Source organism: Curtobacterium sp. PhB137, from assembly GCF_003814955.1.
Lineage (GTDB): Bacteria > Actinomycetota > Actinomycetes > Actinomycetales > Microbacteriaceae > Curtobacterium.
In genome coordinates this window covers 172546-287888 of record NZ_RKQO01000005.1, presented here as the reverse complement: position 1 = coordinate 287888, position 115343 = coordinate 172546, and the positions used below count along the sequence as shown (strand labels likewise).

The window sequence follows — 115343 nt, the reverse complement described above, 5'->3', positions numbered from 1 at the left end:
ATCAGCGCCGTCGCCGGGCGCGCCAGGAGTCGATCGCCGCCCAGCCGAGCAGCACCACGGCCGCTCCCCCGAGCAGTACCCCGGCCACCGCGGTCGAGATCGCCGCGTCCGGTCGGGCGGGCAGTGCCAGGTAGACGATCGCCAGGATGCCGGCACCGGCGCCGAGCAGCACGAGCAGGATGCGCCGGATCATGCCGGACACGAGCTCGCGGTCGCGGCGGTCCGCGAAGAGCCGGATGTTGACGGTGAACTTGCCCGTCTCGATCGCCTCGCCGATCCGGTCGACCCGGCGGGGCAGTCGTCGGGCCGCGGAGACGACGCCGATCAGCTCCTTCGCCGCCAGGTCGCGCAGCTTGCCGGGGCGCAGCTGGTCGGTGATCTGCTCACGGGCGAGCCCGCGGGACTCCTCGAGCAGGTCGAACGAGGGCGCGAGCGTGCGGAGCGTGCCCTCGAAGATCGCCAGCGCCCGCGCGGCCGCGACGAAGTCCGGCGGCGCCTTGAGCCGGTACCGCCCGAACACCTCGACGGCGTCGTCGACCGTCTCGACGCCGATGCGCGCGCCCGGTCCGAGCTCGTCCGCGACGAAGCGCGCGATGTCCCGACGGAAGTCGGGCTCGTCGTGCGCGTCGCGCACCGGTGCCATCCGCAGGACCGCATCAGCGATCCGCGAGGTGTCGTCCTGCAGGTAGGCGACCAGCAGGTCCTGGACCGTGTCCCGGAGGGTCGGGTCGAGCCTCCCGACCGATCCGAAGTCGATCAACGCGGGCCGCCCGTCGGGCAGCACCAGGACGTTCCCGGGGTGCAGGTCGGCGTGGTACAAGCCGTCGAAGACGACCTGTCGCAGGAACGCGCGGAGGATCGCGCGCATCGGGCCGTCGAGGTCGCGGTCCGCGCGCTCGGCGCGGATCGCGCTGAGCGTGTCGCCCTCCAGGAACTCCATCACGAGCACGCGGCGCCCGGACAGGTCCGGGTACGGGTCCGGGAACCGGACCTCGTCCGGACGGGCACTGCGGGCCTGTGCGGCACGCAGGGCGGTGAGGTTCCGCAGCTCGGAGACGAAGTCGACCTGGCGGACCAGGTCGTCGGCGTACTGCGCGGCCACGTCCTGCACGCCGACCTGCCGGGCCTCGGTCGACCATCGCGCCATGAATCGGACGACACGGAGCGCGATGTCGACGTCGCGGCGGACGGCGGCGTCGATGCCGGGACGCTGCACCTTGACCGCGACCGCGGTGCCGTCGGGCAGGCGGGCGCGGTGGACCTGGGCGATCGAGGCCGCGGCGACGGGCACCGGGTCGAAGGACGCGAAGACCTGGTCGACCGGTGCGCCGAGTTCCTGTTCGAGCAGGGCGAGCACCTGGTCGGCGGGGGCGGCGGTGACGTTGCGCTGCAGGTGGGCGAGTCCCTCGGTCCACTCCTCCGGTAGCAGGTCGTCGCGGGTGGAGAGCAGCTGGCCCATCTTCACGAACCCGCCGCCCGCTTCCTCGAGCGCACGGCGCAGGTGCTCGGCCTGGCTGCGGCGCAGGTCGGCGGTGGCCGGGTCGTGCGAGAAGTCGAGGCGACGGAACGGGACGAGGCGGTGGCGTCTCGCGATCGACAGCAGTTCGGTGAACCGGCGGCCGCGGGACCGGAGGGTGCCGGTGTCGGCCTCCTGCGAGCCGGACAGGTCGCTCAGTCGGGGTGGGTTGGGCACGTCGTCAGTCTGCTCCCCGCTGCTGGGTCCGCCGGGTGCGCCGGTTGTCGTGCACAGGCCGGGAGGCGCGGTCCGGCATCCACAGGTCGGCTCGCGTGTCGCGTCGGGTCGCGCGCACTGCCGCAGGCTTGCCCCATGGAGACAGCACTGGTCGCGGCGTGCATCGCCGCCGGCGCGGCGATCGTGGCGGCGGTCGTCAGCTGGTTCGGGGCGTTCCAGAGCCGGCGGACGACCGATCGAGAACACGCCTGGAAGCGGTTCACCTGGTCGCTCGCCCAGCCACGAGGCGGCGGTGCATACGACATTTCGAGAACTGTGCTCCGGGAACTCGAGACCGTACGGTGGTGGTCGAAGGCGGACCGACGGCTCGCCACTCGTGCACTCCGGAGGCGAACCGCCGCCGATCACGTCCACCCTGAGGAAGAGGAGTCCACCTGATGCCGATCTTGCGACCCTTGCCGGATGCGCCCGACGTGGACGCGGACGACGACGTGCTCTTCGCGTGGGACAACGGAGCCACCGTCGCGGAGTTCCGGGAATGGCAGCGGACCGGCGTCCTCACCGTGTCGATGCAGGTCAAGTGGTGGTGGCGACGGACGCGGCGGGTGTTGCGCTGACGCCGGGTCAGGCGCCGCTGCCGTTGTAGCGCGCGGTGGCACCGGACTCGACCAGGTCGCGGTAGCGCTCGAGCGCCGTCTCGGCACCGGTGCCGTGCTCCTGGTGCACGTCGATCCCCCGAGCAACGAGCTGCTCGCGCCAGTCCCCCGGCACCGGACCCTCGTCGAAGCCCGTGATCCGCTCGACCGTGGCTCCGTCGGCGGCGAACTCCAGCGCGGAGACCCCCGACCACAGCAGGGCGCCGAGGCACATCACGCACGGTTGGGCGTTCACGACGAGCACACGCCGGTGGCCGACGTCACGGCCGAGGTTCCAGGCCCCCGTCCGAGCCTGTGCGAGTCCGAGGGTGACGACCTCGGCGTGCATCGACGACAGGTTGGTGTGCAGCACCAGGTTCACCCCGAGGGCGACGACCGCGCCGGTGTCCTCATCGACGACGGCCGCCGCGAACGGACCGCCGGTGCCCTCCTCGACGTTCCGTTCGGCGAGGGCGTTCACGAGCGCGAACCGTTCCGCACGGGTGCCGAGGTGTTCCGGAGCAGCGGCCTGCGCGTCGCGGAGCCAGTCGGGGACGCCGACACGGAGCTCGGTCGGGAACGGGGCGAGGGCTGCTGCAGACATGCGGCGACGCTAACGGCGCATCGTTTCGACGGTGTTTCCCGATCGAAACGATGCCGAAACACCGCGCCCGTAGCGTCGTCCACCACCGGCTCGAGCCGGTGGGAGAACGCGACACGAGCACGGGCGACAGGGGGCGACGATGACGGCACACCACGCGACCGCCGCGTCCCGCTGCTGGCCCCGCGGCGCCATCGCGCACGGACACTGACGTCCGACAGACCGTCCGTTCGTCCGTCTGACCGCCGCGCGCCGATCCCCCGGGCGGTCCACGTGCTCTGGAGCGCGCCGTCTCGCCGAGACGCGCCGATCCGCGCACCCTGCTCCGTGCCTCCTGGCCGTCCGCCGGACGCACCCACCCACCTGCTGCACCGTCCCACCTGCTGCACCGTCCCCTCCGAGAGGACCCCCGTGACCACGATCCACCTCGCAATGTTCCTGTTCCCCGGCTACCACCTCGGCGCCTGGCGACTGCCGGACGCCGTCCCCGAGCTCGACCTCGGCATCGACCACTACGTCCGCGCCGCCGAACTCGCCGAGGCGGCGAAGCTCGATGCCCTGTTCTTCGAGGACCAAGCGGCAGTCCGGCGCAGCAACGACATCCTGGCCGGCGACACCTACGGTGCCGCGAACCCCCGCTCGATCCACTTCGACCCGACGATGCTCCTGCCCGCCCTGGCGATGCGGACCACGCACTTGGGTCTCGCGGCGACGTCGACCACGACCTTCAACGACCCCTACAACCTCGCGCGGCGGTTCTCGACCCTCGACCACATCAGCAAGGGCCGCGCGGGGTGGAACCTCGTGACGTCCTTCAACGAGGACGAAGCCCAGAACTTCGGACTCGACGCCCACGTGCAGCACGCCGCCCGGTACGAGCGGGCGAGCGAGTTCGTCGACGTCGTCACCGGGCTCTGGGACTCGTGGGACCCGGACGCGATCGTGCGCGACAAGGAGTCCGGCACTTACTTCGACATCGAGAAGATGCGGTTCCTGCAGCACGACGGCGAGCACTTCCGCGTGCGAGGACCGCTGACGACGGGTCGGAGTCCGCAGGGCCGGCCCGTCGTGTTCCAGGCGGGTGCCTCGGAGCCGGGCCGCGCACTCGCGGCGCGCACCGCCGACGTGGTCTTCACCCTGCAGTCCGACCCGGACGAGAGTCGTGCGTTCCGCGACGACATCCGAGCGCGCGCCGAACGGTTCGGCCGCGACCCCGACCACGTCAAGGTGCTCGTCGGGATGACCCCGATCGTCGGCGACACCGACCAGGACGCACGCGACCTCGCCGACCGGATGATGGCGTTGATCCCGGACGACCTGGCACTGAGCAACCTGAAGCCCCTCGCCGGTGGCGTCGACTTCCGGCAGTTCGACCTCGACGCGCCCGTGCCGGAGCTGCCCGAGTCGAACGCCGGCAAGTCGCACCGGGCAGCGATCATGGCGGTGTCACGGCAACAGGGGCTGTCCGTCATCGAGACCGCCCGGTACTTCGCCGAGGGCAGCTACCGGAAGATGATCGGGTCACCGTCGACGATCGCCGACACCATGCAGGCGTGGTCGGAGGCCGGGGCGTGCGACGGGTTCCTGGCGGTGCCGACGCACTTCCCGGCCGGGGTCGAGGACTTCACCCAGAAGGTCGTGCCGGAGCTGCAGCGCCGCGGACTGCACCGGACCGAGTACACCGGACCGCACCTGCGCGACCACCTGGGCGTGCAGAAGTACTAGACGCCGACCTCTTGGTAGGCGGTGAACAGCAGGTGGTCCTCGGGGCCCTCGAGGATGACCGGCTTGCCGACACCGTCGAGGATGATGAACCGGAGCATGCCGGCCCGGGCCTTCTTGTCGCGACGCATCGCGGCGAGGAGGCCCTGCCACCGGCCGATGCCGTACGAGGTCGGCAGGTCCAAGGAGTCCAGGATCGCCCGGTGCCGGTCCACGGTCGCGTCGTCGAGGTGGCCCGTCAGGCGGGCGAGCTCGGCGGCGAACACCATGCCGACCGACACCGCAGCACCGTGCCGCCACTGGTACCGCTCCGCGTGCTCGATGGCGTGCCCGAGCGTGTGACCGTAGTTCAGGATCTCGCGTCGTCCCTGCTCGGTGAAGTCGTCGGACACGACCTCGGCCTTCAGGGCGATGGCGAGTTCGACCACGCGGCGGAACTCCGGCGACGTCGGGTCGGTGACGCGGGCGACGTCGGCCTCGATGATGTCCAGGATCTCCGGCACGGCGATGAACCCGGCCTTCACGATCTCGGCGAAGCCGGTGAGGATCTCGTTGCGCGGCAGGGTGCGGACGAGGTCGAGGTCGGCGACCACCGCGCGCGGGGCGGAGAAGGAACCGACGAGGTTCTTGCCCTCGTTCGTGTTGATGCCGGTCTTCCCGCCCACGCTGGCGTCCACCATGCCGAGCACGCTCGTCGGCACCGACACGTACGGCACCCCGCGCAGCCACGTCGCCGCGACGAAGCCCGCCAGGTCGGTGACGGCACCGCCACCGAGGCCGATGACCGCGTCGGTGCGGGTGAAGTCGGACTGGCCCATGATCTGCCAGCAGAACGACGCGACCTCGATGCGCTTGGCGGCCTCGGCGTCCGGCACCTCGGCGATGAGGGCCTCGAGGCCGGCGTCGACGAGCAGGTCGCGCAGGTCGTTCGCCCGCGCACCGAGGGTCGGGGCGTGCACGATGAGGACCTTGGCGACGCGAGGGCCGAGGATCGCGGGCAGCGAGCCGAGCAGGCCCGAACCGACCGCCACCACGTAGCCGTCGTCACCGCCGACGCGGATCTCGGTGGTGCCTGCGGGCAGGATCGGGTCGGTCACGGTGCTCCTTCGGTGGTGGTGCTGGTGTCGTCGCGTCGGCCGGCGCTGGTGTCGCCGCTGGCGCCGCTGTCGCTCCGCAGCCAGGTGACGACCTCGTCGACCACCCGGGACATCGGACGGCGCGAGGTGTCGACGACGACGTGCGCGAGCTCGGCGTAGGTCGCCGCTCGCTCGTCCATGATCGTCTGCCAGGCGTCGATGCCGCCGTTCGCGAGCAGGGGCCGGTCCGAGCCGGCGATCCGCTCCGCGACGGCCTCGGGCGAGACGGTGAGCAGGACGATGCGGGCGCCGGACAGTGCCTCGCGGGTGGCGGCGTGCGTCACCGCTCCGCCGCCGACGGCGATCACGCCCCCGGTGCCGAGGGCGGTCCGGACGGCGTCGGCTTCGAGGGCACGGAAGGCCGGCTCACCACGGTCGGCGAAGATGCCGGGGATGGGGCCGTGCTCGCGGACGATGACCCGGTCGGTGTCGGTGAACGGCACGCCCAGCGCCTTCGCGACGCGCTTGCCGACGCTGGACTTGCCGGCGCCCATCGGGCCGATCACGACGACGGGCGCAGCCAGACCTCGCGCGGCGCCGCCGCCGTTCGTGCTCACGACGCGTCGGCCGGTGCCGCTGGCTCCGTCCGACGGGTGCGGAGCGTCTCCGGGATCGACGCGAGGTAGGCGTCGAGGTTGCGCTTGGTCTCGACGACGTTGTCGCCGCCGAACTTCTCGAGCACGGCGTCGGCGAGCACGAGCGCCACCATCGCCTCGGCCACGACCCCGGCGGCCGGGACCGCGCAGACGTCGGACCGCTGGTGGTGCGCCGAGGCGTCCTCGCCCGAGACGACGTCGACGGTGTGCAGCGCGTGCGGCACGGTCGCGATCGGCTTCATGCCGGCACGGACGCGCAGGACGGTGCCCGTGGACATGCCGCCCTCGGTGCCACCGGCACGGTCGCTCGTGCGGTAGATCTCGCCGTCCTCGCGGTAGAGCTCGTCGTGGGCCGCGGAGCCGCGACGGCCAGCGGTCGCGAAGCCGTCGCCGACCTCGACACCCTTGATCGCCTGGATGCCCATGATCGCCGCGGCCAGACGGGCGTCGAGTCGACGATCCCACTGCACGTGCGAGCCGAGCCCCGGCGGGACGCCGTAGAACAGCACCTCGACGACGCCACCAAGGGTGTCGCCGTCCTTCTTCGCGGCCTCGACCTCGGTCACCATGCGCGCCGAGGTGTCGGCGTCGAAGCAGCGCAATTGATCGTCGTCGAGACGGTCGACGTCGTCGGGCAGCGGCAGGTCGGTGCCGTCCGGCACGCGGACCGTGCCGACCTGCAGGGTGTGCGCGACCGACCGCATGCCGAGTTCGGCGAGGAAGGACTTCGCGACGGCGCCGAGCGCGACGCGTGCCGCGGTCTCACGGGCGCTCGCACGCTCGAGGATCGGGCGGGCCTCGTCGAAGCCGTACTTCTGCATGCCGACCAGGTCGGCGTGGCCCGGACGCGGGCGGGTCAACGGGGCGCTGCGGCCACGCGACATCTCGGTGGACTCGACTGGCTCGGGGTTCATGACCTCGACCCACTTCGGCCACTCGGTGTTGCCGATCCGGATCGCGATCGGGCTGCCGAGCGAGAACCCGTGCCGGACACCGCCGGACACGTGCAGCTCGTCCTGTTCGAACTTCATGCGCGAGCCGCGACCGTAGCCGAGCTTGCGGCGCGCGAGATCGGTACGGATGGACTCGAACGACACCGGGACACCCGCGGGCAGGCCCTCGAGCATCGCGATCAGTTCGGGTCCGTGGGACTCACCAGCAGTCAACCAACGAAGCATGCTGCAATCCTCCCACAGCGCACCGCTGTGCGACGTCGCCGCCCTACTGGTAGTCGGGGTGCGCCCGGAGCCACGCCTGGAACTGCTTCACGGCGACGAGGTGCTCGTCGTAGGTGTTCGAGAACACCGTCTCGCCGGTCTCCAGGTTCACCGTCACGAAGTACAGCCACTTGCCCGGGGCCTCGTTCGTCACGGCCTTGATGGCGATGTCCCCGGGGTTCGAGATCGGTGCCGGCGGCAGCCCCTCGTGCACGTACGTGTTGTACGCGTTCGACTCGTCGGCGCGCTCTGCGTCGGTCGTCGTGACGGTGTGCGTGTTGCCGGTGCCGTAGGCGACGGTGGCGTCGGACTGCAGGCGCATGCCCTGGTCGAGCCGGTTCTGGAACACCCGCGCGACCTTCGGGTAGTCGGCGGCGAGGCCGGCTTCCTTCTGCACGAGCGATGCGAACACGATGACGTGCTCCTGGTCGGCCTCCTTGACGCCGGCGGCGGCCAGGTGCTCCTTCATCGTGTCGACCATCGACCCGAAGTACTGCTCCGCGGTCCACCCCGGGTTGATCGGGTACGTCGCGGGGAACAGCCAGCCCTCGAGCGTGGTGACGCCGGACGGCAGGTCGTACGCGGACACGTCCTTCGCGGCCTTGGCGACCTCGGTCTTGGTGAGCCCGGCCTTCGAGACCATGCCGGCCTCGATGTCCGCCAGCGCGGTGCCCTCGGGGATCACGATCGAGGCCTGCACGCGGTTCTTCTCGTCCTTCAGCGCGGCCAGGGCCGACTTCGAGCTCATCTGCTTCTTCAACGAGTACGAACCCGGCTGGAACTGCACGTCGGGCGACGCCAGCAGCAGCTTGTAGAAGACCTTCGAGTCCTTCACGACCCCGCTGCGCTGCAACGTCGCGGCGACGTTCTCGCCGATGTCGCCCTGCTTGATCGTGATGGTGACCTTGGCCTTGCCGGAGCCGGTGTAGTCGTCCGGTTCGGTCGAGCCGCTGACCGCGGCGACGATCTGCTGGATCTTCGGGGCGGCGAACGCGTACGCGCTCACCCCGCCGGCCACGACCACGGCGACGATCACGATGCCGGCGATGAGCGGCCCGCGACGGCGCTTCGGGCGCGGTTCGCGCGGTGGCCTGGAGGCTCCCCCGCGTCCGCCACGGCCACCACGTCCGCCGCCTCCCGCGGCTCCACCGCCACCGGTGCGCCCGGCGTCGTCGGTACCGTCGGGCCCGTCGGACCCGGCTCCGCCGGCGGCGGGCGCCGAGGGTACCTCGCCGGTCAGCAGCGCGGCGACCTCGGGATGGAGTTCGGGGGCCGCCTGCTGCGGTCGCACGGGCTCCGGTGCCGGCTGCTCGCGGGGAGCGGTCGAGTCGGGGTCCACGCGGTCGGCGGCGGCGAGCTCCTCGGGTGCCGGCTCGGAGTCGGGCCCGGGAACGGCGTCGCGACGAGCGCGTTCCGCTTCGAGCGCCCGAGCCTCGCGGCGGGACATCGGACGGTCCGGCTGCGGGGTCACCCGCGCGGAGTCGTCACGGTCATCGGTACCTGCTGCGCGGTCGGAAGTGGTCTTCCGCCGCTCGGCTTCGTTGCCGGGCGCGATGATCGCGTTCCAGTCCAGATCGTCTGCCAACGGTTCTCGGTCTCTCGGTCGGGAACTCCGCCTGGGCACCGTCGTCCTCGGGTGACGGAAGGGCAGCCGGGTCGCGGTGGGTTGCCCTGTCAGGGAAGCGTGGTGCCCGGAGGGGCACCGGCACTGCGTTCGTGGTCGAGCGCGTGTTGCAGAATGATAACAGCGGCCGCTTGGTCGATCACGGACCGCGACTTCTTCGTGTTCTTGCCGGCCTGGTGCAGTCCGCGTTGCGCGGTCACCGTGGACAGCCGTTCGTCGACCAGCCGGACCGGGCGGTGCTCGGCGATCCGGGCGGCGAACGCCCGGGCGTCCTCGGTCGACGCGGTGTCGCCGCCGGACATCGACAGGGGCAGTCCGACGACGAGCTCGAGCACGTCGTACTCGTCCGCGATCTCGAGGATCCGACGCAGGTCGGTCGAGTCGTCGCGGCGCACGGTCTCGACCGGCGTCGCCAGCAACCCGTCGCGGTCGCACACGGCGATCCCGATCCGGGCGCGGCCGACGTCCACGCCGAGCCGCCGCCCGGACCGGATCGCCACGATCAGCCCGCGATCCGAGCGGTCACGGCGCGGAGCGCAGCCGGGAGCGCAGCCGGCTCGGTGCCGCCGCCCTGGGCCAGGTCCGGCTTGCCGCCGCCGCCACCACCGAGCACACCGGCGGCCTCCTTGGCGAGCGGACCCGCCTGGACGCCCGCGGAGCGCGCCGCGTCGTTCGTCGCGACGATCACGATCGGCTTCCCGCTCACCACGGCACCGAGCACGACGACGGCAGCGCCGTCACCGAGCTGCGCACGGACCCCGGTCGCCAGCGAGCGCAGGTCGTCGCCGGACTGCAGGCCGTCGACGGTCTCGGCCACGACGGTCGTCGTGCCGACGGTCGTCGCGGTCCGTGCGATCGACGGGACCCGTTGCTGCAGGTTCGCCGACTCGAACTCGGCGATCCGCTTCTGCGCAGTGCGGAGGTCCTCCATGAGCGACTGCACACGCGTGGGCAGGTCGGCACGGGGGGCCTTCAGCGCGCTGGAGAGCTGCGAGACGATGGTCCGCTCGACCGCGAGGTCACGGAAACCCTCGAGCCCGACGAGCGCTTCGACACGACGGTTGGTCGACCCGACGCTCGACTCCCCCACCAGGTTGACGAGTCCGATCTGGGCACTCGAGGCGACGTGCGTCCCACCGCAGAGCTCGCGCGACCACGGACCACCGATGTCGACCATGCGGACCTCGGCGCCGTACTTCTCACCGAAGAGCGCCTGCGCACCGAGGGCCTTGGCCTCGTCGATCGGCATGATGCGGGTCGAGACCTCGAGGTCGGTGCGGATCGCGGTGTTGACGACCTCCTCGATCTCGGAACGGGTCGCGAGCGAGATCGGCTGCGACCACGAGAAGTCGAGGCGCATGTAGCCGGACTTGTTGTACGAACCCGCCTGCAGCGCCTCCGGGCCGAGGATGTCGCGGAGCGCGGCGTTCACCAGGTGCGTCGCGGAGTGCGCCTGCGTGGCGCCGCGACGGTACTCGGCGTCGACCACGGTGCTCGCCGCGTCGCCCACGCCGACCTCGCCCGAGCGGACCTGGACGGTGTGGCTCCAGAGGCCGGCGACGGGACGCTGGACGTCGAGGACCTCGAGGTCGAAGCCGTTGCCGACGATCGATCCCTGGTCGGCGTCCTGGCCACCCGACTCGGCGTACAGCGACGTCTCGCCGAGGACGACCTCGGCGATGTCGCCCGCCACGGCCCGGTCGACGCTGACGCCGCCGACGATGATGCCGAGCACGTTCGTCTCGGCCTCGAGCGCGTCGTAGCCGAGGAAGACGGTCTCGCCCTTCGCCCGGAACGCGCTGTACACGCTCAGGTCGGCGATCGCGGTCTTCTTGCTCTTCGCATCGGCCTTCGCCCGGGCACGCTGCTCGGACATCAGGGTCTCGAACGCGGTCCGGTCGACGTGGACCCCGGCCTCTTCGGCCATCTCCATCGTCAGGTCGATCGGGAACCCGAAGGTGTCGTGCAGCAGGAACGCGGTGTCCCCGCCGATGGACGGCGCACCGTCCTGCTTCGCGCGCTCGACGGCGACGTCGAGGATCGTCGTGCCCTGCGCGAGCGTGCGGAGGAACGTCTCCTCTTCCGCGTAGGCGATCCGCGCGATGCGGTCGTAGTCGGAGGCGACCTCGGGGTAGGCGTCGCGCATCGCGTCGCGGGACGCCGGGAACAGCTCCGGGAACGTCGCGGTCTCGACCCCGAGCAGGCGCATCGCACGGACCGTGCGGCGCAGCAGCCGACGCAGGATGTACCCGCGGCCCTCGTTCGATGGGCTCACACCATCGGCGATGAGCATGAGCGCGGAGCGCACGTGGTCCGCGATGACCCGCATGCGGACGTCGTCCTCGTGCACGGCGCCGTAGCGGCGGCCGGAGATCTCGGACGCGCGGTCGAGGACCGGGCGGACCTGGTCGATCTCGTACATGTTGTCGACGCCCTGCTTGATGAAGGCGACGCGCTCGAGCCCCATGCCGGTGTCGATGTTCTTGTTCGGCAGCTCGCCGGTGATCTCGAAGTCGTACTTCGAGCGGACGTCCGCGATCTGGTACTGCATGAACACGAGGTTCCAGATCTCGACGTACCGGTCGTCGTCGGTGGCCGGGCCGCCGTCGATGCCGTACTCGGGCCCGCGGTCGAAGAAGATCTCGGAGCAGGGACCTGCGGGTCCGGGCTGGCCGGTGGACCAGTAGTTCGTGTCCTTGCCGAGTCGCTGGATGCGCTCCTCGGGCAGGGAGGAGTGCTGCTTCCAGAACGCGATCGCCTCGTCGTCGTCCTCGTAGACCGTCACCCAGAGGTCGTCGGGCGAGAAGCCGAGCCCGCCGTCGGACTCCGGGTTCGTCAGGAACTCCCAGGCGAACTGGATCGCCTGCTCCTTGAAGTAGTCGCCGAACGAGAAGTTGCCGTTCATCTGGAAGAACGTGCCGTGGCGAGGGGTCTTGCCGACCTCTTCGATGTCGTTCGTGCGGATGCACTTCTGCACGCTCGTGGCACGGGGGTACGGCGCGGGGACGAGCCCGGTCAGGTACGGGATGAACGGCACCATGCCGGCGACCGTGAAGAGGAGCGACGGGTCGTCGGAGACGAGGGACGCGGACGGGACGACGGTGTGGCCGCGGTCACCGAAGTACTGGAGCCAACGGCGGCGGATCTCTGCGGTCTGCATGGTGCTTCCTGGGTTCAGGTCGGGGGTGGGAGGTGGAGGCGGGACGACGGTGCGGCCGGACCGCGGTGGAGCTCGACGACTCAGACGTCGGTGCGGAGCTCGGCCCCGCGGGACCGGTACCCGTCGGCGACCGCGCCTGTGAAGGCCTTCGTGCTCGCGTCGACGACGGCGAAGAGCCGTGCGCCTCCGGGGGTCCTGGCGACCTGGTGCGCCACGGCGAACCCGATGACGACGCCGACCGCGACGAAGAACAGCTGCTTCACGGTGCCTCTCCCTCTGTGCACCCTGGCGGTGCATGCCCGGACAAGCTTAGCCGCCGGGCACTTCGGGGCCGGAACGCCGAACGGCGGGCCGTCCTCGAGAGGACGACCCGCCGTTCGGGTGTGATCAGTGGATCAGCGAGCTGCGTAGTACTCGACGACGAGCTGCACTTCACAGGTCACGGGGACCTCGGCGCGCTTCGGGCGACGCACGAGGCGGGCCTGGAGCTTGTCGATCTCGACCTCGAGGTAACCCGGGACCTTCGGCAGGACTTCCTGGTGGCCACCGGCAGCGGCGACCTGGAAGGGCTCCATCGACTCGGACTTCGGCTTGACGTGGATCAGCTGGCCCTCCTTGACGCGGAAGGAGGGGCGGTCCACGAGCTTGCCGTCGACCAGCAGGTGACGGTGCACGATCAGCTGACGGGCCTGCGCGGTGGTGCGGGCGAAGCCGGCACGGACCACGAGGGCGTCGAGGCGCTGCTCGAGGAGCTCGACCAGGTTCTCACCGGTCAGGCCCTTCGTCTTGCGGGCCTCTTCGAAGACGATGCGGAGCTGCTTCTCGCGGATGCCGTACTGGGCGCGCAGACGCTGCTTCTCACGGAGGCGGACGGCGTAGTCGCTGTCCGCACGACGGCGCGTACGGCCGTGCTCACCGGGGCCGTAGGGGCGCTTCTCGAGGTAACGGGCCGCCTTCGGCGTCAGCGGGATGCCGAGTGCGCGCGACAGGCGGGTCTTGCTGCGGGTACGTGACTTGGTAGACACAGGGTCCTTTTCTCTGTTCGAACTGAATACTCACCGGAGGCCGGGCACACGAGTGCCCGTGGCCCCGACGACGGGATCCAGAGGGATGAGCCTGTGGGATCGGACGGCTACAGTCCGAACCTCTGCCCCCGTACCACCGGAGTGGCACTCTGTCCTCAACGCAGCCGTGCTCGAGGACCAGGACGTAGGCCCGGCAATGCTAGCAGGAAGTCGACGCGCCGTCCTACTGCCCGCGGGTGATCTTCCGGAGTCGTTCGAGCCGCGGACCGACCTCGCGCTCGTAGCCGTTCGCCGTCGGGGTGTAGTACTCGGTGCCCTCGAGCGCATCGGGCAGGTACTGCTGCTCGGCGACCCCGTGCTCGGCATCGTGCGAGTAGACGTAGCCCTTGCCGTGGCCGAGTCGCTTCGCCCCGGCGTAGTGCGCGTCGCGCAGGTGCATCGGCACGGTTCCCATCCGGCCGGCCTTGACGTCCGCCATCGCCGCGTTCACACCGTTGTAGGCGGCGTTCGACTTCGGCGCGGTCGCCAGGTACACGACGGCCTCGGCCAAGGGGATGCGGCCCTCGGGCATACCGATGAGCTGCACGGCCTGGGCCGCCGCGACGGCGATGGGCAGCGCCTGCGGGTCCGCCATGCCGATGTCCTCGGACGCCGAGATGATGATCCGGCGCGCGATGAACCGGGAGTCCTCGCCCGCCTCGATCATCCGCGCGAGGTAGTGCAGCGCGGCGTCGACGTCGCTCCCCCGCACCGACTTGATGAACGCGCTGATGACGTCGTAGTGCTCGTCGCCCTGCCGGTCGTACCGCAGGAGTGCACGGTCGACGGCCGCGGCGACGGTGTCCGCGTCGACCACCGGCACGGTGTCGTCGTCGTCGTCCTGGGCCGCGGTGGCCGAGGCCGCAGCGGCCTCGAGCGCCGTGAGGGCGCGTCGGGCGTCACCCGAGGCCAACCGGACGATGGCCCCACGTGCCTCGTCACCGAGGACGACCGCGCCACCGAGGCCGCGGGGGTCCTCCACCGCACGGTCGACGAGCATGCCGAGGTCGGCGTCGGTGAGCGGCTTGAGCGTCAGGAGCAGGGACCGGGACAGCAGCGGGGAGATGACCGAGAACGACGGGTTCTCGGTCGTGGCCGCGATGAGGATCACCCACCCGTTCTCGACCCCGGGCAGCAGGGCGTCCTGCTGGGCCTTGCTGAACCGGTGGATCTCGTCGAGGAACAGCACCGTCGTGGACCCGTAGAGGTCGCGGTGGGTGAGGGCCTTCTCCATGACCTCGCGCACGTCCTTGACGCCGGCGGTGACCGCGGAGAGCTCGACGAACTCGCGCCCGGACTGCCGCGCGATGGCCTGCGCCAACGTGGTCTTGCCGGTGCCGGGAGGACCCCAGAGGATGACCGACACACCGCCCGGGTTGTCGCGGGTACCGGTGGCGAGCTGCACGAGCGGCGACCCGCGGCCGAGCAGGTGCTGCTGGCCGGCGACCTCGTCGAGGCTGGTCGGGCGCATCCGGACCGCGAGCGGGACGGAACCCTGCGCGAGACCGGCGCGACCGCCCGTCGTGGGCGCACGCATGCTCGAACGGTCCGCTGCCATGCACCAATCGTAGGCCGACCCACTGACAGCCCCGCGCCTCCCAGGCCGTTGATGGTGACGACTCGGATACGCTCGTTCCACACTGCGACGAGAGGGCAGAACAGCACCGTGGCACCGAAGAACCCAGCGCGCGACAACCGCGAGGCGCGCGAGCGCCTCCGTCTCTACCAGGCCCGCCAGGGACTCCACGACCGGCAGCGCCGCCGGCGGGTGCGCGACAACCTGGTCGGCGCCGGTGTCCTCGTACTGGTCGCCGCCCTGGCCACCGGGTCGCAGCTCGCCTTCGCGGGCTCGCAGGGGAACGGGTCGGCGGACGCCAGCGCGAGCGCCACGGCCACGCCGACACCGACGCCCTCGGCGAGTGCCACGGCGGCGAACACGGGCGACGTGCCGAGCAAGGAGATCGCGAAGGGCGCGACCTGGACGGGCTCGCTGACGCTCAACAAGTCGATCGACCTCGGCATCGAACTGGACGGCGCGAAGGCCCCGCAGGCCGCGAGCGTCGAGATCTCGTTGATCAAGGAGCAGTTCTACAACGGCACCACCTGCCACCGGCTCGCCGACAGCGACGGGCTGAAGTTCCTGCAGTGCGGTTCGGCGAACGGCGACGGCACGGGCGACGCCGGGTTCGAGTACGGCCCGCTCGAGAACGTCCCGAGCGACGGCGTCTACGACGAGGGCACCATCGCGATCGCGCGGTCGACGTCGCCGTACTCGCAGTCGACCCAGTTCTTCATCGTCTACGGCGACACCACGCTCGACGGCTCCACGGGCGGCTACACGGTCGTCGGGAAGGTCACGAGCGGCCTGTCCGAACTCGAGTCGAAGATCGCCGCGAAGGGCATCTCGTCGCCCGGCCAGGACGGCACCGGTGAGCCGAAGGTGGCGACGACGATCACCGCGGCGACCATCGCCCAGGAGAAGTAGTCCACAAGCCGTTGCGTCCGGCGGGCCGCGGAGCCCGTCCGTGCAATAGGCTGACGACCTGACCGTGCCGACGGTGACGTCGGCGATGCACGACCACGATCGAGGCGAGACCTGTGGGATCTGACGAAGCAACGACCTGGGGGCGGGTCGACGAGAACGGGACCGTGTACGTCCGGTACGAAGAGACCGAACGTGCTGTCGGTGAGTACCCGGACGCCACCCCCGAAGAAGCCCTCGCCTACTTCGCGCGGAAGTACGCCGACCTCGAGGGGCAGGTGAAGATCGCCGAGCAGCGCGTCCAGCGTGGTGCGTCGGCGAACGACGTCGCCCGGACGGTCGAGCACCTGACGACCCTGGTGGCCGAAGCCCGCGTGGTCGGTGACATCAAGTCGCTCGAGACCCGCGTGGGTGCGCTCACCGAGCAGCTCGGCTCGCTCACCAAGGAGCAGGCGGAGCAGGCGCAGCAGGCCCTGAACGACGCCCTGGCGCACCGTGCGGCCCTGGTCGAAGAGGCCGAGGCACTCGCGGCGGTCGACCCGGCACGCGCGCAGTGGAAGCAGATCACCGCGCAGCTCGACGACGTGTTCGCCCGCTGGCAGCAGCACCAGCACGACGGCCCGCGCATCCCCAAGAACGAGGCCAACGAGCTCTGGAAGCGGTTCCGCGCAGCGCGGTCCACCGTCGACCAGCACCGTCGCGCGTTCTACTCCGAGCTCGACGCGCAGCACCGCGACGCCCGCACCCGCAAGCAGGAACTCGTGACCCAGGCCGAGGCACTCGCCTCGCGCGGGTCCGACGCGATCCCGGACTACCGCCAGCTGCTCGACGACTGGAAGAACGCCGGGCGCGCCGGCAAGCGCCACGACGACGCCCTCTGGGCGCGGTTCAAGGCCGCCGGTGACGTGCTGTTCGAGCAGCGCCACGCCGAGAGCGCAGCAGAGGACGAGGAGTTCTCGGGCAATCTCGAGGCCAAGCAGGCACTCCTGACCGAGGCCGAGCCCCTGCTCAAGGCGACCGACCGGGTCGCGGCGCGCAAGACCCTGACCGGCATCCAGCGCCGCTGGGACGAGGTCGGTAAGGTCCCCCGCGCGGATGTCCGTCGCATCGAGGACCGCCTGCGTGCGATCGAGGACCACGTGCGTGGCCTCGAGGACGCGCACTGGAAGGAGTCCAACCCGGAGCGCAAGGCCCGGCAGACCGGACTCGCCAGCCAGCTCGAGGACGCCATCGGCAAGCTCGAGTCCGAGCTCGCCGACGCGCAGGCCTCCGGCGACGCCCGCAAGATCAAGGACGCCCAGGAAGCGCTGGACGCCCGCAAGATCTGGCTCGACGCCCTCGGCAGCTAGTCACCGCACACGATTACGCCCCCGTGACCGATCGGTCGCGGGGGCGTCGTCGTGTGGTGCCGTGTGGGCACTGTCTGCTGGCGTCCGGTGTGGCGCCGCCGTTCAGACCGGCGTGGGCAGGCCCAGCAGCAACCGGATGTCGAGGTCGTCCTGCCGCATCTGCGTGGCGAGCTCGTCCATCGAGTCGAACTTCACCATGCCGCGGACGTACGAGACGAACAGCACCGAGATGCGGTCGCCGTACAGGTCGAGGTCGACGTCGAGCAGGTGCGCCTCGATCTGCTTGGCGGGCACGCCCTCGAACGTCGGGTTGTTGCCGACCGAGACGGCCGCCGGGTACACCGTGCCGTCGTGCAGCACGCGCGCGGCGTAGACGCCGTCGGCCGGTGCGAACCCCTCGAACGCCGGGTCGAGGTTCGCCGTCGGGTACCCCATGGCGCGCCCGCGCTGGTTGCCGTGCACGACCGTGCTGCGGACCGCGTGCTCACGGCCGAGCAGCCGGGCGGCCTCGGCCACCCGCCCGTCGCCGAGCAGTTCGCGGATCCAGGTCGACGAGACGCGTCGCTCGCCGTCGGGGCGGACGTCGTCCACCAGGTCGACGTCGTCGATGAGCTCGACCGTGAAGCCGTGCTGCTCCCCCAGGGTGCGGAGCAGGGCGACGTCGCCGGCACCCTTCGCCCCGAAGCGGAAGTCGCTGCCGACGAAGACGAGCCGGGCGTGCAGGGTGTCGACGAGGATCTCGGACACGAACGCCTCGGGCGACTTCGACTGCAGTTCCTCGTCGAAGCGGAGCAGCAGGGTGGCGTCGACCCCGGCGTCGTCGAGGAGCTCGCGCCGCTGCGCCGTGCTCGTGAGGGCCGGCGGGACGTGCTGCGGGTCGATGACGTTGAGGGGGTGCCGGTCGAACGTCACCACGGTGGCGACCAGGCCCTGTTCGTGGGCGGCGCGCTCCAGGTGCGCGATCACCGCGCGGTGTCCGACGTGCACGCCGTCGAACTTGCCGATCGTGACGGCGCTCGGACCGAAGCCCTCGGCCACGTCGGCGATGTCGTCGTAGAACTGCACGGCTGCTCCTACTCGCCCACGGGGGCGGTGGTCGATGCGGGCACCGGTTCGACCGTCGCGGTGCGGTGGTGCTTGCGGAGCCACCAGAGTCCGGCGATCGGCAGCACCAGCGGCGCGAAGGCGTAACCCATGCCGTAGTACGACCAGATCGTGTCGTCGGGGAAGAGCTGCCGGTCGAACAGCGAGAGCGTGCCGATGACGAGCACACCGGTCATCTCGAACACGATCGTGACGCACGCGACGCGGTACCAGAAGCGTCCGGGCACGATCAGGGCGATCATCGCCACGATGTACACGACGGCGGCGATGGCGCTCACCGTGTACGCGAACGGCGCGAAGGAGAACTTCTCGATGATCTGCACGACGCTCCGGCCCGTCGCCGCCAGGGCGAGGATGCCGTACACGGCGATGAGGACGCGGCCGATGCCGGTCGCGAGTGAGGATCTGGTCGCCATTGCACCGATTCTACCGACGTGCGCGGACCACCATGACGCTCGGCGTCAGTTCAGGGCGAACCAGATCTGGTACATCCGGTAGATCATGACCGCGACGGTGAAGGCGCCGGCGCCGAGGACGACGGTGCTCCACTTCGTGCGGTCCACGAGCGCCCAGACGATGGTCGCCGGCGGCACCAGGAGCACCGACACGGCGTAGACCCCGAACTCGAGGGCGTTGCCGTCCGGTGGGCTGCCCGTCGCGGGCAGCACGATGGAGATGACGCCCTGCACCAGGAGCAGGACCTCGATGAGCGCGAGGGACCCCACGGTGTAGTCGTTCGGCTTCCAGCCGATGAAACCGACCACGACGGCGAACAGCCCGGCCAGGACCGCGACGACGAGCTGGACCCACATGAACCACTCGATCACGCGTGCGCCCCGTTCTGCGACGCCGGAGCAGCCGGCGCCGGGAAGTTCGTGATGACCCGGAGCAGTCCGCGCCGGACCGAGACCAGTCCGACGAGGCGATCGTCGTCGACGGCCACCGCGGCCACCGGCTCGTCCGAGTCGGGGTGGTCGGCTGCGACGCGCTTGCCGTCGGTCAGGTCCTTCGCCGCGGCCGCGTCGAGCGACACCGACGAGAACAACCGGCGTGCCACGTCAGCGGGACGAGCGAGCGCCGCGCGGACGTCGACGGCGTCGTCCTCGAGGTCGATCGCGTCGGCCACGTCGAACGGACCGACCTGGGTGCGGCGGAGCGCGGTGAGGTGCGCGCCGGTGCCGAGGGCAGCGCCGACGTCGCGTGCGAGAGCCCGGACGTACGTGCCGGACGAGCAGGTCACGACGACGTCGAGGTCGACGACCGCCACCTCGGCACCGTCGACCGTGACGGTGCGGTCGTTCCGGCCGGTAACGTCGAACCGCGAGACGGTGACCGTGCGGGACTTCAGCTCGACGGTCTCACCCTTGCGCGCCAGGTCGTACGCGCGGCGCCCGTCGACCTTGATCGCGCTGACGGTGGACGGGACCTGGTCGATCGTGCCGCGCTGCAGGGCGACGGCACGTTCGACGGACTCGTCCGAGACGTCCGCTGCGGCGACGCCGGTCGCGGCGGACGGGGTGCCGTCGGCGTCGTCGGAGTCCGTGGACACGCCGAGCCGGATGGTGGCGGTGTAGGTCTTGCCGAGGCCCACCAGGTGGGTGAGCAACCGGGTGGAGTGCCCGATCCCCAGGAGCAGCAGCCCGGTCGCCATCGGGTCGAGGGTCCCCGCGTGGCCGACCTTCTTCAGACCGAGGCGGCGGCGGGCGATCGACACGACGCGGTGGCTGGAGATCCCCTGCGGTTTGTCGACGAGGAGGATGCCGTCCGGCACGGTTTCGAGCACCAGAAGAGATTACCAGCGCCGGTCAGCAGGCGTCGTTCCACTCGCGACGAGGGTGCTCGGGATCGGTGACGTCGAGGACAGCGGAGGCGGCGATCTTGACGTCCGCCCGACGTTCGAGCCGGCCGGCTTCCTGCTCGACCCACAGCGACCAGCGCCAGAGCCCGCGGACCCCCGGGGCCAGCAGCCCGTGCCCGTGCACGACCAACACGCCGTCACCGGCGCCGGTGGTGCGGAACGGGGCGACCACCTCGTCGCGCAGCGTGTCGGGATCGGTGGACGGCGACGTCGCGGCCATCGCGGACACCCCGTGCTGCTCGAAGCCGGCCACCAGCGTGGCGGCGACGTGTTCGAGATCGGTGCCGTCCTGCCCGTCGATGCCGATCACGGTCCGGTTCGTGCCGACCTGCGCGATCACCTCAGCAGCGATCGCGGCCATCGTGTCGGTCTCTTCGGGTGCCCAGCGTGCCATGCGTCCACCGTAGGCTGTCGTGGTGAACGCGAGCAGTGCCTCCCAGCCGGATGTGGAGAACGCGAGCGTCCCCGACATCGCGACCCCGTTGACCACCTGGTTCCGACAGGAGGCGCGCGACCTGCCGTGGCGTCGTCCCGGCTTCCCCGCGTGGGGCACCCTGGTCAGCGAGATCATGCTGCAGCAGACGCAGGTCGCGCGCGTGATCCCCCGACTGGAGGCGTGGCTCACCCGGTGGCCGACGCCTGCGGACCTCGCGGCGTCGCCCCCGGCGGACGCGGTGCGTGCCTGGGACCGGCTCGGCTACCCGAGACGCGCGCTCGCGCTGCACGCGGCGGCCACGGTGATCGCCACCGAGCACGGCAACGTCGTCCCACGGGACGTCGAGGCGCTGCTCGCGCTGCCGGGGATCGGCGACTACACGGCGCGGGCCGTCGCCGTGTTCGCGTACGGCGACCGGCACCCGGTCGTCGACGTCAACGTGCGGCGGGTCCTGAAGCGCGCGCTCCTCGGCCAGGGCGAGCCCGGGCCGGCGAAGGCCAAGGACGACCTGCCCCTGATGGAGTCCGTGCTGCCGGCCGACCGCGACGACGCCGCTGCGACGAACGCGGCGGTGATGGAACTCGGAGCGCTCGTGTGCGTCGCCCGCTCCCCCGCGTGCGACGCGTGCCCGATCGCGGACCGCTGCGCCTGGCGTGCGGCCGGGTACCCCGAACACGACGGGCCACGCGCCCCGAAGCAGGCGAAGTTCGCCGGCAGCGACCGGCAGGTGCGCGGGCTGATCATGGCCGAGCTGCGCGCGAGCGACGTGCCGGTCACCCGGTCGGAGATCGAACCGGTCTGGCCGGACGCCGATCAGCGGGACCGAGCGCTCGCGTCGCTGCTGCGCGACGGACTGGCGGTCGGCGACGACGCCACCGGGTACCGGCTGCCGGACGCCTGACGTTTCCGCCGGGCACGACGCACGAGCGCCCCGCCGCACACGGTGCAGCGGGGCGCTCGGACGCTCGTCGGGCTACGCCCGCGCCACGTCCTGCTCGTCGTCGGACTCGTCGTCCTCGTCCTCGTCGTGCTTGTACGGGTCGGCGTCGCCGGCGAACGTCGCACCGACCGACGCAGCTCGCACCTGCTCGTCACGCACCTGGGCCTGCACGAGCAGGTCCTCCATGTGCGCCGAGGTCTCCGGCAGTGCGTCGGCGATGAACTCGAGCGACGGGGTGAGCCGCGCCGTGATGTTCTTGCCGACCTCGGAGCGGAGCATGCCGGTCGCGGCCTTGAGTGCCGCGGCGGAGTCGGCGCGCTCCTCGTCGGTGCCGTACACGGTGTAGAAGACCGATGCGTGCTGCAGGTCTCCGGTCACGCGGACGTCGGTGATCGTCACGAACCCGAGACGCGGGTCGCGCAGACCCTTGTCGAGACGGCGTGCGACGACTTCCTTGATGCGGTCCGCCATCTTGCGTGCGCGCTGCGGATCGGCCATGGGTGCCTCCTGAGGCAGTGGCGGGACGTTCCCGCCGGTGGTTCTGCGTGGAAAGGGGTCGGGCCCCGACCTCCCGCGAAGGGAGGCCGGGGCCCAGGGTAGTCACACGATCAGTCGCGCGGCTTCTCGACGAGCTCGGTGGTCTCGATCTCGTCACCGATCTGGAGATCGTTGAACTTGCCGAGACCGATACCGGCCTCGAAGTCCGTACGGACCTCGGTGACGTCGTCCTTGAAGCGACGGAGCGACTCGATCGCCAGTCCGTCGGCCAGGACCACACCGTCACGGATGACGCGCGCCTTGGCGTTGCGCGTGATCGTGCCGGAGCGGACGATGACACCCGCGATGTTGCCGAACTTCGAGGAGCTGAAGACCTCGCGGATCTCGGCGACACCGGACTGGACCTCTTCGTACTCGGGCTTGAGCATGCCCTTGAGGGACTGCTCGATGTCGTCGAGTGCGTTGTAGATGACCGAGTAGAAGCGCACGTCGATGCCTTCGCGCGCCGCACGCTCACGGGCCTTGACGTCCGGACGGACGTTGAAGCCGACCACGATGGCGTTGTCGATCGTGGCGAGGTCGATGTCCGACTCCGTGATCGCACCGACACCGCGGTGGAGGATGCGGAGCTGGACGCTGTCGTCGACCTCGATGTCCAGGAGCGACTGCTCAAGTGCCTCGACGGCACCGGAGACGTCGCCCTTGATGATGAGGTTGAGCGAGTCGACCTTGCCCTCTTCGAGTGCACGGGTGAAGTCCTCGAGCGAGATGCGCTTGCGGGCCTTGGCCAGCTGGGCGTTGCGCTCGGCGGCTTCACGCTTCTCGGCGATCTGACGTGCCGTGCGGTCCTCTTCGGTGACGAGGAACGTGTCACCGGCGCGGGGCACCGAGGACAGACCCTGCACCTGGACCGGGCGGCTCGGCGTGGCGGCCTTGACCGCGACACCGTTCTCGTCGGTCATCGCACGGACGCGGCCGTAGGCCGTGCCCGCCACGATGGCGTCGCCGACGTGCAGCGTTCCGGACTGGATGAGGACGGTCGCCACCGCACCACGGCCCTTGTCGAGCCGTGCTTCGATCGCGACGCCGCGGGCGTCCTTGTCGGGGTTCGCACGCAGGTCGAGCCCGGCGTCAGCGGTGAGCAGCACGGCGTCCAGGAGGTCCTGGATGCCGATGTTCTGCCGAGCCGAGACGTCGACGAACATGACGTCTCCGCCGTACTCCTCCGCCACCAGGTTGTACTCGGTGAGCTGCTGGCGGACCTTGGCCGGGTTCGCGCCTTCCTTGTCGATCTTGTTCACCGCGACCACGATCGGCACGTTGGCCGACTGCGCGTGGTTCAGGGCCTCGATCGTCTGGGGCATGATGCCGTCGTCCGCCGCGACCACGAGGATCGCGATGTCGGTGACCTGCGCACCACGAGCACGCATGGCCGTGAAGGCCTCGTGACCCGGGGTGTCGATGAACGTGATCGGACGCTCGATGCCCTCGTGCTCGGTGACGATCTGGTACGCACCGATGTGCTGGGTGATGCCACCGGCTTCACCCTCGACGACCTTCGAGTTCCGGATCGCGTCGAGCAGTCGCGTCTTACCGTGGTCGACGTGACCCATGACGGTCACGACGGGGGGACGGACCTGCAGGACGGAGTCGTCCTCGTCGGCGTACTCGGCATCGATGTCGATGTCGAAGCCCTCGAGGAGCTCCTTGTCCTCGTCCTCGGGCGAGACGATCTGGATCTTGTAGCCCAGCTCGTCACCGAGGACCTCGAAAGTCGCCTCGTCCAGCGACTCGGTCGCGGTCGCCATCTCACCGAGGTGGAACAGCACCGTGACCAGGTTGCCGGGCATGGCGTCGATCTTGTCCGCGAAGTCCGAGATGCTCGCACCACGACGGAGTCGGACGACCGTGTTGCCGTCGCCACGAGGGACCTGCACACCGCCGAGCGACGGGGCCTGACGCATCTCGTACTCGGCGCGCTTCGTCCGCTTCGACTTGCGGGCACGGCTCTTGCCGCCACCGCGACCGAACGCACCGGCGGTACCACCACCGGGGCCACGACCACGGCCACCGCCACCGGCGGGACGCGGGCCGCTGAAGGCCGGACGCGGGAAGCCGCCACCGGCACCGCCGCCGGCACCCGGACGGGCGCCACCGGGGCCGCCACGACCGCCACCCTGGCCCGGGCGCTGCCCGAAGCCGTTGGGACGGTTCGCCTGACCGGGTCCACCCGGACGCGGTGCACCCGGACGCGGGACGCCGGGACGCGGGGGCTGCGGACGCGGGATGCCCGCTCCACCGGCACCAGCGGCGGGGCGCTGGCCCATGCCCTGGTTCGAAGCGAAGGGGTTGTTGCCGGGGCGCGGCGGGCGCGAGCCCATGCCCTGGTTCGACGCGTAGGGGTTGTTGCCCGGACGTGCGCCGGGCTTCGGGCCACCGGGCTTCGGGCCGGCAGCGGCGGGCTTGGCACTCGAGCCAGGCTTCACCGCGTCGGTCTTCGGCTCGTCACCGGTCGAGTCGGCCGGCTGCGTGGCAGCCTGCTGCTCGGCGGCGGCCTTCTCGGCACGGGCCTTCTGTGCGGCCTCGGCCTCAGCCTGTCGCTGGGCGACGGACTTCGGTGCGGCCGGGGCCGGGACGTCCTCGGCAGCAGGTGCTGCCTGGACCTCGGGCTCCGGTGCGGGTGCCGGACGGACCGGGCCGGGGCGCGGGCCACCGGGCTTCGGCGCGCCGGACGCGGGCGTGCTGCTCTTGGCCGGCGTGCTCGGCGCGGGGGCCGAGGCTGCGGGCTTGGATGCCGGGACACCGTCCGCCTGCAGGGCGGCACGGAGCTTCCGGGCAACGGGGGGCTCGATGCTCGAGCTGGCACCCCGGACGAACTCGCCGAGCTCCTTGAGCTTCTCGAGTGCGGTCTTGCTGTCGACGCCGAGCTCGCTTGCGATCTCGTGTACGCGTGGTTTAGCCACTGTTCTCCTTCACGGGTCCCACCCCGTAAAGGGCAGGACTCAATGGATGACGGGTCTCATTTCGAGCCGCTCATCAGTTGTCCATAAGCCGTTCAGCCTGTTCTGTCATGTCCGGGCGCTCGGTCGACGCTCGTGAGAGGCCGACGATGTGGTCGAGCACCGCGGACGTGTCGGGATCGCGATCCAACCGGAGCGCACGGCGGAAAGCCCTGCGCTTGACGGCCAGATCGTAGGCATCGACGGTCGGTGTGAGCCATGCTCCCCGGCCCGGCATGACTGCCTTCGGATCCGCCACGACGCGGCCATCGCTCAGGGCGACGACTCGGAGGAGTGAGGATCGGGAAGCGCGACGACGACTGCCGATGCACGTTCTGACGGGAACCACTCTACTCCTTGCCTCGGACGTCCGCGATCCGGCGCGCCCTTCTGGGCACGCCGGCGGCGAAATCGCCTAGTCGTCGCCGTCCAGGATGGAGTCCGGCTGGATGTCGATCCGGGCCCCGGTGAGCTTGGCAGCCAGGCGGGCGTTCTGCCCTTCCTTGCCGATCGCGAGCGACAGCTGGTAGTCCGGCACGAGTGCGCGGACGGCCTTGGTCGACGCGTCGAGCACGAAGGCGCTGGTCACCTTGGCCGGCGACAGGGCGCTCGCGACGAACGCCGACAGGTCCGGGGACCAGTCCACGATGTCGACCTTCTCGGCACCCAGCTCGTTGGTGACCGCACGCACGCGCGCACCGAGCTCGCCGATGCAGGCACCCTTCGCGTTGACGCCGGGCTCGTTCGCCTTGACCGCGATCTTCGTGCGGTGGCCGGCTTCGCGCGCGAGCGACGTGATCTCCACGACGCCCGAGGCGATCTCCGGCACCTCGAGGGCGAAGAGCTTCCGGACCAGGCCCGGGTGGGTGCGCGACACCGTGATCTGCGGACCCTTGTTGCCGCGGGCGACGCTCGTCACGTACACGCGGATGCGCGAACCGTGCGCGTAGGACTCGCCCGGCACCTGCTCCTCGGGCGGCAGGATCGCCTCGACCGTGCCGAGGTCGACCATCACCATGCGCGGGTTCGGGCCCTGCTGGACCACCCCGGCGACGATGTCGCCTTCCTTGCCGCGGAACTCGCCGAGGATCTTGTCGTCACCGATGTCGCGCAGGCGCTGGTTGATGACCTGCTTCGCCGCGAAGGCCGCGATGCGACCGAAGTCGCTCGGCTGGTCGACGGCTTCACCGATGACGGTGCCCTCGTCGTCGAGCTCGGGGACGTAGACACTGACCTCGCCGGACTTGCGGTCGAGCTCGACACGCGACTGCGCGTGGGCCGGCTCGCCGTTCTCTTCGGCGTGCTTCTGGTAGGCGGTCAGGATGGCAGATTCGATGATCTGGACCAGTTCGTCGAACGGGATCTCCCGCTCGCGCTCCATGAGTCGCAGGACTGCGAGATCGATCTTCACCGAGGTGCCTCCGTATTCAGATGAGTCGCTCCTGCGGATGGAACCGTCGCAGAAGTCGGCCACAAGCGTACCGCACTGCGACTCGCGGACCCGAGCACGGATGCACGGGAGGCCCGTGGCGGCGTCGCCACGGGCCTCCCGTGCGTCGGGTGGTCGCGTCCAGGACGCGACCCGCTAGATCGCGCGGACCGCGTCGAGCAGCTCGGCGACCGGCACGTCGCGGCGTTCGCCGCTGGCACGGTTCCACAGCTCGACGACGCCGTCGGCGGCGCCGCGGCCGGCGACGACCACGATCGGCATGCCGAGCAGCTCGGCGTCGCGGAGCTTGACGCCGGGCGACACCTTCGGACGGTCGTCGTAGAGCACGTCGAACCGCTCGCCCTCGAGCTCGGCGACGATCGACGTCGCCAGCTCGTAGGCGACCTGGTCACGGCCGGTGGCGACGATGTGCACGTCGAACGGTGCGACGTTCTTCGGCCAGGCCAGGCCCTTGTCGTCGTTGTGCGCCTCGGCCAGGATCGCCAGGATACGCGTCACGCCGATGCCGTACGAGCCCATCGTGACGGTCGCGAGCTTGCCGTTCTCGTCCTGCACCTTGAGGCCCAGGGCCTCGGCGTACTTGCGGCCGAGCTGGAAGACGTGCCCGATCTCCATGCCGCGGGCGGTCTCGAGCGGACCCGAGCCGTCGGGCGACGGGTCCCCCGCGCGGACGTCCGAGACCTCGGCGACGCCGTCGGCCACGAAGTCACGGCCGGCGACCAGGCCGGAGACGTGCACGCCGCGCTCGTTGGCGCCGGTGACCCAGGCGGTGCCGTCGACCACGCGCGGGTCGACGAAGTACCGGATGCCCGTGGCGCTCTCTGCGCCGAGGACCTGCGGACCGATGTAGCCCTTGACCAGGCCCTTGTGCTTCTTGAAGTCGTCGTCGCCTGCGGCTTCGACCTCGGCCGGGGCGAACGCCACCTCGGCGCGCTTCAGGTCGACGTCGCGGTCACCGGGGAGCCCGACGACCACGACCTCGCGCGTGCCGTCCAGGTGCGTGAGGGCGAGGACGACGTTCTTCAGCGTGTCCGCGGCGGTCCACGGCGCGCCGTCGCGCGGGGCGACCTCGTTCGCGTGGGCGACGAGCGTGTCGATCGTCGGGGTGTCCGACGACGGCAGGAGCACCGCGTCGGGCTGCCCCTCGATCGGCAGGGACGCGGGCACGGGCGTGACGTAGGCCTCGACGTTCGCCGCGTAGCCGTTGGCGCTGCGGACGAAGGTGTCCTCGCCCACGGCGATCGGGTGCAGGAACTCCTCCGACTTGGAGCCGCCCATCGCGCCGGCGTCCGCCTTGACGATGACGTACTCGAGGCCGAGGCGGGCGAAGATCTTCTCGTACGCGTCGCGCATGACCTGGTAGCTGCGCTCGAGGCCCTCGTCGGTGAGGTCGAACGAGTACGCGTCCTTCATGGTGAACTCGCGACCGCGCAGCAGACCCGCGCGCGGGCGTGCCTCGTCGCGGTACTTGTCCTGGATCTGGAACAGCGTGACGGGGAGGTCCTTGTACGACGAGTACAGGTCCTTCACCAGCAGCGCGAACATCTCTTCGTGCGTGGGGGCGAGCAGGTAGTCGGAACCCTTGCGGTCCTGCAGGCGGAACATGCCGTCGCCGTACTCGGTCCAGCGGTTCGTCGCCTCGTACGGCTCGCGCGGCAGCAGCGCCGGCAGCAGCACTTCCTGCGCACCGGCAGCGACCATCTCGTCGCGGATGATCCCCTCGATCTTGGCGCGCACCCGGAGACCGAGCGGCAGCCAGGCGAAGATCCCCGGGGACTGGCGACGGACGTACCCGGCGCGGACGAGCAGCTTGTGGCTCGTCACCTCGGCGTCGGAGGGGTCGTCGCGGAGCGTACGGAGGAACAGATGCGAAAGCCGTGTGACCACGGGGCCAGCCTAGCGGCGTGCGCCGACGGCGCGGCACGGGAGGGGGCGCACCGTGCGAGGTTCGCCGCACGGTGCGAGGTCCGGGCGGGCGCGCACCGTGCGGTGTCACAAGCGCGCACCAGACTGCTTTCCCGTCACGGGTTCGCGAAGTCCGCACGGTGCGAACGGGACGCCCGGTGCCAGGCCGCCACGGGCCTCCCGTCCGGCACGCTCGCGACGCTCGTCGAGCGCGGACGCGCACCGTGCGAGGTTCGCCGACCGGTGCGGCCTCAGCCGCACCGTGCCGCCCGCTGACCCCGCACCGAGCCGTCAACCCGGCACACAGTGGCGGAATCCGCACCGTGCCGGAGCGCGCGCTACGGGGTGGTGATGACCTCGGGGGTGCCGAGCGCGGCCTCCGGCCCCATCTCGTCGGCGATGCGGTTCGCCTCGGCGATGAGGGTCTGCACGATCTCGTGCTCCGGCACCGTCTTGACGACCTTGCCCTTGACGAAGATCTGGCCCTTGCCGTTGCCCGACGCCACGCCGAGGTCGGCCTCGCGCGCCTCGCCGGGGCCGTTCACGACGCAGCCCATGACGGCGACGCGCAGGGGGACGGACATGCCCTCCAGGCCCTTGGTGACGTCGTTCGCCAGCTGGTAGACGTCGACCTGGGCCCGGCCGCAGCTCGGACACGAGACGATCTCGAGCTTGCGTTCGCGCAGGTTGAGCGACTGCAGGATCTGCAGGCCGACCTTGACCTCTTGCGCGGGCGGCGCGGACAGGGACACGCGGATGGTGTCACCGATGCCCTCGGCCAGCAGGATGCCGAACGCGGTGGCGCTCTTGATGGTGCCCTGGAACTCGGGGCCGGCCTCGGTCACACCGAGGTGCAGCGGCCAGTCACCGGCGGCGGCGAGCTGTCGGTAGGCCTTGACCATGACGATCGGGTCGTTGTGCTTGACCGAGATCTTGAAGTCGTGGAAGTCGTGCTCCTCGAACAGGCTGGCTTCCCACACGGCGGACTCGACGAGCGCCTCGGGTGTGGCCTTGCCGTACTTCTGCAGCAGGCTCGGTTCGAGTGACCCGGCGTTGACGCCGATGCGGAGCGACACGCCTGCGGCCTTCGCCGCGGCGGCGATCGCACCGACCTGGTCGTCGAACTTGCGGATGTTGCCCGGGTTCACGCGGACCGCGGCGCAGCCGGCGTCGATCGCCTGGAACACGTACTTCGGCTGGAAGTGGATGTCGGCGATGACCGGGATCTGCGACTTCTTCGCGATGATCGGCAGCGCGTCGGCGTCTTCCTGCGTCGGCACGGCGACCCGGACGATGTCGCAGCCCGAGGCCGTGAGCTCGGCGATCTGCTGCAGCGTCGCGTTGATGTTCGTCGTCGGGGTCGTGGTCATCGACTGGACGGACACCGGAGCGTCGCCGCCCACGAGCACCTTGCCGACCCGGATCTGGCGCGACTTGCGTCGGGGGGCGAGGGTTTCGGGCGACTTGGGCATACCGAGGTTCACAGCGGGCACGTGAGCACTCTACGCGCTCGCTCCGACCGTCCCGGCCCGGTCACACCGGACGCTCAGAGCCGGGTGGCGCTGTCCACCACGGTGATGAGCGGCGCGTACAGCCGCATCGCGTCGAGCGCCCGCTCGTGGTCCGCGTCGCTCGCCCCGGCGCAGGCGTCCGCGACGACCGTCACGGTCGCTCCGGCGTCCGCCGCCGCCAGGGCGGTCGACAGCACGCAGCAGTCGGTCGACACCCCCGTGAGCACCAGGTGCGGGTGGTCGCCGACGACTGCCTGGAGGCCCGTCCCCCACTTGCCGAACGTCGGCTCGGTCACGACGGGGTCGTTGCGGTCCCCTGCCGCACTCGCGAAGGGCTCGGTCAGCGCGTACAGCGGGGCGGCGTCCGGCACGAGGGCGAAGGGCCACTCGCGGTAGTACGGCACCCAGGCGCCCTGCGGGCGCTGGGGCGCGACGAACCGGGTGAACACCGTGCGTCCGGTGAACCGGGGCAGCAGACGCTCGATGCCGACTCCGGCGTGGTCGTACCGCGGCGCCGCCCACGGGGACTCCCCCGTGAAGACCTGCTGCATGTCGATGACGACGAGCCAGGCGTCGTCGGGGACGCCCGTGCTCCCCGACGTGCTCACCGCTGTGCTTCCTGGCGCCGGACGGAGCCCCGGGCGAACAGCAGGGTGCCGAGGAACCCGACGACGAGCGCGACCAGCACACCGAGGTTCGCGTAGGCCCAAGCGCCGTCGCGTCCGCCGAGGCCGAACGGCCCGAGCAGGTAGCCCTGCCACGACAGCCACGCCGGTGACGCCAGCGTGACGAGGCCCCACCCGAGCGCCGTGCCGACCGCGACCAGGGCGATCGCGCCCCACCGGACGTCGCCGTAGCGGCCGCGACGGTCGTCGAGCTCGCCTTCGGCGTAGGCCGTGCGCCGCAGCAGGACGTCGGCGACGAAGATGCCGGCCCAGGCGGCGATCGGGACGCCGAGGGTGATGAGGAACGCCTGGAACGGGATGACGAACGACTCGGCGAAGAAGGCGATGTAGATCGCCCCCGCCACCATGAACACACCGTCGACTCCGGCAGCGACCGGCCGCGGGATCTTCACGCCGACGCTCAGCAGCGCGAGGCCCGACGAGTAGATGTCGAGCACCGCGCCGCCGACGAGCCCGAGGATCGCGACGAGGGCGAACGGGATGAGGAACCACACCGGCAGGATCGTGGTGAGCGCGCCGATCGGGTCGGCACCGATCGCCGCGCTCAGGTCCGGCGAGGAACCGGCGAGCAGGACACCGAAGACCACGAGGATCGCCGGTGCGAGGGCACCGCCGAAGGTCGTCCACCCGACGACTCCCCCGGTCGACGCCGAGCGCGGCAGGTACCGCGAGTAGTCGGCAGCGGCGTTCACCCAGCCCAGCCCGAAGCCGGTCATCACGAGCACGAGCGCACCGATGAACTGCTGGGCACTGCCCGTCGGCATCGCGGCGATCGCGGCGAAGTCTATGGACGGCACCGCGAGCACGACGTAGACGACCGTGAGCACAGCGGTGATGACCGTGATCCAGGTCTGCAGGCGCATGATCACGTCGAAGCCCGCGACGCCGGCCCCGACCACGAGCGCGGCGACCACGACGAGGGCGACGACCTTCGTCAGCACCCCGCCGTCCCAGCCGAGCTCGGTGAACACCGTCGAGGTCGCGAGGACCGCCAGTGCGGCGAGGGCGGTCTCCCACCCGACGGTGAGGATCCAGCTGAGGAACGAGGGCACCCGGTTGCCGCGGACCCCGAAGGCCGCACGGCTCAGCACCATCGTCGGCGCCGACCCGCGTTTGCCGGCGATCGCGACGATGCCGCACAGCAGGAACGAGAACACCACCCCGATGACCGAGACGACGGTGGCCTGCCAGAACGAGATGCCGAACCCGACCACGAACGACCCGTAGGCGATGCCGAGGACGGAGATGTTCGCCGCGAACCACGGCCAGAAGAGTCCCCGCGGGGTGCCCTTGCGGTCGGACTCGGCGATGACGTCGAGGCCCTGCCGTTCAACGGTGCGGACCTCGGGCGCGGCAGTGGTGAGCCCGGAGTTCGTGGGCGCTGTGCTCATCCGCTGAGCGTAGCGCCGCAGCGACTACCCGAACAGGTTCACGGGCCGCACGATGTCGGCGTAGATCAGCAGCGCGCTCATCCCCGCCAGCAGCACCACGACGACCATCGTGAGCGGCATCGTCTTCGCCAGGTCGATGGGGCCCGGGTCCGCCTTGCCGACGAGCTTGAAGGACCGTCGCTTGATCGCCTCCCACAGGGCGCCGGCGATGTGCCCGCCGTCGAGCGGCAGCAGCGGCACCATGTTCAGCACGAACAGGCCGATGTTCAGCGAGGCCAGCAGCCCGAGGATCGTGTACGCCTTGTCGACCACCGGCACGCCGCTCATCGACGAGACCTCGCCGATCGCGCGGCCGACGCCGACGACCGACACGGGGCTGTCCTGCGACCGCTCCTGCGCGCCGAACGCCGCGTTCCAGACGGCGACCAGGCGCTGCGGCAGGTCGATGATGAGGTGCGCCGACGCGGCGATCTGCGCACCCGTCGCGGGCAGGACCTCGGCCGGCGACTGCCGCACGAGCGACTGCCCGATGCTGACGCCGACGACACCGACCCGCTGGGTCTTCGTCGTGCCGTCGTCGTTCGTGACGACCTTGCCCTCGGCGTCGTAGACGTCGCGGGTGGCGGTCGTCGGGGTGATCTCGAGCGTCTTCCGGGCACCGTCACGCTCGACGACGACCGTCACCTGCTCGCCGGCCGACTTCTGGAACACCTCGGAGACGCGCGCGATGGTCGGGTCCTGCTCACCGTTCACCGAGAGCACGACGTCGCCCGACGCGATGCCTGCCTGCTTCGCCGGCGACTCCGCATCGCCCGAGGTGCACTCGGTCGTCTGGCTGGTCGGCAGGACACAGTCGACGCTCGAGGTGAACGTCGTGGTCGGCGACCCGAAGCCGCACAGCAGCACGCCGAACAGCACGATCCCGATCACCAGGTTCATCGCGGGTCCAGCGACCATCACGATGATGCGCTTCCACGGGGTCAGCCGGTAGAACGCGCGGGAGTCGTCGCCGCCGGAGTCCGCGATCTGCTCCGCGCTGGCCTGGCGGGCGTCCTGCACGAACGCGCCGTACATGCCGGTGTTCGTGATCGCACTCGGGCGGCCGGAGGCACGCGGCTTGAGCATGCCGACCATCGAGATGTATCCGCCGAGCAGGATCGGGCGGATACCGTACTCGGTCTCACCCCGCTTGAACGACCACATGGCCTTGCCGAAGCCCAGCGAGTACTGCGTCACCTTGACGTTGAACAGCTTCGCGAAGGACAGGTGCCCCAGCTCGTGGAGTCCGATCGAGACCAGCAGGCCGATGATGAAGACGACCACGCCGAGGACGAAGAGCAGGACGGTTTCGACGGTCACCGGGAAAGGGTACGGGACGCTTGCCATGACGGAGCCGAGCGCCGTCTGAGAGGTGATCTGAGCCTCTCCCCACCGGCACGGCCGTCCCGCCGCTGGCGCGTCGCGCCGGAACCGGCGGTGTGGGCCCAGTCCGTCACGTGGTGACCATGCGACCGACGGGAGGCGCGGATCGCGTCAGCGGGTCAGCGCGCGGTCCGCGGCGGCGCGGGCCCAGTGCTCCGCAGCGAGCACGCCGTCGAGTGACGGCTCCCCCGCGGTGTGCTCCTCGACGACGCGCTCGACCGTGTCGACGATGTCGAGGAAGCCGATGGCGCCCGCGTGGAACGCGGCCACGGCCTGCTCGTTCGCCGCGTTGAACACGGCCGGGAAGGTCCCGCCGAGTTCACCGACATGCTTCGCGAGGGCGACGGCGCCGAACGCGTCGGCGTCGAGCGGCTCGAAGGTCCAGGTGCTCGCCGTCGTCCAGTCGAGCGGCACACCGACCCCGGGCACGCGGTCCGGCCACGCCAGGCCGAGCGCGATCGGCAGACGCATGTCCGGCGGCGAGGCCTGCGCGATGGTGGAGCCGTCGACGAACTCGACCATCGAGTGCACGATCGACTGCGCGTGCACCGTGACCTCGATGCGGTCGTACGGCACGCCGAAGAGCAGGTGGGCCTCGATGACCTCGAGCCCCTTGTTGACGAGCGTGGCGGAGTTCGTCGTGACGACGAGTCCCATGTCCCACGTGGGGTGCGCCAGCGCCTGCGCCGGGGTGACGTCGCGGAGCTGCTCGCGGGTGCGGCCGCGGAACGGACCGCCGCTCGCCGTGAGGACGAGCCGCTGCACCTCGGTGTCGGCACCGGAGCGGAGCGTCTGCGCGATCGCCGAGTGCTCACTGTCCACGGGGACGATCTGGCCCGGCGCTGCAGCCTGCTGCACCAGGGAACCGCCCACGATGAGGCTCTCCTTGTTGGCGAGCGCCAGGGTCGCACCGGTCTCGAGCACCGCCAGCGTCGGCCCGAGGCCGACCGACCCCGTGATGCCGTTCAGGACGACGTCGGCCTCGACGCTGCGGACGAGCCGTTCGGAGTCCTGCGCCCCGAACGCCGTGTCACGCACGCCGAACCGTGCGGCCTGCTCGGCGACCAGCGTGCGGTTGCTGCCGGCGGTCAGACCGACGACCTCGAACCGGTCGGGGTTGCGGGCGACGACGTCGAGCGCTTGCGTGCCGATCGAGCCGGTGCTGCCGAGGACGACGATGCGTCGTCTTTCAAGGGTGTCCACGGCGCCAACCCTATCTGCGGGCTCGACGCGTGCAGTATGTTGCACACCGCACTTCACGGCCACTATGGTGACGACGCAACCTCAGGAGGGGATGAACGATGTCGATGAAGAACACAGTTGCCGCTGCCGTGATCGTGGTGTTGGGGATCGGAGCGCTGCCGACGGCAGCGAACGCAACAACTCCCGCGCCGACCACACTCGCGGTACTGACCGATCTGCGGGGGACCCAGTCGCATGCGGAGATCGATGCCGTGATGCAGGGCGCAGCTCCCGTCGAGGCCCTGGCCGATCCAGACACCGGAGACATCCTCGCGGCAATGAGCGTTCGATCACGTGCGCTCACGCCGGTGGGACCCGGATGCACCAGCACCAGCGCATGCATGCTCCGTTCGTCGGGCGGGCCGTACGGCTTGACCGGTACCGGAACGAAGACCGGCACGTGGAGAGGGGTCACCGGCGTGAAGTCCGGAGATCGACGGACGAGTTTCTGGGCATCGAACGGGATGGCCTACGAGTATCGAGCAGGTGCCTCGGTGACGTGGACGAAAGCTGTCACGGTCACCAAGGTGAGCCGCTGACTGCTGTCGTAGGACGGAAGAGGCCGACCACTGTTGTCAGTGGTCGGCCTCTTCACGTCGTGTCGACTTCGGCGCTCAGCCCTTCGCGAGGATGTCGACGACGAAGACGAGCGTGGCGTTCTTCGGGATGCCCGAGCCTTCGCGAGGAGTCGCGCCGTAGGCGTCCTCCGGCGTGGCGACGATCAGCACCTGCGAGCCGACCTTCTGGCCGACGAGCCCCGTGACGAAACCCTTGATGAGTGCGTTCTCGGAGACCGTGAAGGTCGTCGGGGCGCCCTTCGACCACGAGGAGTCGAACTCCTTGCCGGTGCTGTAGACGACGCCCTTGTACTGCACGAGGGCGGTGTCACCGTCGGCGATGGACGCGCCGTCGCCCTGCTTGAGGACCTCGACGGTCGTCTTGGTCGGGGCCTTCACGCCGTCGGGGATCGTGATCTCCGGCTCGCCGGATGCCTTGTCCTTGACCGTCGGCAGGCCGGGGTCCTGGTCCTGCGGGGTGCCGCTCGCCTTGGTGGGGGTCTGCGCGACGACGTCCGCGACCACGACGATCTCGCCACCGGTGTTGAAGCCGAGCGCCGAGGACTGCCCCACCGCTGCCACACGGTCGCCCACCTTCGAGCAGGCGAGCAGGGCTCCGAAGCCCGATCCACCGACGGACAGGACCTGCGGGTTGCCCTCGTCGAAACCGACGGTGCCGAGCTTCTTGGCGTCCTTGGCCTCGTAGACCGTGTACGACACCTGGGCGTAGTCGCCCTCGTCCAACGACGCGCCCTTGCCCGAGATGAGCTTCGTGGCCTGCGGCGTCTTCGCCGACAGACCGGCCGCGAACTTGACCGTCGGGGCCTTCGCGCCGCCGAACGAGCCGGTCGCTCGGATCGAGTCAGAGGCCTTGCCGGGGTCCGGGCAGGACGTGATCGCCGAGGCGGTCGCACTGGCGGTCGGGGTCGGCGAGGCCGTGGACCCGTCCGAACCGGAGCCGGAGCATGCGGCGAGTCCCAGCACGACGGCGGGGACGAGGGCGATCGGGAGCAGGCGCAGACGCTTCACGGGAACCTAGTCTGCCCCACCTGCTGAAGAGTCCCCTGCCAATGTCGCAGCACGGACGACGGTCTGGGCCTCGTGGTGCACCGGGAACGACACCGACCGGGCGATGAAGCAGAGCTGGTTCGCCGTGGCGTGCGCGGCTTCGGCATCGGCCACCCGGTCTGCCTCGAGGATCGTCACGACCGGGTGCAGCGTCGCACCGGTGAGCTCGCCCGAGCCGTCGCGGTTCAGGTTCAGCGACGCAGTGGCCGTGTCGCGGTAGTCGACGACGGTGAAGCCCTGGGTCACCGCGACGTGCAGGTAGCTGAGCATGTGGCACTGGGCCAACGCGGCGACGACGAGTTCCTCCGGGTTCCAGCGGTCGCGGTCACCGCGGAACGTGGGGTCGGCCGAGCCGGCCACGTCGGGCTTGCCGACCGCCGAGACGACGTGGTCGCGCCCGTAGTCGCGGTAGCCGGACGTGCCGGTGCCGCGGTCTCCCGTCCAGCTGACGGAGACCTCGTAAGTGTGGTCCTGCACGGGTGCTGCCCCTTCGTCGGCGTCACTGGCGGTCGTCCGCCCTGGCTAGCATGGCGGCATGACGGTGAGCCACGAAGTCCGCACTGATCGCCATCCTCTCACCGCCGACGGGTCGGTCGAACTCGCGGTCCTCGACCGGTCGGGGTTCGACGAGAGCCGGCACATCGGCGCCGGGGTCGTGGTCGACTCCGCGGGTGCCGTGGTCGACTCGGTCGGCGACGTCGCAGCCAGCATCTACCCGCGCTCGACGATGAAGCCGTTCCAGGCCCTCGCCGTCCGCGGCGCCGGTGCCCGGTTCTCCGACGAGGAACTCGTCCTCACGACCGCGAGCCACGCCGGTACCGTCGCGCACCAGGCCCTCGCGCTGCACATGCTCGAGTCGTTCGACCACGTCGAGGCCGACCTCGGATGCCCGCCGGACATGCCCTTCGACCGAGCGACCGGCCGGACGATGGACGGCCCCCGGCGCCTGGCGATGAACTGCTCGGGCAAGCACGCCGGCATGCTCGCCGCCTGCCGCGTCAACGGGTGGGACGAGGCGACGTACCTGGACATCGAGCACCCGATGCAGCAGCGAGTCCGCTCGGTGGTCGAGGAGTACACGCACGAGACGGTCGACCTGGTCGGCACCGACGGCTGCGGCGCTCCCGTCTTCCCGCTCACGCTCACCGGACTGGCACGCGGGTTCGCCGGCGTCGTCGCCCGGGCCGACGACGACTCCGCGGCGCTGACCGACGCCGTCCTGGCGCACCCGTGGGCGATCGACGGGGTCGGGCGGGCCAACACCGTCACGATCGAGCGGCTGCAGGTCCTGGCGAAGCTCGGGGCCGAGGGCGTCATGGTGATGGGGCTGCCCGGTGGGGCCGCGGTCGCGGTGAAGGTGCTGGACGGGTCACAGCGCGCGGGCACCCTCGCAGCGCTCGCCCTGCTGCAGCGGAACGGGCTGGTGGGCGCCGACGGCGTGGCCGATGTCCTGGCGGCGACGGGTGAACAGGTGCTCGGCGGTGGTGTGCCGGTCGGCGCGGTCCGGGTCGGCGCCGGCCTGCGCTGAGGCCGTCATCCGACGAGCTCCGGCAGTACCGGAAGCACCGGGAGCACCGGGAGCACCGGTTTGAGCGTCACACCGCGTCGGTCGGGTGGGCGACGGACGGTGCAGCCGTAGCGGGTGACCTCGACCGCGGCGTCCCACAGCCGTGGCATCGCGCCGAGTCCCGGGACGAGCACGACCGTGCCGCTCGGACGTCCGGAGCGGTCGAGGCGAGCGAGCACCGCCGTGCCGTCGGGCAGCGTCGCGCCGTCGGGCAGTGTCGCGCCGTCGGGCAGCGCCGGACCGTCGCCAGCGGGTCTTCCGGGTCTGCCGGCTGCGCGGAGGTCGTCCCACGGATCGGCGGTGGCGCGGAGCTGTTCGGCGATCGCCCGGAACACCGCGGCGGCGAGTGCCCCGGTGCCGACGACCACGACGTGACCGGTCGTGTCGGTCTCCCACGGCACACCGTCCGAGCCGTGGCCGAGCAGGAGCCGTCCTGGTGCGCTCGGACAGTGGGACTCGAACGCCGCTGCGGAGTAGTCGCCGGACAGCGACTCCGGTTCGCGGGGCCCGCCTGCGCCGGACCGGTGCAGCAGGACGTCGAGCACCGCGCAGCACCCGGCGGCTGCGAACACCACCGCACGGGAGGCGCCATCGAGGGGCGCGAACACCCCGGCGAGGACGAGCACGACGGCGGTCCCGACCAGGACGCACCGAGCAGCGAACGGGGTCATGCCTCCATCGCAGCAGGACGGCGGCGTCTCCGGGGCGACGACGACCGATCTGTGGAGAAGTCCGGCAGCGCTACTGCACGAGGAAGAACTGCTCGCCGATGTCCACCCGAGCCCCGCGCTCCACGCGGTACCGACGGCCGGGCTCGCAGCGACGGATCGAACCGTCGATGTGGCGGACGACGGTGCCGTTGCCGGAGAACCGGTCGGACACCCACAGGTCGTCACCGTCGCGGCCGAGCTCGAGGTGGGTCTTCGACACCGACTTGCCCGGGTCGTGGACGGTCAGCAGGTCGTCGTAGCGCTCCCCCGGCTGCGGACGAGGCAGACGACCGAGCAGGCCGGTGCCGTGCACCCCGAACCGCTCGCCCGTGCTGAAGTGCAGCAGGAACGGCGCGCGCGTCGGGGTCTTCGAGACGATGCGGGTCTCGTCGACGTCCTCGTCGAGCTCGTCGGCGTCCGCACTGGCCTCGGGACGGTCCGACGGCGGGAGCGGGAGCTCGGGTGCCGTCGCCCCGGGGACCGGAGGCAGCGGCGCGGCGAGCGGGGCCTGCGCCGGCGGGGCCCAGGACCGTTCGGAGTCCTGCGGTTCTCCGTGCGGTGCCGCGTCCCCGGGCTCGGTCGGCTCGGTCACCGGCGCCGCGTGTGCGCCGCGGGGACGGCCACCCGGGCGCGAGGCTTCGCTGTCCGGCAGGGCCGACTCGTCGTCGGCGGCGGTCTCGTCGGCCACGTCCTCGACGGACCCGTCCTCGTCGGACCCGGTCTCGCCGGACCCGGTCTCGTCGCTCGAGGCTTGATCGTCCGCAGGCGCATCGACCGGGATCTCGTCGTCCGGCACGTCGGTCGACGACGACCCGCCGGCGCCGGCCGACTCCACGCCGGAGTGCTCGGTCGCCCAGTCCGGACGCGCCATCGGCAGCGGTACGACCGGTCCGGTGAACGCGGCGGTCACGGCGGGGCGGACTGCTCCGCACTCGCCGCAGAAGATGTCGTCGGGCTCGAGGCGGTTGCCGCAGACGTGGCAGATGGTCGTGGCGTGCATGCCCGGCGTCACGAGCGGCGCGGGCCGCGGCGGTCGGCGGTCGATCAGGGGCTCGACGACGGCGGTGTCCCCCGGCTGCGGCGGCGAGACGACGGGCACGGCTGCGGTCGGTTGTCCGAGCGCACCGTCCTGCACGGGCTCGCCGGAGCGGGTGGACGTCGTGTCGTCAGCACCGTCGGTGTCGGCGTGCACGGCTGCGTCGTCCGTCGCGTGCGGGGACGCCGCGGTGTCGTCTGGCGTGTCGTGGGACGTGTCACGGGGCGTGTCGTCAGCGACGGTCGGTGCACTCGGGACCGGCGGCACGACGGGAGCCGGATCAGCTCCGGCATCGGTTGTGGCGCCGCGACCGACCCACCAGGACGGGCCTGCCGGAGCCGCGGACGGGGCCGGAGCGACCGGCGGCGCCCACACGGGTGCCGGCGCCTCGTCAGCGGCCGGCGGGGTCACGGGACGGTCCTCGACGGGAGCCAACCGGGTCCGCTCGGGGTCGTCGGCGAGGGCGTCGGCGGGCTCGGAGCGGTAGGCGTCCGGGTCCAGTGGCGGTTCGTCCTGGGCGGGGACGGCGTCGGGCTGCGCGGCCGCGTTCGACCAGTCGCCGAGGCCGGAGCCCGCTCCGTGCACGTGCGACGGTGCCTCGCGCGGGGCGAGGTCGTCGGGGCGTTGCACGGGCACCGCGGTCGGGGGTTCGGTGCTGCGGCGGTCGGCACCGGTCAGCCAGGCGCGGGTGGCGGGGTCGAGGGTCGACTCGGGCAACCACGCGTCGGCCGCAGGGTCGGAGCGACGTCCGTGGGAGTCGGGCTGCTGCAGGGGCGGTGGCGGCGCCTGCTCGACGGGGGTCGGAGCGACCGGCCGGCGGCTCGCTCCGGCGGTCACCGCGCGTCCGCACTCACCGCAGAAGATCGCCCCCTCCGGGAGCATCGATCCACAGTGTTCGCATCTGATCACGGTCTGCCTCTGTCCTCACTCGGCCGTCCACGACGCTCGTCAGGCCTCCGGCCATCGTAGTCACCGCGTCTCGCCGAGCCCTGACCGGTGGTGGCGCGCGGCCGTTCGGGTCCCCGCAGGGACCGGAGCGACACGGCGGTGCGGAACCGCTCACGGCGCGTCCGACCGGCGCGCAGGGTCCCCACCGCATCGTCCGTCGCCGACCACATCCGGTCGGCGGCGGCCTGGTCGACGTCGCTCGGTCCGAACACCGCCCGGTCGGCGAGGGCGGCCAGTCCGGTCCCGCCCTCACCCGGAGCGCCGGTCACGGTCTCGCGTCGTGTGGCCGATCCGGCCACGTCGTGCCCACGGTCGAGGAGCGCATCGCGGTACTCGTCCCAGGCCCCGACGATGCGACCGCGCGGCGTCGGAGCACGACGGCGCCGTCGGCGGCGGACCCGCTTCAGCAGGACGATCACCCCGAACGGCAGGAGCACGAGGGCGATCAGCCCCAGTGCGCCGAGCACCCACGGCAGCGCTGCGAGCAGGATCTGCAACCACAGCGGCTGCACGGGCGGCGTGTTCCGATCGCTCTGCGGCGGCGCCTGCTGGTCCTGGTCCTGCTGGTCGACGGGAGGCGGCGGCACGACGGTCTCGGGACGGGTCACCGGCTGCGGCGTCTGCTGCTGCTCGTTCGGGATCTCGCGGACACTCGGGTTGGGGTTGAGCATCACCCACCCCCACTGCGCGGTGTCGACCTCGATGCGCGCGGTGACGTCCGAGCCGCGGAACGTCGTGGCGCCCCCGCTCGCCGACGCTCCGCCGGACCCCGAGTCGCCGCCTGCGGTGAAGCCCATGACCACCCGCGCCGGGAACCCGAGCTCGTCGGCCATCAGCGCTGCTGCGGCGGCGTACTGCTCCTGGTCGCCGATCATCAGCGGCGACGTCAGGAGCTCCTGGATGCGGTCGGCGCCGTGCCCCGAACGGCTCATCCGGTCGTCACCGACGCCGTGGCTGACGTACCCGTTGCGCTTGAGCGCCTGGATCACCGCGACGAGCTTCGCACCAGAAGTCGCATCGGCGTCGGTCGTCGCCTCGACCGTCTCGCGGACGGCGTCCGGCACGTCGCGCGCCGTCGGGACCGCGGCACTGCCCGGGCGGGCGGCCGCGAGTTGCTCGTCCGTCGGCTGGTCGGGGACCACGGCGGTCAGGTCGTAGGAAGTGCCTTCGCGGACACCGCCGACCACGGCGCCCGTCTGCGTCGAGCCGTTGTAGAAGAAGGAACCGCGCTCGTCGTCGGCGTCGGTCCCGGTGAAGTCGACGCGCTCCAGGTCCCCCACCGTCGGCAGCCAGACCCCGCTGTAGCCGTCGACGGTCACCCCCACGCGCACCGTGGTGCCGTCCACGCCACGGACGTCGACCGACGTCGGCACGCGCTCGAAGGTGCCCGACGACGAGGAGCCGTCCGGCCCGCCGACGCGGTAGACCACGCCGTCGTAGGTGTCGAGCGTCGCGATGCGCACGAACCCGTTCTCCGGCAGTCCGGTGACCCGGAGCTGTGCGGTGTCCGCCGCGCTCTGTTCCTCGTACGCGCGGAAGCCGCTCAGCGGGCTGACGTAGTCGCGGGGGTCGAACGGCTTCACGACGTCCGTGCGGGCGACGGTGCGCTCGTTGGCCGGTGGCGCGACCAGCCCGAGACCCGTGGCGACGACGGCCGCCGCGACGATCGTCCCCGTGCCGACGAGCGCGGGGCGCACGACGGACCGAGCGATCGGCACCGGCGACCCGATCGTGGTCGCCACGGCGACCGCGCGACGTGCGTGCCGCACCGTCAGCGCCCACACGAGCGCGACGGCGACGAGCACGACGGCCGTCACGATCGACGTGTCCAGCCGGCTCGGTCCGACGACCACCCCGATCGCGAACAGCACCAGTGCCGGGATGCTCGCGAGTTCCTGCCTGGAGGCACGGGTCGCCACGCTCACGGCCGTCACCGTGGCGACGAGGAGCGTCACGAAGTACGGCACGAGGAGCGCCTCGTACGAGCCGACCGGCAGGCTGATGGTCACCAGCTGCTTCCACCCCAGCGCGACGCCGGCGAACAGCGCGAGCAGGCCCGGGCCCGTCGGCAGGACCCCGTTGGCCTGACCGGGCACGGCGGCGGGTACACCGGCGAGCGTGAACGCCGCCACCGTCGCGATCGCCACCACGACCAGCGGCAGCCGCAGGACCGCGCCGACGAGGGCGACGAGGGTGCCGAACGCGATCGCGGTCACCGCCGCGACGATCATCGAGTCGTCGCGGTAGACCGGCCACCACGACACACTCGCGATCGCGAGCAGGAGCCACACGACGAGGGTCCCGCCGGCCAGACGGAACGGCACGAGCCGCCGGGCATCGCGTCGATCGGAACGCCGGGTCGACCGACGGGCACGCTCCGCGGGCGGCGTCGGCGTGGCCACCGGAGGGGCGCTCACGCGGCGGCCGATCGGTGCAGGGCGTGCCGGAGGTCGTCCAGGTAGCCGATGGTCATCACGGTCAGGCCCGCGACCCGCAGGAACCGTGGCTGCGCTTCGGGCTCGCAGATCACCGCGACGACCTCGACCCCGACGGGGAAGCGCGTCGCCGCGAGCCGGAGCGCCGGCAGCCCGATCGTCGAACCGACGACCAGGAACGCCACCGAGATGCCCTCGGTGTCGCTGCCGACGATCCGGGAGACCTCGGCGATGGGCAGGCAGGCATCGGCGAGTCCGACCGAGGCGAAGTCGTCGAGCAGTCGCGTCGGGGTGACCGTCGGCAGGGTCCTCACCGCGTAGACGGCACGCTTCGCGAACTCCGGGGTGCGTTCCGACACCACGACCGAGACCTCTCGGCCGTCGCGGATCGCACGGGCACCGAGCGAGGCCGCAGCGCTCACCGCGAGCTCGAACTCCTCGTCGTCCCCGAACTCCGACCGGGCGATGCCGAGCGCCACGACCAGGTGCGAGCGGCGCGTGTCCTCGAACTGGCGCACCATCAGCGCGCCCGACTTCGCCGTCGACTTCCAGTGGATGGTGCGGGGGTCGTCACCCGGCATGTACTCGCGGATGGCGTGGAACGCGATGTCGGCCGGCGACAGGTCGGTGGTCGCCTGCCCCTCGAGGTCGCGCACCAGCCCGGTGCTCGTCGACGGGATCGCGATCGTGCGCGGGTGCACGATGACCTGTTCGCGTGCGGTCCAGACGACCTCGCGGCGGACGAGACCGACAGGGTCGGCGCGGACACCGGTGACCGGACCCACGTCGAGCACGCCGCGGCGCACGGTCGGTACGGGCACCAGCTGCTCGAACGTGCCGTGCGCGCCGATCGCCGGGATCGCGACGTCGACGAGCCCCGGGCCGACCGGCACCTCGACCGTCGTCGGCACCGAGGGCAGACGCGTCGGGTTCTCCGCCGTGACCACCACGCCGGCCTCGTCGCCGACCGCCACGCGGTGCTGCGGCAGGCGCATCCGGATCACCAGCCGCGTGCGACCGATGAGCGCGATCGCGGCGACGACGACGAGTACCGCTCCCGCGAACCCGACGACGACGATCTCGCGCAGGCCGAACCGGTAGCCGGCCACGAACGCGACGAGCGTGAGGGCCGCGACCGTCCACCCGAGCCCGGTGACGACGGACGAGACCTCGCCCCAGGAACGCTTGACGAGCCTCCAGGCCGTTGCCCAGACCCGGACGATCCCGACGACCGCATCCGCGGCGACGCCTTCGCGGTCACCGACGATCCGCGAGCGGACGTTGGTCAGGCCGGCGACCGTCCCCGTGCGCTCGTACGCCGTCGACCCGCGACGCGACCGCGTCGAGGACGGACGGCGTGAGCGCGTGGAGACGGGCCGGCGGTCCGTCACGTCGTGACTCGGTCGGCCGGCGGCGGCGTCTCCACCAGCAGCTGTGCGATGACGCTCGGCGCGCTGACACCGTCGAACTCCGCCTCGGCGTCGAGCACCAGGCGGTGCGCGAGCACCGGGACGGCGAGGGCCTTGACGTCGTCCGGCGTGACGTAGTGGCGGCCGCTCAGCGCCGCGAGCACGCGTGCCGAACGGATGAGGCCCATCGCGCCGCGGACGCTGACGCCCAGGCGGACCTCGCTGGCCGAACGCGTCGCGTCGACCAACCGTGCGACGTAGTCGGCGATGACGGCGTCGACGTGCACCGTGCGGGCCAGCGCGGCCATCTCGGTGATCGTCGCCGCGGGCACGACGCTCGCGAGCGGAACCGATGCCGACGGAGCCGACGAGGTCTCGAGGATCTTCACGGTGGCGGCGTGGTCGGGGTAGCCGATCGAGGTCTTCATGAGGAACCGGTCGAGCTGCGCCTCGGGCAGACGGTACGTGCCGGCCTGCTCGATGGGGTTCTGCGTCGCGATGACCATGAACGGAGCCGCCAGACGGTGGTTCACGCCGTCGACCGTGATCGCCGACTCCTCCATCGCCTCGAGCAGGGCCGACTGCGTCTTCGGGCTCGCACGGTTGATCTCGTCGGCGAGCACGATGTTCGCGAAGACCGGGCCGCGGTGGAAGTCGAACTCCTGCGTGCGCTGGTCGTAGACACTGATGCCGGTGATGTCGCCGGGCAGCAGGTCGGGGGTGAACTGGATGCGGTTCGTCGTCCCCTGCACGCTCTGCGCCATCGCCCGCGCCAAGCTCGTCTTGCCTGTACCGGGGACGTCCTCGAGGAGCAGGTGGCCCTCGCTGAGCATCGCCGTCACCGCGAGGCGGATCACGAACGTCTTCCCGAGGAGCACCTGCTCGACGTTGGTCACGATGCGGCCTGCGACGTCGGCGAACCAGGTGGCCTGCTCCGGGGTCATGCTCATGCGGGGTCGTTCCTCGTTCTCGGGGATGGCGGTAGGTGCAGCGTACGGTCAGCGGGCAGCGGAACCGGGTCAGCCGGGCGCGGGTTCCGGATCGGGCTCGCCCGGATCGGACGGCTCCGGCTCGGGGTCGGGCGCCGGCGCTGCTGCGATCCGTGCGCTCGGCGGGCTCGGGTCCTCGTGCCCGTCGACGATGGCCGCGACGACCACGTAGTTCGCGAGGAGCGAGTCCTCGACCGTCGGCAAGGCGTTCGGCGCGTAGACCTGACCGCCGCCGCAGGGCCGGTCGACCAGGCAGAACGACACGCGGTAGCCCGAGGGCTGGTACCCGCTGTTGCTCGGCGCCGCGTTCACGGTGACCTGGGTGCCGGCGGTCATCGAGTCCGGGAGCGTCGCACGTGTCTGGACCGGTCGGAGTCCGTCCACCGTGCTGCCGCTGCCGCAGAAGTTCGACGTGCCGTCGGCACACGCCACCACGGTCACGCTGACCGCAGACCCGAAGGCCACGCCACTCACCCACGAACCGTTGGCGCCGAACGACACGAGGCCGCCGCCGTTCACTGAGTACGCGAAGTGGTCGATCGATCCGTTCGGGCTCGCCTGGGCGCGCGGGTTGCGGATCCGGATCGCGTAGGTGCCGTCGTCATCGCTGAACTTCTCCACGGCGATGTCGGCGGACGCGGTACCCGGTGCCGCGTACCCCTGGACGGACGCCGCACGGCTCGGCGTGCAGAACAGCCCGTTGTCGGCCAGTGCGACGTACTGGAAGTTCCCGTTCGAGCTCAACGTGTCCGTCGCGCTGCTGCCGTCCCACTTCTTGTCCGAGCCCGTGGTCGTGCAACCGCCGGGGATGTCGACGCCCGGCGGGTAGCGGACGATCGTGAGCGTCCGACCGCTGCCGGCCCAGTCGCTCTCCGTCGCGCTCAGCGAGACCGTCGTCTTCCCCGGGGACTGGTCACGCGTCGCGTTCAGCGTCGGGACCGAGGGCGTCCCGACGGCCGTACCCGTGGCCGACGCCGAGTTCCACTGCACGACGGTGCCGTTGCGGTCGGCGTCGTTCCGGGCCGAGATCGTCACCTTGTACTGCGCGGCGCTCTGCGCTCCGGTGAACGAGGTGCTCGTCGCCGTGCCGGTGTGCCGGGTACCGGACAGCCCCGGTCCCTCGATGGTGACGATGTAGTCGTCGACCGCGCTGCCCCGGTTCGGAGCGGGAACGGCCTTCCACGCGACGTCGAGCTGGTTCGGCGTCGACCCGTTCGGCGTGACGGTGATGCCCTTCGGCGGTGCCGGCACGAAGTCGGCGCTGATCGGCGCCGAGCTGCCCGACGGCTTCGAGTCGCCGATCGCGTTGGTGGCGATGACCTGGAAGCGGTACGACGCCTTCGGGTCGAGGCCGGTCAGGGTGCAGACCGTGGCGGTGCCGCAGTTCTTCGCGACGCCGTTCGTGCCGGTGACGCGGTACCCGGTGATCGGCGAGTTGTTGCCCTGCGGGGTCGACCAGGTCAGCGTGGCCTGGCCACCGTCGTAGGACCCGGTCCGGGTGGGCGTGCCGGGGGCGTCGGGGACGTCCTGCACCGAGATCGTCACGTCGCCCCAGACGTAGCGGTCCGGGTCGTTCGTGGCGTCGGCGACCTGGTACTGCAGGTGGGCGTCCACCGGCTTGGCGCTGTCGGAGACGCGGACCTGGAGACGGGTGCGGTCGCCGCTCGGGGTCACGGAGACGCCGCTCGGCAGCCCGCCGGACAGACCACGGATGTTCACGACGCGCAGCCGCTGTCCGGGGAACGGGTTCGTCGGTTGGTCGTTCGTCAGGACGTCGATGGTGGTCGTCGCACCGCGCTTGGTGATCGACCGGTCGGCGCCGGGTTGCACGAGCGGACGCGTCGAGGCCACGACCCCGACGGTCACGGTGCCGGCACGTCCGGCGTTCGCGTCGTCCTGCACCCCGATGCCGATCGACGCCGTGGTGTTCTTCTTCGCGGTGTCGGCGACCGTGATGGTCAGCTGCTGCTTGGAGATCGTGGCGGTGGTGCCGGCCGCCGGACGACCGACGACGGAGTAGCGCAGCTCCGGCAGGTCCTTCGGGTACGGGTAGTCGGTGAGCTTCGTCAGGTCGACGGTGCGCGTCTCGCCCGGCTGCATCTCGACCGCCGAGCCGGTGAACGCCGGCGGCTGGTTCGACCGCGGCGTCACGGTGACCGGGAGCACGAGCGTCGCGACCCGGCCCTTCCCGCCGTTGGCCGCGGAGCCGTCCGTGACCTCGAACGAGATGGACGCGTTGCCGTAGTACAGCTTCGACGAGGTGAACTGCAGGGTCGACGAGTCCACGACCAGGCTCTGGCCGTTCGCGTGCGTCGCCTTCACCGTGCCGCGGTCCGTGATCTTCGCCGTCTGGCCGTTCGCGGTCACGACGTAGTCCTCGAGCGGGATCCGGACCGTCGCCTCACTCTTCACGGTGACGGCACCGGCCGAGCGGTTGATCTGCGGCAGGGCGTCGTCGAACCCGGGGACGTTGATGAAGCCGTAGGACACGATGTCGGGGTGGTCGACCCGTGCGACCGAGAACGGGATGACCTGGGACTCGTCGGTGAGCCGGACCGTGATCCGTCCGTCGTCGGTGAGCCGTGCGGTGTCGCCGTAGCCGTCGACGATCCCGACCTGCAGGTCGGCAGCGGTGCCCTCGGCGAAGAAGACGTTCTCGAGCACGTCGACGGTCACGCTCTCGCGCCGCAGGATGTCCTGCAGGTCCAGGGTGGTGTCGTCGACCTCGGGGCGGAGGGGCTGCGCGTCCGGGTCGACCGTGACGGTGAGGAACGCGGTGCTCGATCCCCCGCTGGCGTTCGCCACCGTGTAGAGCACGGCGTAGTCGCCCGACTTCGCGGTCTTCGGGGGTGTGACCCGGATCTGCTGCTTCCGCAGGATCTTCGCCGACACGTCGTCGGCGGTGGGCTCGGCCGCCGACACGGTGAGCTGGCCGCCCTCGGGGTCGGAGTCGTTCTGCAGCACACGCACGGTCACCGACCCGCCGGGGCGGATGGTCACGTGGTCGGCCTCGGCGACGGGGTTCGACGCCTGTTCGGCCCGGGGGGCGATGCCCACGCGGACGGTACCGGTGGCACGTGCGCCGAGGGCGTCGACCACCGTGTAGGTGAACTCGTCGGTGCCGGCCGAGTAGTCCCCCGCCTCGTAGGTCAGCGCGTCGGAGGCGACGTCGGTGACGGAGCCCTTGTCCGGGTTCGACCCGACGCCGACGAGCTGCACCGAGTCGCCGTCCGGGTCGATCCCGTTCAGCGGCACCGAGATCCGCACCGACGAACCCGCCACGACCCGCGCGGTCACGGTCTGCGGGACCGGCGGGTTGTTCGTCGCCGCGTCCCGTTCGCGCACCGAGATCGAGACGGCGGCGTCGGCGTACTGGCCGTCCGGACCGGCGACCCGGTAGACGGCGGTGTAGTTGCCGGGGGTCTTCGGCGCGAGGTAGCGCAGGTGGTCGCCCGAGGCGAACAGCAGACCGCCGTCGCCGGGCACGTTCTGCACGAGCTCGGGCTCGAGGGTCAGGGGCTCGCCCTCGGGCTGGGTGTCGTTGTCGAGCACGTCGATGTTCGCGACGTCGCCGACCCGGACGGTCGCGCTGTCGGGCTGGGCGACGGGCGGCTGGATCCGGTCGGGCTTGGGGATCTCGACGACGGTGATCGTGCCGGTGGACGACGCCAGGCCGTTCGTCTCGGTGTAGCCGAACGACACCGGCCCGTCGAGCGGTGCGGTCAGCGTGACGCGCACGGTGTGCTGGTCGAGGATGCTCGCCTGGACCCCGCTGCCCCGCACCGGTCCGTCGAGGGCGGTGACGAGCAGCACCCCGCCCGCCGGGTCGATGTCGGTCGCGGTGACGTCGGTGTCCTTGCTCGACAGCGTGTTGACGAAGACCGTCTTCGGGGTCGTGATGGGCGCGGTCGAGGCGTCCGGCGGCGCGAGGATCGTGACCCGGACGATGCCGCTCGACGTCTTCACACCGTCGGTCACGGTGTACTCGAGCTGGTGGTCGCCGGCACTCGCCCCTTGCACCCGGAACGTGCCCGCGTCGTAGCTCGGGGTGACCGTCAGCCCCGCCGACGACGACACACTCGTGAGGGTCACGGTGCCGTTGCCGCCGCGGACGTGGTCGAGCGGCTCCACCGTGAAGGCCTTGCCGGCGTAGCCCTGCACCGGGAACGGGTCGGCACGCAGCGGCACACTCCCCTGCTTCGCCACGCGCACCGTCACCGAGCCACGGCCGTCGGCGCGTCCGTCGCTCACGACGAGCTGCACGGCACGGTCACCCGTCCGGCCGCTGTCCGCACGGAAGTCGAGCAGGCCGTCCGGGGTGGTCGACACCCGGTCGCCGTCCGAGGCGGTGGCGGACTTCAGGTACACCGGGTCGCCGTCGGGGTCGACCCAGTCGCCGAGCACGCTGCTGACGACGTGTCCGTTCTGCACCACGTCCGCCGAGGTGTCGCGCACCTGCCGCGGGGCCTCGTTCTGCGACTCCGGCCGCACCGTGACGCGGACGGTCGCCGTGTCCGATCCGCCGTTGCCGTCGGTGATCGTGTACGGGAAGGTCACGGTGCCGGTCGCGCGCGACGACAGCGTGACCTGCAGCCGTTGGCCGTCGGCGACGATGGCGACGCGGCCGGCGGACTCCGAGATGGACCCGACCTCGCTCACGATGATCGGGTCACCGTTCGGGTCGTAGTCGTTGAGCAGGACCGGGAGGCTCGTGGTGCGTCCCGGACGAGCGCCCAGGTCGTCGTCCACCGCCACCGGCGGCTTCTGGTCCTTGTCGACCTCGGGGTCGTCGTCGGAGACCTGCTCCTGCTGCTGCTCGTCGTCCTGCTTGATGAGGTCGGCCCAGTTGTCGATGAGCTGGCCGCTGCGGTCGATCGCCCAGGAACGACCGCTCGACGGATCGTTGGCGACGACGGTCTGCCCGTTGTGCAGGATCTGAATCGTGCTGGTCCCGCCGGTGCTCGCGAGCCGCTGGAGCGCGTTGCCGTCGCAGGTGTCGATCGCCTGGCCACCGGCCCACGCCGCGTAGGTGCAGGACCCGTCGACGTAGGGGCGCGCCGCACGTCCGGACACCTGGAGCGCGGTGGCGTCGACGGACCCCGAGGCGCTGACCCGGACGAGTCCGGCGGTACCCGCGACGGTGACGTCGGACGAGGTGTCCGACGATCGCTGGAGCGCGGGTGACGCGCCGACCCGGTCGCCGAGCTCCACGGTGCGGCCGTCGATCGACAGGGCGCCGCTGGTGCGGTCGAGCACGGCCAGGTGGCCGTCGAAGGTCGCGACCTGGAAGTCGTCGGTGCGGTCCATGTCGACCTTCCACCGCTGGTCGACGGACAACGTCGACCCGACGTCGACGAGCGATGCCGTGCCGGTCTTCGCCGAGTACACCGCGACGTGTCCGTCCGAGGCGTCGAAGACGGTGTCCGCCCCGAGCGTCAGGTCGGCCTTGGTCGAGGCGTCGAACTCGGCGAGGTCGGCAGCGGGCGTCGCCCACAGCTCGCCGGTGTCCTGGTTGCCGATCACCGCGGTGTCCCCCGCGAAGAAGACCTGGGGTGTCCCCGCGGGCAGGGTCACGGCGTCGCCGACGGTGGCGTCGGCGACGTCGACCTTGGCCACGGTCCCCTTGGTCTGGTCGACGCTGTAGACCATTGACCCGCGCTGCAGCACCGCCAGGTCGTCGCTCGCGGTCTCGACGGCGGTGTTCAGCTGGAGGACCCCGGTGTTGGCCCGGCCGACCGCTCCGTACTCGGCGGAGGGCACCCAGACGGTGCCGTCCCCGAGGTCGACTCGTTGCGTGTGGTACCCGGTCGAGACGATCGCGGTCGTCGCGACGACCGCGGCGACCAGGACGGAGACCCCGGTGGTGACGGCGGCGGATCGGTGCTTCGCGACGAGCGCGCGGATCACCCGGTGCTCCCGACGGTCGCGCACTTCTGCGCGCTCGCTGCACCGGTCTTGCCGTCGCGGTTGACGGCGACCGCGATGCACTCCTCGTCGCCGCGCTGCCCGGAGACCACGAACGTGGTGCCGGTCTGCTGGCTGGACGCGCCGTTCGACGAGATGACGTAGGTGTCGCCGCTCTTGAGACCCGGGTCCGCCCACGAGAACGACACCGACTGCGCCGACGGCTGTGCGCGGACGTCGGCCACCACGGGGATCGCCCCGGCGCCGAGCCGCCCGACGACGACCACGGTCGCGATGGCGAGGGCGGCGACCACGACGACGGCGAGGGACGTCGCCCAGACGAGTGTCGACCGGGTGCGTCGACGAGCACGTGTGACCGATCCGGTGCGGTGGACGGTGCCGACGCTCTGCGAACCGCCGGCGACGACGCCGCCCTGGACCGCGCGACGGGTGCGGCGACGGGTGCCGACCCGGGACGGCGGCTGGAGCTCGCGGATCATGGTCCGGTCGCCCTCCGGGGTCGGGGTCGCGATTGCCCACGCCTCGACCGCGACGTCGGCAGCGGTCTGCGGGATCCCGAGCTCGGCCTCGACCTGCTGGAACCCGCGCACGAGTTCGAGCACGGTCGTCGGGCGCGACGGCACCTTGCGGGACAGCGCGGTGGCGAGCAGGCGCTCGAGCGACGGTGGGACGTCGGTCCGACCGGTGGGCTTGACGCCCCCCTTGTCGATCCGGCTCATGAGGTCGCTCGCACCGTTCTTGCCGCCCCGGACCTCGAACGGGCTGCGACCGGCGAGCAGGGAGTACACGGTGGCGGCGAGCGAGTACACCTCGGACTGGATCGTGCCCCGGGACTCGTCGATCAGGACCTCGGGCGCCGACCACGGGATCGACATGCCGATGGGCTCGTCCGGGTCGGTCCCGCCGATGGTGGCCGCGATGCCGAAGTCGGACAGCACGGGGTTGCCGTACGCCGTGAGCAGGATGTTCGACGGCTTGATGTCACGGTGGAGCACGCCTTCGCGGTGGGCGGTCTCGAGGGCCGACCCGATCCGGACACCGATCGAGAGCACCTCGGACACCGGGATCGGCTCCCGCCGGTACCGCTCGCTGAGCGATGAGGAGCACAGCTCCATCACCAAGTACGGACGTCCGTCAGCCGCGACGCTCGCCTGGAACACCGTCAGGATCGACGGGTGGGTGCTGAGCCGCGCCATCAGGTTGGCCTCGGCCTGGAACATCTGCCGGACGCGGTCGTCGACGACCTCGTCGAGCAGCACCTTCACCGCGACCTGACGACGCGGCATGTCCTGCTCGTAGAGGAAGACGTCGGCGAAGCCACCGGAACCGAGGACGTGCACGGGGCTGAAGCCGCCGATCACGGGCGGGTTGGACGGCAGGCGACGCGCCATCGACATCTCCTCCCCGGCCGAGCGGCCAACTCTCTCGTCGTGGCACAGTCATTGTACGAAGCGCCGGTGACCGTCGATCCGCACACCGACCACCTGTGGACGGGCGCACTCCCCCAGTTCGGGGGGTCCTGTGCCGGCGGTCAGTGCCGCGGCAGGGTGTCCTCGAGGTCGCCGTCGTCCGGGGCAGCGTCGACCTGGAGCACCACGACGGTGACGTTGTCGCGGCCCCCGGCGACGACCGCGTCGCCGACGAGGCGTTCGGCGAGTCCCTGCGCACCGGCTTCCCGCGCTGCGATGCGCGCGATGCCGGCGTCGCCGAGCTCCTTCGTCAGGCCGTCGGAGCAGACGATGTACCGGTCGCCCGCGCGGAGCGGCAGGGTCCACCAGTCGGGCGCCGGCGGTTCGCCGAAGCCGACCGCGCGGGTGATGACGTTGCTGTCCGGGTGCTGTTCGGCGTCCTCGGCCCGCAACAACCCGGCGTCGACCATCTCCTGCACCACGGAGTGGTCCACGGTGACGCGGCGCAGCACGCCGTCCTCGATCCGGTAGGTCCGGGAGTCGCCGACGTTGAAGACGAGGGCCGCCGGCTGGCCGAGTGACGCGACCAGGGCGATGCCGGTGACGGTCGTGCCCGCTCCGATCGCGTTGCCGCCGGCTGCGCGCTCGATGTCGGCCGTGGCGAGCAGCAGCGCCCGCTGGATGCCCTGCCGCGTGGTGAAGGGCTCCTGCGTCACCTGCTCGAGTCGACGCACGACGGCGTCGCTCGCGCGGTCGCCGGCGAGGTGTCCGCCCATGCCGTCGGCGACGACGAAGAACGGCGCCCCGACGATGTAGCTGTCCTCGTTGTGGTCACGGCGACGACCGACGTCGGTCGCGGCTCCCCACGAGAGCGTCAGGGTGGCGCCGTCGGCACCGGGGACGTCGATGGCGTGCGCAGTCGCTGCTCGGCCGAGTTCGGTCACGTTTCAGGATCGCTCTCTGGGGGTTCGGGGCGTGCCGTGTGCTGTCTGGTCGGTGGGCCACGGGGGAACCGGTGGGAACCCGTCCGCCGTCGGTGCGACCCGGAGGTACGGCGAGAGGACCTCGATGGCGTTGCCGTCACCGACCTCGACTACCGTACCCGTCAGCGCGACGATCGACGCACCCGATGCCATGCGGTACACCGGCGCGCCGGCCGGTCGGACGACGGTGCCGTTCGTGGACCGCAGGTCCTGCACCACCACGGCTTCGCCTTCGGCGTGGATGCGGACGTGCGAGGACGACACCTGCCCGTTGGCAGACCGCACCGTCACGAGTTCCGGTTCGGGGCCGCTGGTGATCCGCGGCAGCGACGGACGCCGTCCGATGACGACCGGGTGGTCCAGTCGGAAGGTGCGGTCGCCGATGCGGATCGACGGCACGCGCGCCGCGGGCGCGGCAGGGACGGACGGGAGGCCCGTGGCGGCTCCGGCGGGCACGCTCGGTCCGGCGGCGCTCCGGACACCGGCGCGGACGACCGTGTCCTCCGGGTCGGCTCCGTCGTCGGCGCCGTCGTCGGCACGGTCACCGACCGGTTCGGACGGCTCCGTGCGCGGCCGGATGACGGTGTCACCGAGCACGTCGTCGAAGCGATCGCCGCCCCCGGCACCGCGGGGTCGCCGGATGACGGTGTCCTCGATGTCGTCGTCGCGCAACCGGAGCCCTTCGGATGTGGTGTCCTCCACCGTAGACGATCCGGTCGACCCGTCGCACCGCACCGACGGCCGTCCGCGCCGGTCACGATCGGTGCCGGTCACGACGGGGCCCGGCCCACGTCGGCGCACTGCCGGCCAGGACCGACCGCAGGACCAGCCCGGCGAGCGGGTCGTCGGCACGGGTCTCGAGGGCGTAGCGCGCCCGTGTCTCGGCGCGGGCGGACGACCCGAGCGCCCACGCGCACCAGGCCCCGAGTGCGAGCGCACCTGCGGCTCCGGCCGTACAGTCCACCTGACCACCCTCGGCGCGCCAGACCCGCCAGGCCTCGGCACACCGGTCGCCGGCCGTGCGCAGCCGAGCGCGGTCCGGTTCCGGCCCGAGGCCGTGCAACGCCGGCGGCGTCGGGTCGTCGAACGGGTCGAACCCCCGGATGGCCCGCGGATCCGGCTGGTCTCGAGCGGCGAGGAACGGGATGAGCGCCATGCGGGTCGACAGCGCACCGCAGGCGGTGACGATCGCGATCGCGCCGACGCGGGAGCCAGCGCCGACGCCGGACGTGACCAGCGCTGCGGCCGCTGCCGGGAGGGTGACCGCCGCCGCGATCTCGCGAGGGAACCGGACTGCGGTGTGGTCGGGGGTGTGTGCCGTCAAGGGGATCATGCACGCCATCGAAGCGTGATCCGGGCCTCCAGTCAGGCACGAACCGACCACCTGTGGACAGCAGCGCCCCGGCCCGACCTGTGGAGGACGGACCGGGGCGATGATCAGACGGTGACGGGTTCCAGGCTCTCGGCGACCAGGTCCCAGCCGGAGTCGCTGCGTTCGACCACGACACCGTTCGCGGCGGCCCAGTCGACCAGGTCGTCCATGGTCGCGACGACCGCTCCGGTGCGCGCGAGCAGCGCGACGAGTCGGCCCTTCGCCGTCTTGTTCCAGTGGTTCAACGCCCGCCGCCGACCGGAGCCGTCGATGCTCACGACGCGCGGGGCGACCGCGTCCGGGACGGGACCGAGCTGGCGGTAGCCCTCGGACCGGAGGTCGAGCACCAGGCCGTCCGCCCGATCGGCCAAGACCCGGGACGAGGCCGCGGGCCAGTGCGACGCCAATCGGATCGTCCCGAGCCGGGAGTCGTGCGACAGGCGGTACGCCGGGATCGGGTCACCAGCACCGATCGGTCCGAACATGGCCGACTGCACGACCACGTGGTCGTGCCACCACGCCCGCGTCGACGCGTCGGCGGTCTGCGCGCCGAGGGGGTCGTAGAGCACCCCCGTGTAGCGCTCGATCGCCGGCATCGTGCCCGACGTGTCGAGTTCGAGGTTGCGGAACCGTTCGGCGATAGATTTCGGGCCGAGCTTCAGAGCCGTCCTGGCCGAGGACTCCTCGGAACTGACAGAGCGGGCCGCGGTGATCACCGCGGCCCGCTCTTCGGCCAGTTCCGGGAACGTGAGTGCACGCAGATCGAGCGTGCGGCTCGTGTCCCCACCCTCCCGCTTCGTCTCCGAAGGCGGGAGGAGGACGGTCAGTCCGGTCAGGACGCCAGCGCGGCCTGCCGCGCGACGATCGTCACCGTGTCGTGCTCCACCGACAGGAAGCCGTCTTCGGCGTCGACCGCGACGGTCGACCCATCGGCCCGCGTGATGCGGACCTGACCCTGCGCGAGGATCGCGAGCATCGGCTCGTGTCCCGCGAGGATGCCGATCTGGCCCTCTGTCGTGCGTGCGACGACCATGGTGGTGTCGCCCGACCAGACCTCACGGTCGGCCGAGACGACGCTCACGTTGAGACCCGCCATGTCAGCGGTTCTCCTTCTGGATCTGTGCCCACTTCTCTTCCACGTCGTTGATGCCACCGACGTTGAAGAACGCCTGCGTCGCAACGTGGTCGAACTCGCCGTCGGCGATGGCGCGGAAGGACTCGATGGTGTCCTTGAGCGGCACCGTGGAGCCCTCGACGCCCGTGAACTTCTTCGCCATGTACGTGTTCTGCGAGAGGAACTGCTGGATACGACGAGCGCGCTCGACCGTGATCTTGTCCTCTTCGGAGAGCTCGTCGACACCGAGGATGGCGATGATCTCTTGCAGTTCCTTGTTCTTCTGGAGGATCTGCTTAACGCGCGTGGCCGTCTCGTAGTGGTCGGCGCCCAGGTACCGCGGGTCCATGATCCGCGACGTCGAGGTCAGCGGGTCGATCGCGGGGTACAGACCCTGCGACGCGATCTCACGCGAGAGCTCGGTGGTCGCGTCGAGGTGCGCGAACGTGGTGGCCGGAGCCGGGTCGGTGTAGTCGTCAGCCGGCACGTAGATCGCCTGCAGCGAGGTGATCGAGTGACCACGCGTCGAGGTGATGCGCTCCTGGAGCACACCCATCTCGTCGGCGAGGTTGGGCTGGTAGCCCACGGCGGACGGCATGCGACCGAGCAGCGTCGAGACCTCGGAGCCGGCCTGCGTGAAGCGGAAGATGTTGTCGATGAAGAGGAGCACGTCCTGCTTCTGGACGTCGCGGAAGTACTCCGCCATCGTCAGCGCCGACAGGGCCACGCGGAGACGCGTTCCCGGCGGCTCGTCCATCTGGCCGAACACGAGGGCCGTCTTGTCGAAGACCCCCGCCTCTTCCATCTCACCGATGAGGTCGTTGCCCTCACGGGTGCGCTCACCGACACCGGCGAACACCGACACACCGCCGTGGTCCTGCGCAACGCGCTGGATCATCTCCTGGATGAGGACCGTCTTGCCGACGCCCGCACCACCGAAGAGGCCGATCTTGCCACCCTGCACGTACGGGGTGAGGAGGTCGATGGACTTGATGCCGGTCTCGAACATCGAGGTCTTCGACTCGAGCTGGTCGAAGGCCGGGGCCTTGCGGTGGATCGGCCAGCGCTCGGTGATCTCGAGCTTCTCGTCCGTGTTGAGCACGTTCCCGAGGACGTCGAAGACCTTGCCCTTGGTGACGTCGCCGACGGGGACCGAGATCGGAGCGCCCGAGTCACGGACCTCCTGGCCACGGACCAGGCCGTCGGTCGGCTTCAGGGAGATGGCACGGACCAGGTCGTCGCCCAGGTGCTGGGCGACCTCGAGGCCGATCTCCTGCGACGAGTCACCGATGGTGATGGTCGTGAACAGGAGGTTGTACATCTCCGGGATTGCGTCGTGGGGGAACTCGATGTCGACGACGGGACCCGTGACACGGGCGATCCGGCCGACACCGGGCGCCGACGACGTCTCGACCGCGGTGGTTGCGGTGTCGGTCATGGCTGGTGCCTTCCTGAGGGTGGGTATCTGTCCGCGAACGACGCGGACTACTTCTTCTTCGACGAGAGGGCGTCGGCGCCGCCGACGATCTCGGAGATCTGCTGCGTGATCTCCGCCTGACGCGCGTTGTTCGCGAGTCGGGTGAAGTCACGGATCAGCGAGTCCGCGTTGTCGCTGGCCGCCTTCATCGCCTTCTGACGCGCGGCGTGCTCGGAAGCAGCCGACTGCAGCATGGCGTTGAAGATGCGGCTCTCGATGTAGACCGGGAGCAGCGAGTCGAGCACCGCATCGGCGTCCGGCTCGAACTCGTAGAGCGGCAGGGGCTCGTTGCCCTCGGGCTCCTCGACCCCTTCGACGACCTCGAGGGGCAGCAGGCGAACGACCTGCGGCTCCTGCGTCGCCATGCTGAGGAACCGGTTGAACACGATGTGGATCTCGTCCACGCCGCCCTCTGCGGTGTCCTGGAGGAACTTCGCCACGACGGCGTCGCCGATCTCCTTGGCCGTAGAGAACTCGGGCTGGTCGGTGTTGCCGACCCACTGCTGCTCCGACGCACGCTCACGGAACGCGAAGTACCCGACGGACTTGCGGCCGACCAGGTAGTAGATGACGTCCTTGCCCTCGCTGCGGAGCAGGGAGGCGAGCTCCTCGCCCTGCTTGAGGACGTTCGTGCTGAACGCGCCGTTCAGGCCGCGGTCCGAGGTGAAGAGCACCACGGCCGCACGGGTCGAGGACTCCGGCTCGGTGGTCAGCACGTGGTCGACGTTCGAGAACGTCGCCACGGCCGACACCGCACGCGTCACGGCTCGCGAGTACGGGCCGGACGCAGCCATGCGGGCCTGCGCCTTCTGGATCCGCGACGCCGAGATCAGTTCCATCGCGCGAGTGACCTTCTTCGTGGTCTTCGCGGACTTGATTCGCTGTCGGTAGACCCGGACCTGCGCTGCCATCTAGCGACGACCCTTGACGATCTGCTCCTGGTCGACGTCCTCGGAGTCTGCCGCGTCGAACTGCTCGGAGCCGAGGGTCTTGCCGTCGCTCGTCTGGAAGCTCTTCGTGAACTCGTCGATCTGCTTCGACATCTCGGCGACGGTCTCGTCGCTGAGCTGGTTCGTCTCGCGCAGGGTCGTGAGGACCTCGGAGCTGCGACGCAGGTGGTCGAGCAGTTCGGACTCGAAGCGCAGCACGTCCGGCACCGGGACGGTGTCGAGCTTGCCGTTGGTGCCGGCCCAGATCGAGACGACCTGCTCCTCGACCGGGTACGGCGAGTACTGCGGCTGCTTGAGGAGCTCGGTAAGACGGGCACCACGGTCCAGCTGACGACGCGACGCCTGGTCGAGGTCGGACGCGAACATCGCGAACGCCTCGAGGGAGCGGTACTGCGCCAGCTCGAGCTTCAGCGTGCCGGAGACCTTCTTGATCGACTTCACCTGGGCGTCACCACCGACGCGGGACACCGAGATGCCCACGTCGACGGCCGGACGCTGGTTCGCGTTGAAGAGGTCCGACTGCAGGAAGATCTGGCCGTCGGTGATGGAGATGACGTTGGTCGGGATGTACGCCGAGACGTCGTTCGCCTTGGTCTCGATGATCGGGAGACCCGTCATCGAACCGGCGCCGAGCTCGTCGGACAGCTTCGCGCAACGCTCCAGCAGACGGGAGTGCAGGTAGAAGACGTCACCCGGGTACGCCTCGCGCCCCGGCGGACGACGCAGGAGGAGCGACACGGCGCGGTAGGCCTCAGCCTGCTTCGACAGGTCGTCGAAGATGATGAGGACGTGCTTGCCGGAGTACATCCAGTGCTGGCCGATGGCCGAGCCGGTGTACGGGGCGAGGTACTTGAAGCCGGCCGGGTCGGACGCGGGAGCGGCGACGATGGTGGTGTACTCCATCGCGCCGGCATCCTCGAGCGCACCCTTGACGGAGGCGATCGTGGAACCCTTCTGACCGATGGCGACGTAGATGCAGCGGACCTGCTTGTCCTCGTCGCCGGACTCCCAGTTGGCCTTCTGGTTGATGATCGTGTCGATCGCGATGGCCGTCTTGCCGGTCTGGCGGTCGCCGATGATCAGCTGACGCTGACCGCGGCCGACGGGGATCATCGCGTCGATGGCCTTGATGCCGGTCTGCAGCGGCTGGTGGACCGACTTGCGGGCCATGACGCCGGGAGCCTGGAGCTCGAGGGCGCGACGGCCCTCGGCAGCGATCTCGCCGAGACCGTCGATCGGGGCGCCGAGCGGGTCGACGACGCGACCGAGGAAGGCGTCGCCGACCGGGGCGGAGAGGACCTCACCCGTGCGGGTGACCTCCATGCCCTCTTCGATGCCGGCGAACTCGCCGAGCACGATGGCGCCGATCGAGTCTTCATCGAGGTTCTGCGCGAGGCCGAGCGTGCCGTCCGCGAAGCGGATGAGCTCGTTGGCCATGACGCCGGGGAGGCCCTCGACGTGCGCGATGCCGTCGCCGGCGTCGGTGACGTGCCCGACCTCGGCCGTGGAGGCCTTCGTCGGCTCGTAGTTCGAGACGAAGTCCTTCAGGGCATCACGGATCTCATCGGGGCTGATGGTGATGTCTGCCATGGGATTTTCCTTGTGGTTTTCCGGGGCCCTTCGGCTCCGAGAGGGTGACGCTGCCGGACTCGGCAGTTCCCGTTGTGGACTTGGGAGGAGCGGCTTCGACCGTACGCCTAGCCGGCGAGCTGGAGCCGGAGCTCCGAGAGCCGCGTGGACACGGTGCCGTCGATGACGTCGCCGCCGATCTGCACCCGGACCCCGCCGACGACCGTGGGGTCGACGACCTGGTTGATGCTGATGTCCTTGCCGTAGCGCTCGGCCAGCCCGCGTGCAACGCGTGCCGACTGGGCGGTCGTGAGTGCCGTGGCGGTGACCACGGTCGCGACGAGCTTGCCGTCCTGTTCAGCCACGATGCGCGAGGCATCGCGGACGAGTTCACCGATGCGGCGGCCGCGAGGCTGCTGCACGAGCGCGGAGACGATCGTCACGGTCTGCTGCGACGCCTTGGGGCCGAGGAGCCGCTCGACGAGCGCGCCCTTCTGCGCCGGGCTGCCGAGCTTCGTGCCGAGTGCCAGCTCGAGGCCGGCGTCCGAACGGACAGCGGTCTCGAAGGCGAACAGCTCGGACTCGATCGGCGAGTCGGTACCCGCGGTGGCGGCGACGGCGCGGATGCCCGCGTCCTCGATGCCGGCGAGCAGGTCCTGGTGCGAGGACCAGCGCGAGCCGGCCACCGCGGTCAGGACCGCACGAGTCGCGTGCGACTGACCGGCGAAGACGCGGTCGATGAGGACCTTCTTGCCGGCCGGGTCGGCCGTCGGGTCGGACAGCAGCCCGAGCAGCTGCGGCGCACCGGCGATCGCACGCCCGGAGGCGAGGATCTCGGCACCCACGGCCAGGTCGGCGCTCGAACCGAGGTCCGAGAGCACCGCCCTGGTGGACGCGAGTGCTTCTCTGGTAGCGCTGCGCATGCTCAGTGCTCCCCCGTCTTCGTGGCCTGCGAGGCCTCGAGGTCGGCGAGGAAGCGGTCGACGACTGCCGACGACTTGGCGTCGTCCTTGAGCGATTCGCCGATCACACCGGACGCGAGGTCGAGGGCAAGGGTGCCCACCTCGGACCGGAGGGACTGGACGGCGCTCTGACGCTCGGCTTCGATCTGCGCCTGGGCGTTGGCCGTGATGCGTGCTGCATCGGCCGCTGCCTGCTCGCGGACCTCGTTGCCGATCGCCGTTGCGTCGGCGCGGGCCTGCTCACGGATGCGGGACGCCTCGGAGCGGGCGTCGGCGAGCTGCTTGTTGTACTCGTCGAGCGCAGCAGCGGCCTGCTCCTGAGCAGCCTCTGCCTTCTTGATGCCACCCTCGATGGCCTCAGTGCGCTCATCGAGCATCTTCGTGATGCGCGGCGTGACGACACGCCACATCACCACGAGGATGATGAGGAAGGCCACCGCGGACCACACGATGTCGTACAGCGGCGGAATGAGGGGGTTGTGCGTCTCCTCCGCCGCGATGATGAGTGCGTTGTGCATCGAGGAACCTTAGTTCGTGAAGATGAAGTACGTGGCGATGCCGATGAAGGCCAGGGCCTCGGTGAAGGCGATACCGATGTACATGAGGGTCGTCAGGCGGCCCTGGAGCTCGGGCTGGCGGGCGACGGACTCGATCGTCTTGCCGACGACGATGCCGACACCGATGGCCGGGCCGATCGCAGCGAGGCCGTAGCCAACCGTCGCGATGTTGCCGTTGATCTCCGCGAGAACGGTCGTTGCGTCCACGTGTTTTCCTTTCGAGGTGCGGGTCCGACGGTTGCCGGTCCCGTAGGGGGTCAGTGAGGAATCAGTGCTCGTCAGCCAGCGCCAGCTGGATGTAGACGGCGGTGAGGAGCATGAAGACGTAGGCCTGCAGCAGCGCGACGAGGATCTCGAAGAAGCTGAACGCGATGCCGAACGCGAGGGTCCCGACGCCGAAGGCCTTGAAGCCGAGCGAAGCGTCGAAGAAGAAGAACTGCGTGGCCGAGAAGAACAGGACGAGCAGCAGGTGCCCGACGACCATGTTCATCAGGAGTCGCAGGGTGAGCGTCACCGGACGGAGCACGAAGGTCGAGACGAGCTCGATCGGCGTCACGATGATGTAGAGGAACCACGGCACCCCGGGCGGGAAGAGCGAGTTCCGGAGGAACGTGCCCGGGTGCTTGCGGAGGCCGGCGTAGATGAACGCGACGTAGGCGACGATCGCGAGGATCATCGGCATCGCGATGCGACTGGTGCCGGCGAGGTTCATGCCCGGGATCAGACCGGTCAGGTTCATGAACAGCACGCCGAAGAAGATCGTCGCCAGGAGCGGCAGGAATCGCTTGCCGTCCTTCTCTCCGAGGTTGTCGAAGGTGTTGCGACGAACGACGTCGAACGCGTACTCGATGAACGCCTGACCGCGGTTCGGGACGAGCTTCAGCGCGCGGGTTCCCACGAAGGCGAACACCAGGAGCACGGCGACGGCGAAGAAGCGGATGAGGACGACCCGATCGATCTCGAACGGCGTCCCTGCGAAGAAGATCGCATCCGGGAAGAACTCGTTGATCGACGGACCATGGAACTCGGCGGCCTTGCTGCTCCCCGCCGCAACGGTGTCAACCGCAGCAGAGAGGGACAGGGGAAGAGCGTGGGATAGCAGCGCTGTCTCCTGTGTCGGCGCGCGCACATCATGGCACGCGATGGTGGACGTTGTGGAGGCTTGCCCGCTCCGAGCGAAAGGCTCCGGTGGCGGACTCCGAGAAGCCTATCAGGTGCGAGAGGCTTCCCGGCTTCTCAGTTGCGGGGGGTCGGGTTCTCAGCGTCTGCGGAGCCACCCGACCCGTCACCGGGCAGCTGCACGCCGATCGGGATGCGGGCCTTCGCCACCGCGACGACGTCGATGACCAGGGACCCGACGACCCCCGCGATGATCACGATCGCGAGCACCGGGAAGTCCACCCAGGTACGGTCCTTCAGCGCCACCAGCAGCACGATGAACACGATGAACTTGAGCAGCCAGGTGCCCATCACGATGCCGAAGAAGGCCCCGGAGATCATCTGCCCCTTGGACACTCGTAGCGCGACGAGGACACTGACCGCGGTGAGGCCGAGGAACACCACGCTGAGCACGGCTCCGAGCAGGCCGCCGACGAGCCCGGGAGTGTCGGCGACGAGCAGTCCCACGACTCCCCCGACGATCGCCAGGGCGACCGCGAGCACGGCGCCCCACGTGATGATGCGGCGGAACACCGGCCGGACGTGGTCGAGCGCGTTCGGTGCGGTCACGTGATGTCTCCTGGGATCGTGCGGTCGTTGGCGGCCCGGTCGAGCGGGTCGAGGCTGGCGTCCACCACGGCGGCGGAACGGTTGGCGGTCTGGGCAGCGATCTCGGTGCGCTTCCGGCCGAGCGGCGCGAACGTGGCGACGGCGCACACGGTGAAGCCGACCGCGACGAAGGCGACCACCCAGTACCAGTCCACGAACAGGAACAGGAGGCACCCGACCGCGACGGTGGCGGTCCACGCGTAGAAGATCAGCACGGCGTGGAAGTGCGAGTGCCCCATGTCGAGCAGGCGGTGGTGCAGGTGCTTGCGGTCGGCCGAGAACGGTGACTTGCCGGCGCTGAGCCGACGGGTGACCGCCAGGCCGAAGTCCAGGATCGGCACGATCAGGATCGCGAAAGGCAGCAGGATCGGGATGAACGCCGGCAGCAGCGCCTGGCGTGTCTGCACTGCGGCGGGGTCGATGTTGCCCGTGACCGACACCGCGCTCGTGGCCATCAGGAAGCCGACGAGCAGCGCTCCCGCGTCGCCCATGAACAGCTTCGCCGGGTGCCAGTTGAGGATGAGGAACCCGAAGCAGGACCCGACGAGCACCGCCGTCAGCAGTGACGGCAGGTTGAAGAAGAACTCGGTCTGCACGACCACGCGGTTGATGAAGAACGTGTAGAGGAAGAACACCCCGCCGGCGATGATCGCGACCCCGGCGACCAGGCCGTCGAGTCCGTCGATGAAGTTCACCGCGTTCATCACGAGCACCACCGCCAGCACCGTGAAGATCAGGCTCATGTACGACGAGCCCACGCCCAGGGTGTTGCCGATCGGCAGCGACACGATCGCGACGCCCTGCCAGGCGAGGATGCCCGCAGCGATGATCTGCCCGGCGAGCTTCGTCATCCAGTCGAGGTCCCAGATGTCGTCCGCGACGCCGAGCACCACGATGATCGTCGCGCCCCCGAGCACCGCCAGCACGCGGCCCGGCTCGGAGAACACCAGCCGGAAGTAGTCGGTCCCCGCGATCGACGGGAACAGGAACCACGCCGCCAACAGCGACACGATGACGCCGATGTACATCGCGATCCCGCCGAGGCGCGGAGTCGGCGTGCGGTGCACGTCGCGCTCGCGGACCTGGGGGTACCACTTGTACTTCAGCCCGAGTTTCCACACCAGCACGCTGACCAGGAAGCTCACGACCGCGGCGATCGCCCCCGCCAGCAGGTAGTACTTCATCCGACGAGGTCGGCTCCGACGACCCGGATGATCTCGTCGTCGGAGATCACCCCGTGTCGGACGATGCGGAGCTTCCCGCCGTCCGACAGCCCCGTCGCGTCGACGATCGTCGAGCCGGTGGAGGCTTCGAAGCCCTCGTGCTCCCCGATCGCGCCGCCGTCCAGGTACACGGCGACGCTGTCGCCGAGCATCCGCTCCGCGGCATCGACGTCCATCGCGGCCGGGTCGCCGGTCGAGTTCGCGGACGAGACCGCGAGCGGACCGACCTCTTGCAGGAGCTCGAGCGCGATCCGCGAGTCCGGCATCCGCAGGGCGACCGTGCCCCGCGTCTCGCCGAGGTCCCAGTCGAGCGACGGCTGCGCGCGCAGGATCACGGTCAGGCCGCCGGGCCAGAACTCGGCGACGAGGTCGCGCACCTGCTGCGGCACGTCGCTCGCGAGCGCGTCGAGCGTCGGCGGGCCGGGGATCAACACCGGCGGCGGCGACTGCCGCGTCCGGCCCTTCGCGTCGAGCAGCCGCTGGACGGCGGCCGCGTTGAAGGCGTCCGCGGCGAGGCCGTAGACGGTGTCGGTGGGGACGACGACGAGGTCTCCGCGCCCGAGGGCGGCACGTGCGAGCCGCATCCCGGTCAGGAGCCCGTCGGAGTCGGTGCAGTCGTATCGGGATGCCATGACTCGACGATGATAGTGCGACACAATGGAGGACATCGTGAACGAGACCCCTGCGCCCCACCTCCTGTTCCTCTTCGACATGGACGACGTCCTGGTCCGGTACGACTGGCAGGTGCGGATGGCCGCACTCTCCGAGTTCACCGGACACGAGTTCGAGGAGCTCCGACGCCGCTGGTGGGACTGCGGCCACGAGATGCGTGCCGAGGCCGGCGACTTCGCCGACGGCGACGAGTACCTCGCCGCGTTCGAGCGGGCGATGGAGTGCGACGTTCCGGAGGCCGAGTGGGCGCGCATCCGCGGGTCCGCGATGACCGAGCTGCCGGAGCGCATCGAGGCCGTCCGGATCGCGAGTGAGCACGGGCGTGTCGGCCTGCTCACCAACAACGGGCCGCTCGCGGGTCGGTGGATCCACCAGTGGGCACCGTCACTGCCGGGGCTGTTCGGCGAGCACCTGGACACGTCGAGCAACTTCGGCGCCCGCAAGCCCGAGCCCGAGGTCTTCCTCCGCGCGATGGAGCACCACCGCGTGCCCGCCGAGCGCACGTTCTTCGCCGACGACATGCCGGAGAACATCGCGGGTGCCCGGAGCGTCGGCATCCACGCGGTCCTGGTCGAGCGCGACACCGACCTGCGCGAGCACGTCCGCGCCTTCGTCGCGCAGCAGCGCGAGGCCTCCCCCGTCGCCTGATCCTTCCCATCACGTTCGAGATGGCAACAAGCAACGGGCGTACCTGGTCGTTCTGAACGGCCAGGTACGCCCGTTTCCGCTCGGTACGGCAACGCACGGCACGGCAGACAGCTCGGTAACGCCAAGCACGCCACACCGACCGGGAGGCCCGGGGGGCGTCCGCCTACCGGGTCGCGGTGGTCGTGCGGTCGCGACCCGTCAGGTCGACGTGCGTCTCCGGGGTCCGGAACCCCCGTCGCGCCAGGACCTCGCGGACGCCGGCGCCCTGCGGCTCGGCGTGCTCGATGACGAGCACCCCGCCGGGCACGAGCAACCGCCACGCCGTCTCGGCCAGGGCGCGCACGGCGTCGAGGCCGTCCGGTCCGCCGTACAGCGCCATCGCGGGATCGTGGTCGCGGACCTCGGGGTCGATCGGGATTGCGTCGTCCGGCACGTACGGCGGGTTCGACACCACGACGGACACGGTGCCGTCGAGTTCGGGCAGCGCGTCGGCGAGGTCTCCCTCGACGAGTCGCACCGTGCCGCCGTGGGCGTCGGTGTTCCGGCGGGTCCAGGGCAGGGCCTCGGGCGACCGTTCGACGGCGTACACGACGGCGTTCGGCACCTCGGTGTCCATGGCGATGGCGATCGCACCGCTGCCGGAGCCGAGGTCGACCGCGATCGGCGCCGGCACCGCGACGGCTCGGAGCGCGTCGATGCCGAACTGCACGACGCCCTCGGTCTCGGGACGGGGCACGAACACGCCGGGTCCGACCGCCAGGGTCAGTGCCCGGAAGTACGCCTGCCCGGTGATGTGCTGCAGCGGCTCGCGGGCGCTCCGTCGGGCGATCGCGTGCCGGAAGCGCTCGACGTGCTCCGGAGCGATCGCGCCGCCGGTCATCGCGCGGGCCTGCACGGCACCGCGCGAGGTGTCGGTCGCCCACGCGAGCAGCAGCTCGGCGTCGACCTGGGGCGTCGGGACGCCGGACGCGACGAGCGCCGCGGCCGCCTGCTCGAGCAGGCGATCCGCGGCGTACGTGAGGGGCGTGTCGGACACGAGCCGGGCCTCCAGGCGGGGTGAGCGGTTACGCGTCCTGGTCGCCGATGGCGGCCAGACGTGCCTCTTCGTCCGCCTGGATGGCGGACTGGACGACGGGCTCGAGCGCACCGTTCATGACGCGGTCCAGGTCGTACGCCTTGTAACCGGTGCGGTGGTCCGCGATCCGGTTCTCCGGGAAGTTGTACGTCCGGATGCGCTCCGAACGGTCCATCCCGCGGATCTGCGACTTGCGCGCGTCCGAGGCGATCGCGTCGAGCTCCTCCTGCTGCCGCGCGAGGATGCGTGCACGGAGAACGCGCATGCCGGCCTCACGGTTCTGCAGCTGCGACTTCTCGTTCTGCATCGCCACCGTGATGCCCGTGGGCAGGTGGGTGATGCGGACCGCGGAGTCCGTCGTGTTGACGGACTGCCCGCCGGGACCGGAGGAGCGGTACACGTCGATCTTCAGGTCGTTCTGGTTGATCGCGACCTCTTCGGGCTCGTCGACCTCGGGGAACACCAGCACGCCGGTCGTCGAGGTGTGGATGCGCCCCTGCGACTCGGTCTGCGGCACGCGCTGCACACGGTGCACGCCGCCCTCGTACTTCAGGTGCGCCCAGACACCCTGCGACGGGTCGGTCGTGTTCGACTTGATCGCGACCTGGACGTCCTTGTAGCCACCCAGGTCGGACTCGGTGCGCTCGAGGAGCTCGACCTTCCAGCCCTTGGTCTCGGCGTAGTGCGAGTACATGCGCAGGAGGTCGGCCGCGAACAGCGCCGATTCCTCGCCGCCCTCGCCGCCCTTGATCTCCATGATCACGTCGCGCCCGTCGTCGGGGTCGCGCGGGATGAGCAGCCGGCGGAGACGCTCCTGGCGCTCCGCCAACTGCTCCTCGAGCTCGGGGACCTCGTCCGCGAACGCCGAGTCCTCACGCGCGAGCTCCTGGGCGGCGGCGAGGTCGTCCCCCGCCGCCTGCCAGGACTCGTACGCGGACTTGATCTGGTTGAGCTCGGCGTAGCGCCGGTTCACCTTCTTCGCCCGGGCCGCATCGGCGTGGAGCGCGGGGTCCGACAGCTGCTGCGTCAGGTCCTCGTGTTCCGCCAGCAGCCCTGCCACCGACTCGAACACGCGTTACTCCTGGTGACCGTTGTGGTGAGCGCCGCCGGTCGTCGGGACCGACTTCTGCACCTGCACCAGGAACTCGACGTTCGACTGCGTCTCCTTGAGGTTCCGCAGCACGATCTCGAGGGCCTGCTGCGGGTCGAGCCCGGCGAGGGCTCGGCGCAGACGCCAGGTGATCTTGACCTCGTCAGCGGAGAGCAGCTGCTCCTCGCGACGGGTACCGGAGGCGTTGACGTCGACGGCCGGGAAGATCCGCTTGTCCGCCAGGTGACGGTTCAGGCGGAGCTCCATGTTGCCGGTGCCCTTGAACTCCTCGAAGATGACCTCGTCCATCTTGGAACCGGTCTCGACGAGCGCGGTGGCGAGGATGGTCAGCGAGCCGCCGTCCTCGATGTTGCGCGCGGCACCGAAGAAGCGCTTCGGCGGGTAGAGCGCCGCCGAGTCGACGCCACCGGAGAGCACGCGGCCCGACGCCGGGGTCGACAGGTTGTAGGCACGACCCAGACGGGTGATCGAGTCGAGCAGGAGCACGACGTCGTGGCCCAGCTCCACCAGGCGCTTCGCACGCTCGATGGCGAGCTCGGCGACCGTGGTGTGGTCCTCGGCCGGACGGTCGAAGGTCGAGGCGATGACCTCACCCTTCACCGTGCGCTGCATGTCGGTGACCTCTTCGGGCCGCTCGTCGACGAGGACGACCATGAGGTGCGCCTCGGGGTTGTTCTTCGCGACGGCGTTGGCGATGGCCTGCAGCACGACGGTCTTGCCGGCCTTGGGCGGCGAGACGATGAGGCCGCGCTGGCCCTTGCCGATCGGCGACACGAGGTCGATGATGCGGGTGCTGAGCTTGCCCGGCTCCGTCTCGAGGCGCAGGCGCTCGTTCGGGTACAGCGGGGTGAGGTCCGAGAAGTCGACACGGGCCGCTGCTTCTTCGGCGGTCTGGCCGTTGACCGAGTCGACGGTCACGAGCGCGTTGTACTTCTGACGGCTCTGCTGCTCGTTGTCACGGGGCTGCTTGATCGAACCGACGACGGCGTCGCCCTTGCGCAGGTGGTACTTCTTCACCTGGCCGAGGGAGACGTAGACGTCGTTCGGTCCGGGCAGGTACCCGGTGGTGCGGACGAACGCGTAGTTGTCGAGGACGTCGAGGATGCCCGCGATCGGGATCAGGACGTCGTCCTCGGTGACCTCGGGCTCGAAGTCGTCGTTCTGGCCGCCACGGCCGCGCTTGCGGTCACGCTGGCGACGGCTGCGGCCGCCCTCGGTGTCGTCGGCGTTCTGCTGGGCCTGCTGGCCCTGCTTCTGCTGACCGTTCTGCTTCTGCTGGTTGGCCGCCTGCTGCTTCTGCTCGGCGCGGTCGTCCTGCTTCGCGTCGCGCTGCTTGGAGTCGCCCTGCTTCGCGTCAGCCTGCTTGGCGTCGGCCTGCTTCTGCTGGTCGCCACCGTTCTGCTTCTGCTGGCCGCCCTGCTGGTGCTGCTGGCCGTCCTGCTGCTCGCCGTTCTGCTCGCCGTTCTCGGCGTTCTGCCCACGGCCACGACCGCGACCACGGCTGCGACGGCCGCGACGCGAACCACCCTCACCGTTCTGGTCGTTCTGGTCGTGCTGCTCGCCGGAGTCGGCGGCACCGGACTGGTCCTGCGACTCGCCGTCGGTGCTCTGCTGCTCGGTCCGTGCCTGCTGCTCGGTCCGCGCCTGCTGCTCGGTCCGCGCCTGCTGTTCGCTGCGGGCCGGCTGGTCGGGTGCCGAGGTCGGCGTCTGCTGGTCGGCCGACTCGTTCGGCTGCTGGGCCTGCTGGTCGGCACCGCGCTGGCCGCGGCCGCGACGCTGCCCACCGGTCTGCGTCTGGGCGGCTTCCTGGGCGTCCTTCTCGGCACGCACCTGGTCGAGGCCCGCGAGCAGGTCCTCGGTGCCGGTGTGGCCGGCGTTGGTGTGCTCGGCGGCCGAGGTCGGGCCGGCGTTCACGGTGCCACCGGACGACGCGCGGCGCGAACGGCGGGCACGCGACGGCGCGGCCGGCTCGGACTCGACGGCTGGTGCCTCGGGGTCGGCGACCGGAGCGGTCGGTGCCTCGGCTGCGGGCTCCGGCAGCGTCGGCTGCTCGGTCACCGGCGCCGCGGCGGGGGTCGTGGCGGGCGCTGCCGCAGCGGGGACGTCGTCCGTGACGGGGCGCTTGTCCTCGATGGAGGCGATGAGGTCGCCCTTGCGGAGCTTGGAGAGCCCGGTGATGCCGAGCGAGGAGGCGATGCGCTGGAGTTCCGGCAGGCGGAGGGCGCGCAGGTCGCTGGGGATCTCCACCTGGGCGGAGTTGTTGTCGATCAAGGTCGGTGTTTCCTTTCGAACCGCAGAACGCGGAGAGTTTCCACCGTCCCGGATGCACGGGTATGCATCGACCGCCGTTCAGACGACGGACCGGGATTCGGTGATCAGAAAGAGATGCACACCCGCGCGCCGGACCCTGCGACGTCGCAGGCGCTGTCCTTGAGGACGGGCATACCGTGCGGTTACGCGGGTTCGGCTTCGAGCGCCGAGTGCGCCACCACTGTAGCACCACCGAGATCGACGGCCAGCATGAGCGCACGCCAGTCGGATTCTCCGTGTCGGGCGACGAGATCCGCGGCCGTGAGCCGTTGTGCCGGGTCGCTGCCGAGCACGAGCAGGCTCGGTCCCGCCCCCGACACGACGGCCGCGAGGCCGTGCTGCCGGAGCAGTCCGATCAGTGCGTCGGTCTCCGGCATCGCGCTCGCCCGGTACGCCTGGTGCAGGCGGTCCTCGGTCGCGGCGAGCAGGAGCTCGGGGCTCTGGATGAGCGCGGCGACGAGCAGCGCGGAACGGGAGACGTTGAAGGCGGCGTCGGCGTGCGGGACGTTCTCGGGCTGCAGGGAGCGGGCGAGCTTCGTCGACAGCGTGGACGTCGGCACGAACACGACCGGTGCGACGCCGCGGTGCACCAGGAGGCGCTTGTACGCGGGTCCCTCGGCCGTCATCCACGCGATGGTGAGCCCACCGAAGAGTGCGGGGGCGACGTTGTCCGGGTGCCCCTCCATCTCGGTGGCCAGGCTGAGCAGGGTCGAGGCGTCCAGGTCGACGATGCCCTCGAGCAGCCCGCGGGCCGCCATCAGGCCGGCGACGATCGCGGCCGCCGAGGAACCGAGCCCGCGGCCGTGCGGGATCGCGTTCGTGGCGTGCAGCTCGAGGCCGGGCTGGTCGACGCCGGCGTGCTCGAGGCCGCGGCGGACGGCGCGCACGACCAGGTTCGTGTCGTCGGTGGCGACCTCGCCGGCACCGACGCCCTGCACCGTGACGGTGGCGCCGGCTTCCGGTCGGACCCGGACGACGACCTCGTCGTACAGCGAGAGCGCGAGACCGAGCGAGTCGAACCCCGGGCCGAGGTTCGCGGACGTCGCCGGCACGCGGACGCGCACGGCCCGTCCGGCGGGCAACACGTGGGCCGTTCGCCCGGCGGGCACAGCGTGGACCGCCCGTCCGGCCGGTACAGCACTGTGGGCGGTGACGCCCTCCCCCGGTCCGGACGAGCGGTCGGGGCTCACTGCGCCGCGACCAGTCCGAGCACGTCCGCGATCGACTTGGTGTCGACCGGCACGCTCGTCGGGGTGACCTCGCTGCCGTCCTCGGTGCGCAGGGCCCACTGCGGGTCCTTCAGGCCGTGGCCGGTGACGGTGATGACGACCTTCGCGCCCTTCGGCACGATGCCGGCATCGGCGCGCTCGAGCAGCCCGGCGACACCGATGGCCGAAGCGGGCTCGACGAAGACGCCGACCTCGGCCGACAGGATGTGGTGCGCGGCGAGGATCGCCTCGTCCGAGATCGCGCCGAAGTAGCCGTCGGTCTCGTCGCGGGCCTCGAGGGCGAACTGCCACGAGGCCGGGTTGCCGATGCGGATCGCGGAGGCGATGGTGTCGGGGTTCTTGACGACCTCGCCACGGACGATCGGTGCGGAACCGGCGGCCTGGAACCCGAACATGCGCGGGAGCTTCGTCGTGCGACCGGCGGCCACGTCCTCGCGGTAGCCACGGGAGTACGCGGTGTAGTTGCCCGCGTTGCCGACCGGCAGGAAGTGGAAGTCCGGGGCGTCGCCGAGGACGTCGACGACCTCGAACGCAGCGGTCTTCTGGCCCTCGATGCGGTCGTTGTTGACCGAGTTGACGAGGTGCACCGGGTAGTTCGCCGCCAGGTCGCGGGCGATGTCGAGGCAGTCGTCGAAGTTGCCCTGGACCTGCAGCAGCTGGGCGTCGTGCGCGACGGCCTGGCTGAGCTTGCCCATGGCGATCTTGCCCTCCGGCACGAGCACCGCGGCGGTGATGCCGGCGTGCGTGGCGTACGCGGCGGCCGAGGCGCTGGTGTTGCCGGTCGAGGCGCAGATGACGGCCTTCGCGCCGTGCTCGACGGCCTTCGAGATCGCCATCGTCATGCCGCGGTCCTTGAAGGACCCGGTCGGGTTCATGCCCTCGAACTTGACGTAGACCTCGGCGCCGGTGCGCTCGGAGAGCCGACGAGCCGGGATGAGGGGCGTGCCGCCCTCGCCGAGCGTGACGATCGGCGTCGCCTCGGTCACGTCGAGTCGGTCGGCGTACTCGCGCAGGACTCCCTGCCACTGGTGGGCCATCAGGCTTCTCTCTCTGTCCGGTGGGTCGGTCTGGTGGTGGTTCGCGGTCGGCCTGGAGGCCCGTGGTGCGTCAGGCGCCGACGAAGCGCAGGACGCTGGTCACGTCCAGGACCACGTCTTCGCCGCGGAGCGTGCGGACGGTGTCCGCCAGGTCGGCTTCGCGCGCCAGGTGCGTGCCGATGACGAGCGCTGCCGTCCCCTCGGAGGCACCTGTGGTGGTCTGCTCGACGGTCTCGACGCTCACGCCGTGCTTCGCGAGCACGCCGGCGACCGTCGACAGCACGCCGGGGGCGTCCGTGACGTGCAGGGTGATCTGGTAACGCGTGCGGACGGTGCCGATCGGGAAGACGGGCAGGTCCGACTGGGTCGACTCCGCGACGCCCGGGCCACCGATGACGTGCCGACGTGCGGCGGACACCAGGTCGCCGAGGACGGCGGACGCGGTCTCGACACCACCGGCACCGGCGCCGTAGAACATGAGGTCGCCCGCGGCCTCGGCCTCGACGAACACGGCGTTCTTCGCGCCGTGCACGCTCGCCAGGGGGTGCGACTCCGGCACGAGGGCCGGGTAGACGCGGGCGCTGACGCCCTCGCGGCCGTCCTCGTCGGTCAGTCGCTCGGCGGTCGCCAGGATCTTCACGACGTAGCCGGCCTTGCGCGCGGCGCGGACCTGCTCGATGGTGACCGAGGTGATGCCCTCGCGGTGCACGGCAGCGAGCGGCACCGAGGTGTGGAACGCCAGCGAGGCCAGGATCGCGGCCTTCTGCGCGGCGTCGTAGCCCTCGATGTCGGCGGTCGGGTCGGCCTCGGCGTACCCGAGCTCGGTCGCGGTCGCCAGGGCGTCCTCGAACGTGGCGCCCTCGCGGTCCATCAGGTCGAGGATGAAGTTCGTGGTGCCGTTGACGATGCCCATGATCCGCTCGATGCGGTCACCGGCGAGCGAGTCGTGCAGCGGTCGGATGATCGGGATGGCACCGGCGACGGCGGCCTCGTAGTACAGCTGCGCACCGACCTGCTCGGCCACCGCGAAGAGCTCCGGACCGTGGGTCGCGAGGAGCGCCTTGTTGCCGGTCACGACGTCCGCGCCGGACTGCAGCGCCTGCAGCACGAGCGTGCGCGCGGGCTCGATGCCACCGATCAGCTCGACGACGATGTCGGCACCGAGGATGAGCGACTCGGCGTCGGTCGTGTAGAGGTCCTTCGGCAGGTCGACGTCGCGCGCGGCGTCGACGTCGCGCACGGCGATCCCGACGAGTTCGAGGCCGGCACCGGCGCGCGAGGCGAGTTCGTCGGCGTGCTCGAGCAGGAGCCGCGCGACCTGGGACCCGACCGAGCCGGCCCCGAGCAGCGCGACGCGGACGTTGCGGTATTCGATCATCTGGAGTTGGTTCCTGTTCGTCGGGTCAGCGACCGGTGCCGGCGTGGGGCACGGGGCGGACCCCGGTGTCGCGGGCGAGGAGGTCGTCGATCGACTCGCCCCGCACGAGGATACGGGTTGTGCCGTCCGCCACGGCGACGACCGGCGGGCGGCCCACGTGGTTGTAGTTGCTCGACAGCGCCCAGCAGTACGCCCCGGTGGCTGCGACGGCGAGCAGGTCCCCCCGCTGGACGTCACCCGGCAGGTACTCGTCGTTGACCACGATGTCCCCGCTCTCGCAGTGCTTCCCGACGACGCGGGTGAGGACGGCCGGCGCCTCGGACGCACGGGCGAGGCGAGCGGTGTAGTCGGCGCCGTACAGGGCAGGACGGGCGTTGTCGCTCATGCCGCCGTCGACGGACACGTAGGTGCGGGTGGCGTGGCCGGTCTCCGCGTCGCCGGTCTCGAGCGTGACGGGCTTGATCGTGCCGACGCGGTAGAGCGTGATGCCCGCCGGCCCGACGATGTAGCGACCGGGCTCGACCGCGACCTCGGGCACCGGGATGTCCCGCTCGGCGCAGGCCTCGGCGATGATCGCGGCGAGGGCGTCGGCGACGTCCTCGGGAGCGAAGGCGGAGTCGGCCTCGGTGTAGTCGATGCCCCAGCCGCCGCCGAGGTTCAGCTCGGGCACCGGACCGGTCTCGACGAGGGTGGCGTGCACGTCCATCAGGCGTCGAGCGGCTTCGCGGAACCCGGACTCGTCGAAGATCTGCGACCCGATGTGCGAGTGCAGCCCGACGAACACGAGCGACGACTCGGCGCGCACCGCCTCGGCCGCGGCGACGGCCTCGGTGAGCGGGATGCCGAACTTCTGGTCCTCGCGCGCGGTCGCCAGGTACTCGTGGGTGGACGCGTGGACGCCGCTGTTGATGCGGATCCGGACGCGCTGCACGACCCCGGCGTCGGCAGCGGCACGGGCGACGCGCTGGACCTCCTCGTGGCTGTCGAGCACGATCGTGCCCACGCCGACCTCGACGGCGCGGGCGATCTCGGCGTCGGACTTGTCGTTGCCGTGGAAGCCGAGCATCGCCGGGTCGATCCCGGCGGCCAGGGCGACCGCGAGCTCCCCGCCGGTGCAGACGTCCACGCGCAGGTCGGCCTCGGCCATCCACGCCACGACCTGCGTCGTCAGGAACGCCTTGCCGGCGTAGTAGACGTGCGCCCGGGTGCCGATGCCCTCGAACGCCTCGGTGAACGCGTTCCGCACCCGGACCGCACGGGACTGCACGTCACGCTCGTCGACGACGTACAGCGGGGTGCCGTACTGCCGGACGAGGTCCGTCGCGGTGACACCGCCGACCGCCAGGTCGCCGTCGTCGGTCCGCGTCGCGGACGCGGGCCAGATCCGGTCCACCAGCTCGGAGGCGTCCGTCGGGAACCGCAGTCGCGGCGGTGCAAGGGGGTTCTCGCTCACGGGACCCGATCCTACCGACGCGGGGCGGGCCTCCCGTCCGTGTGACGCAGCCACGGGATCAGCCGCAGCTGCCGACCGTCTGCAGGCCCTGCTCGTTGAGCGGCAGCGCGTCCGCGGTGACGCGGACCGTCGCGTCGGCCTTCGAGACGTCGAGCGAGCGCACGCGGAGCGCCTCGGGCAGGAACTGCGCCGTGCACACCTGCACCGGCACGTTCGTGACGCCGGGGATCGAGTCCACCTTGAGACCGAGGTCGGAGTTCGTGATCCGCACGCTCTTCGGGGTGATCGTGATGCCGCGGCCGTCGTCCTGCGCGACCACGTCGCCCTTCGCCGCGTAGGTGATGTCGTAGCCGAGCACCGCCGTGGAACCGGACAGCTCGACGCCGCCGTCCACCAGGGACAACCGGTCGAACAGCGGGCTGTACTTCGACAGGTCCTTCACGCTCGACGACGCCAGCGTGACGGTGCCGTCGACGTCGTGCACGTCGCCCTTGCCGTCCACGGGGACGTCCTTCGCGGTGACGTCGGCGGCGAGCGGGATGCCGTCGACGGTGAGCTTCTCGGACGTGATCTCGACCTGGTCGAGGGTGCCGCCGATCAGCTGCGGGATGACGATGCCGTCGGCGTGCGCCTCGACCTGGCCCGTGGTGCCGTCGGGCAGCGACTGCTCGACCTGCTGGGCGATGATGCGGTCGACGACCCCGCGGAGCACGAACTCGGCGATCACGACGAGGGCGGCGAGCACGACGACGACCACGAGCAGGACAACGGGCCAGCGGCGGCGCTTGCGGGGGCGTTCGGTGGCGGCGGACATGCGTCCCACCCTGCCAGGTGGTCCCGTCAGCCTGCCTGGAGGCCCGGGGTGCGTCCGGCGGGCGGGCGCGGCGGGGCGATGGGTTCCTTCCACACTGTGGAACGGACACAGCACCGCGGGATTCCGCGGTGCTGTGTCCGGAACCTGGTTCCGGGGGGGACGGGCGCTCCGCTACATGCGGGACGGAGCGCTCACGCCGAGCAAGCCGAGGCCGTTGCGGACGACCTGACCGGTGGCGTCGTTCAGCCACAGGCGCGTGCGGTGCAAGTCGGTGACGGGCTCGTCGCCGAGCGGGGTCACGCGGCAGGCGTCGTACCAGCGGTGGTACAGGCCCGCGAGCTGCTCGATGTAGCGGGCGATGCGGTGCGGCTCGCGGAGCTCCGCGGCGTGGCGCACCACGCGCGGGTACTCGGCGAGGGCGCCGAGCAGCGCACCCTCGGAGTCGTGCGTCAACAGCGAGGCGTCGAACACGGAGCGGTCGACCCCGGCGGCCTCGGCGTTGCGGGCCACGGACTGGGTGCGTGCGTGGGCGTACTGCACGTAGAACACCGGGTTGTCGTTGGTGCGCTTGACGAGCAGGTCGAGGTCGATGTCGATCGCGGTGTCGCTGGCGAACCGGACGAGCGAGTACCGGCCGGCGTCGACCCCCACGGCGTCGACGAGGTCCTCCATCGTGACGATGGTGCCGGCGCGCTTGGACATGCGCATGGGCTCGCCGTCCTTGAGCAGGTTGACCATCTGCCCGATCAGGATCTCGAGGTTCGTGCCCGGCTCGTCCCCGAACGCGGCGCACATCGCCATCATCCGACCGACGTAGCCGTGGTGGTCCGCACCGAGCATGATCAGGTTCCGCTCGAAGCCGCGCTCGCGCTTGTCGAGGTAGTACGCCAGGTCGCCGGCGATGTACGCGGGCTCGCCGTCGGACTTGATGACCACGCGGTCGCGGTCGTCGCCGAAGTCGGTCGTGCGGAGCCACTCGGCGCCCTCGGCCTCGTACATCACGCCCGCCGAACGCAGCCGGGCGATGGCGCGCTCGACGGCCTTCGACTCGTGCAGGGCGTTCTCGTGGAAGTAGACGTCGAAGTCCACGCCGAAGTCGTGCAGCGACGACTTGATGTCCGCGAACATGAAGTCGACGCCCTCGCGCCGGAAGAGTTCCTGCGCCTCGTCGCGCGGCAGGTCCTTCACGTCGACCGAGGGGTCGAGCGTCGCGATGACGCGCGCCGCGATCTCGGCGATGTACGCACCGCCGTAGCCGTCCTCCGGCGTGGGCTCACCGAGCGCCGACGCGACGAGCGAGCGGGCGAAGCGGTCGATCTGCGCGCCGTGGTCGTTGAAGTAGTACTCGCGGGTGACGAGGCCGCCCTGCGCCTGGAACACGCGAGCCAGGCTGTCGCCGACCGCCGCCCAGCGCACGCCGCCCATGTGGATCGGGCCGGTCGGGTTCGCCGACACGAACTCCAGGTTGATCCGGACGCCGTCGTACAGGTCGCCGTGCCCGAAGGCGTCGCCGCCCTCGACGATCGTGCGGGCGATCTCACCGGCCGCTGCGGCCTCGAGCGTGATGTTGATGAACCCCGGGCCGGCGACGTCGACCGAGGCCACGCCGTCGAGCTCGGTCAGCTCGCCGGCGATCTCCGTCGCGAGCTCGCGCGGGTTCGTGCCGATGCGCTTCGCGAGCTGCATGGCGGCGTTCGAGGCCCAGTCGCCGTGCGCACGGTTCTTCGGACGCTCGAGCACCACGTGGGAGCCCCCGATCGTCACGGTCTCGGACGCGCCTCGTCGCTCGACGATCCCGGTCAGGATCGACAGGTACGCGGCGGAGAGTTCGGCAGGAGTCACGGCGGACGAGTCTACCGGGACACCCAGGTGCACGCCGGACGATGGGCCATCATGTCGGGATGACCACCCGAAGCCGTGCCCGGGCGTGCTCCGTCGCCGTCGTCACCGCCGCAGCAGCACTCGCGTTGTCGGCCTGCTCGGGCGGCGGGGACAGCGACCCGACGCCCAGCCCGACCCCGGTCGGCAAGACGGTGTCGCAGACCTGCGCCGAGCTCCTGCCGACCGAGGCCCTGTCCGTCTACGGGACGACCTTCGCGCTCGACGACTCCTTCACGCCGGCGAAGGGCTCCCCCGCCGCCACGATCGCGAAGCAGCGGGGCCGCGTCTGCCAGTTCGTCGCCACCGACGACGACACCGAGACGATCACCCTGGCCGTCGCCGACCTGCCTGAGAAGTCGCTCACGAACCTGAAGGACGCCCTGTACGACCGGGGCGGATCGGTCCCCACCTACCGCGTCGAGGGCTACTTCGCGCTGAACGACGGCATCGGCCGCGCGGACGCCTTCGCCGACCCGTACTGGATCACCACGCAGTCGACGCTGTTCACGGAGCCCGGCGGCGCACAGCCCGTCGTCGACGCGGTGCGCGCCGCGCTGCAGCCGTCGGCGACGGCGACGGCGACACCCGCGGGCTGACGCGACCGCGCACGCGCCGGCACGGTGCCGGGCCCGCCGCCCGGTGCGAGGTTGCACGTTTGGTGAGCGCTTGCAGCGCCGCACGGAGCGCGCAACGCCGCACGGGCCCGCAACGGACGCACCGTGCAGACGGGAGGCCCGAGGTAGGCCCGCACCGCGCCTCCCGTCCAGCGGCGACCACGCACGGTGCGGGGTCCGCCGCCCGGTGCGAGGTTGCGCGCCTGGTGCGCGCTTGCAGCGCCGCACGGAGCGCGCAACCTCGCACGGGCCCGCGACGCACGCACGGTGCCGGCGGGAGGCCCGTGGCGGGCCCGCACCGTGCCTCCCGTCCGACGGAGACGCCCGCGCTGACGCGCCCGCGCCAGCACGGTGCCGGGTCCGCCGCCCGGTGCGAGGTTGCACGCCTGGTGCGCGCTTGCAGCGCCGCACGGAGCGCGCAACCTCGCACGGGCCCGGAACGCGCGCACGGTGCGGACGGGAGGCCCGTGGCGGGTCCGCACCGCGCCTCCCGTCCGCCCTGCGGCCGCGCCTCGTGCGCGACACGCGCTGTCCAGGAGCCCGCGCCGGACCTGCTACGGTTGTTCCACCCCTTGGCCCCCATAGCTCAGGGGATAGAGCACTGCCCTCCGGAGGCAGGGGCGGAGGTTCGAATCCTCCTGGGGGCACTGGAAATTGCCGGCCAAGCTGCGGCGACCTTCCCCCGTTGAGACTTCTCCGGGTCCGTCGCCAGTCTCGTGGCGGATGTTGACGTTCGCGCGGATGATGAGCAGGAATGGTCGAGTCGGGGGAATCGACTCGACAGTTTCTGCTCACGAAGCGCCCGCGCGCCCCTCGCTACCCCGTGTTTCCGAGCGCGACACCTCGGTCCCCTAGGATCACGGGCCGGTCGTCCTGCACGCGACCGGGAAGAGGGAACCGATGACCACCGGCACCGGGAACGCGCAGCTCGAACTCGCACGCGGCGGGCACGCCCCCGCACCACGGACCCTGTTCGACGTCCTCGCGGCGACCGCGGCCACCCACCCGACCGCGACCGCGCTCGAGGACCCCGCCGGCACCGTCGACTACGCTGCCCTGCTCGACCTGGTGCGCGCGCAGGCCGACGACCTCGCCCGCCGCGGAGTCCGCCGGGGTGACCGGGTCGGGGTGCGGATCCCCTCCGGCGGGCGTGACCTGTACCTGTCGATCCTCGCGGTCCTCGCCGCCGGAGCCGCGTACGTGCCCGTCGACGCCGACGACCCCGAGGAACGCGCGACCCTCGTGTTCGGCGAGGCCGGCGTCGTCGGCGTCATGGGAGCCGGCGGCATCCTGCGCGACCGCGACGGCGGCGAACTGCCCGTGACCGACCCCACGGCGCGCGCCGAACTCCCCCACCTGGACGACGACGCGTGGATCATCTTCACCTCGGGGTCGACCGGGGTGCCGAAGGGCGTGGCGGTCACCCACCGCAGTGCTGCGGCGTTCGTGGACGCCGAGGCGCGGATGTTCCTGCAGGCGGCGCCGATCGGTCCCGGTGACCGGGTGCTGGCGGGGCTGAGCGTCGCGTTCGATGCGTCGTGCGAGGAGATGTGGCTGGCGTGGGGGCACGGTGCCGCGCTGGTGCCGGCGCCGCGGTCGCTGGTGCGGACGGGGGTGGACCTCGGGCCGTGGTTGATCGCGCACACGATCACGGTGGTGTCGACGGTGCCGACGCTGGCCGCGCTGTGGCCGGACGACGCGTTGGAGCAGGTGCGGCTGGTCATCTTCGGTGGTGAGGCGTGCCCGCCGGAGCTCGCCTCCCGGATCGCGAGTCGCGACCGTGAGGTGTGGAACACGTACGGTCCGACCGAGGCGACGGTGGTGGCGTGCGGGTCGCTGCTCGACGGGAGCCAGCCGATCCGGATCGGGCTGCCGCTGGACGGGTGGGACCTGGCGGTCGTGGACGGTGCCGGGCAGCGGGTGGAGCCGGGCGGGGTCGGTGAGCTCGTGATCGGTGGTGTCGGGTTGGGGCGGTACCTGGACCCGGCGAAGGACGCGGAGAAGTACGCGCCGTTCCCGGAGCTCGGGTGGGAGCGGGCGTACCGGAGTGGTGACCTGGTGCGGTACGACCCCGAGGGGCTCGTGTTCCAGGGGCGTGCGGACGACCAGGTGAAGCTCGGTGGTCGACGCATCGAGCTCGGGGAGATCGACGCGGCGCTGCAGGCGCTCGACGACGTGGCCGGTGGTGCGGCCGTGGTGCAGCGGACCCCGGCGGGCAACCAGGTGCTGGTGGGGTACGTGGCACCGGTGGCGGGTGCCACGGTGGACGTCGAGGCTGCGAACGCCCGGTTGCGGCGGGAGCTGCCCGCTGCGCTCGTCCCGCTCGTCGCCGTGGTGGACTCGTTGCCGACGCGGACGTCGGGCAAGGTCGACCGTGCGGCGCTGCCGTGGCCGTTGCCCGGGGCGACGGACGCCGCGATGCTGCCGGACACGGTGGCGTGGATCGCGGAGCGCTGGGCGGCGATCCTCGGGGTGCCGGTGTCGAGCGTCGACGACGACTTCTTCGCGCACGGTGGCGGGTCGCTGACGGCGGCGCAGCTGGTGTCGGCGATCCGCGAGCGGTTCCCGACGACGACCGTCGCCGACGTCTACGACCACCCGCGCATCGGCGCGCTGGCGGCCGCGTTGGACGAATCCGGTCCGGTGGCGGCCGCATCACGCGACGTGACGCCGGTCCCGCCGACGACGGGCCTCGCGATGACGCTGCTGGGCTTGCCGGTGCAGGTGCTGCGCGGGTTGCGGGTCCTGACGTGGACGGCGCTGGTCGCGGCGGTGCTGCACGCGACGACGCTGCCGTTCCTGCCGGTGCTCCCCTGGCCGGCGCTCGTCGTCGCGCTGCTGGTGTTCGTGACGCCGATCGGCAAGATGGCGCTCACGGTCGTGCTGGCTCGGCTGCTGCTCGTCGGGGTCCGGCCGGGCGACCACCCCCGGGGTGGCTCGGTGCACCTACGGGTCTGGCTGGCCGAGCGGATCGCCGAGGCGGTCGACGGTCCCTCGACCGCCGGGGCGCCGTGGATCAGCTACTACGCCCGTGCGCTCGGGGCGCGGATCGGCACGGACGTCGACCTGCACACGCTCCCGCCGGTCACCGGGATGCTCACGATCGGCAAGCGTGCGTCGATCGAGCCCGAGGTGGACCTCGCGGGGCACTGGGTGGACGGTGACGTGTTCCGGCTCGGCCGGGTCCGTGTCGACGACGACGCCGTCGTGCACAGCCGCACCACGCTGCTGCCCGGTGCGCACGTGGGCGCGGGTGCCGAGGTCGAGGCCGGCTCGGCCGTCGCCGGCCGGGTGCCCGCCGGTCAGCGCTGGGCGGGTTCGCCCGCCGAACGCGTCGGGTCGGCCAGGCACGGCCGGGAGGCCCGTCCCCCGTCGCGTCGACGCTGGCTGCTGGCGTACGGGGCCGGCTCCGTGGCCGTGGCCGGGTTGCCGGTGATCGGTGTCGCGGTCGGGTTGCTGGTCGCCGTCGCCCTGGTCGGGCGCGCATCGACGCTCGGCGACGCGGTGCTGCGCGCCCTCGCGACCGTGCCGCTCGCGACCGTCGTCGCCGGGGCCGTGTACGCGCTGCTCGTGGTGGGGTCGGTGCGGCTGCTCGGCATCGGGCTGCACGAGGGGCGTCACCCCGTGCGTTCGCGCATCGGGTGGCAGGCGTGGTCGACGGAGCGGGTGCTGGACGCGGCGCGGACGCTGCTGTTCCCGCTGTACGCCTCGCTCGTGACGCCCGTGTGGTTGCGGCTGCTCGGAGCGAAGGTCGGCCGGAACACCGAGATCTCGACGGTCCTGCTCATCCCCGCGCTGACGCAGATCGCGTCCGGTGCCTTCCTGGCCGACGACACCATGGTCGCGACGTACGAGCTCGGTGGTGGCCGGGTGCGGATCGGCCGGTCGAAGGTCGGGCGGCGGGCGTTCCTCGGCAACAGCGGGATGACGGGCGCCGGACGCTCGGTCCCCCGCGAGGCGCTGGTGGCGGTGCTGTCCGCCGTGCCGAAGAAGGCCAAGCGCGGGTCGTCGTGGCTCGGCTCGCCCCCGGTGCGGCTGCGCCGTGCGGCGACGCAGTTCGACGAGGAGCGCACCTTCCGCCCGCCCGTCCGACTCAAGGTCGCCCGCGGCTGCTGGGAGCTGCTGCGGCTCGTCGCCCCGATGGTGTCCGCCGCGATCGCCCTCGGGGTGGCGAGCACCCTGCTCGCGCTGTGGTCGACGGTCGGCGTCGGCTGGACGGTGCTGCTGGCGGGACCGGTGCTCATCGTCGCCGGGGCCGTCGCCGCCGTGGTGTCGACGATCGCGAAGTGGGCGTTCGTCGGCCGGATCACCGCCCGGGAGCACCCGCTGTGGTCGTCGTTCGTGTGGCGCAACGAGGTGCAGGACACCTTCGTCGAGACGGTCGCCCGACCCTGGTTCGCCGAGCAGGCCACCGGCACCCCGGCCCTGGCGGCGTGGCTGCGGAGCCTCGGCGCGACGATCGGCCGCGGCACCTGGCTCGAGACCTACTGGCTGCCCGAGGCCGACCTCGTCACCATCGGGGCCGGCGCCTCGGTGGCGCGCGGGACCGTCGTGCAGACCCACCTGTTCCACGACCGGGTGATGCAGCTCGACACCGTGCGCCTCGACGCCGGCGCGACGCTCGGCCCGCACAGCGTCGTCCTGCCCGCAGCCGGCATCGGCACGGGCGCCACGGTGGGGCCCGCCTCGCTCGTGATGCGCGGCGAGCAGGTGCCCACCGGGTCCCGCTGGTCCGGCAACCCCATCGCTCCGTGGACAGCCGAACCGGCCACCGTGGCGGACTGACCGGCGCCATGGGGTTGACTGGGACCGTGCCGAACACCCCCGCTGCCGACCCGTACACCCCGCACAGCGGCGACCGACGCTGGAGCGCCGAGCACTACGACCTCCGCCTCGACTACCGCGTGGCCACGAACCGCCTCGACGGCACGGCGACGATCACCGCCCGAGCCCACGAACCCCTCGACCGGATCGTCATCGACCTGCACGGCCTGAGCGTCGAGCGCGCCGACGTCGACGGCACCCGCGCGAAGAAGGTGTCGAAGGCGGTGCACAAGGTCACCGTGACCCCGGCGTCGCCGATCGCGGCCGGCACCACGTTCACCGTGCACCTGCGGTACCGCGGCAACCCGCGCCCCGTCCGCAGCGCCTGGGGCCAGGTCGGGTGGGAGGAACTCACCGACGGCGTCATCGTCGCGGCCCAGCCGACGGGGGCGCCCTCGTGGTTCCCGTGCAACGACCGACCGGACGACAAGGCGACCTACCGGTTCGAGATCGCCGCCGAGGCCGCGTACGACGTCCTGGCGAACGGTGCACTGCTCGGCAAGGAACGCGACCGCATCGGCACCCGCTGGACCTACGCCACCACCGAGCCGATGGCGACGTACCTGGCGACGGTGCAGATCGGGCGGTACCGCACGACGAGGCTCCGCGGCGCCGTCGTCCCCGTGACCCTGCACCACCCCGCCGACCTGGCTGCCGCCGCGAAGACCGACTTCGGGCAGGTACCGGAGATGCTCGCGCTGTTCTCGGACCGCTTCGGCCCGTACCCGTTCGCGGCGTACGGCGTCGTGGTCACCGACGACGAGCTCGAGATCCCCCTCGAGGCACACGGGCTCGCGGTGTTCGGCCGGAACCACGTCGACGGCGAGCACGGCACCGACCGGCTCATCGCGCACGAGCTCGCACACCAGTGGTTCGGCAACTCGGTGACGGTCACCCGCTGGCAGGACATCTGGCTGCACGAGGGGTTCGCCTGCTACGCCGAGTGGTTGTGGTCCGAGCACCACGGCGGCGACACCGCCGACACGCTCGCGGCGCAGTACCGGCAGGGGCTCCTCGACCAGCCCGAGGACCTCGTCGTCGGCGACCCCGGCCCGAAGGACATGTTCGACGACCGGGTCTACAAACGCGGTGCCCTCGCACTGCACGCCGTCCGCCGCACGTTCGGCGACGACACGTTCACCGCCGGGCTCCGCAGCATCACCGAACGGCACCGGCACGGTTCGGTGACGGTGCCCGACGTGCTCGGGGCCTTCGCGGACGCCGCCGGCCGTTCCGTCGCGGACGTCCGGGCGGTGACCGGGCCCTGGATCGACGAGGCGTCGGTACCGGCGCTGCCCGCGCCGCGCGTCGACTAACCAGCCAGCTCGCCGTCGGCCGGGTCGCAGCTGACGTCGGACCAGACCGCGTCGAGCGACAGTCCGACCACGCCGGCGACGGACGCGATGGTCGAGAACGCCGGGGTCGCGATCCGCCCGGTCTCGATCTTGCGGAGGGTCTCGGGCGAGATCCCGGCGGCGAGGGCGGTGTCGACGATCGACCGTGGGCCACGTGCGCGGCGGAGCAGGGCACCGAGACGGCGACCGCGCGCGACCTCGTCGGGGCGGAGCGGGAGACGAACCATCCCCACATAGTAATACCGGTATGATCATCCGCGTGATCGAGATCCTGACGCCCGCCGAGGTCGAGAAGGCCCGTGCCACCGGAGCCCTCGTCGGCACCATCCTGCAGACCCTGCGCGAACGCACCCGCGTGGGCACCAACCTGCTCGAGATCGACCGGTGGGCGAAGCAGATGATCGAGGCCGCCGGCGCGGACTCCTGCTACGTCGACTACGCACCCTCGTTCGGCCGCGGTCCGTTCGGCCACCACATCTGCACCGCCGTGAACGACGCCGTGCTGCACGGGCTGCCGCACGACCGGGCGCTGGCCGACGGCGACCTGCTCACCCTCGACCTCGCGGTGTCGCTGGACGGCATCGCCGCGGACGCCGCCGTGAGCTTCGTCGTCGGCACCCCGCGCGCCGAGGACCTGGCCCTCATCGACGCGACCGAGCGCGCCCTGGCCGCCGGGATCGCCGCCGCCGGCCCCGGCGCCCGCATCGGCGATCTGTCGCACGCCATCGGGACCGTGCTCGAGGGTGCGGGCTACCCGGTCAACGTCGAGTTCGGCGGCCACGGCATCGGCTCGACCATGCACCAGGACCCGCACGTGTCGAACACGGGCCGCGCGGGCCGCGGCTACACGCTCCGGCCCGGCCTCCTGCTCGCGCTCGAGCCGTGGGTGATGGCGGACACCGACGTGCTCGTCACCGATGCCGACGGCTGGACGCTCCGCAGTGCCACGGGAGCCCGGACGGCCCACACCGAGCACACCATCGCGATCACCGACGACGGCGCCGAGGTGCTCACACTCCCCCGCTGACCGACCCCTCGACCACCACGGGCAACCCGCCGGCCGCGACGACGAGCACCAGGTCGGGTGCCGGACGGTGGATCGTCACCGGGTGGTCTCGCCCCTCGAACCGCGCGGTGCCGGCAGCGACGTCCACGTCGACCGACAGTGGATCGACGCGCAGGCCCCGACCGTCGCGCTTCAGCACGGCCTCCTTCGCCGCCCAGCAGGCCGCGAGCAAGCCGGCACCACCGGCCGAGCGCTCGCGTTCGCCGGGCGTGAAGACGTCGAGGGGCGCTGCGCCGACGCGGGACACCCGCTCGAGGTCGACGCCGACCGGGCCCGGCGCGACCGCGAGCGCGAGCACGCCGGTCGTGCGCGACAGGCTGACGCCGACCGCGGTGCCGTGCACCGTGGCCCAAGGACGACCGTGGTCGATCCCGGCGCAGTGTGGGCAGACGCGCCCCGCGCGCACGGCAGCCGACTCGACTGCCGCAGCCGCCGCGACGGCGGCGACCAGGGCCTCCCGGTCGGCGGCACGGTCCGGACCCGGCGCGCACAACGTCACCACGACCGCCTGGAGGCCCGACTCACCCACGCACGCAGCCTACGGTGCGCGGATGGCCGGCCCAGGGCGGTGGTCGCTACGCGTGCGTGAGTGCGATCAGTGCGACGTTCATCGTGCTGTAGAGACCCTCGGATCGGGTCGCCTGGCGGACGCGTCCGCGCAGCACTTCGTAGCGGCCGTCGTGCTCGCGCACGAAGCCGATCACGCCGGTCGCCGGCGTCGAGACGCGGTGGTAGCCGTCCTCGAGCGGGACGACCTCGGTACTCGTGGTTCGCTCCATTGCTGTTCCCTTCCGTTCGTCGTCGAACAGTGGCGCCAGCCTACCCCGCTCCGGGGGACAAGACACCCATGGATCGGCTTGTCCACAGTGTTCGCCGAGAGTCCGTCCGTCGCTTGCGCGCCGTGGATAGACTCCGGGCGACGGCGCTCTCAGGGCGCCGTTCGGGACGGCGTCGACGGCGCCGACCGGTGACGGACGGAGGACGGATGCGAACGGTCCAGCGCGGATCGGGCACAGGCGGGTCGAGGACGGAACGGGGGACAGCGCGGCTCTGGGGTCGCGTCACGGCAGCGGCCGTGGCGATGCTGATCGTCCTGGCTCCGGCGGCGACCGCGCAGGCCACGGCACCCGTCGACCTGGGTGGGGCGTACGTCCTCGACGAAGCCGACGCCCTCAGCTCCTCGCAGCAGGCGCAGGTCGAACAGGCGGTGCAGGACCTGTACGCCGAGACCCAGACGCAGCTGTACGTCGTGTTCGTGCCGACGTTCACCGATCCGGCGGACCACACCGCGTGGGGCTCCGCGGTCATGGAGCAGAACCAGATCGACACCGACGGCATCCTGCTGTCGGTCGCCGTCGACGACCGCAACTACGACGTGCAGCAGACGAACGAGACCGCCATCTCCGAGTCCGACGTGCAGAGCGCCGTGGACGACTCGCTGCTCCCCGAGCTGAAGCAGGGCGACTGGTCCGGCGCGGCCGTGGCGTTCGCGAACGGGCTGACGGACACCCAGGCGCCGCCGAACCTGACCTGGCTCTGGATCCTGCTGCTCGTGATCGTCGTCGGCCTGATCATCGTCGTGCTCGTCGTCCGCACCCGCAACAAGCGGAAGACCGCCGCGGCCACCCAGGCACAGCAGGAGTCCCTCGCCGACCTCGAGCGCACCGCCGGCGGCGCGCTCGTGACGATCGACGACGAGCTCCGCACCGCCGAGCAAGAGGTCGGGTTCGCCACGGCCCAGTTCGGTCCCGACGCCGCGAAGCCCTTCGCCGACGCCGTCGCCGCTGCGCAGCAGGCCGTGCGCAAGGCCTTCACGTTCCGGCAGCAGCTCGACGACGAGATCCCGGACTCCCCCCAGCAGCGTGCCGACTGGGCGAACCAGATCATCGCGATCTGCCAGCAGGCGCACGCCTCGATCGAGGAGCAGACCGAGTCGTTCGACAAGCTCCGGTCGCTCGAGGACGGCGTCGAGGAAGCAGCCGCCGCGCTGGCCCAGGCCGTCGCGGAAGCACCGGCGTCGGTCGGCGCAGCAGCAGCCGCGCTCGACCGCGTGCGAGCCAACTACACCGGCCGTACCCTCGCGACCGTCGCCGACAACGTCGACCAGGCACACCAGGTGCTCGCCTACGCCACCGAGCGCTCGAACGCGGCCACCGCGGCGATCGCGGCCGGCGACAAGGGCGAAGCGGTGGTCGCCGTGCGCGACGCCCAGCACGCCCTGGCCCAGGTGCAGCAACTCACGAACAGCGCGGTCGCGGCCGAGGGCACCTTCACCGAGGCCACCGCACGCGCCGAGGCGATGCGCATCGACATCGAGGGCGACGTCGCCGCGGCCCGGACCCTCACCGTGGGCGGGCCCGACCTCGCCGCGGCCGTGACCCGGGCGCAGACCGTGCTGCGGCAGGGGTTCGACCCGAAGGACCCGATCACCGCGGTCGACGCCCTCACGAAGGCGAACACCGAGATCGACCAGGCCATCGCGGCCGCCCGGGGTGCCGAAGAGCAGCAGCGCCGGGCGTCCCGCGCCCTCGACGACGCCCTGCGCGACGCCCGGAACCGGATCAGCCAGGCGCGCGAGTACATCTCGCTGCACCGTGGCGGCATCGGACCGACCGCTCGCACCCGCCTGTCCGAGGCCGAACGCGCCCTCGACGACGCCGTGCAGCTCGCCACCACCGACCCCGGACAGGCACTGCAGGCAGCACGGGCGGCCGAGCAGTACGCCGCCGCGGCGATGGACTCGGCGAACGACGACATGGGCGGCTGGGGCGGCGGCGGTGGCGGCTTCGGCGGTGGGGGCGGCAACGGCGCCCAGCTCGGCGGCCTCGTCACCGGCATCGTGCTCGGCGGCCTGCTCGGCGGTCGCGGCGGCAGCTTCGGCGGCGGCTCCTTCGGGGGCGGCTTCGGCGGCGGGGGCGGTTTCGGCGGTGGCGGAGGCGGCGGCGGAGGCGGCGGCGGAGGCGGGTTCTCCGGCGGCGGCCGCTTCTGACCCCGACCCACCCGACGACCAGACCACACACCCGACAGACCAGACACACCACGTCAGACCTTCCAGGAAAGGGAACAGCAATGGCAAAGCAGACGATCTTCGGCCGCATCTCCACCCTCGTGCGGGCGAACATCAACCAGCTCATCGACAACGCCGAGGACCCGCAGAAGATGCTGGACCAGCTCGTGCGTGACTACACGAACAACATCGCCGACGCGAAGACGGCGATCGCGCAGACGATCGGCAACGTGCGGCTGCTCGAGCAGGACCACGAAGAGGACAAGCGCGCCTCGTCCGAGTGGGGCCAGAAGGCCGCCAACGCCTCCACCGCCGCGGACAAGTACCGCGCCGAGGGCAAGACGGCCGAGGCGGACAAGTTCGACAACCTCGCGAAGATCGCGATCGGCAAGCAGATCGCGGCCGAGCAGGAGGTCAAGGACGCCGAGCCGAACCTCGCCTCGCAGAACGAAGCGGTCGAGAAGCTCAAGACCGGGCTCGCCGGCATGGAGCAGAAGCTCGAGGAGCTCCGTGCGAAGCGCGACAACCTCGTCGCCCGCTCGAAGACGGCCGAGGCGCAGTCCAAGGTCAACGACGCCCTCGGCAACATCGACGTGCTCGACCCGACGAGCGACCTCGGTCGCTTCGAGGAGAAGGTCCGTCGTGAAGAGGCCAAGGTCCTCGGGCAGCAGGAACTGCAGTCGTCGAGCCTCGACGCCCAGTTCGAGAGCCTCGAGGACGTCGGCAAGGACGCCGAGGTCGAGGCGCGACTCGCCGCGCTGAAGTCCGGCGGCTCGTCGAGCCTCTGACGTTCCCGGACGACCTTCCCGGACGACGCCGGACCCCAGCTGACAGACTGAGACGATGCAGTTCCTCGTGGTCGGTCAGTGGCAGGGTTCGGCGTCGTCGCGCGCGATGCGCCTCGGGGACGGAGCGACCGCGATCGCGGCCGACCTCCCCCGTGCGTCCACCACCGTGGTCGACGTCCCCGCCGGCGCGGGCGACCGGCTCGAGACAGCCGTCGCCCGCTACACCTCCGTGCTCGCCGTCGCCGACCGTGTGGCCGAGGAGACCGGCGTCGCCAGCGAACCCGTCCTCGTCGTCGGCGGGGACGGTGCGAGCGTCCTCGGCGCGACCGTCGGCCTCGGCCCGGACACCGCGTTCGTCCGCATCGCCGGGTCCAGCGGGTACCGCGCACTCAACCGCGCCCAGCCCGTCGCCGCTGAGACCGCAGCCCTCCGGATCCTGGTCGACCGCGCCGACGAGCTGTTCCCCGCGCTGCCGGTGCTCCCCGCCTCGTCGGTCGTGGTCGCGGGCGTCCGCGGGCTCGACGACGCCGAGGACGCCGCCCTCGACCGTGCCGGGATCACCCGACTCGACGTCGACGCCGCCACCCCGGACGCCCTCGCCGCCGCCGTCGACGCCACCGGAGCGACCTCGGTGTTCGTGCACGTCGACCTCGACGTCCTCGACCCGTCCGAGGTCGACGGCCTGCTCGAGCCGGTGCCGTTCGGACTCGACGGCGCGGGACTGGTCGAGCGGATCCAGGCCGCGACCCGCGGCCGCCGCCTGGCCGGCGCCGCGCTCACCGGCTTCGCTCCCGTCGACCCGGAGCGTGCAGTGGACGACCTCGGCGTGATCCTGCGCGTCGTCGGGGCGTTGACCAGCGCCTCCCGGGTGGCCTGAGAACCGACCCGGCGCGCCGGGCGCACCCCATGCCGGTCCGCGTACGCTCGGCCTCATGACGGACTACGACCTCATCGTGATCGGCGCCGGCGCAGTCGGCGAGAACGTGGCGGACTACGCCCACAAGCGCGGCCTGGCGGTCGCGATCGTGGAGTCCGAACTGGTCGGCGGCGAGTGCTCCTACTGGGCGTGCATGCCGTCGAAGGCACTGCTGCGCAGCGGCCACGCCCTGGCAGCGGCCAAACGGCTCGACGGCGCGAAGCAGGCAGTCACCGGCGAGCTCGACGCCGCCCACGTGCTCGCCCGCCGCAACTCGTTCACCTCGGACTGGAAGGACGACGGTCAGGTCTCCTGGCTCGAGTCCGCCGACATCGCCCTGATCCGCGGCCACGCCCGCATCACCGGCGAGAAGACCATCGAGGTCGGCGGCGAGACGCACACCGCCCGCGCCGCCGTCGCCGTCGTGACCGGCTCGCTGCACGCGCTGCCCGACGTGCCGGGACTCGCCGAGGCGAAGCCGTGGGGCACCCGCGAGGGCACCAGCGCCCAGCAGGTGCCGGAGAGCCTGCTCGTGATCGGCGGCGGTGTCGCCGGCTCCGAGCTCGCCACCGCCTGGGCATCGCTCGGCGCGAAGGTCACCCTCGTCGCCCGGCACGGACTACTCGGCGGCATGGAGCCGTTCGCCGGCGAACTCGTCACCGATGCCCTCCGCGAGCTCGGCGTCGACGTCCGCACCGGCGTGAACCCCGTGCGGGTCGACCGCGACGAGCACGGGCTCGTCACCACCACACTCGACGACGACACCACCGTCATCACGAGCGAGGTGCTGGCCGCCACCGGCCGCACCCCGCACACCGCCGACCTCGGCCTCGAGTCCGTCGGGCTCACCGCCGGCGACTGGCTCGAGGTCGACGACACGATGCTCGTGCACGGCACCGACTGGCTGTACGCCGTCGGCGACGCCAACCACCGCGCCCTCCTCACCCACCAGGGCAAGTACCAGGCCCGCGCTGCCGGCGAGGCGATCGCCGCCCGGCACCAGGGCACGCCGCTGCACACCGAACCGTGGGGCGCACACGTCGCGACCGCCGACCACGCCGCGGTCCCCCAGGTCACGTTCACCGACCCCGAGGTCGCGAGCGTCGGCCTGACCGAGAAGGCCGCGCGCGAGCAGGGGCTGAACGTCCGTGCCGTGGAGTACGACCTCGGCGGCGTCGCGGGTTCCGCGCTGCAGGCCGACGGCTACACCGGCCGCGCCAAGATGGTCGTCGACGAGGACCGCGGGGTCGTCGTGGGCGTCACCTTCGTCGGCCAGGACGTCGCCGAGATGCTGCACGCGGCGACGATCGCCGTCGTCGGCGAGGTACCCGTCGACCGCCTCTGGCACGCGGTACCGGCCTACCCGACGATGAACGAGATCTGGCTCCGGCTGCTCGAGACCTACGGTCGCCCGGCCTGAGCATGCGCGGACTGGCACACCGGGCGCTGCTCGACTCCCCCGTGTCGCGGGTGGGGTGGCTGTTCGCCACGGCGGTGGGCCTGGCGATCGGCGTGCCGCTGTCGACCGGCCGCGTCCGCGTGGTCGACGGGCTCGTCGTCTGCTCGGGGCTGCCGCGGTGGGTGTTCCGTCGTGGTGGCACCTGCGTCGGTTCGGTGTACCTGACCCGGGACAACGACGGGCCCCGGGTGCTGCGGCACGAGCGGGTGCACGTCGAGCAGTGGCGGCGGTACGGCATGCTCATGCCCGTGCTGTACGCCGTCGCCGGCCGAGACCCGCTCCGCAACCGCTTCGAGGTCGAGGCGGGGCTGGAGGACGGCGGCTACCGCTGACGGGTGTCCGTGCGCGGCGCTCTTCGCCTGTGCTGCGCCGCCGCGTGCCGATCGGTCACGACACCCCGTCGGGCCGGCGCCGAGTGGTCGCAGACCGTCGGCGGCTCTGGCCGCATCCGACGGTCAGCGACCGCGCAGCGCGGCACGCGCGGCGCGGCGTGACCTCCGGTGAGGGCCGGGCGGGCGACGAGACGTGACCGAACGGCGGACGGGAGGCACGGATCGCGGCCGCCACGGGCCTCCCGTCCGCCGTGGTCCGGCCTACCTGCCCGGCTGAGCAGCGCTGATCGGTCGCGACACTCCGCCGGGGCGGCGCCGAGCGGTCGCTGACCGTCGGTCGCACCGGCCGTGGCCGACGGCACGCGGCCGCTCAGACGCCCTCCACCCCTGCCGCCGAGGTTCCACGACATGCCGCGTGCGTTGCGCCGAGGTTCCACGGGCGGCCCGGATGCGGCGCGAGATGCCGAGATTTCGGAACCTCGGGGAGTCGGCTCGGCGGCACGTGGAGCGCACTCGCGACTGGACGGGTGGGTGGGGAGCGATGCGTCTCCGCCGCCGCGAGGTTCCACGACATGCCGCGTGCGTTGCGCCGAGGTTCCACGGGCGGCCCGGAGGTGGCGCGAGATGCCGAGATTTCGGAACCTCGGGGCGCGGGGGCGGGCGGGTCAGGCGGCGGGACGACGGGGGACGATGAGGGGCGTGCCGGTCTCGGGGTCGGGGACGACCACGCACGGCAGGCCGAAGACGTCCTCGACGAGGTCGGCCGTGAGCACCGCGGCCGGGGGGCCGGCAGCGACGATCGACCCGCTGCGCATCGCGATGACGTGGGTGGCGTACCGCGCCGCCTGGTTCAGGTCGTGCAGCACCGCGACGACCGTCCGACCCGCGGCGTGCAGGGCGGAGGCCAGCTCGAGCACGTCGTACTGGTGGGCGATGTCGAGGAACGTCGTCGGCTCGTCGAGCAGCACGATGTCGGTCTCCTGCGCCAGGACCATCGCGATCCACACGCGCTGCCGCTGCCCGCCGGAGAGCTCGTCGACGCTCCGGTCCGCGAGCTCCACCGTCGACGTCTGCTCCAGGGCGGCCTGCACGGCACGCCGGTCGGACCCGGACGACGGGTGCAGCAGGTCCTGGTGCGGGAACCGCCCTCGGGACACGAGGTCGCGCACGGTGATGCCGTCCGGTGCGATCGGCGTCTGGGGCAGCATGCCGACCCGCCGGGCCACGGCCTTCGGGCGGTAGGAGTCGATCGGCGCCCCGTCGAGGTACACCGTGCCGGCTCGGGGCTTGAGGGTGCGCGCGAACGACTTCAGCAGCGTCGACTTGCCGCACGCGTTCGGACCGACGATGACGGTCAGTTCACCGTCGGGGACGTCCACGTCGAGCCCGTCCACCACGATGCGGTCGTCGTACGCGAGCGTCAGCCCACGCACGCCGAGCGCGGTCGTCGGGACTCCGACCACGCTGGTCGGCAGTCCGGCTGCGGCGTTCAGTTCTCGGCCTTGCCGTGCCGCCAGTACCCCATGAACGCGACCTGCTTGCGGTCGATGCCGACCCCGCGCACCAGGTGCCGGCGGAGCTCCTTGACGCAGCCGGCCTCGCCCGCGATCCAGGCGTAGACGGGGCGCGACTCCTTGGTGGCCGGCACGTCCCAGAGGACCTGCTCGTCGACGTCGACGTCCGCCAGCTCGACGGCGTCCCCACAGGCGGGACCCGCGGCGACAGGTGCAGCACCGGCGACGACCGTCGACGCCCACGCGTGCACCTGGTCGGTCATGCGGACGCCGTGGGTCGCACCGTTCCGGGCGATCCAGCGGACCTCGACCCCGGCGGGCGCGCTCACGGGCAGCCGGTCGGCGTCGGTCGGCACCTCGATGAAGACGTGTCCGACGGTCGAGACGTCGAGCGCCTCGAGGATGGCGCAGATGGCCGGGGCGGCGGTCTCGTCCCCGGCGAGCAGGATGCGGTTCGCGTGCCCGGGTGCGAACTCGGCGGCACCGGTCGGCAGGTCCTCGGGCGACTCCGGCACGCGGGGTCCGACGATCCGGAGTTCGTCGCCGACCCGGCAGGACGACACCCACCGGGATGCGGGTCCGGCGTCGCCGTGTGCGACGAAGTCGATGTCGAGCTCACGGGCATCGGGCCGGAACGAGCGGACCGTGTAGGTGCGCAGCGGGTTGCGTTCCGCGTCCGGCAGCGCACGCCAGGCGGCGTACCAGTCCTCGTCCTCGGGCAGTTCGGAGAACCCCACACCGTCGAGCGGCAGGACGACCTTGATCCGCTGGTCGAGCCCGACCGAGGAGAAGTCCGCCAGGGCATCGCCCGTCAGCGTCACCCGGACGAAGTGCGGGGTGAGCGACGTGACCGCTGCCACACGGACGGAGAAGACGCGGTACCGGGTTGCCACGGATCCGAGTATGGCATGCCTTACCTAACGTCTCCAGACCCCGCAGACGGTGCGAAGATCGGTTCCGTGCCCGATGCCCCCGACGACGAATTCGCAGACCTGGCCGCCCTCGCCCGCGCGAGCGGCGTGACGGAGCCGCTCCGCGCCTCCAGGCAGGTGGTCCGCACCGATGACGGGCAGGAGACGTCCGCCATCCGGTGGGGCGACCGGGAGGCCCGGATCACCTACCTGCACGGGCTCGGCATCGACGCCCACAGCTTCGACCAGACCGCGCTCGCCGTCGGCGAGCCGGCGGTCGCCCTCGACCTGCCCGGCCACGGGCGGTCGTCGTGGCGGGACGACGCCGACTACGGGGCGTCCGTGACGGCGCCGACCGTGCTCGCGGCGCTCGACGCCCTGGAGGTCCCGCCGGGGATCGTCGTCGGGCACTCGCTCGGCGCGATCCTGTCGGCACGACTCGCGGCCACGGCACCGGAGCGGGTGACCGGGCTCGTCCTCGTCGACATGTCGCCGGACTTCGCGCAGCGGGCGGTCGACCGGATCGCCCGCGCGCTCGAGGCCGAGGAGCCGTTCGCCACCCTGGACCAGGTCGTCGACCGGGCGATCGAGGCACGCGTCGGCGACGACCGGCACGTGCTGCTGCGTGAGGCGCGCCACACCACGCGGCTCGGTGACGACGGAGCGCTCGTGCGGCGCCACCACTTCCCGCACCTGCCCGCCGGCCGCACGTCGTCGGTGGGGCGCTTCGCCGATGCGTGGCCCGACCTCGAGGCCCTGCGCGTGCCGATCCTGCTCGTCCGGGGCGACCGCGGGTACGTGTCCCCGAAGCTGCACGCCGCGTTCGCCGAGCGGCTGCCGGACGCCGAGATCGTGACGGTCACCGCACGGCACGCGGTGCAGAACCAGGCGCCCCTCGAACTCGCTTCGGCGATCCGGGCATGGGCGGGACGTCACGGTTTGTTGCACCGGATCGAAGAACCGACCGCGGACGACACCGGCCGCCGGTAACCTCGTGCGAGCGCGAGCTCTGATCATCGCCCTCGCGCCCGGAAGGAACCCACACCCATGAGTCCACGCCTGCCCCGCCGTCCCGCTCGGGCTGCGCGCACCACGCGCCTCGGACGTGCTGCCCTCGCCGCCACCGCGGTCGCCGTCGTCTCCGCCCTCGCGCTGACCGGCTGCTCCGGCTCGTCGAACGAGGACGGCGGCGCCGACGCCACCGTCCGCGTCGGCCTGGTGCTCGAACCGACCAGCCTCGACATCCGCACGCAGTCCGGTGCAGCGCTCGACCAGGTGCTCATCGACAACGTGTACCAGGGGCTCGTCGGCCGGACCGCCGACGGCGACATCCGCGACGTGCTGGCCTCCGAGCACGAGGTCTCCGACGACGGCCTGACGTACACGTTCACGCTGCGCGACGGCATCACCTTCCAGGACGGCAAGGACGTCACCGCGGCCGACGTCGTCTGGTCGCTGGAGCAGGTCAAGTCGAACGAGACCTACGTCGACTCCGCCAAGCTCGCCGGCGTCACCTCGATCACGTCACCGTCGACCGGTGTGGTCGAGCTCAAGCTGGCGAAGCCCGACTCGGACCTGCTCTGGAACCTGACCGGCCGCTCCGGGCTGGTGCTCGAGAAGGCCGCGACGAACGACCTGTCGGACACCGCGAACGGCACCGGCCCGTACGAGGTCGCGAGCTGGAAGCAGGGCGACTCGCTCACCTTCGACCGCAACGACGACTACTGGGGCACGAAGGCGAAGGTCGCGAAGATCGTCTTCCGGTACATCACCGACCCGTCGACGGCCGTCAACGCCATGGCGAACGGCGACCTCGACGTCCTCAACCCGGTCGACGGAACGCTCAAGAGCCAGCTCGACGGCAACTCGGACATCGCGCTGCACTCCGGCAAGACGACCGACAAGTACACGCTCGCGTTCAACGACCAGAAGGCGCCGTTCACCGACAAGAAGGTGCGCCAGGCGATCCGGCAGGCGATCGACCCGAAGGCCCTCATCAAGGCCATCGGTGGTACGGGCGTCGAGCAGGGCGGCCCGATCCCGGAGCTCGACCCCGGGTACGAGGACCTGACCGACATCGACGCGTACGACCCCGACAACGCGAAGCAGCTCCTCGCCGCCGCCGGTCAGGAGAACCTCAAGCTCACGCTGACGTACGCGAACATCTACCCGGCGACCATCGGCGACGTGCTCAAGTCGCAGCTCGCCGACGTCGGGATCACCCTGACCGTCAAGCGCGTCGACTTCGCCACCTGGCTGTCGACGGTGTTCCAGGCGCCGAAGTCGGGTGAGCGCGACTTCGACCTGTCGATGGTCGACCACGTCGAGGCCCGGGACTTCGGCAACTGGGCGAACCCCGACTACTACTTCGGGTACGACAACGCCGAGGTGCAGTCGCTGTACGCCGATTCGATCGCGGCCACCGACGAGGACGCCAAGGTCGACGCCCTGCGGAAGGCAGCGAAGATCGTGAGCGAGGACGCCGCCGGCGAGTGGCTCTACACGGCCACCGAGATCACCGCGGTGCGCTCCGGCGTGACGGGCTTCCCGGTCGACGGCGGCAACTCACGACTCGACCTGTCGAAGCTCGCCGTCAAGTGAGACGACCCGCGCCCGGAGCTCCGAGCACGTGACCCGGTTCCTGGTCGGCAGGCTGCTGCTGTTCGTCGTCGGGCTGCTCGTCGCGAGCGTCATCATCTTCGCGACCCTGCGGGTGCTGCCCGGCGACGTCGCACAGGTCGTCGCCGGCACCCAGTCGACCCCGGCGCAGGTCGAGCAGCTCCGGCAGCAGCTCGGCCTCGACCGGCCCGTCGTGGTGCAGTACCTCGACTGGATCGGCGGGGTGTTCCGCGGCGACCTCGGCCGGTCCCTGGTGACCAACGGGCAGGTCGCGCCGGAGATCGCGCAGAAGCTGGCGATCACGCTGCCGCTCGCGGGCATGTCACTCGTCACCGCACTCGTGATCGGCGTCCCCCTCGGGGTCGTCGCCGCGGTGCTCCGCCGTCGACCGGGCGGCGCCGTCATCGGGTTCGTGGCGCAGGCCGTCGCCGCGATCCCGGTCGTCTGGGCCGGCATGCTGCTCGTCGCGCTGTTCGCCGTCACGCTGCACTGGCTGCCGACCCAGGGCTTCCCGCTCGACGGCTGGTCCGAGCCGGGGCGTGCGTTCGCGTCGCTCGTGCTGCCCGCCCTGACCATCGGCGCGGTCGAGGGTGCCGTCATCCTGCGCTTCACCCGCTCCGCGACGCTGTCGGTGCTCGACGCCGACCACGTCCGCACCGCGGCCGCGATCGGGCTGACGCGCACGCAGGCGTTGCTCCGGCACGGGCTGCCCTCGGTCGCCCTCACCGTGCTCGCCGTGCTCGGGGTGCAGATCGCCGGGCTGCTGGTCGGAGCCGTCGTCGTCGAGCAGCTGTTCTCGCTGCCCGGGGTCGGTCGCATGCTCGTGACCGACGTCGGGCGCCGCGACGTCACCAAGGTGCAGTCCGAGCTGCTCGTGCTCACCGGCCTCGTACTGCTGGTCGGCTTCGCCGTCGACGTCGTGCACCGCGCCCTCGACCCACGCCAACGCGAGGTGTCCGGATGATCCGCCGCCTGCTCTCCCGCCCCACCGGGGTCTTCGCCGTCGTCGTGCTCGGCCTGCTCGTGGTGCTCGCCGCGGTGTCGCTCGTGTGGACGCCGCAGGACCCGTTCCGCGCCGATCCGTTCCACCAGTGGGAGGGCCCGAGCGCCGCGCACTGGTTCGGCACCGACGCCGCCGGTCGCGACATCGCGAGCTACCTGCTCGCCGGCACCCGCACCACCGTGCTCGTCGCCGTCGGGGCCGGGGTGATCGCCAGCGTCGTCGGCATCGTCCTGACCGCGATCGGGTCGCTCACCGCCCGCTGGGTGCGCGAGGGCACGGCCGTCCTGCTCGACATCCTGGTGGCGTTCCCGACCCTGCTGACCGCGATGCTGCTGACCGCGGTGTTCGGCGGGTCGCTCGGGGTCGTCATCGTGAGCGTCGGACTGTCCTTCGGCGTCACGATCGCCCGGGTCGCCCGCGGCGAGATTCGCCGAATCGCCCGCAGCGACTACGTCACCGCGGCCCGGGCCTCCGGTGTCGGTGGTGTCGGGGTGCTGTTCCGCCACCTGGTGCCGAACGCCGCGCCGCTGTTCACCGTGCAGCTCTCGCTCGCGATGGCCACCGCGGTCCTCGCCGAGGCCGGTCTGTCGTACCTGGGCTACGGCGCCGGGTCGGACACGGCGTCGTGGGGCAACCTGCTCTCCGACCTGCAGACCTACATCGGCGTGCACCCGTGGAGCGCCACCTGGCCGGGAGCCGCGATCGCGCTGGTCGTCGCCGCGCTCTCCCTGCTCGGTGACGCGATCCGCGACGCGACCGACCCACGGCTGACGACGAACGACCGCGCAGCGGGCGGCGACCGCCGCGCCGACCCGGCCACGACCACCCCGGGGGTGACCGCATGACCGACCGCAGCCACAGCGACACCGGCAGCCACAGCGACACCGACACCGGTGGGCTCGCGGTGGTGGGGCTCTCCGTCCGCATCGCGGGGCGGACGATCCTCGACGACGTGACGTTCACCGTGCCTCCCGGCGAGCGCGTGGGCGTGATCGGCGCATCCGGATCCGGCAAGTCCATGACCTCGCTCGCCCTGATGGGCCTGGAGCCCGCCGGCGCGACCGTCACCGGCAGCATTCGCCTGGACGGCACGGAACTCGTCGGCCTGCCCGATCGGGAGCGCGCAGAGCACCGCGGCTCCGGCATCGGCATGGTGTTCCAGGAGCCCGGCACCGCCCTCGACCCGCTGCGCCGCGTCGGCGCGCAGATCGCGGAGCCGCTGCGCCTGCACCGCGGACTCGACCGGCGGGCGGCACGCGCCGCGGCGACCACCCTGGCGGCGGACGTCGGACTGCCGGACCCGGAGTCGCTGCTGCGGCAGTACCCGCACCAGCTGTCCGGCGGGCAGCGTCAGCGGATCTGCATCGCGATGGCGATGGCCGGGCAGCCCGCGTACCTCGTGGCCGACGAGCCGACCACGGCGCTCGACGTCACGACCGAGGCGCGGATCCTGGATCTCTTCGAAGGGCTACCCGCGGGCATGGTCTTCGTCACGCACGACCTCGCCGTGCTCGCGCGGATCGCCGACACCGCCGTCGTGCTCGACGGCGGACGGGTCGTCGAGCAGGGCTCGGTGGCGTCGCTGCTCGCCGCGCCGCAGCACCCCGCGACCGTCGCGCTCGTCGATGCCGCGCGCGCCACCGCCCGTCGTGCCCGTCCGTCCGGAGGCTCCGCATGACCGCCATCCTCGACGGGGTCGGGCTGCACCGCACCTACCGGCTCCCCCGCCGCGGGCCCTTCGAACCGGGCCCCGTCCGCACCGCCGTCGACGGCGTCGACTTGACGGTCGCCTCCGGCCAGCGACTCGGGATCGTCGGCGAATCGGGATCCGGCAAGTCCACCCTGGTGCGGCTGCTCGCCGGCCTGGAGGCACCTTCCGCCGGTTCCGTGACCGCCTCCGGTCGTCCGGTGGTGGCGTCCGGTTCCGCGGCCGCGATGCGCTGGTTCCGTCGCGAGACCGGGGTGGTGTTCCAGGACCCGTACGCGTCCCTCGACCCGCGGATGCGCGTCGGCGCGATCGTCGGCGAACCGCTGCGGGCACTGCGGATCGACGGGGATCACCGGACGCTGGTGCGCGACGTGCTAGAGCGGGTCGACCTGCCGGCAGACGTGGTCGACCGGTACCCGCACGAGTTCTCCGGTGGGCAGCGGCAGCGCATCGCGATCGCCCGGGCCGTGGTGCACGGGCCGCGGATCCTGTTCGGCGACGAGCCGATGAGCGCCCTCGACGTGGTGGTGCGGGCACGGGTCATCGAGCTGTTCCGCTCGCTCGCCGACGACCTCGGGCTGACCATGGTCCTGGTGTCGCACGACATCGGTGTGGTCCAGCGGCTGTGCGACACCGTGGCCGTGATGTCGGCGGGACGCATCGTGGAGCACGGGCCGGTGTCGCTGCTCGATGCGCCGGAGCACCCGGTGACGCGGGCGCTCGTGGAGGCTGCGCCGACGCTGCCGTAGCGGCGGGCGGCGGGGCGGGCGGCTCTGACTCGGAACGACAACATCGACGTCGTACGACATCAGGAGTGTCATTCCACGTCGCCCGCAACAGTTGCACGCGCGCACCGACGACATCGTGGACGTCGTACGACATCGTGCGTGTCGTTCCGCGTCGCGAGGGGTGTGCGACTCCTGTTCGACTGGGCGGGACTCCTTGCCCACTGAGCGGGACGCCGGGACGATCGACCTGCACCGATCGCTTCTCGAAGGGGAGAACGCATGAGCAAGTCGCACGACATCACCAGGCGCACGGCACTCGGACTCGGCATCGTCGCCACCGCATCGGCAGCGAGCGGGGTGCTCGGCAGCACACCGGCGAGCGCCCACGGCCGCGCCGGCCCCGGCCCCGGCCACCCCGGTCGCCCGCACCTCGCCGCCGCGGTCGAGCGGGAGTTCGCCGCCGACACCACCACGGTCCTGCGGAACCCGCTCAACGGCTGGGCGCTGTACGGCTCGTCGGCACCGCCCGCGAACTACTGGACGCAGTACGACGACGTCCCACTGCCCGACGGCACCACGGTCACGGTGTCCGACCACGCCTCGGTCATGTACATGCGGGTCTCGTGGACGATCCTCGAGCCGTCCGAGGGCGTGTACGGCTGGGACACGAACGCGGCGTTCGCGGGCATCCTCGCCGAGGCCCGTCGCCGTGGGCTGCGGCTGGCCTTCCGCGTCGTGGTGGACAGTCGCGACAAGTCGTCGGACTTCACGCCCGCGTGGGTGCGTGCCGCCGGGGCCGCCGGGTACGAGACGCAGACCGGCAGCAAGACCGTGTGGAGTCCGTACCCGGACGACCCGGTGTTCCAGGCGAAGTACGCCGCGTTCGTCGCGGCCTTCGGCGAGCAGTACGACGACCCGGCCACGACGGACTTCATCGACGGGTACGGGCTCGGCAAGTGGGGTGAGGGCCACTCGATGCTGTACCAGGACGCGGCGAACCGCGAGCCGGTGTTCGACTGGATCATCGACCTGTACCAGGAGCACTTCACCCGGGTGCCGCTGGCGTTGAACTACCACCGGATGATCGGGGGCCCGAAGGACTGGGGCACCCCGGACCCCGAGAGCGAGCGGATGCTCGACGGTGCGTACGAGAAGGGCTACGTCCTGCGCCACGACGCCTTCGGCATGACCACGTACTACGCGGACTGGGAGAAGTCGATGGCCGCGAAGTGGCGGTACAAACGGCCGATCATCATGGAGGGCGGGTGGGTCACCGCCCAGCACGACGTCACGCAGGACCCGCGCGGGTACGTGACGACCGCCGACGTCCGTCAGGGCGAGTTCGACGACTCGGTCGAGGCGCACGTGAACATGATGGACCTGCGGAACGGCGAGGCCCTGTCGTGGTTCGCGGCGCAGACCTCCCCGTTGACGCAGCGGTTCGACGCCGAGGGCGGCTACCGCCTGCACCCGTCGCGCGTGGTCGTGCCCGGTTCGGCGTCCGCCGGCGCGACGGTCGACGTCACGCACGAGTGGACGAACACCGGTTGGGGCTACCTGCCCGACAACCTGCCGGTGTGGAACGGCAAGTACAAGGCGGCCGTCGCGTTGCTCCGTGCGGACGGCAGCGTCGCGAAGACGTTCGTGGACAGCGCGTCCGACCCGTCGACGTGGTTGAAGGGGTCGCCGACGTCGTACGCGTTCCGTCCGTCGCTGGCCGGCGTCGCGGCTGGCGCGTACCGGTGGGGCATCGCGATCGTCGACACCACCGCCGGCAACGCCCCCGGCATCGAGCTCGGTGCGCAGGGCACGCAGCAGGCGGGCTGGCTGGTCGTCGGCGACGTCACCATCGCCTGAGACGCGACTGCCTGGAGGCCCGGTGCCGGTCCACGAGACCGGCACCGGGCCTCCAGGCGGTCACCCCCACCCCGTCAGCGCAAGTGGAACGTCAGCACAGGAGGAACGCGAGGGCGCGCGTCAGGAACGCGCGGTGCTCCGGTGACGCGAACGACGCGGCGGAGTGGCCGAGCGCGTCGTAGACGGTGGTGCCGCCGCCGGGTCGTTCGTGCACCCAGGCGAGCGGGTGCCGCTCCTCCTCGTGCTCGTGGTCGAGCAGGACCCGCACCGAGGGCGAGACCCGCAGGTGCGTGTACCGCTCGTCCTCCACCGTGAAGTCCGGCAGGCCGGCGGTGATCGGGTGCGCCGCGTCGACCACCCGGACGGCCGCGGGCCCGAACGGCGGGTGCATCGTCGTGCCGCGCTCCCACACCCCGCCGAGGGCACGCTCCCAGTGCGGGTCGTCGGCGAACGACGTCGCGGCGACGTGCAGCACGAGCAGCGGCACGTCGCTCGCGAGCAGGCGGTGGAAGCCGGCCCGGGCGTCGCTGAGCGGGACGGGGCGGTCGTCCCGGGGCAGCCCGACGTCGACGACGACGAGCGCCGGCAGGGGTCCGGTCGCGCAGGCGGCCAGGGCGGTGTCGACGTCCTCCGGTTGCTCGAGCTCGACGCCTGCCGACGCAGCGAGCGCCGTGACCGCCGCGTTCGTCTCGGCGAAGGGGTGCCACGGGTCGGTCCAGCGTCCGGAGCCGCCGAGCAGGACCGCGCTCACGGTGTCGCCCGGGTCACGGTGAGCGCGTGCTCGCCGTCGGTGGACGCGTGCCGCGCGACGAGCCGCACACGGTGCACCGCCGGGCCCCAGACCCGCTCGAGCTTCGCGTCGTCGACGTCCCGCCGCTCGACGTGCACCGCGAACCGATCGGTGTCGACGGACAGGTGGGCGGGGCCGACGCGCAGCCCGCCGTCGACGGGCACGGGTTCGTCGCGGGTCATGAGCACCAGGGTCATCGTGCCGGGCTCCGCGAACGTCCAGGTGTCGCGGACGACCACGCGTGCGGCGGCGCGGTCACGGGACACCGCCCGGTCGAGCGTCGCGGTGCGGTGGAGCGATCGCAGTCCGCCGGTCGCCGGGTACGCGGCGGTCAGGTCGGCGGACCACGACGCGACGTCGCCGTCGTCCTCGAACACGGTGTCGGTCGCGCGGAACGCGGCACCCTCGTGTTGTTCGACGCCGTTCGGCAGCGGGACGGTGTGCCAGGCACTCCGCATCGTCCAGATGCCGTAGCGGTGCTCCGGCATGAACGTCTCGCGGCGGTACACGCCCACCCCGACGTCGATGAGCACCGGTTCGCCGTCGAGCGAGACGATCACCCCGCCGGCGTCGTTGTGGTTGTGGCTGACGTCGTTGTGCCCGCCCTTCACCGCGAGGACGAACCCGTCCGTCGCGCCGTCGTGGGCACGGGCGACGGCGACCTCGGTGCCGGGCAGCCACAGCGACGCGGGCATCCCGGGCTCGGCCGGGCCGTCGGTCCACGAGGGGTCCCGCAGTTCGGCGAGCGTCCGACGGAACAGCGCGGCGAGCTGCCCGTCGAACCGCAACGCGTGCTGCCGGCCCATCCACCGGGCGTGCCGCACGACCCGGTCGTCGTCGACGCGCTCCCCGAAGCGGGCGAGCAGGTTCCAGTTCGCGTTCTCGGCCAGCGCCGGGGAGCCGTCGGAGTGGTTGACCTGCGTCGCGGCACCGATCTGCATGCCCATCGGGAACCGGGCCATCGCGGCGACCGGCTCGACCGAGAAGCCGTCGAACGCGCCACCGGTGAGCTCCTCGACCAGGTCCAGGGCCTCGAACAGGGTCGCGCCGGCCCACCACCAGTACGTGGCACCCTCGTCGCAGCTGCCGTCGGCGTCGTAGCCGGCGCGGAACCGGTCGAGGATCACGAGCGCGCGGTCGATCGTCGCGGCGAGGCGATCGCGGTCGGGCTCGACCACGGCGGCGCACACGAGCACGTTCGACACGATCCACGGCGCCCAGTTGTTCGGCGGCCCGTCCACCCCGTGCCAGAAGTACACCTCCTGCTCCCACGGGTCGAGCACGCGGCGGCGGATCTCGTGGTGGACGTGCGCGCGGATGCCGGGGCGGTCCTGCTCGAGGCGCTCCCCCGCGATCGCGTCGATCGCCGCGAGCATGCCGCCGACGTAGGCGTCCGACAGGTCGAGCACGTCCCGACCGGGCAGGGGCAGGAACGGCTGGCTGCCGTCCTCGGGCAGCGCGTAGTGCGATGGCAGGCACCAGGCGCGCAGCTCCAGGATCCGCCAGACCTGGTCGCCGAGCACGTCCGCCCACTCGGCGTCGCCGGTCACGCCGAGAGCCAGGGCCGCGGTCGCGGCGGACTCGAGCAGGTTCCGCTGGGCCCGCTCGTACGGCTGGCGGTTCCCGTCGCGACTGTACGTCGCCCACAGGGCGAGGGTCGGGAAGGTGACCGCCGCGGCGGCGCGACGGTCGTGCGCGACCGTAAGCAGGGCCTCCCGGTCGGCGTCCGCGACGTGCGCCCACGCCGGGCGGTCGCTGACGGGAGGCGCGGGTCGCCACGTGCGCGGACGGAGCGCCGCGCGCGCTGCCGGGGTGAACCGGTCGGTGAAGGACGGGGCGTCGACGGTGACGGTCATGGGGTGGGTCTCCGGGTGGTGACGGTGGTGGACGGGTGGCGGGCCTCAGGCCTGGACGGCGAAGCCGTCGGGGACGATGGGGTCGGTGAACGCGCCGGTGGCCGCGAACGCGATGGTCTCGCGCACCGCGTTGTCGGCGAGCCGACGCAGCTCGTTGCCCAGGGACCCGGCGATGTGCGGCGTGATGAAGGTGTTCGGCGTCGACCGCAGTCGGGCGTCCGGTGGCAGGCGTTCCGGCTCGGTGACGTCGAGGACGGCGGCCAGGTCGCCGCGGTCCAGGCGGTCGGCGAGGGCGTCCTGGTCGACGATCGCCCCGCGCGCGGTGTTCACGAGCGTGGTGCCCGGCCGCATCCGCCCGATCACGGCACGGTCGACGAGCCCCCGCGTCGACGGCAGCAGCGGCGCGTGCAGGGTGACGACGTCGCTCGAGGCGGCGAGGGTGCCGAGGTCGACGGCGGTGACGCCGAGCAGCGCGGCCTCGTCGTCGTCCAGGTACGGGTCGCTCACGAGCACGCGGACGTCGTAGTCACGGAGCCGTTCGATGACGGCCCGCCCGACGCGCGAGGCGCCGACGACACCGACGGTCACGCCGTGCATGCCGACGACCGGCCACGAGCCCTCGACGTCGACCGGGGTCTCGTCCGAACGCAGCGCGGCGGCGCTGGCGAAGGCCCGCTTGGCGGCGAGCACGATCACCGCGACCGTGAACTCGGCGACCGGGACGGCGTTCGCCGCGGCGCTCGACGCCACGGCGATCCGTCGCGCCCACACGTCGGTGTCGACGACCGGCTTGACCGACCCGGCGGAGTGCACGACAGCGCGGAGCCGCGGCATCCGGTCCAGACGGTCCGCGGACAGCACGGGGCTGCCCCACCCGGTGACGAGCACCTCGGCGTCGGCGAGCAGCGGGAGGTCGCACGGGTCGTCCGGGTCGAGCGGACGGTCGGCGACCAGCCGGACGGCCTCGGAGGCGTGCAGGGCGGCGAGGTCGCCGGGGTCGAACACCCGGGTGAAGGTCGCCTCGGGCATCACGAAGGCGACGGGGACGGGCGAGCGGTGCGCGTGGCCACGTGGGGCGGGGGGCACGGGCGCCGCCGGGGGCGCGGGCTGCGCTCGGGGCGCGGGCTGCGCTCGGGGCGCGGGCTGCGCTCGGGGCGTGACGGGGCGTGACGTCATCGTCGGACGGTTCCTCTCCGGGGGTACGGCGTCCCCATGCCAGCGTTCGGCGGTGTGCGGAGTCAAGCCGCGGGGCGCAAACGCTCACGAAGTGAACACGACGGGCGCGCGGATCGCGCGGATCGCGCGCCGGCCGCTCACCGACCGGGGACGACAGCCGCGGTCGACGCCCGCACGCTCAACGTCGGCGCCAGGGTCATGTGCCGACGGGCGAAGCCGACCTGCGCCGTCGCCGAGATGCGCTCGAAGCACATCGTCGCCGCGAACCGGCCGACGTCGTTCTTCGGGGGCGCGACCGCGGTGAGCGGCACCCCGGCGAGCGCCGCGACCTCGTCGTCGTAGGCGACCACGGACAGGTCGTCCGGGATCGAGAGGCCCATCTCGGTGACGGTCTCGACGAACTCGACGGCGTACTGGTCGGAGTGCACGAAGACGGCGGTGGTGCCGGTGGCGAGGCAGCGTTCGATGAAGGCCCTGGTCGCGGCACCCACACCCTGGTCGTCCGGGATGACCTGGACCGGGGCGTCGGGGTCGAGGCCGAGTTGCCGGACGGCGCGGTCGTACCCGGTGCGGAGCTGCGGGGTGGTCGGGGTGTCGAACACGGCCATGCCGATGCGGCGGTGCCCGAGTTCGGCGAGGTGGCGGACCGCGATGCCGGCGCCGGACTCGTGGTCGCTGCGGACGGACTCGAGCGCGGAGCCGACGGGGGCCTCGACCACGGAGCGTTCGACCACGACGACGGGCATCGGTGCGTGGTCGAGGAGCTCGAGGGTGGTGAAGGCGTCGGCGACGGTGGTGGTGACGAGCAGTCCGTCGACGCCGGCGGCGATGAGGCGTTCGACCTGCTGGCGTTCGCGGGCGGGCTCGTAGCGGGAGACGCCGAGCACGACGCGGCCGCCCAGGGCCTCGGTGCGTTCGGCGACGCCGGCGACGATCTTCGGGAAGTAGTAGCCGGGGTCGGGGACGACGAGCCCGAGGGTGAAGAGCGCGCCGCTGCCGTCGGTGGTGTCCCGGTCGGGTCGGGGTGCGGGTCGGTGCGGTGCGCCGGCGGTGGGCAGGGTCTCGACGGAGACGGCGCCGCCGTGCACGCGCCGGAGCACGCCGCGGTCGGCGAGTTCGGACAGGTCGCGGCGGACCGTCATGGCCGAGATCCCCTCGCGCTCGGCGAAGTCCGAGGCGGACAGGGTCCCGTGCACGCGGAGCTCGGCGAGGATCCGTTCGTGGCGTCTGGTCGGGTGCATCGTCGCTCCCAGTGTTCGATTCGTGTGCGGGTGAATACCGCGGCTTGACCGTCATCATACGGACGCCACAGGATGACGAAACCCCAGCCACGTGAGCAAAGGAGCCACATGAGCGCGACGCTGGTCGATCCGACCACCGAGCCACGGACCACCCGGTCCGGTGGCGCCCCGGCCCCGCGGAAGGTCCCGTTCCTCGCTCGGCTGCGGCGCGACTACCCGCTGCTGCTCATGGTGGCGCCGGCGGTGGTCCTGCTGCTGCTGTTCGTGTACGTGCCGATGATCGGCAACGTCATCGCGTTCATGGACTACCAGCCGTACATCCCGATCGCCCAGAGCCCGTGGGTCGGGTTCACGAACTTCCAGCTGATGTTCGCCGACCCGGAGTTCTGGCGGGCGACGGTGAACACGCTGGAGATCACGTTCCTGCAGCTCATCCTGTTCTTCCCGGTGCCGATCGCGCTGGCCATCCTCATCCACTCGCTGGTGTGGCCGTGGCTCCGGGCGACGGTGCAGTCGGTGCTCTACCTGCCGCACTTCCTGTCGTGGGTGATCGTCGTGGGCTTCTTCCAGCAGTCGCTGGGGTCCGGCGGTGTGGTGAACCACACGCTGCGGCAGCTCGACATGGGGACGATCGGGATCATGAGCGACCCGGAGACGTTCAAGCTGTTGCTGACGTCGCAGGTGATCTGGAAGGACGCCGGCTGGGGCACGATCATCTTCCTGGCGGCGCTCGCGGCGATCGACGACAACCTGTACGAGGCGGCCGCGATCGACGGGTCGGGAGCGTGGAGCCGGTTCTGGCACGTCACGCTGCCGGGCATCCGTCCCATCATCGTGCTCCTGCTGATCCTGCGGCTCGGCGAGGCCCTGTCCGTCGGGTTCGAGCAGATCATCCTGCAACGGAACGCCGTGGGGGCCGATGCCGCCGAGGTCCTCGACACCTACGTCTACTACCACGGCGTCGTCGACGGGAACTGGTCCACGGGCATCGCGGTCGGTCTGGTCAAGGGCCTGGTCGGGTTCGTCCTCATCATGGCGGCGAACAAGGCCGCCCACATGCTCGGTGAGCAGGGAGTGTATTCACGGTCATGAGCACCATCGCCCGTCCGGTCTGGGCCGGAAAACCCACACCCGTCGTCCTCGCACTCAAGGCCGTCGCGATCGTCCTGATCCTCGCCGTCGTGCTGTTCCCGTTCCTCATCGTCTTCTCGACGAGCGTGTCGAGCCAGGCGGACGTCACCGCTGCCGGCGGCTACGTCGTGTGGCCGCGGTCGTTCGACCTGTCCGCGTACGTGCAGATCCTGTCCGGCGGGGTCGTCACCCGCGCCGTGGTGGTCACGCTGCTCGTCACGGTCGTGGGCACCGTCATCAGCCTGGCGTCGACGGTGCTCGCCGCGTGGGCGCTCAGCCGACAGGGCTCGCTGTTCCAGCGGCCGCTGCTGACCTTCGTGCTCATCACGTTCCTGTTCGCGCCGGGGATGATCCCGCTGTACCTGATGGTGAAGCAGCTCGGACTCCTCGACAACTACTGGGCGCTGATCCTGCCGAGCGCGTTCAGCGTGTTCAACATGGTGGTCGTCCGCGGCTTCATGATGAGCATCCCGCAGGAGCTCATCGACAGCGCGAAGATCGACGGCGCCGGCGAGTTCCGCATCCTGTGGCAGCTCGTCCTGCCGCTGTCCCGCGCGGTGATCGCCGTCGTCGGCCTGTTCTACGCCGTCGGCTACTGGAACGCGTTCTTCAACGCACTGCTCTACCTGTCGGACTCGACGAAGTGGACGCTGCAGCTGGTGCTGCGCACCTACGTCCTGCAGGGCTCCAGCCTGGTGTCCGGTGCCGGGTCCGACGCCTCGATGCAGCCGCCGGCGGAGTCGATCCAGATGGCCGTCGTGATGATCGCGATCATCCCGATCCTCGCCGCCTACCCCCTGGTGCAGCGCCACCTCACCAAGGGCGTCCTGACGGGCGCCGTCAAGGGCTGACACGGCCCCACCACCTCACTGCCACCCGACGCTTCAAGGGAGAAGCCATGACCGACACCACGACCGGCGGCCTCAGCCGCCGGACCCTCATCTCCGGCGCCGCCTTCGGCCTCGTCGCCCTCGGCGCTGCCGGCAGCCTGACCGGGTGCTCCACCGGCGGCAACGCCGCGACCATCTCGGACCAGGTGGCCGCGCTGCCGACCTACGTCCCCATCACCAAGGGGCCGAAGCCCGACCTGCCCGGCAACGGCGTCGTCCAGCCCGTGTACTACTCGTACCCGCAGGACAGCGAGCTCTTCACCTCGGTCACCGGCAAGGTCGGCGACGGCGAGAAGACCACCGGGTTCGTCGTGACCTACGCGGCGCCGCCGCCGGCGCAGAACTCGTTCCTCGACTACGTCGGCGGCCTGACGGACACCGAGTACGACCTGACGTTCGTGCCCGGCGACTCGTTCGCCGCGAAGTTCGCGACGATGACCGCCGGCAACGACATCCCGGGCATCGTCGAGTTCCTGACGTTCGCGATGCCACCACGGTTCCCGCAGCTGCTCGACGCGAAGTTCGCGGACCTGTCGGAGCACCTCTCCGGCGACGCCGTCACGGACTACCCGAACCTGGCGAACATCCCCACCGCGTCGTGGCGGAGCGCCCGCATCAACGGGAAGATCTACGGCGTCCCCGAGCACCGGCCGCCGTTCGGGTCGGTGATGATCTGCCGCCCCGACCTCATCGAGCAGCTGACGGGCGCAGCACCGGCCCCGAAGGACAAGGACGAGTTCACCGAGCTGTGCACGGCCGTCACCGACGCCAAGGCCGGCCGGTACGCGATCGCCGGCCAGGGCGGGGCGAGCGGCGTCGACTGGGCGTACGACTTCATCGGTGCCACCTTCGGCGTGCCGAACCAGTGGGCGATGTCGAAGGGCGGCGAACTCACCCACAAGAACGAGACCGACGCGTGGCTCGAGACCCTCGCCTACGTCAAGAAGCTCTGGAACCTCGGCGTCTTCCACCCGGACACCCCGAGCCTCGAGAGCGCGAAGGCGAAGACGTACATCAACAACGGCACCGTGCTCATGCACCTCGACGGCATCTCCGCACTGCTCGACGTGTCGATGCCGAAGGGGATCGTCACGGGCGGCATCGTGCCCTTCGGAGCGACGGGTGGCCCCGGTGCGAACTACCAGGGCACGTCGAGCTTCTCGTTCGCCGCCCTGAAGAAGACGACGCCCGAACGCATCAGGGCCCAGCTCCGGCTCATCGACTACCTCTCCGCACCGTTCGGGTCGAAGGAGGCGTTCACGCTGACCCACGGCGAGAAGGGCGTCCACCACACCGGCAGCGGCCCGGACGCGACGCTGACGAAGGCCGGCGAGCAGACCATCAACGCCAGCGCGCTGTACCGACTCGGCGCCGGCCCGCAGGTGCTGAACACCGCGGTCCGCATCGACGAGCAGCTGCGGCAGTCGCACCAGTACCAGACCAAGACGCAGGACATGCTCGTGAAGAACCCGGTGGACGGCTTCTACTCCCCCTCGGCCGCGGCGACGGCGTCGGCGAGCACCGCGTTCAACAGCGTGTGCAACGACTACGTGCTCGGGCGGACGAACCTTGCGAAGGTGAAGGCCGCACGGGCGACGTGGGTGTCGGCCGCCGGGGACAAGATGCGCCGCGAGTACTCCGAGGCGATCGAGAAGCAGAGCTAGCCCGGGCGGCGGCGGGTCTGGCCGACTCGGATCGACATCATCGACGTCGTACGACGACGATGGTGTCGTTCCGCATCGGTCTCCCCCACGCGGTCAGGCGGTCCAGGCAGCCGGGTGCCGCCGCTGCCACCGCAGCCGCCGCTCGAGCTGGGCCCCGATCGCGAGCAGCACCCGCTCGCCCCCGGGTCGCCCGATCAACTGGACGCCCATCGGCAGGCCGCCGCCGTCCGGGTGGTCGTCGGCGGTGACCCAGACCGGCAGGGTGATCGCCGGCAACCCGGCGACGTTCGCCATCGAGGTCCACGGCGAGTACGCGCACTGGCGGCGGAAGTCCTCATCCGGGTCGTCGCCGTACCAGCCGAGCGGCCGCGGGGTCAGTGCGAGGGTCGGTGACAGGACGGCGTCGAACCGGTCGAACGCACCGATCAGCGTCGCCGAGAACGTGTCGAGCGCCGTCATCGCGTCGAGCACCTGCGTGCCGGTGAGCCGCCGTCCTCGCTCCACGAGCCACGCCACCAGCGGCGTGAGCGCGGTCAGGTCGATGCCGGGGACCATCGGCAGCCGCGCCGCGGAGCTCTCCCACGCCACCCGGAACGCGTCGGCGTACGGCGCCTGCGGCATCTGCACGTCCTCGACGCCGTGCCCCAGTTCGCCGAGCACCCGCACAGCGGTCTCGACGGCGGCGCGCGCCGCGGGGTCGACCACGACGTCGACGGTGTCGTCCCACGGTGAACCGTCGAGCAGCCCGACGACGAAGCGTCCCTCACCGCGGACGGCCGCCGCGGTGAACGGACCGTCACCGCGGGACGGCGTGACCAGGGCGTACGGCGACGGTTCCGGCAGGCCGGTCGGCGCGACGAGGGCGTCGAGCAGCATCCCTGCGTCCGCGACGGACCGGGTCAGCGGCCCGGCGACGGAGAGCCCGCCGACACCGGAGCGACCGGGCATCGCCGGCACCCGCCCGCGGCTCGGCTTCAGGCCGACGAGTCCGGTCGCGGCGGCCGGGATCCGGACCGATCCCCCGCCGTCGGACCCGACGGCCGCAGGAAGCAGCCCGGCCGCCACAGCGACCGCCGCTCCGCTCGACGACCCCCCGGGCGCGCGGGTCGTGTCGTAGGGGTTCCGCGTCACGCCGAACCGCGTCTCCGACGACGAGGACATCCCGAACTCCGGCGACGCCGTCTTGCCGAGGCTCACCGTGCCGGCGGCGTCGAGCGCCGCGACGAGCGGGTGGTCGGCCCCGGCAGGGCGCTCCGGCAGACTCGCGGTGCCGGAGCGCGTGGGGACCCCGGCGCGGTCGTACAGGTCCTTGTCGGCGGACGGGAGGCCCCACAACGGTCTGGACGTCGGCACCAGGTGCCCGAGACGGTCGGCTCTCGTGCGCGCGGCGTCCGCCGTGACCGTCACGAACGCACCGAGGGCCGGGTCGAGGCGCTCGATGCGGGCGAGGTAGTGCTCCGTCACCTCGAGCGCGGTCGCCTCCCCCCGGCGGATCCAGTCCCAGAGTTCCTGCGCGGCGAGGTGGTGGAGTTCGAACACGGTTCCCGAGCCTAGGCGGCGACGGTGCCGGTCGTGCGTCAGTGCTGGTCGTACGTCAGTGCTGGTCGTACGCGTAGAAGCCGCGGCCGGTCTTCACGCCCAGGTGCACCGCGTCGACGTACTGCCGGAGCAGCTGCCGTGGGCCCTCGGGCAGGTGCGGGTCCTCCGCCGCATAGTGCTCCTCGATGTCCAGGACGACGTCGAGCCCCACCTGGTCCATCATCCGGAACGGCCCCGCGGGCGAACCGGTGTTCACCGCGAACATGGCGTCGACGTCCTCCGGCGTGGAGACCCCGTCGGCGACGACGGCCAGGGACTCGCGCTTGATGGCCGCCCAGATGCGGTTGAAGATGAACCCGGTCGACTCCTTGCGGGCGACGAACGGCCGGACGCCGTAGGTCGGCAGGACCTCGAGCAGCAGGTCGATGACCGCGAGGTCGGTCTCCCCGTCGCTCATCAGGTCGACGGCGTTCTGCGTAGGCGGCATGTAGAAGTGCATGTTCAGCACGCGCTCGGGGTGCTCGACCTCGTCGATCACGAGTCGGCTCGCGTACGACGACGAGTTGCTCGCCAGGATCGTGTCCGCCCCGACGGCGCGGTCGAGCTGCCCGAACACCGTCGTCTTGAGGTCGAGGCGCTCCGGGATCGCCTCGACGACGAGCCACGCACCGGCGACGGCCTCGTCCAGGTCGTCGAACGCGCGGACGGTGCCGACCGCGCCCCCGTCCCGCGCCGCGGCGAGCGCCGGGAGCTCGCGCTCGACGTACTCGACGGCGGCCGTGCGGACCGGCTCGGCGAGGTCGTACACGCGGGACTCGCCGCCGGCGCTGGCGAACACCAGGGCGATGCGACGACCGAGGGTCCCACCGCCGATCACGGTGACGGGTCGGTTGCGGATGTCGGTCGGCAGGGAGAAGCCCATGGTGTCCTTCGTTCTCGGGTGTACGTTCGATACACAACGTACTCAGTACGGAACGTATCGCAACTCGACAAGGAGTTCCCATGCAGGCCTCGGACGTCCTCCGCCACGCCACCACCCCCCTCACCGGGCCGGTCTACCCGCTGCGCCCGACGCGCTTCACCGATCGCGAGTACTTCAACGTCGTGTACCGGACCGACCCCGACGCCCTCCGCGCCGTCGTGCCGGAGCCGCTGCAGGTCGACGCGCCGCTGGTCCGGTTCGAGGTCATGAAGATGGGTGACGTCGACGGCTACGGCCCCTACGTCGAGTCCGGTCAGGCGATCCAGGTCACCCACGACGGCGAGGTCGGCGAGTACCTGCACGCCATGTACCTCGACAACTCCGCGGCGACGCTCGCCGGTCGCGAACTGAGCGCCTACCCGAAGGTGCTCGGGACCCCGGGGTTGCGCGTCGACCAGGGCGCCCTCGTCGGCACGCTCGACCGCGGTGCCGAGCGCGTGGCGACGGCGACCATGGCGTACCAGTGGGAACCGATGGACCCGGTCGAGGCCGCGGCGCAGATCACGGTGCCGACCTGGATGGTGAAGCTCGTCCCCGACGTGACGACCCTGGGGCTGCGCGCCGCCGATCTCGTGCGGACCGAGATCACCGACATCGTCGTGAAGGGGGCCTGGACCGGGCCCGCCCGCCTGCAGCTGTTCGAGCACGCCCTCGCGCCGATGGCCGACCTGCCGGTGCTCGAGGTCATCAGCGCCTCGCACGTCCTGACCGACCTGACGCTCGCGCCGGTGCGGTCCGTGCACGACTACCTGGCCGACCCGCGCCGGTCGGACGACGCCTCCTAGGATGAGCCGATGTCCCCACGAGTGAGCGACGACACCGCCGCACCCGCCCGCCCCACCCGGCGGCGCAGCAGCACCCGCGCGGAGCTCGTCCGCGCGGCCGAGGCGCTGTTCGACGAGACCGGCTCGGCCTCGGCCAGCGTCGAGGCGATCGTCGCGCGTGCGGGGTTCACGCGCGGCGCCTTCTACTCGAACTTCGCGACGACCGACGAGCTCTTCTTCGCGGTGTACGAAG

At 71.4% G+C, this 115343-nt stretch carries 99 protein-coding genes and 1 tRNA gene (1 of these 100 running past the window's edge); 30 read left to right on the top strand and 70 right to left on the bottom strand.

Features of this window, described 5'->3' with window-relative positions:
- Position 1: 1 nt before the first annotated feature.
- Complete coding sequence (locus EDF28_RS07955; RefSeq protein ID WP_123937794.1) at positions 2 to 1693, bottom strand: AarF/ABC1/UbiB kinase family protein; 1692 nt, start codon at positions 1691 to 1693, stop codon at positions 2 to 4.
- Between the two features lie 437 nt (positions 1694 to 2130).
- On the opposite strand from EDF28_RS07955, the gene EDF28_RS07950 reads away from it, so the two are divergent.
- The gene (locus EDF28_RS07950; RefSeq protein WP_123937793.1) at positions 2131 to 2310 is read left to right on the top strand and encodes a hypothetical protein; all 180 of its coding nucleotides are present in this window, start codon (positions 2131 to 2133) and stop codon (positions 2308 to 2310) included.
- Positions 2311 to 2317: 7 nt separating this feature from the next.
- Here the strand turns inward: EDF28_RS07950 and EDF28_RS07945 are convergent, their stop codons facing one another.
- Positions 2318 to 2932, bottom strand: a complete 615-nt coding sequence (locus tag EDF28_RS07945; RefSeq protein ID WP_123937792.1) for a deaminase — start codon at positions 2930 to 2932, stop codon at positions 2318 to 2320.
- Positions 2933 to 3340: 408 nt separating this feature from the next.
- On the opposite strand from EDF28_RS07945, the gene EDF28_RS07940 reads away from it, so the two are divergent.
- Positions 3341 to 4654 (top strand): LLM class flavin-dependent oxidoreductase, encoded by a 1314-nt coding sequence (locus EDF28_RS07940; RefSeq protein ID WP_207906699.1) that lies wholly within the window; start codon positions 3341 to 3343, stop codon positions 4652 to 4654.
- Here EDF28_RS07940 and aroB read toward each other — a convergent pair.
- From aroB to EDF28_RS07895, 9 genes are all read right to left on the bottom strand, one after another.
- Entirely contained in the window at positions 4651 to 5748 is a 1098-nt protein-coding gene (gene aroB, locus EDF28_RS07935; protein ID WP_185094181.1) for a 3-dehydroquinate synthase, read from the bottom strand. The genes EDF28_RS07940 and aroB overlap by 4 nt on opposite strands.
- A complete protein-coding gene (locus EDF28_RS07930; protein WP_123938106.1) occupies positions 5745 to 6281 on the bottom strand; it encodes a shikimate kinase in 537 nt (178 codons plus the stop codon). The genes aroB and EDF28_RS07930 overlap by 4 nt, the downstream gene beginning before the upstream one ends.
- A gap of 59 nt (positions 6282 to 6340) precedes the next feature.
- Positions 6341 to 7561 carry a chorismate synthase gene (gene aroC / locus EDF28_RS07925; protein WP_123294309.1) on the bottom strand — a complete coding sequence of 407 codons (1221 nt, stop codon included), beginning with the start codon at positions 7559 to 7561 and terminating at the stop codon, positions 6341 to 6343.
- 43 nt (positions 7562 to 7604) lie between these two features.
- On the bottom strand, positions 7605 to 9185 hold the full coding sequence (mltG, locus tag EDF28_RS07920) for an endolytic transglycosylase MltG (RefSeq protein WP_123937791.1): 1581 nt from the start codon (positions 9183 to 9185) through the stop codon (positions 7605 to 7607).
- An 89-nt stretch (positions 9186 to 9274) separates the two neighbouring features.
- A complete protein-coding gene (ruvX, locus tag EDF28_RS07915; RefSeq protein ID WP_185094197.1) occupies positions 9275 to 9718 on the bottom strand; it encodes a Holliday junction resolvase RuvX in 444 nt (147 codons plus the stop codon).
- 8 nt (positions 9719 to 9726) lie between these two features.
- A complete protein-coding gene (alaS, locus tag EDF28_RS07910) occupies positions 9727 to 12384 on the bottom strand; it encodes an alanine--tRNA ligase (RefSeq protein WP_123937789.1) in 2658 nt (885 codons plus the stop codon).
- An 80-nt stretch (positions 12385 to 12464) separates the two neighbouring features.
- Positions 12465 to 12647: a hypothetical protein gene (locus EDF28_RS07905; RefSeq protein WP_111083901.1), complete on the bottom strand. Its 183-nt coding sequence runs from the start codon at positions 12645 to 12647 to the stop codon at positions 12465 to 12467.
- A 132-nt stretch (positions 12648 to 12779) separates the two neighbouring features.
- Positions 12780 to 13409, bottom strand: coding sequence for a 30S ribosomal protein S4 (gene rpsD, locus EDF28_RS07900; protein WP_111083900.1), 630 nt, complete (start codon positions 13407 to 13409; stop codon positions 12780 to 12782).
- Between the two features lie 223 nt (positions 13410 to 13632).
- Entirely contained in the window at positions 13633 to 14985 is a 1353-nt protein-coding gene (locus tag EDF28_RS07895; RefSeq protein ID WP_111084157.1) for a replication-associated recombination protein A, read from the bottom strand.
- A gap of 129 nt (positions 14986 to 15114) precedes the next feature.
- On the opposite strand from EDF28_RS07895, the gene EDF28_RS07890 reads away from it, so the two are divergent.
- Together EDF28_RS07890 and EDF28_RS07885 are read left to right on the top strand one after the other, a co-directional pair.
- Entirely contained in the window at positions 15115 to 15933 is an 819-nt protein-coding gene (locus EDF28_RS07890) for a peptidylprolyl isomerase (protein ID WP_123294306.1), read from the top strand.
- A 113-nt stretch (positions 15934 to 16046) separates the two neighbouring features.
- Positions 16047 to 17279, top strand: coding sequence for a DUF349 domain-containing protein (locus EDF28_RS07885; protein ID WP_173168634.1), 1233 nt, complete (start codon positions 16047 to 16049; stop codon positions 17277 to 17279).
- Positions 17280 to 17381: 102 nt separating this feature from the next.
- Here EDF28_RS07885 and EDF28_RS07880 read toward each other — a convergent pair whose 3' ends face one another.
- The 5 genes from EDF28_RS07880 to EDF28_RS19205 are packed head-to-tail and all read right to left on the bottom strand — an operon-like array spanning position 17382 to position 20635.
- Positions 17382 to 18344: a bifunctional riboflavin kinase/FAD synthetase gene (locus EDF28_RS07880; RefSeq protein WP_123937788.1), complete on the bottom strand. Its 963-nt coding sequence runs from the start codon at positions 18342 to 18344 to the stop codon at positions 17382 to 17384.
- Between the two features lie 8 nt (positions 18345 to 18352).
- Positions 18353 to 18799, bottom strand: a complete 447-nt coding sequence (locus tag EDF28_RS07875) for a hypothetical protein (RefSeq protein ID WP_123339724.1) — start codon at positions 18797 to 18799, stop codon at positions 18353 to 18355.
- Positions 18800 to 18844: 45 nt separating this feature from the next.
- Positions 18845 to 19210, bottom strand: a complete 366-nt coding sequence (locus tag EDF28_RS07870; RefSeq protein WP_123937787.1) for a hypothetical protein — start codon at positions 19208 to 19210, stop codon at positions 18845 to 18847.
- Complete coding sequence (gene truB / locus EDF28_RS07865; protein ID WP_123937786.1) at positions 19207 to 20166, bottom strand: tRNA pseudouridine(55) synthase TruB; 960 nt, start codon at positions 20164 to 20166, stop codon at positions 19207 to 19209. Before truB ends, EDF28_RS07870 begins: the two co-directional genes overlap by 4 nt.
- Positions 20167 to 20188: 22 nt before the next feature.
- A complete protein-coding gene (locus EDF28_RS19205) occupies positions 20189 to 20635 on the bottom strand; it encodes a hypothetical protein (RefSeq protein WP_185094180.1) in 447 nt (148 codons plus the stop codon).
- A 22-nt stretch (positions 20636 to 20657) separates the two neighbouring features.
- Between EDF28_RS19205 and EDF28_RS07855 the strand changes: the two genes are divergently transcribed.
- Positions 20658 to 21578, top strand: coding sequence for an A/G-specific adenine glycosylase (locus EDF28_RS07855; RefSeq protein ID WP_395874988.1), 921 nt, complete (start codon positions 20658 to 20660; stop codon positions 21576 to 21578).
- Positions 21579 to 21650: 72 nt separating this feature from the next.
- Here EDF28_RS07855 and rbfA read toward each other — a convergent pair whose 3' ends face one another.
- The 10 genes from rbfA to dxr all read right to left on the bottom strand — a co-directional run bounded on the left by rbfA (position 21651) and on the right by dxr (position 34682).
- Positions 21651 to 22115 carry a 30S ribosome-binding factor RbfA gene (gene rbfA, locus EDF28_RS07850; protein WP_123294301.1) on the bottom strand — a complete coding sequence of 155 codons (465 nt, stop codon included), beginning with the start codon at positions 22113 to 22115 and terminating at the stop codon, positions 21651 to 21653.
- 110 nt (positions 22116 to 22225) lie between these two features.
- Entirely contained in the window at positions 22226 to 25078 is a 2853-nt protein-coding gene (gene infB / locus EDF28_RS07845) for a translation initiation factor IF-2 (protein ID WP_123339727.1), read from the bottom strand.
- Between the two features lie 73 nt (positions 25079 to 25151).
- Positions 25152 to 25463: a YlxR family protein gene (locus EDF28_RS07840; RefSeq protein WP_111083891.1), complete on the bottom strand. Its 312-nt coding sequence runs from the start codon at positions 25461 to 25463 to the stop codon at positions 25152 to 25154.
- 66 nt (positions 25464 to 25529) lie between these two features.
- Positions 25530 to 26525, bottom strand: coding sequence for a transcription termination factor NusA (gene nusA, locus EDF28_RS07835; protein WP_111083890.1), 996 nt, complete (start codon positions 26523 to 26525; stop codon positions 25530 to 25532).
- 174 nt (positions 26526 to 26699) lie between these two features.
- Entirely contained in the window at positions 26700 to 28451 is a 1752-nt protein-coding gene (locus EDF28_RS07830; RefSeq protein WP_123937785.1) for a proline--tRNA ligase, read from the bottom strand.
- Between the two features lie 356 nt (positions 28452 to 28807).
- Positions 28808 to 29941, bottom strand: a complete 1134-nt coding sequence (ispG, locus tag EDF28_RS07825) for a flavodoxin-dependent (E)-4-hydroxy-3-methylbut-2-enyl-diphosphate synthase (RefSeq protein WP_123938104.1) — start codon at positions 29939 to 29941, stop codon at positions 28808 to 28810.
- A 74-nt stretch (positions 29942 to 30015) separates the two neighbouring features.
- Positions 30016 to 30588 carry a cysteine hydrolase family protein gene (locus EDF28_RS07820; RefSeq protein WP_123937784.1) on the bottom strand — a complete coding sequence of 191 codons (573 nt, stop codon included), beginning with the start codon at positions 30586 to 30588 and terminating at the stop codon, positions 30016 to 30018.
- Positions 30585 to 32057 carry a cytosine permease gene (locus tag EDF28_RS07815; protein ID WP_123937783.1) on the bottom strand — a complete coding sequence of 491 codons (1473 nt, stop codon included), beginning with the start codon at positions 32055 to 32057 and terminating at the stop codon, positions 30585 to 30587. Before EDF28_RS07815 ends, EDF28_RS07820 begins: the two co-directional genes overlap by 4 nt.
- Before the next feature lie 24 nt (positions 32058 to 32081).
- Positions 32082 to 33416 carry an RIP metalloprotease gene (locus EDF28_RS07810; protein ID WP_185094179.1) on the bottom strand — a complete coding sequence of 445 codons (1335 nt, stop codon included), beginning with the start codon at positions 33414 to 33416 and terminating at the stop codon, positions 32082 to 32084.
- A 174-nt stretch (positions 33417 to 33590) separates the two neighbouring features.
- Positions 33591 to 34682 carry a 1-deoxy-D-xylulose-5-phosphate reductoisomerase gene (gene dxr, locus EDF28_RS07805; RefSeq protein ID WP_123937781.1) on the bottom strand — a complete coding sequence of 364 codons (1092 nt, stop codon included), beginning with the start codon at positions 34680 to 34682 and terminating at the stop codon, positions 33591 to 33593.
- A gap of 98 nt (positions 34683 to 34780) precedes the next feature.
- On the opposite strand from dxr, the gene EDF28_RS07800 reads away from it, so the two are divergent.
- Positions 34781 to 35260 carry a hypothetical protein gene (locus EDF28_RS07800; RefSeq protein WP_123937780.1) on the top strand — a complete coding sequence of 160 codons (480 nt, stop codon included), beginning with the start codon at positions 34781 to 34783 and terminating at the stop codon, positions 35258 to 35260.
- A gap of 75 nt (positions 35261 to 35335) precedes the next feature.
- On the opposite strand, the gene EDF28_RS07795 is transcribed toward EDF28_RS07800, so the two are convergent.
- Positions 35336 to 36307 carry an FKBP-type peptidyl-prolyl cis-trans isomerase gene (locus EDF28_RS07795; RefSeq protein WP_123937779.1) on the bottom strand — a complete coding sequence of 324 codons (972 nt, stop codon included), beginning with the start codon at positions 36305 to 36307 and terminating at the stop codon, positions 35336 to 35338.
- A 6-nt stretch (positions 36308 to 36313) separates the two neighbouring features.
- Positions 36314 to 36823: an OsmC family protein gene (locus tag EDF28_RS07790; RefSeq protein WP_123294293.1), complete on the bottom strand. Its 510-nt coding sequence runs from the start codon at positions 36821 to 36823 to the stop codon at positions 36314 to 36316.
- A gap of 58 nt (positions 36824 to 36881) precedes the next feature.
- On the opposite strand from EDF28_RS07790, the gene EDF28_RS07785 reads away from it, so the two are divergent.
- Positions 36882 to 37874, top strand: a complete 993-nt coding sequence (locus EDF28_RS07785) for an asparaginase (protein ID WP_123294292.1) — start codon at positions 36882 to 36884, stop codon at positions 37872 to 37874.
- 5 nt (positions 37875 to 37879) lie between these two features.
- On the opposite strand, the gene EDF28_RS07780 is transcribed toward EDF28_RS07785, so the two are convergent.
- From EDF28_RS07780 to EDF28_RS07680, 22 genes are all read right to left on the bottom strand, one after another.
- Positions 37880 to 38584 (bottom strand): hypothetical protein, encoded by a 705-nt coding sequence (locus tag EDF28_RS07780; protein ID WP_123937778.1) that lies wholly within the window; start codon positions 38582 to 38584, stop codon positions 37880 to 37882.
- 70 nt (positions 38585 to 38654) lie between these two features.
- Positions 38655 to 40541: an FHA domain-containing protein gene (locus tag EDF28_RS07775; RefSeq protein ID WP_123937777.1), complete on the bottom strand. Its 1887-nt coding sequence runs from the start codon at positions 40539 to 40541 to the stop codon at positions 38655 to 38657.
- A gap of 23 nt (positions 40542 to 40564) precedes the next feature.
- A complete protein-coding gene (locus tag EDF28_RS07770) occupies positions 40565 to 43024 on the bottom strand; it encodes a DUF3488 domain-containing protein (RefSeq protein ID WP_123937776.1) in 2460 nt (819 codons plus the stop codon).
- Positions 43021 to 44433, bottom strand: coding sequence for a DUF58 domain-containing protein (locus tag EDF28_RS07765; RefSeq protein ID WP_123339739.1), 1413 nt, complete (start codon positions 44431 to 44433; stop codon positions 43021 to 43023). The genes EDF28_RS07770 and EDF28_RS07765 overlap by 4 nt, the downstream gene beginning before the upstream one ends.
- Positions 44430 to 45401 (bottom strand): MoxR family ATPase, encoded by a 972-nt coding sequence (locus EDF28_RS07760; RefSeq protein ID WP_123294288.1) that lies wholly within the window; start codon positions 45399 to 45401, stop codon positions 44430 to 44432. Before EDF28_RS07760 ends, EDF28_RS07765 begins: the two co-directional genes overlap by 4 nt.
- Before the next feature lie 69 nt (positions 45402 to 45470).
- A complete protein-coding gene (locus EDF28_RS07755; protein WP_123937775.1) occupies positions 45471 to 51347 on the bottom strand; it encodes an Ig-like domain-containing protein in 5877 nt (1958 codons plus the stop codon).
- A complete protein-coding gene (locus EDF28_RS07750; RefSeq protein WP_123937774.1) occupies positions 51344 to 52756 on the bottom strand; it encodes a serine/threonine-protein kinase in 1413 nt (470 codons plus the stop codon). The genes EDF28_RS07755 and EDF28_RS07750 overlap by 4 nt, the downstream gene beginning before the upstream one ends.
- Positions 52757 to 52896: 140 nt before the next feature.
- On the bottom strand, positions 52897 to 53718 hold the full coding sequence (locus tag EDF28_RS07745) for a PP2C family serine/threonine-protein phosphatase (RefSeq protein WP_123294286.1): 822 nt from the start codon (positions 53716 to 53718) through the stop codon (positions 52897 to 52899).
- Between the two features lie 3 nt (positions 53719 to 53721).
- Entirely contained in the window at positions 53722 to 54459 is a 738-nt protein-coding gene (locus tag EDF28_RS19550) for an FHA domain-containing protein (RefSeq protein WP_260154707.1), read from the bottom strand.
- Between the two features lie 52 nt (positions 54460 to 54511).
- Positions 54512 to 55090 (bottom strand): hypothetical protein, encoded by a 579-nt coding sequence (locus EDF28_RS19545; protein ID WP_165900971.1) that lies wholly within the window; start codon positions 55088 to 55090, stop codon positions 54512 to 54514.
- Positions 55091 to 55194: 104 nt separating this feature from the next.
- Positions 55195 to 55956 carry a YaaA family protein gene (locus EDF28_RS07735; protein ID WP_123937772.1) on the bottom strand — a complete coding sequence of 254 codons (762 nt, stop codon included), beginning with the start codon at positions 55954 to 55956 and terminating at the stop codon, positions 55195 to 55197.
- Positions 55957 to 55961: 5 nt separating this feature from the next.
- Entirely contained in the window at positions 55962 to 56225 is a 264-nt protein-coding gene (locus EDF28_RS07730; protein WP_017885743.1) for a F0F1 ATP synthase subunit epsilon, read from the bottom strand.
- A 1-nt stretch (position 56226) separates the two neighbouring features.
- Positions 56227 to 57681, bottom strand: coding sequence for a F0F1 ATP synthase subunit beta (gene atpD / locus EDF28_RS07725; protein ID WP_065959250.1), 1455 nt, complete (start codon positions 57679 to 57681; stop codon positions 56227 to 56229).
- Positions 57682 to 57728: 47 nt separating this feature from the next.
- The gene (locus EDF28_RS07720) at positions 57729 to 58631 is read right to left on the bottom strand and encodes a F0F1 ATP synthase subunit gamma (RefSeq protein WP_123937771.1); all 903 of its coding nucleotides are present in this window, start codon (positions 58629 to 58631) and stop codon (positions 57729 to 57731) included.
- Positions 58632 to 60260 (bottom strand): F0F1 ATP synthase subunit alpha, encoded by a 1629-nt coding sequence (atpA, locus tag EDF28_RS07715; RefSeq protein ID WP_123937770.1) that lies wholly within the window; start codon positions 60258 to 60260, stop codon positions 58632 to 58634.
- 107 nt (positions 60261 to 60367) lie between these two features.
- On the bottom strand, positions 60368 to 61162 hold the full coding sequence (locus EDF28_RS07710) for a F0F1 ATP synthase subunit delta (protein ID WP_123937769.1): 795 nt from the start codon (positions 61160 to 61162) through the stop codon (positions 60368 to 60370).
- Between the two features lie 2 nt (positions 61163 to 61164).
- Positions 61165 to 61719, bottom strand: a complete 555-nt coding sequence (locus EDF28_RS07705) for a F0F1 ATP synthase subunit B (RefSeq protein WP_123937768.1) — start codon at positions 61717 to 61719, stop codon at positions 61165 to 61167.
- Positions 61720 to 61728: 9 nt separating this feature from the next.
- A complete protein-coding gene (gene atpE / locus EDF28_RS07700; RefSeq protein WP_027465781.1) occupies positions 61729 to 61965 on the bottom strand; it encodes an ATP synthase F0 subunit C in 237 nt (78 codons plus the stop codon).
- A 61-nt stretch (positions 61966 to 62026) separates the two neighbouring features.
- Positions 62027 to 62887, bottom strand: a complete 861-nt coding sequence (gene atpB / locus EDF28_RS07695) for a F0F1 ATP synthase subunit A (protein ID WP_333925860.1) — start codon at positions 62885 to 62887, stop codon at positions 62027 to 62029.
- A gap of 107 nt (positions 62888 to 62994) precedes the next feature.
- Positions 62995 to 63486, bottom strand: a complete 492-nt coding sequence (locus EDF28_RS07690; RefSeq protein ID WP_123294279.1) for a hypothetical protein — start codon at positions 63484 to 63486, stop codon at positions 62995 to 62997.
- A complete protein-coding gene (locus EDF28_RS07685) occupies positions 63483 to 64709 on the bottom strand; it encodes an MraY family glycosyltransferase (protein WP_111083866.1) in 1227 nt (408 codons plus the stop codon). The genes EDF28_RS07690 and EDF28_RS07685 overlap by 4 nt, the downstream gene beginning before the upstream one ends.
- Entirely contained in the window at positions 64706 to 65380 is a 675-nt protein-coding gene (locus EDF28_RS07680) for an L-threonylcarbamoyladenylate synthase (RefSeq protein WP_123294277.1), read from the bottom strand. The genes EDF28_RS07685 and EDF28_RS07680 overlap by 4 nt, the downstream gene beginning before the upstream one ends.
- A gap of 37 nt (positions 65381 to 65417) precedes the next feature.
- Here EDF28_RS07680 and EDF28_RS07675 point away from each other — a divergent pair, with 37 nt between their 5' ends.
- Positions 65418 to 66068 (top strand): HAD family phosphatase, encoded by a 651-nt coding sequence (locus tag EDF28_RS07675; RefSeq protein WP_165900970.1) that lies wholly within the window; start codon positions 65418 to 65420, stop codon positions 66066 to 66068.
- 163 nt (positions 66069 to 66231) lie between these two features.
- Here EDF28_RS07675 and prmC read toward each other — a convergent pair whose 3' ends face one another.
- From prmC to argS, 9 genes are all read right to left on the bottom strand, one after another.
- On the bottom strand, positions 66232 to 67104 hold the full coding sequence (gene prmC, locus EDF28_RS07670; protein WP_123937766.1) for a peptide chain release factor N(5)-glutamine methyltransferase: 873 nt from the start codon (positions 67102 to 67104) through the stop codon (positions 66232 to 66234).
- A 28-nt stretch (positions 67105 to 67132) separates the two neighbouring features.
- Complete coding sequence (gene prfA / locus EDF28_RS07665; protein WP_123294274.1) at positions 67133 to 68215, bottom strand: peptide chain release factor 1; 1083 nt, start codon at positions 68213 to 68215, stop codon at positions 67133 to 67135.
- Positions 68216 to 68218: 3 nt separating this feature from the next.
- Positions 68219 to 70525 carry a transcription termination factor Rho gene (gene rho / locus EDF28_RS07660; protein ID WP_123937765.1) on the bottom strand — a complete coding sequence of 769 codons (2307 nt, stop codon included), beginning with the start codon at positions 70523 to 70525 and terminating at the stop codon, positions 68219 to 68221.
- A 182-nt stretch (positions 70526 to 70707) separates the two neighbouring features.
- Positions 70708 to 71649: a homoserine kinase gene (gene thrB, locus EDF28_RS07655; RefSeq protein WP_123294435.1), complete on the bottom strand. Its 942-nt coding sequence runs from the start codon at positions 71647 to 71649 to the stop codon at positions 70708 to 70710.
- Between the two features lie 101 nt (positions 71650 to 71750).
- Complete coding sequence (gene thrC / locus EDF28_RS07650) at positions 71751 to 72830, bottom strand: threonine synthase (protein ID WP_111083860.1); 1080 nt, start codon at positions 72828 to 72830, stop codon at positions 71751 to 71753.
- Between the two features lie 70 nt (positions 72831 to 72900).
- On the bottom strand, positions 72901 to 74208 hold the full coding sequence (locus tag EDF28_RS07645; RefSeq protein WP_123339754.1) for a homoserine dehydrogenase: 1308 nt from the start codon (positions 74206 to 74208) through the stop codon (positions 72901 to 72903).
- 25 nt (positions 74209 to 74233) lie between these two features.
- The gene (gene lysA, locus EDF28_RS07640; RefSeq protein WP_123937764.1) at positions 74234 to 75661 is read right to left on the bottom strand and encodes a diaminopimelate decarboxylase; all 1428 of its coding nucleotides are present in this window, start codon (positions 75659 to 75661) and stop codon (positions 74234 to 74236) included.
- Positions 75662 to 75719: 58 nt separating this feature from the next.
- Positions 75720 to 76475, bottom strand: coding sequence for a DUF2993 domain-containing protein (locus EDF28_RS07635; protein WP_123294269.1), 756 nt, complete (start codon positions 76473 to 76475; stop codon positions 75720 to 75722).
- Positions 76476 to 76646: 171 nt separating this feature from the next.
- On the bottom strand, positions 76647 to 78317 hold the full coding sequence (gene argS, locus EDF28_RS07630) for an arginine--tRNA ligase (protein ID WP_123937763.1): 1671 nt from the start codon (positions 78315 to 78317) through the stop codon (positions 76647 to 76649).
- A gap of 59 nt (positions 78318 to 78376) precedes the next feature.
- Here argS and EDF28_RS07625 point away from each other — a divergent pair, with 59 nt between their 5' ends.
- From EDF28_RS07625 to EDF28_RS07610, 4 genes are all read left to right on the top strand, one after another.
- Positions 78377 to 78952, top strand: a complete 576-nt coding sequence (locus EDF28_RS07625) for a hypothetical protein (RefSeq protein WP_123937762.1) — start codon at positions 78377 to 78379, stop codon at positions 78950 to 78952.
- A gap of 593 nt (positions 78953 to 79545) precedes the next feature.
- Positions 79546 to 79617, top strand: a tRNA-Arg gene (locus tag EDF28_RS07620).
- A gap of 253 nt (positions 79618 to 79870) precedes the next feature.
- A complete protein-coding gene (locus EDF28_RS07615; RefSeq protein ID WP_123937761.1) occupies positions 79871 to 83755 on the top strand; it encodes a Pls/PosA family non-ribosomal peptide synthetase in 3885 nt (1294 codons plus the stop codon).
- 26 nt (positions 83756 to 83781) lie between these two features.
- On the top strand, positions 83782 to 85110 hold the full coding sequence (locus EDF28_RS07610; RefSeq protein ID WP_260154693.1) for a M1 family metallopeptidase: 1329 nt from the start codon (positions 83782 to 83784) through the stop codon (positions 85108 to 85110).
- On the opposite strand, the gene EDF28_RS07605 is transcribed toward EDF28_RS07610, so the two are convergent.
- Positions 85107 to 85376, bottom strand: coding sequence for a helix-turn-helix domain-containing protein (locus tag EDF28_RS07605; protein WP_123937760.1), 270 nt, complete (start codon positions 85374 to 85376; stop codon positions 85107 to 85109). The genes EDF28_RS07610 and EDF28_RS07605 overlap by 4 nt on opposite strands.
- 32 nt (positions 85377 to 85408) lie before the next feature.
- On the opposite strand from EDF28_RS07605, the gene map reads away from it, so the two are divergent.
- Positions 85409 to 86176, top strand: coding sequence for a type I methionyl aminopeptidase (gene map / locus EDF28_RS07600; RefSeq protein ID WP_123937759.1), 768 nt, complete (start codon positions 85409 to 85411; stop codon positions 86174 to 86176).
- Here the strand turns inward: map and EDF28_RS07595 are convergent.
- Both EDF28_RS07595 and EDF28_RS07590 read right to left on the bottom strand, forming a co-directional pair.
- On the bottom strand, positions 86160 to 86744 hold the full coding sequence (locus EDF28_RS07595) for a 4'-phosphopantetheinyl transferase superfamily protein (RefSeq protein ID WP_123937758.1): 585 nt from the start codon (positions 86742 to 86744) through the stop codon (positions 86160 to 86162). The two genes, map and EDF28_RS07595, sit on opposite strands and share 17 nt — an antisense overlap.
- Before the next feature lie 46 nt (positions 86745 to 86790).
- The gene (locus EDF28_RS07590; protein ID WP_071255966.1) at positions 86791 to 86994 is read right to left on the bottom strand and encodes a hypothetical protein; all 204 of its coding nucleotides are present in this window, start codon (positions 86992 to 86994) and stop codon (positions 86791 to 86793) included.
- A gap of 302 nt (positions 86995 to 87296) precedes the next feature.
- On the opposite strand from EDF28_RS07590, the gene EDF28_RS19675 reads away from it, so the two are divergent.
- From EDF28_RS19675 to EDF28_RS07565, 5 genes are all read left to right on the top strand, one after another.
- Positions 87297 to 89204 carry a TPM domain-containing protein gene (locus EDF28_RS19675; protein WP_311394736.1) on the top strand — a complete coding sequence of 636 codons (1908 nt, stop codon included), beginning with the start codon at positions 87297 to 87299 and terminating at the stop codon, positions 89202 to 89204.
- 80 nt (positions 89205 to 89284) lie between these two features.
- Entirely contained in the window at positions 89285 to 90010 is a 726-nt protein-coding gene (locus EDF28_RS07580; protein ID WP_123294264.1) for a PspA/IM30 family protein, read from the top strand.
- A gap of 55 nt (positions 90011 to 90065) precedes the next feature.
- Positions 90066 to 90887, top strand: coding sequence for an arginase family protein (locus tag EDF28_RS07575; RefSeq protein ID WP_123339765.1), 822 nt, complete (start codon positions 90066 to 90068; stop codon positions 90885 to 90887).
- A 55-nt stretch (positions 90888 to 90942) separates the two neighbouring features.
- Positions 90943 to 92346 carry an NAD(P)/FAD-dependent oxidoreductase gene (locus EDF28_RS07570; RefSeq protein WP_123671673.1) on the top strand — a complete coding sequence of 468 codons (1404 nt, stop codon included), beginning with the start codon at positions 90943 to 90945 and terminating at the stop codon, positions 92344 to 92346.
- 2 nt (positions 92347 to 92348) lie between these two features.
- On the top strand, positions 92349 to 92717 hold the full coding sequence (locus EDF28_RS07565) for a Fe-S oxidoreductase (RefSeq protein WP_123937756.1): 369 nt from the start codon (positions 92349 to 92351) through the stop codon (positions 92715 to 92717).
- Positions 92718 to 93382: 665 nt separating this feature from the next.
- Here the strand turns inward: EDF28_RS07565 and EDF28_RS07560 are convergent.
- Positions 93383 to 94180: an ABC transporter ATP-binding protein gene (locus EDF28_RS07560; RefSeq protein ID WP_243648767.1), complete on the bottom strand. Its 798-nt coding sequence runs from the start codon at positions 94178 to 94180 to the stop codon at positions 93383 to 93385.
- A gap of 26 nt (positions 94181 to 94206) precedes the next feature.
- Positions 94207 to 95124 carry a siderophore-interacting protein gene (locus EDF28_RS07555; RefSeq protein WP_260154684.1) on the bottom strand — a complete coding sequence of 306 codons (918 nt, stop codon included), beginning with the start codon at positions 95122 to 95124 and terminating at the stop codon, positions 94207 to 94209.
- Between the two features lie 66 nt (positions 95125 to 95190).
- Here EDF28_RS07555 and EDF28_RS07550 point away from each other — a divergent pair, with 66 nt between their 5' ends.
- The 7 genes from EDF28_RS07550 (at position 95191) to EDF28_RS07520 (ending at position 103057) form a co-directional block, all read left to right on the top strand.
- Positions 95191 to 96132, top strand: a complete 942-nt coding sequence (locus EDF28_RS07550; protein WP_173168664.1) for an alpha/beta fold hydrolase — start codon at positions 95191 to 95193, stop codon at positions 96130 to 96132.
- Positions 96133 to 96189: 57 nt separating this feature from the next.
- Positions 96190 to 97743, top strand: a complete 1554-nt coding sequence (locus EDF28_RS07545) for an ABC transporter substrate-binding protein (RefSeq protein ID WP_123937753.1) — start codon at positions 96190 to 96192, stop codon at positions 97741 to 97743.
- A 28-nt stretch (positions 97744 to 97771) separates the two neighbouring features.
- Positions 97772 to 98725, top strand: a complete 954-nt coding sequence (locus tag EDF28_RS07540) for an ABC transporter permease (protein ID WP_123339771.1) — start codon at positions 97772 to 97774, stop codon at positions 98723 to 98725.
- Complete coding sequence (locus EDF28_RS07535) at positions 98722 to 99609, top strand: ABC transporter permease (RefSeq protein ID WP_123937752.1); 888 nt, start codon at positions 98722 to 98724, stop codon at positions 99607 to 99609. Before EDF28_RS07540 ends, EDF28_RS07535 begins: the two co-directional genes overlap by 4 nt.
- Positions 99606 to 100442, top strand: coding sequence for an ABC transporter ATP-binding protein (locus EDF28_RS07530; RefSeq protein WP_123937751.1), 837 nt, complete (start codon positions 99606 to 99608; stop codon positions 100440 to 100442). Before EDF28_RS07535 ends, EDF28_RS07530 begins: the two co-directional genes overlap by 4 nt.
- Positions 100439 to 101221: an ABC transporter ATP-binding protein gene (locus EDF28_RS07525; protein ID WP_123937750.1), complete on the top strand. Its 783-nt coding sequence runs from the start codon at positions 100439 to 100441 to the stop codon at positions 101219 to 101221. Before EDF28_RS07530 ends, EDF28_RS07525 begins: the two co-directional genes overlap by 4 nt.
- A gap of 258 nt (positions 101222 to 101479) precedes the next feature.
- On the top strand, positions 101480 to 103057 hold the full coding sequence (locus EDF28_RS07520; RefSeq protein ID WP_123937749.1) for a DUF4832 domain-containing protein: 1578 nt from the start codon (positions 101480 to 101482) through the stop codon (positions 103055 to 103057).
- Positions 103058 to 103148: 91 nt separating this feature from the next.
- On the opposite strand, the gene EDF28_RS07515 is transcribed toward EDF28_RS07520, so the two are convergent.
- The 4 genes from EDF28_RS07515 to EDF28_RS07500 all read right to left on the bottom strand — a co-directional run bounded on the left by EDF28_RS07515 (position 103149) and on the right by EDF28_RS07500 (position 108120).
- The gene (locus tag EDF28_RS07515; protein ID WP_185094177.1) at positions 103149 to 103808 is read right to left on the bottom strand and encodes a ThuA domain-containing protein; all 660 of its coding nucleotides are present in this window, start codon (positions 103806 to 103808) and stop codon (positions 103149 to 103151) included.
- Positions 103805 to 105703, bottom strand: coding sequence for a heparinase II/III family protein (locus EDF28_RS07510; RefSeq protein WP_123937747.1), 1899 nt, complete (start codon positions 105701 to 105703; stop codon positions 103805 to 103807). Before EDF28_RS07510 ends, EDF28_RS07515 begins: the two co-directional genes overlap by 4 nt.
- Before the next feature lie 45 nt (positions 105704 to 105748).
- Positions 105749 to 106789, bottom strand: coding sequence for a hydroxyacid dehydrogenase (locus EDF28_RS07505; protein ID WP_123937746.1), 1041 nt, complete (start codon positions 106787 to 106789; stop codon positions 105749 to 105751).
- Between the two features lie 227 nt (positions 106790 to 107016).
- Positions 107017 to 108120 carry a substrate-binding domain-containing protein gene (locus EDF28_RS07500; RefSeq protein WP_123937745.1) on the bottom strand — a complete coding sequence of 368 codons (1104 nt, stop codon included), beginning with the start codon at positions 108118 to 108120 and terminating at the stop codon, positions 107017 to 107019.
- A 108-nt stretch (positions 108121 to 108228) separates the two neighbouring features.
- Between EDF28_RS07500 and EDF28_RS07495 the strand changes: the two genes are divergently transcribed.
- From EDF28_RS07495 to EDF28_RS07485, 3 genes are read left to right on the top strand one after another with little or no spacing between them, the layout of a single operon-like run.
- Positions 108229 to 109212: a sugar ABC transporter permease gene (locus EDF28_RS07495; protein ID WP_123294248.1), complete on the top strand. Its 984-nt coding sequence runs from the start codon at positions 108229 to 108231 to the stop codon at positions 109210 to 109212.
- Positions 109209 to 110102, top strand: coding sequence for a carbohydrate ABC transporter permease (locus tag EDF28_RS07490; RefSeq protein ID WP_123294247.1), 894 nt, complete (start codon positions 109209 to 109211; stop codon positions 110100 to 110102). The genes EDF28_RS07495 and EDF28_RS07490 overlap by 4 nt, the downstream gene beginning before the upstream one ends.
- Positions 110103 to 110149: 47 nt before the next feature.
- Positions 110150 to 111805 carry an extracellular solute-binding protein gene (locus EDF28_RS07485; protein ID WP_123937744.1) on the top strand — a complete coding sequence of 552 codons (1656 nt, stop codon included), beginning with the start codon at positions 110150 to 110152 and terminating at the stop codon, positions 111803 to 111805.
- Between the two features lie 93 nt (positions 111806 to 111898).
- On the opposite strand, the gene EDF28_RS07480 is transcribed toward EDF28_RS07485, so the two are convergent.
- Both EDF28_RS07480 and EDF28_RS07475 read right to left on the bottom strand, forming a co-directional pair.
- Complete coding sequence (locus EDF28_RS07480; protein ID WP_123937743.1) at positions 111899 to 113344, bottom strand: amidase; 1446 nt, start codon at positions 113342 to 113344, stop codon at positions 111899 to 111901.
- Between the two features lie 55 nt (positions 113345 to 113399).
- Positions 113400 to 114266, bottom strand: coding sequence for a 3-hydroxyacyl-CoA dehydrogenase family protein (locus EDF28_RS07475; protein ID WP_123937742.1), 867 nt, complete (start codon positions 114264 to 114266; stop codon positions 113400 to 113402).
- A gap of 80 nt (positions 114267 to 114346) precedes the next feature.
- Between EDF28_RS07475 and EDF28_RS07470 the strand changes: the two genes are divergently transcribed.
- Both EDF28_RS07470 and EDF28_RS19535 read left to right on the top strand, forming a co-directional pair.
- Positions 114347 to 115111, top strand: coding sequence for an acetoacetate decarboxylase (locus tag EDF28_RS07470; protein ID WP_123294243.1), 765 nt, complete (start codon positions 114347 to 114349; stop codon positions 115109 to 115111).
- Between the two features lie 9 nt (positions 115112 to 115120).
- Positions 115121 to 115343 carry the start of a TetR/AcrR family transcriptional regulator gene (locus EDF28_RS19535; protein WP_123937741.1) on the top strand. It continues 461 nt past the right edge of the window, so 223 of the gene's 684 nt are visible here — the first part of the coding sequence; the start codon lies at positions 115121 to 115123; its stop codon lies off the right edge, out of view.

Coding starts and splice junctions, on each gene's coding strand:
- EDF28_RS07705 (WP_123937768.1), bottom strand. CDS start 61,719: ATGCACAACGCACTCATCATCGCGGCGGAGGAGACGCACAACCCCCTC.
- alaS (WP_123937789.1), bottom strand. CDS start 12,384: ATGCAGACCGCAGAGATCCGCCGCCGTTGGCTCCAGTACTTCGGTGAC.
- EDF28_RS07625 (WP_123937762.1), top strand. CDS start 78,377: ATGACCACCCGAAGCCGTGCCCGGGCGTGCTCCGTCGCCGTCGTCACC.
- EDF28_RS07710 (WP_123937769.1), bottom strand. CDS start 61,162: ATGCGCAGCGCTACCAGAGAAGCACTCGCGTCCACCAGGGCGGTGCTC.
- EDF28_RS07785 (WP_123294292.1), top strand. CDS start 36,882: ATGACGGTGAGCCACGAAGTCCGCACTGATCGCCATCCTCTCACCGCC.
- atpA (WP_123937770.1), bottom strand. CDS start 60,260: ATGGCAGACATCACCATCAGCCCCGATGAGATCCGTGATGCCCTGAAG.
- EDF28_RS07760 (WP_123294288.1), bottom strand. CDS start 45,401: ATGAGCATGACCCCGGAGCAGGCCACCTGGTTCGCCGACGTCGCAGGC.
- EDF28_RS07530 (WP_123937751.1), top strand. CDS start 99,606: ATGACCGACCGCAGCCACAGCGACACCGGCAGCCACAGCGACACCGAC.
- EDF28_RS07945 (WP_123937792.1), bottom strand. CDS start 2,932: ATGTCTGCAGCAGCCCTCGCCCCGTTCCCGACCGAGCTCCGTGTCGGC.
- EDF28_RS07475 (WP_123937742.1), bottom strand. CDS start 114,266: ATGGGCTTCTCCCTGCCGACCGACATCCGCAACCGACCCGTCACCGTG.
- EDF28_RS07950 (WP_123937793.1), top strand. CDS start 2,131: ATGCCGATCTTGCGACCCTTGCCGGATGCGCCCGACGTGGACGCGGAC.
- EDF28_RS07510 (WP_123937747.1), bottom strand. CDS start 105,703: ATGACCGTCACCGTCGACGCCCCGTCCTTCACCGACCGGTTCACCCCG.
- EDF28_RS07490 (WP_123294247.1), top strand. CDS start 109,209: ATGAGCACCATCGCCCGTCCGGTCTGGGCCGGAAAACCCACACCCGTC.
- EDF28_RS07930 (WP_123938106.1), bottom strand. CDS start 6,281: ATGGGCGCCGGCAAGTCCAGCGTCGGCAAGCGCGTCGCGAAGGCGCTG.
- EDF28_RS07730 (WP_017885743.1), bottom strand. CDS start 56,225: ATGGCGGGTCTCAACGTGAGCGTCGTCTCGGCCGACCGTGAGGTCTGG.
- EDF28_RS07895 (WP_111084157.1), bottom strand. CDS start 14,985: ATGCGTGCGCCCACGACGGGCGGTCGCGCCGGTCTCGCGCAGGGTTCC.
- EDF28_RS07525 (WP_123937750.1), top strand. CDS start 100,439: ATGACCGCCATCCTCGACGGGGTCGGGCTGCACCGCACCTACCGGCTC.
- EDF28_RS07875 (WP_123339724.1), bottom strand. CDS start 18,799: ATGGCGACCAGATCCTCACTCGCGACCGGCATCGGCCGCGTCCTCATC.
- EDF28_RS07605 (WP_123937760.1), bottom strand. CDS start 85,376: ATGGTTCGTCTCCCGCTCCGCCCCGACGAGGTCGCGCGCGGTCGCCGT.
- EDF28_RS07565 (WP_123937756.1), top strand. CDS start 92,349: ATGCGCGGACTGGCACACCGGGCGCTGCTCGACTCCCCCGTGTCGCGG.
- EDF28_RS07485 (WP_123937744.1), top strand. CDS start 110,150: ATGACCGACACCACGACCGGCGGCCTCAGCCGCCGGACCCTCATCTCC.
- EDF28_RS07500 (WP_123937745.1), bottom strand. CDS start 108,120: ATGCACCCGACCAGACGCCACGAACGGATCCTCGCCGAGCTCCGCGTG.
- EDF28_RS07615 (WP_123937761.1), top strand. CDS start 79,871: ATGACCACCGGCACCGGGAACGCGCAGCTCGAACTCGCACGCGGCGGG.
- thrC (WP_111083860.1), bottom strand. CDS start 72,830: ATGGCCCACCAGTGGCAGGGAGTCCTGCGCGAGTACGCCGACCGACTC.
- EDF28_RS07590 (WP_071255966.1), bottom strand. CDS start 86,994: ATGGAGCGAACCACGAGTACCGAGGTCGTCCCGCTCGAGGACGGCTAC.
- EDF28_RS07645 (WP_123339754.1), bottom strand. CDS start 74,208: ATGATCGAATACCGCAACGTCCGCGTCGCGCTGCTCGGGGCCGGCTCG.
- ispG (WP_123938104.1), bottom strand. CDS start 29,941: ATGCCCAAGTCGCCCGAAACCCTCGCCCCCCGACGCAAGTCGCGCCAG.
- EDF28_RS07575 (WP_123339765.1), top strand. CDS start 90,066: ATGCAGTTCCTCGTGGTCGGTCAGTGGCAGGGTTCGGCGTCGTCGCGC.
- EDF28_RS07815 (WP_123937783.1), bottom strand. CDS start 32,057: ATGAGCACAGCGCCCACGAACTCCGGGCTCACCACTGCCGCGCCCGAG.
- EDF28_RS07545 (WP_123937753.1), top strand. CDS start 96,190: ATGAGTCCACGCCTGCCCCGCCGTCCCGCTCGGGCTGCGCGCACCACG.
- EDF28_RS07800 (WP_123937780.1), top strand. CDS start 34,781: ATGTCGATGAAGAACACAGTTGCCGCTGCCGTGATCGTGGTGTTGGGG.
- EDF28_RS19205 (WP_185094180.1), bottom strand. CDS start 20,635: ATGGCACGCTGGGCACCCGAAGAGACCGACACGATGGCCGCGATCGCT.
- EDF28_RS07580 (WP_123294264.1), top strand. CDS start 89,285: ATGGCAAAGCAGACGATCTTCGGCCGCATCTCCACCCTCGTGCGGGCG.
- EDF28_RS19545 (WP_165900971.1), bottom strand. CDS start 55,090: ATGATCCCCTTGACGGCACACACCCCCGACCACACCGCAGTCCGGTTC.
- EDF28_RS07495 (WP_123294248.1), top strand. CDS start 108,229: ATGAGCGCGACGCTGGTCGATCCGACCACCGAGCCACGGACCACCCGG.
- EDF28_RS07720 (WP_123937771.1), bottom strand. CDS start 58,631: ATGGCAGCGCAGGTCCGGGTCTACCGACAGCGAATCAAGTCCGCGAAG.
- aroC (WP_123294309.1), bottom strand. CDS start 7,561: ATGCTTCGTTGGTTGACTGCTGGTGAGTCCCACGGACCCGAACTGATC.
- EDF28_RS07775 (WP_123937777.1), bottom strand. CDS start 40,541: ATGCTCCCGGAGGGGGCGATCTTCTGCGGTGAGTGCGGACGCGCGGTG.
- atpD (WP_065959250.1), bottom strand. CDS start 57,681: ATGACCGACACCGCAACCACCGCGGTCGAGACGTCGTCGGCGCCCGGT.
- EDF28_RS07780 (WP_123937778.1), bottom strand. CDS start 38,584: ATGACCCCGTTCGCTGCTCGGTGCGTCCTGGTCGGGACCGCCGTCGTG.
- EDF28_RS07680 (WP_123294277.1), bottom strand. CDS start 65,380: ATGGCATCCCGATACGACTGCACCGACTCCGACGGGCTCCTGACCGGG.
- EDF28_RS07635 (WP_123294269.1), bottom strand. CDS start 76,475: ATGTCCGCCGCCACCGAACGCCCCCGCAAGCGCCGCCGCTGGCCCGTT.
- EDF28_RS07570 (WP_123671673.1), top strand. CDS start 90,943: ATGACGGACTACGACCTCATCGTGATCGGCGCCGGCGCAGTCGGCGAG.
- EDF28_RS07750 (WP_123937774.1), bottom strand. CDS start 52,756: ATGGCGCGTCGCCTGCCGTCCAACCCGCCCGTGATCGGCGGCTTCAGC.
- EDF28_RS07520 (WP_123937749.1), top strand. CDS start 101,480: ATGAGCAAGTCGCACGACATCACCAGGCGCACGGCACTCGGACTCGGC.
- EDF28_RS07535 (WP_123937752.1), top strand. CDS start 98,722: ATGATCCGCCGCCTGCTCTCCCGCCCCACCGGGGTCTTCGCCGTCGTC.
- rbfA (WP_123294301.1), bottom strand. CDS start 22,115: ATGGCCGATCCGCAGCGCGCACGCAAGATGGCGGACCGCATCAAGGAA.
- EDF28_RS07470 (WP_123294243.1), top strand. CDS start 114,347: ATGCAGGCCTCGGACGTCCTCCGCCACGCCACCACCCCCCTCACCGGG.
- EDF28_RS07685 (WP_111083866.1), bottom strand. CDS start 64,709: ATGAAGTACTACCTGCTGGCGGGGGCGATCGCCGCGGTCGTGAGCTTC.
- EDF28_RS19675 (WP_311394736.1), top strand. CDS start 87,297: ATGCTGATCGTCCTGGCTCCGGCGGCGACCGCGCAGGCCACGGCACCC.